The organism is Fervidobacterium changbaicum (assembly GCF_004117075.1).
GTDB lineage: Bacteria > Thermotogota > Thermotogae > Thermotogales > Fervidobacteriaceae > Fervidobacterium > Fervidobacterium islandicum.
Map to the genome: position 1 here is coordinate 1845486 of NZ_CP026721.1, position 115343 is coordinate 1960828.

100 protein-coding genes, 2 tRNA genes and 5 pseudogenes (2 of these 107 cut by a window edge) are annotated in these 115343 nt (G+C 40.7%); 85 read left to right on the top strand and 22 right to left on the bottom strand.

Features of this window, described 5'->3' with window-relative positions; translation table 11 throughout:
• Together rfbB (CBS1_RS08430) and CBS1_RS08435 are read left to right on the top strand one after the other, a co-directional pair.
• On the top strand, positions 1-792 hold the 3' portion of the coding sequence (gene rfbB / locus CBS1_RS08430; protein WP_014450747.1) for a dTDP-glucose 4,6-dehydratase. 285 nt of this gene lie to the left of the window's left edge; only the last 792 of its 1077 coding nucleotides appear in the window; the start codon falls outside the window, past its left edge; its stop codon occupies positions 790-792.
• A complete protein-coding gene (locus CBS1_RS08435; protein WP_090222467.1) occupies positions 770-2200 on the top strand; it encodes a lipopolysaccharide biosynthesis protein in 1431 nt (476 codons plus the stop codon). Before rfbB (CBS1_RS08430) ends, CBS1_RS08435 begins: the two co-directional genes overlap by 23 nt.
• A gap of 115 nt (positions 2201-2315) precedes the next feature.
• Here the strand turns inward: CBS1_RS08435 and CBS1_RS10360 are convergent, their stop codons facing one another.
• Positions 2316-2483, bottom strand: coding sequence for a hypothetical protein (locus CBS1_RS10360; RefSeq protein WP_164969262.1), 168 nt, complete (start codon positions 2481-2483; stop codon positions 2316-2318).
• A gap of 533 nt (positions 2484-3016) precedes the next feature.
• Between CBS1_RS10360 and CBS1_RS08440 the strand changes: the two genes are divergently transcribed.
• Both CBS1_RS08440 and CBS1_RS08445 read left to right on the top strand, forming a co-directional pair.
• Positions 3017-3298 carry an AbrB/MazE/SpoVT family DNA-binding domain-containing protein gene (locus CBS1_RS08440; protein WP_014450749.1) on the top strand — a complete coding sequence of 94 codons (282 nt, stop codon included), beginning with the start codon at positions 3017-3019 and terminating at the stop codon, positions 3296-3298.
• Positions 3295-3717 (top strand): PIN domain-containing protein, encoded by a 423-nt coding sequence (locus CBS1_RS08445; RefSeq protein WP_090222468.1) that lies wholly within the window; start codon positions 3295-3297, stop codon positions 3715-3717. The genes CBS1_RS08440 and CBS1_RS08445 overlap by 4 nt, the downstream gene beginning before the upstream one ends.
• Positions 3718-3997: 280 nt before the next feature.
• Here CBS1_RS08445 and CBS1_RS10540 read toward each other — a convergent pair whose 3' ends face one another.
• Positions 3998-4180: a DDE-type integrase/transposase/recombinase gene (locus CBS1_RS10540; RefSeq protein WP_231882302.1), complete on the bottom strand. Its 183-nt coding sequence runs from the start codon at positions 4178-4180 to the stop codon at positions 3998-4000.
• A gap of 175 nt (positions 4181-4355) precedes the next feature.
• Here CBS1_RS10540 and gmd point away from each other — a divergent pair, with 175 nt between their 5' ends.
• From gmd to CBS1_RS08470, 5 genes are all read left to right on the top strand, one after another.
• Entirely contained in the window at positions 4356-5504 is a 1149-nt protein-coding gene (gmd, locus tag CBS1_RS08450; RefSeq protein ID WP_090222470.1) for a GDP-mannose 4,6-dehydratase, read from the top strand.
• Between the two features lie 156 nt (positions 5505-5660).
• Positions 5661-6827 (top strand): DegT/DnrJ/EryC1/StrS family aminotransferase, encoded by a 1167-nt coding sequence (locus CBS1_RS08455; protein WP_206732135.1) that lies wholly within the window; start codon positions 5661-5663, stop codon positions 6825-6827.
• Positions 6828-6930: 103 nt separating this feature from the next.
• On the top strand, positions 6931-8067 hold the full coding sequence (locus CBS1_RS08460) for a GDP-L-fucose synthase family protein (protein WP_090222474.1): 1137 nt from the start codon (positions 6931-6933) through the stop codon (positions 8065-8067).
• A gap of 892 nt (positions 8068-8959) precedes the next feature.
• Entirely contained in the window at positions 8960-10396 is a 1437-nt protein-coding gene (locus CBS1_RS08465) for a lipopolysaccharide biosynthesis protein (protein WP_090222476.1), read from the top strand.
• Positions 10397-10965: 569 nt separating this feature from the next.
• Entirely contained in the window at positions 10966-11946 is a 981-nt protein-coding gene (locus CBS1_RS08470; protein ID WP_090222478.1) for a mannose-1-phosphate guanylyltransferase, read from the top strand.
• Between the two features lie 354 nt (positions 11947-12300).
• Here the strand turns inward: CBS1_RS08470 and CBS1_RS10900 are convergent.
• Positions 12301-13137, bottom strand: a pseudogene (locus CBS1_RS10900) (DUF3800 domain-containing protein).
• Between the two features lie 128 nt (positions 13138-13265).
• On the opposite strand from CBS1_RS10900, the gene CBS1_RS10545 reads away from it, so the two are divergent.
• Together CBS1_RS10545 and CBS1_RS10550 are read left to right on the top strand one after the other, a co-directional pair.
• Positions 13266-14195: a DDE-type integrase/transposase/recombinase gene (locus CBS1_RS10545; RefSeq protein ID WP_033191365.1), complete on the top strand. Its 930-nt coding sequence runs from the start codon at positions 13266-13268 to the stop codon at positions 14193-14195.
• Between the two features lie 114 nt (positions 14196-14309).
• A pseudogene (locus tag CBS1_RS10550) lies at positions 14310-15237 on the top strand (DDE-type integrase/transposase/recombinase).
• A 224-nt stretch (positions 15238-15461) separates the two neighbouring features.
• On the opposite strand, the gene CBS1_RS08485 reads toward CBS1_RS10550, so the two are convergent.
• Together CBS1_RS08485 and CBS1_RS08490 are read right to left on the bottom strand one after the other, a co-directional pair.
• Positions 15462-17240 (bottom strand): ATP-dependent nuclease, encoded by a 1779-nt coding sequence (locus tag CBS1_RS08485; protein WP_033191481.1) that lies wholly within the window; start codon positions 17238-17240, stop codon positions 15462-15464.
• Between the two features lie 1076 nt (positions 17241-18316).
• Positions 18317-18592: a hypothetical protein gene (locus tag CBS1_RS08490; protein ID WP_236938408.1), complete on the bottom strand. Its 276-nt coding sequence runs from the start codon at positions 18590-18592 to the stop codon at positions 18317-18319.
• An 886-nt stretch (positions 18593-19478) separates the two neighbouring features.
• Here CBS1_RS08490 and CBS1_RS08495 point away from each other — a divergent pair.
• Both CBS1_RS08495 and CBS1_RS08500 read left to right on the top strand, forming a co-directional pair.
• Positions 19479-21137, top strand: coding sequence for an ATP-dependent nuclease (locus CBS1_RS08495; protein ID WP_033191478.1), 1659 nt, complete (start codon positions 19479-19481; stop codon positions 21135-21137).
• A 328-nt stretch (positions 21138-21465) separates the two neighbouring features.
• Complete coding sequence (locus tag CBS1_RS08500; protein WP_128998146.1) at positions 21466-22656, top strand: Fic family protein; 1191 nt, start codon at positions 21466-21468, stop codon at positions 22654-22656.
• 354 nt (positions 22657-23010) lie between these two features.
• On the opposite strand, the gene CBS1_RS08505 is transcribed toward CBS1_RS08500, so the two are convergent.
• Positions 23011-23175 (bottom strand): hypothetical protein, encoded by a 165-nt coding sequence (locus CBS1_RS08505; RefSeq protein WP_241685511.1) that lies wholly within the window; start codon positions 23173-23175, stop codon positions 23011-23013.
• A 276-nt stretch (positions 23176-23451) separates the two neighbouring features.
• On the opposite strand from CBS1_RS08505, the gene CBS1_RS08510 reads away from it, so the two are divergent.
• Positions 23452-24792 (top strand): restriction endonuclease, encoded by a 1341-nt coding sequence (locus tag CBS1_RS08510; protein WP_090223293.1) that lies wholly within the window; start codon positions 23452-23454, stop codon positions 24790-24792.
• A 146-nt stretch (positions 24793-24938) separates the two neighbouring features.
• Positions 24939-25085 carry a hypothetical protein gene (locus CBS1_RS10365; protein WP_164969263.1) on the top strand — a complete coding sequence of 49 codons (147 nt, stop codon included), beginning with the start codon at positions 24939-24941 and terminating at the stop codon, positions 25083-25085.
• 164 nt (positions 25086-25249) lie between these two features.
• On the opposite strand, the gene CBS1_RS08515 is transcribed toward CBS1_RS10365, so the two are convergent.
• The 5 genes and pseudogenes from CBS1_RS08515 to CBS1_RS08535 all read right to left on the bottom strand — a co-directional run bounded on the left by CBS1_RS08515 (position 25250) and on the right by CBS1_RS08535 (position 29679).
• Entirely contained in the window at positions 25250-26347 is a 1098-nt protein-coding gene (locus tag CBS1_RS08515) for a Fic family protein (protein ID WP_033191474.1), read from the bottom strand.
• Positions 26348-26411: 64 nt separating this feature from the next.
• Positions 26412-27610 (bottom strand): annotated as a pseudogene (locus CBS1_RS10865) (RNA-guided endonuclease InsQ/TnpB family protein).
• 186 nt (positions 27611-27796) lie between these two features.
• Positions 27797-28966: an ATP-binding protein gene (locus tag CBS1_RS08525; RefSeq protein ID WP_033191473.1), complete on the bottom strand. Its 1170-nt coding sequence runs from the start codon at positions 28964-28966 to the stop codon at positions 27797-27799.
• 98 nt (positions 28967-29064) lie between these two features.
• Positions 29065-29340 (bottom strand): plasmid pRiA4b ORF-3 family protein, encoded by a 276-nt coding sequence (locus CBS1_RS08530; RefSeq protein ID WP_249477096.1) that lies wholly within the window; start codon positions 29338-29340, stop codon positions 29065-29067.
• 12 nt (positions 29341-29352) lie between these two features.
• Positions 29353-29679: a hypothetical protein gene (locus tag CBS1_RS08535; protein WP_128998148.1), complete on the bottom strand. Its 327-nt coding sequence runs from the start codon at positions 29677-29679 to the stop codon at positions 29353-29355.
• Between the two features lie 715 nt (positions 29680-30394).
• On the opposite strand from CBS1_RS08535, the gene CBS1_RS08540 reads away from it, so the two are divergent.
• Positions 30395-31360: a Fic family protein gene (locus CBS1_RS08540; RefSeq protein ID WP_164969264.1), complete on the top strand. Its 966-nt coding sequence runs from the start codon at positions 30395-30397 to the stop codon at positions 31358-31360.
• An 85-nt stretch (positions 31361-31445) separates the two neighbouring features.
• Here CBS1_RS08540 and CBS1_RS08545 read toward each other — a convergent pair whose 3' ends face one another.
• The gene (locus CBS1_RS08545; RefSeq protein WP_052107114.1) at positions 31446-31874 is read right to left on the bottom strand and encodes a hypothetical protein; all 429 of its coding nucleotides are present in this window, start codon (positions 31872-31874) and stop codon (positions 31446-31448) included.
• Positions 31875-32095: 221 nt separating this feature from the next.
• On the opposite strand from CBS1_RS08545, the gene CBS1_RS08550 reads away from it, so the two are divergent.
• The 17 genes from CBS1_RS08550 (at position 32096) to CBS1_RS08630 (ending at position 52290) form a co-directional block, all read left to right on the top strand.
• A complete protein-coding gene (locus CBS1_RS08550) occupies positions 32096-33214 on the top strand; it encodes an AAA family ATPase (RefSeq protein WP_033191470.1) in 1119 nt (372 codons plus the stop codon).
• A gap of 550 nt (positions 33215-33764) precedes the next feature.
• A complete protein-coding gene (locus CBS1_RS08555; RefSeq protein WP_033191469.1) occupies positions 33765-34844 on the top strand; it encodes a TDP-N-acetylfucosamine:lipid II N-acetylfucosaminyltransferase family protein in 1080 nt (359 codons plus the stop codon).
• A 1-nt stretch (position 34845) separates the two neighbouring features.
• The gene (gene rfbA, locus CBS1_RS08560) at positions 34846-35718 is read left to right on the top strand and encodes a glucose-1-phosphate thymidylyltransferase RfbA (protein ID WP_090223256.1); all 873 of its coding nucleotides are present in this window, start codon (positions 34846-34848) and stop codon (positions 35716-35718) included.
• Positions 35715-36797 carry a DegT/DnrJ/EryC1/StrS family aminotransferase gene (locus tag CBS1_RS08565; RefSeq protein ID WP_090223254.1) on the top strand — a complete coding sequence of 361 codons (1083 nt, stop codon included), beginning with the start codon at positions 35715-35717 and terminating at the stop codon, positions 36795-36797. Before rfbA ends, CBS1_RS08565 begins: the two co-directional genes overlap by 4 nt.
• The gene (locus CBS1_RS08570) at positions 36797-37381 is read left to right on the top strand and encodes an acyltransferase (RefSeq protein ID WP_236938418.1); all 585 of its coding nucleotides are present in this window, start codon (positions 36797-36799) and stop codon (positions 37379-37381) included. The genes CBS1_RS08565 and CBS1_RS08570 overlap by 1 nt, the downstream gene beginning before the upstream one ends.
• On the top strand, positions 37378-38397 hold the full coding sequence (gene rfbB / locus CBS1_RS08575) for a dTDP-glucose 4,6-dehydratase (RefSeq protein WP_033191467.1): 1020 nt from the start codon (positions 37378-37380) through the stop codon (positions 38395-38397). The genes CBS1_RS08570 and rfbB (CBS1_RS08575) overlap by 4 nt, the downstream gene beginning before the upstream one ends.
• 123 nt (positions 38398-38520) lie before the next feature.
• A complete protein-coding gene (locus tag CBS1_RS08580; RefSeq protein ID WP_033191466.1) occupies positions 38521-39951 on the top strand; it encodes a lipopolysaccharide biosynthesis protein in 1431 nt (476 codons plus the stop codon).
• 17 nt (positions 39952-39968) lie between these two features.
• The gene (gene asnB, locus CBS1_RS08585) at positions 39969-41810 is read left to right on the top strand and encodes an asparagine synthase (glutamine-hydrolyzing) (protein ID WP_090223252.1); all 1842 of its coding nucleotides are present in this window, start codon (positions 39969-39971) and stop codon (positions 41808-41810) included.
• Positions 41811-41823: 13 nt separating this feature from the next.
• The gene (locus CBS1_RS08590) at positions 41824-42912 is read left to right on the top strand and encodes a glycosyltransferase (RefSeq protein ID WP_090223250.1); all 1089 of its coding nucleotides are present in this window, start codon (positions 41824-41826) and stop codon (positions 42910-42912) included.
• A 208-nt stretch (positions 42913-43120) separates the two neighbouring features.
• On the top strand, positions 43121-44200 hold the full coding sequence (wecB, locus tag CBS1_RS08595) for a non-hydrolyzing UDP-N-acetylglucosamine 2-epimerase (RefSeq protein ID WP_090223249.1): 1080 nt from the start codon (positions 43121-43123) through the stop codon (positions 44198-44200).
• A complete protein-coding gene (locus tag CBS1_RS08600; protein WP_090223247.1) occupies positions 44197-45285 on the top strand; it encodes a glycosyltransferase in 1089 nt (362 codons plus the stop codon). Before wecB (CBS1_RS08595) ends, CBS1_RS08600 begins: the two co-directional genes overlap by 4 nt.
• 28 nt (positions 45286-45313) lie before the next feature.
• The gene (wecB, locus tag CBS1_RS08605; RefSeq protein WP_128998150.1) at positions 45314-46366 is read left to right on the top strand and encodes a non-hydrolyzing UDP-N-acetylglucosamine 2-epimerase; all 1053 of its coding nucleotides are present in this window, start codon (positions 45314-45316) and stop codon (positions 46364-46366) included.
• A gap of 473 nt (positions 46367-46839) precedes the next feature.
• Positions 46840-47859: a D-isomer specific 2-hydroxyacid dehydrogenase family protein gene (locus CBS1_RS08610; RefSeq protein ID WP_014450756.1), complete on the top strand. Its 1020-nt coding sequence runs from the start codon at positions 46840-46842 to the stop codon at positions 47857-47859.
• A complete protein-coding gene (locus CBS1_RS08615) occupies positions 47844-49304 on the top strand; it encodes a gluconokinase (protein WP_014450757.1) in 1461 nt (486 codons plus the stop codon). Before CBS1_RS08610 ends, CBS1_RS08615 begins: the two co-directional genes overlap by 16 nt.
• 12 nt (positions 49305-49316) lie before the next feature.
• Complete coding sequence (locus tag CBS1_RS08620; RefSeq protein ID WP_014450758.1) at positions 49317-50072, top strand: FadR/GntR family transcriptional regulator; 756 nt, start codon at positions 49317-49319, stop codon at positions 50070-50072.
• 13 nt (positions 50073-50085) lie between these two features.
• Positions 50086-50706: a bifunctional 4-hydroxy-2-oxoglutarate aldolase/2-dehydro-3-deoxy-phosphogluconate aldolase gene (locus tag CBS1_RS08625; protein WP_014450759.1), complete on the top strand. Its 621-nt coding sequence runs from the start codon at positions 50086-50088 to the stop codon at positions 50704-50706.
• A gap of 33 nt (positions 50707-50739) precedes the next feature.
• Positions 50740-52290, top strand: a complete 1551-nt coding sequence (locus CBS1_RS08630; RefSeq protein ID WP_090223353.1) for a gluconokinase — start codon at positions 50740-50742, stop codon at positions 52288-52290.
• Between the two features lie 10 nt (positions 52291-52300).
• Here the strand turns inward: CBS1_RS08630 and CBS1_RS10555 are convergent, their stop codons facing one another.
• Positions 52301-53230: a DDE-type integrase/transposase/recombinase gene (locus CBS1_RS10555; protein WP_033190915.1), complete on the bottom strand. Its 930-nt coding sequence runs from the start codon at positions 53228-53230 to the stop codon at positions 52301-52303.
• A gap of 127 nt (positions 53231-53357) precedes the next feature.
• Here CBS1_RS10555 and CBS1_RS08635 point away from each other — a divergent pair, with 127 nt between their 5' ends.
• From CBS1_RS08635 to gndA, 4 genes are all read left to right on the top strand, one after another.
• Positions 53358-54872: a tripartite tricarboxylate transporter permease gene (locus CBS1_RS08635; RefSeq protein WP_090223365.1), complete on the top strand. Its 1515-nt coding sequence runs from the start codon at positions 53358-53360 to the stop codon at positions 54870-54872.
• Positions 54873-54904: 32 nt separating this feature from the next.
• On the top strand, positions 54905-55858 hold the full coding sequence (locus CBS1_RS08640) for a tripartite tricarboxylate transporter substrate binding protein (RefSeq protein ID WP_090223367.1): 954 nt from the start codon (positions 54905-54907) through the stop codon (positions 55856-55858).
• A 68-nt stretch (positions 55859-55926) separates the two neighbouring features.
• Positions 55927-56424 carry a tripartite tricarboxylate transporter TctB family protein gene (locus tag CBS1_RS08645; RefSeq protein WP_033191458.1) on the top strand — a complete coding sequence of 166 codons (498 nt, stop codon included), beginning with the start codon at positions 55927-55929 and terminating at the stop codon, positions 56422-56424.
• Between the two features lie 46 nt (positions 56425-56470).
• Complete coding sequence (gene gndA, locus CBS1_RS08650) at positions 56471-57895, top strand: NADP-dependent phosphogluconate dehydrogenase (RefSeq protein WP_033191457.1); 1425 nt, start codon at positions 56471-56473, stop codon at positions 57893-57895.
• Positions 57896-58179: 284 nt separating this feature from the next.
• On the opposite strand, the gene CBS1_RS08655 is transcribed toward gndA, so the two are convergent.
• Positions 58180-58761 (bottom strand): glycosyltransferase family protein, encoded by a 582-nt coding sequence (locus CBS1_RS08655; protein ID WP_206732136.1) that lies wholly within the window; start codon positions 58759-58761, stop codon positions 58180-58182.
• A gap of 6 nt (positions 58762-58767) precedes the next feature.
• Here CBS1_RS08655 and CBS1_RS08660 point away from each other — a divergent pair.
• Positions 58768-59424, top strand: a pseudogene (locus CBS1_RS08660) (UDP-N-acetyl glucosamine 2-epimerase); the annotation flags it as partial.
• Between the two features lie 258 nt (positions 59425-59682).
• Here CBS1_RS08660 and CBS1_RS08665 read toward each other — a convergent pair.
• The 5 genes from CBS1_RS08665 to CBS1_RS08685 all read right to left on the bottom strand — a co-directional run bounded on the left by CBS1_RS08665 (position 59683) and on the right by CBS1_RS08685 (position 65712).
• Positions 59683-60780: an ABC transporter ATP-binding protein gene (locus CBS1_RS08665; RefSeq protein WP_033191456.1), complete on the bottom strand. Its 1098-nt coding sequence runs from the start codon at positions 60778-60780 to the stop codon at positions 59683-59685.
• A 4-nt stretch (positions 60781-60784) separates the two neighbouring features.
• Positions 60785-62476 carry an ABC transporter permease gene (locus CBS1_RS08670; protein ID WP_033191455.1) on the bottom strand — a complete coding sequence of 564 codons (1692 nt, stop codon included), beginning with the start codon at positions 62474-62476 and terminating at the stop codon, positions 60785-60787.
• A gap of 85 nt (positions 62477-62561) precedes the next feature.
• Positions 62562-63554, bottom strand: coding sequence for an ABC transporter substrate-binding protein (locus tag CBS1_RS08675; RefSeq protein ID WP_203225724.1), 993 nt, complete (start codon positions 63552-63554; stop codon positions 62562-62564).
• Between the two features lie 164 nt (positions 63555-63718).
• Positions 63719-64690, bottom strand: coding sequence for an LCP family protein (locus tag CBS1_RS08680; protein ID WP_052107112.1), 972 nt, complete (start codon positions 64688-64690; stop codon positions 63719-63721).
• Between the two features lie 17 nt (positions 64691-64707).
• Positions 64708-65712: a glycosyltransferase family 2 protein gene (locus CBS1_RS08685; RefSeq protein WP_033191454.1), complete on the bottom strand. Its 1005-nt coding sequence runs from the start codon at positions 65710-65712 to the stop codon at positions 64708-64710.
• Positions 65713-65879: 167 nt separating this feature from the next.
• Here CBS1_RS08685 and CBS1_RS08690 point away from each other — a divergent pair, with 167 nt between their 5' ends.
• From CBS1_RS08690 to CBS1_RS08715, 6 genes are all read left to right on the top strand, one after another.
• Positions 65880-66509: an HAD family hydrolase gene (locus tag CBS1_RS08690; protein ID WP_033191453.1), complete on the top strand. Its 630-nt coding sequence runs from the start codon at positions 65880-65882 to the stop codon at positions 66507-66509.
• A gap of 38 nt (positions 66510-66547) precedes the next feature.
• Positions 66548-67456 (top strand): acetamidase/formamidase family protein, encoded by a 909-nt coding sequence (locus CBS1_RS08695; RefSeq protein ID WP_090223003.1) that lies wholly within the window; start codon positions 66548-66550, stop codon positions 67454-67456.
• A 56-nt stretch (positions 67457-67512) separates the two neighbouring features.
• Positions 67513-68262, top strand: a complete 750-nt coding sequence (locus CBS1_RS08700; protein WP_033191451.1) for an acyltransferase — start codon at positions 67513-67515, stop codon at positions 68260-68262.
• Positions 68263-68267: 5 nt separating this feature from the next.
• Positions 68268-69173 carry a radical SAM protein gene (locus CBS1_RS08705; RefSeq protein ID WP_241685513.1) on the top strand — a complete coding sequence of 302 codons (906 nt, stop codon included), beginning with the start codon at positions 68268-68270 and terminating at the stop codon, positions 69171-69173.
• 59 nt (positions 69174-69232) lie between these two features.
• Positions 69233-70471: an ATPase gene (locus CBS1_RS08710; RefSeq protein WP_236938419.1), complete on the top strand. Its 1239-nt coding sequence runs from the start codon at positions 69233-69235 to the stop codon at positions 70469-70471.
• A gap of 90 nt (positions 70472-70561) precedes the next feature.
• Positions 70562-71632: a transglutaminase domain-containing protein gene (locus CBS1_RS08715; protein WP_090223005.1), complete on the top strand. Its 1071-nt coding sequence runs from the start codon at positions 70562-70564 to the stop codon at positions 71630-71632.
• A gap of 23 nt (positions 71633-71655) precedes the next feature.
• Here CBS1_RS08715 and CBS1_RS10715 read toward each other — a convergent pair whose 3' ends face one another.
• Together CBS1_RS10715 and CBS1_RS10720 are read right to left on the bottom strand one after the other, a co-directional pair.
• The gene (locus tag CBS1_RS10715; protein WP_241685514.1) at positions 71656-72030 is read right to left on the bottom strand and encodes a hypothetical protein; all 375 of its coding nucleotides are present in this window, start codon (positions 72028-72030) and stop codon (positions 71656-71658) included.
• A gap of 135 nt (positions 72031-72165) precedes the next feature.
• Positions 72166-72453: an ATP-binding protein gene (locus CBS1_RS10720; RefSeq protein WP_338323360.1), complete on the bottom strand. Its 288-nt coding sequence runs from the start codon at positions 72451-72453 to the stop codon at positions 72166-72168.
• A gap of 669 nt (positions 72454-73122) precedes the next feature.
• On the opposite strand from CBS1_RS10720, the gene CBS1_RS08725 reads away from it, so the two are divergent.
• From CBS1_RS08725 to mnmE, 23 genes are all read left to right on the top strand, one after another.
• Positions 73123-73833, top strand: coding sequence for a M48 family metallopeptidase (locus CBS1_RS08725; protein ID WP_164969265.1), 711 nt, complete (start codon positions 73123-73125; stop codon positions 73831-73833).
• 356 nt (positions 73834-74189) lie between these two features.
• Positions 74190-76064, top strand: coding sequence for an ABC transporter substrate-binding protein (locus CBS1_RS08730; RefSeq protein ID WP_090223008.1), 1875 nt, complete (start codon positions 74190-74192; stop codon positions 76062-76064).
• A 120-nt stretch (positions 76065-76184) separates the two neighbouring features.
• Entirely contained in the window at positions 76185-77192 is a 1008-nt protein-coding gene (locus tag CBS1_RS08735; protein WP_090223009.1) for an ABC transporter permease, read from the top strand.
• A gap of 9 nt (positions 77193-77201) precedes the next feature.
• Positions 77202-78056, top strand: a complete 855-nt coding sequence (locus tag CBS1_RS08740; protein WP_090223010.1) for an ABC transporter permease — start codon at positions 77202-77204, stop codon at positions 78054-78056.
• A 10-nt stretch (positions 78057-78066) separates the two neighbouring features.
• Positions 78067-79056, top strand: a complete 990-nt coding sequence (locus CBS1_RS08745; protein ID WP_090223030.1) for an ABC transporter ATP-binding protein — start codon at positions 78067-78069, stop codon at positions 79054-79056.
• Entirely contained in the window at positions 79053-80012 is a 960-nt protein-coding gene (locus tag CBS1_RS08750; protein ID WP_090223011.1) for an ABC transporter ATP-binding protein, read from the top strand. The genes CBS1_RS08745 and CBS1_RS08750 overlap by 4 nt, the downstream gene beginning before the upstream one ends.
• 13 nt (positions 80013-80025) lie before the next feature.
• Positions 80026-82347, top strand: a complete 2322-nt coding sequence (locus CBS1_RS08755) for a glycoside hydrolase family 3 N-terminal domain-containing protein (RefSeq protein ID WP_090223012.1) — start codon at positions 80026-80028, stop codon at positions 82345-82347.
• A gap of 9 nt (positions 82348-82356) precedes the next feature.
• On the top strand, positions 82357-83670 hold the full coding sequence (xylA, locus tag CBS1_RS08760) for a xylose isomerase (protein WP_090223031.1): 1314 nt from the start codon (positions 82357-82359) through the stop codon (positions 83668-83670).
• A 4-nt stretch (positions 83671-83674) separates the two neighbouring features.
• Positions 83675-85165 (top strand): xylulokinase, encoded by a 1491-nt coding sequence (gene xylB, locus CBS1_RS08765; RefSeq protein WP_090223014.1) that lies wholly within the window; start codon positions 83675-83677, stop codon positions 85163-85165.
• A gap of 26 nt (positions 85166-85191) precedes the next feature.
• Positions 85192-86328, top strand: a complete 1137-nt coding sequence (locus CBS1_RS08770; RefSeq protein WP_090223015.1) for an ROK family transcriptional regulator — start codon at positions 85192-85194, stop codon at positions 86326-86328.
• An 88-nt stretch (positions 86329-86416) separates the two neighbouring features.
• Positions 86417-86492 (top strand) — tRNA-Met (locus CBS1_RS08775).
• Positions 86493-86517: 25 nt separating this feature from the next.
• Positions 86518-86593 (top strand) — tRNA-Thr (locus tag CBS1_RS08780).
• A 116-nt stretch (positions 86594-86709) separates the two neighbouring features.
• Positions 86710-88026 carry a GTPase ObgE gene (gene obgE / locus CBS1_RS08785; RefSeq protein ID WP_090223017.1) on the top strand — a complete coding sequence of 439 codons (1317 nt, stop codon included), beginning with the start codon at positions 86710-86712 and terminating at the stop codon, positions 88024-88026.
• Positions 87977-88633: a nicotinate-nicotinamide nucleotide adenylyltransferase gene (locus tag CBS1_RS08790; protein WP_241685515.1), complete on the top strand. Its 657-nt coding sequence runs from the start codon at positions 87977-87979 to the stop codon at positions 88631-88633. The genes obgE and CBS1_RS08790 overlap by 50 nt, the downstream gene beginning before the upstream one ends.
• Positions 88634-89563, top strand: coding sequence for a tRNA dihydrouridine synthase (locus tag CBS1_RS08795; RefSeq protein WP_090223020.1), 930 nt, complete (start codon positions 88634-88636; stop codon positions 89561-89563).
• A 31-nt stretch (positions 89564-89594) separates the two neighbouring features.
• Positions 89595-90209: a histidine phosphatase family protein gene (locus tag CBS1_RS08800; protein ID WP_033191439.1), complete on the top strand. Its 615-nt coding sequence runs from the start codon at positions 89595-89597 to the stop codon at positions 90207-90209.
• 23 nt (positions 90210-90232) lie between these two features.
• Positions 90233-90448 carry a hypothetical protein gene (locus tag CBS1_RS08805; protein WP_090223022.1) on the top strand — a complete coding sequence of 72 codons (216 nt, stop codon included), beginning with the start codon at positions 90233-90235 and terminating at the stop codon, positions 90446-90448.
• A gap of 34 nt (positions 90449-90482) precedes the next feature.
• Positions 90483-91598, top strand: coding sequence for an ABC transporter ATP-binding protein (locus CBS1_RS08810; protein WP_033191437.1), 1116 nt, complete (start codon positions 90483-90485; stop codon positions 91596-91598).
• A gap of 56 nt (positions 91599-91654) precedes the next feature.
• Complete coding sequence (locus tag CBS1_RS08815) at positions 91655-92485, top strand: ABC transporter permease (RefSeq protein ID WP_033192521.1); 831 nt, start codon at positions 91655-91657, stop codon at positions 92483-92485.
• Positions 92472-93242: an ABC transporter permease gene (locus CBS1_RS08820; RefSeq protein WP_033191436.1), complete on the top strand. Its 771-nt coding sequence runs from the start codon at positions 92472-92474 to the stop codon at positions 93240-93242. Before CBS1_RS08815 ends, CBS1_RS08820 begins: the two co-directional genes overlap by 14 nt.
• Before the next feature lie 55 nt (positions 93243-93297).
• Positions 93298-94131: a purine-nucleoside phosphorylase gene (locus tag CBS1_RS08825; RefSeq protein WP_033191435.1), complete on the top strand. Its 834-nt coding sequence runs from the start codon at positions 93298-93300 to the stop codon at positions 94129-94131.
• Between the two features lie 25 nt (positions 94132-94156).
• A complete protein-coding gene (locus tag CBS1_RS08830; protein WP_090223024.1) occupies positions 94157-96445 on the top strand; it encodes a methyl-accepting chemotaxis protein in 2289 nt (762 codons plus the stop codon).
• A gap of 155 nt (positions 96446-96600) precedes the next feature.
• Positions 96601-97962 (top strand): tRNA uridine-5-carboxymethylaminomethyl(34) synthesis GTPase MnmE, encoded by a 1362-nt coding sequence (gene mnmE, locus CBS1_RS08835; protein ID WP_164969298.1) that lies wholly within the window; start codon positions 96601-96603, stop codon positions 97960-97962.
• 43 nt (positions 97963-98005) lie between these two features.
• Here the strand turns inward: mnmE and CBS1_RS10560 are convergent, their stop codons facing one another.
• Entirely contained in the window at positions 98006-98956 is a 951-nt protein-coding gene (locus CBS1_RS10560) for a DDE-type integrase/transposase/recombinase (protein WP_014452073.1), read from the bottom strand.
• 492 nt (positions 98957-99448) lie between these two features.
• On the opposite strand from CBS1_RS10560, the pseudogene flhA reads away from it, so the two are divergent.
• From flhA to CBS1_RS08925, 18 genes and pseudogenes are all read left to right on the top strand, one after another.
• Positions 99449-101464, top strand: a pseudogene (gene flhA / locus CBS1_RS08840) (flagellar biosynthesis protein FlhA).
• A complete protein-coding gene (gene flhF / locus CBS1_RS08845) occupies positions 101461-102579 on the top strand; it encodes a flagellar biosynthesis GTPase FlhF (protein WP_033191431.1) in 1119 nt (372 codons plus the stop codon). Before flhA ends, flhF begins: the two are co-directional and overlap by 4 nt.
• Positions 102560-103396, top strand: a complete 837-nt coding sequence (locus CBS1_RS08850; RefSeq protein WP_033191430.1) for a P-loop NTPase — start codon at positions 102560-102562, stop codon at positions 103394-103396. Before flhF ends, CBS1_RS08850 begins: the two co-directional genes overlap by 20 nt.
• On the top strand, positions 103393-103950 hold the full coding sequence (locus CBS1_RS08855) for a PilZ domain-containing protein (RefSeq protein WP_090222635.1): 558 nt from the start codon (positions 103393-103395) through the stop codon (positions 103948-103950). Before CBS1_RS08850 ends, CBS1_RS08855 begins: the two co-directional genes overlap by 4 nt.
• Positions 103950-104618, top strand: a complete 669-nt coding sequence (locus CBS1_RS08860; RefSeq protein ID WP_176759495.1) for a flagellar brake protein — start codon at positions 103950-103952, stop codon at positions 104616-104618. Before CBS1_RS08855 ends, CBS1_RS08860 begins: the two co-directional genes overlap by 1 nt.
• 28 nt (positions 104619-104646) lie before the next feature.
• Complete coding sequence (gene cheC / locus CBS1_RS08865; RefSeq protein ID WP_090222639.1) at positions 104647-105261, top strand: CheY-P phosphatase CheC; 615 nt, start codon at positions 104647-104649, stop codon at positions 105259-105261.
• 4 nt (positions 105262-105265) lie between these two features.
• Complete coding sequence (gene cheD / locus CBS1_RS08870; protein ID WP_090222641.1) at positions 105266-105745, top strand: chemoreceptor glutamine deamidase/glutamate methylesterase CheD; 480 nt, start codon at positions 105266-105268, stop codon at positions 105743-105745.
• Positions 105742-106488 (top strand): FliA/WhiG family RNA polymerase sigma factor, encoded by a 747-nt coding sequence (locus CBS1_RS08875; RefSeq protein ID WP_241685516.1) that lies wholly within the window; start codon positions 105742-105744, stop codon positions 106486-106488. Before cheD ends, CBS1_RS08875 begins: the two co-directional genes overlap by 4 nt.
• A gap of 33 nt (positions 106489-106521) precedes the next feature.
• On the top strand, positions 106522-106842 hold the full coding sequence (locus tag CBS1_RS08880; protein ID WP_033191425.1) for a hypothetical protein: 321 nt from the start codon (positions 106522-106524) through the stop codon (positions 106840-106842).
• A complete protein-coding gene (locus CBS1_RS08885; protein WP_090222643.1) occupies positions 106839-107327 on the top strand; it encodes a hypothetical protein in 489 nt (162 codons plus the stop codon). Before CBS1_RS08880 ends, CBS1_RS08885 begins: the two co-directional genes overlap by 4 nt.
• Positions 107306-108127, top strand: a complete 822-nt coding sequence (locus CBS1_RS08890) for a hypothetical protein (protein WP_090222645.1) — start codon at positions 107306-107308, stop codon at positions 108125-108127. The genes CBS1_RS08885 and CBS1_RS08890 overlap by 22 nt, the downstream gene beginning before the upstream one ends.
• A gap of 170 nt (positions 108128-108297) precedes the next feature.
• Positions 108298-109605: an electron transport complex subunit RsxC gene (rsxC, locus tag CBS1_RS08895; protein ID WP_033191423.1), complete on the top strand. Its 1308-nt coding sequence runs from the start codon at positions 108298-108300 to the stop codon at positions 109603-109605.
• The gene (locus CBS1_RS08900) at positions 109602-110585 is read left to right on the top strand and encodes an RnfABCDGE type electron transport complex subunit D (protein ID WP_090222646.1); all 984 of its coding nucleotides are present in this window, start codon (positions 109602-109604) and stop codon (positions 110583-110585) included. The genes rsxC and CBS1_RS08900 overlap by 4 nt, the downstream gene beginning before the upstream one ends.
• The gene (locus tag CBS1_RS08905; protein ID WP_090222648.1) at positions 110582-111283 is read left to right on the top strand and encodes an RnfABCDGE type electron transport complex subunit G; all 702 of its coding nucleotides are present in this window, start codon (positions 110582-110584) and stop codon (positions 111281-111283) included. Before CBS1_RS08900 ends, CBS1_RS08905 begins: the two co-directional genes overlap by 4 nt.
• A complete protein-coding gene (gene rsxE, locus CBS1_RS08910) occupies positions 111283-111939 on the top strand; it encodes an electron transport complex subunit RsxE (protein WP_090222650.1) in 657 nt (218 codons plus the stop codon). Before CBS1_RS08905 ends, rsxE begins: the two co-directional genes overlap by 1 nt.
• The gene (locus CBS1_RS08915; protein ID WP_090222651.1) at positions 111936-112508 is read left to right on the top strand and encodes an electron transport complex protein RnfA; all 573 of its coding nucleotides are present in this window, start codon (positions 111936-111938) and stop codon (positions 112506-112508) included. The genes rsxE and CBS1_RS08915 overlap by 4 nt, the downstream gene beginning before the upstream one ends.
• Before the next feature lie 161 nt (positions 112509-112669).
• Positions 112670-114754, top strand: coding sequence for a polyribonucleotide nucleotidyltransferase (locus CBS1_RS08920; RefSeq protein ID WP_090222653.1), 2085 nt, complete (start codon positions 112670-112672; stop codon positions 114752-114754).
• Between the two features lies 1 nt (position 114755).
• A protein-coding gene (locus CBS1_RS08925; RefSeq protein ID WP_090222655.1) for a M16 family metallopeptidase crosses the window boundary here: on the top strand, positions 114756-115343 show its 5' portion. 633 nt of this gene lie beyond the right edge of the window; only the first 588 of its 1221 coding nucleotides appear in the window; it begins with the start codon at positions 114756-114758; its stop codon lies off the right edge, out of view.

The window sequence follows — 115343 nt, forward strand, 5'->3', positions numbered from 1 at the left end:
GTGTTCCTTGTCACAAATGTACTCGGTACTCAAGTTTTACTCGATGCGTCCAGAAAATTTGGTGTTAAGAGGTTCCATCAAATTTCCACAGATGAAGTGTACGGTGATTTGCCACTTGATAGACCTGAATTGAAGTTCAAAGAGACAGATAACCTAAGGCCATCTTCGCCATATTCAGCATCAAAAGCATCAGCAGATTTGCTTACACTTGCTTATTACAGAACGTATGGACTACCTGTGACAATTTCAAGGTGTTCAAATAATTATGGACCGTATCAATTTCCTGAAAAGTTGATACCGCTGATGATAATCAATGCATTAAATGACAAAGAGCTTCCGGTATATGGGACAGGACAGAATGTAAGAGATTGGATATATGTGACAGACCACTGTGAGGCAGTGGATATAATCTTACAAAAGGGAAAGGAAGGGGAGATTTACAATATTGGAGGAAATTGTGAGAAGAAGAACATAGATGTTGTTAGGACGATACTCGAGAAGCTGGGAAAACCTGAGAGTTTGATAAAGTTTGTGAAAGATAGGCCTGGACATGACTTAAGGTATGCGATGGACACAAGTAAGATGAAGGAAGAATTTGGTTGGGAGCCCAAAGTGAGTTTTGAAAAGGGAGTTGAAAAAACCATAGAGTGGTATCTGAATAATGAACAATGGTGGAAAGAAATAATCAATGGGGAATACTTAGAGTATTACAGAAGAATGTATAACGATAGACTGAAACAAGGTTATACCCTTCCTAAGGAGGCCATAAATGAGCACGAGAAAATACTTTAAATCTTTTCTTTCCTTTTCAATTGGCACGTGGTTGCGTGCGTTTATTTCTGTTTTCACAACACCAATAATCACTTACTTGATAAATCCTGAAGAATTTGGTAAAAGTGCGATGTATGCAACAGCTTTTGGTGTAATTAACACAACTGTGCTTTTTGGAACCGACCAGGCTTTCGTAAGATTTTTTTATGACTACGAAGAAGACAGGAAAAATGAACTTCTTTGGTCATGTCTTTTGCCTTCTGTTTTTATTGCTACTATTCTCTCGCTGTTTGTCTTAGTTCTGTCGGACAGAATCAGCGTAGTGTTGTATGGTCAGAGATATGATTTTATAAACCTCATACTCGTTGTAAATATATACCTGTCGTTGTTCCAAAGGTACAACCAATTGATAGTAAGGATGTTAAAGAAAGGGATGCTCTATTCTTTGATAGATATAGTTGCCGCCATTTCAACAACAGTTTTTACGATAATCTTTGCACTGATCAGTCGCACATTTTACTCGGTAATTTTGGGAGGACTTGTTGGAACACTGCTTGCACTTTTAGTAGGTATTTCTCAAGGGAAGAGCTATTGGAGGGTAACGAAACCAAGGAAAGAAGAGTTAAAAGAAGTTCTTAAGTATAGCGCTCCATTTGTGCCAACCATGTTGTTGTTTTGGTTGTTTAGTTCAATAGATCGAATAAGCCTAAGGCAATATAGCACATTTGTGCAGATAGGAATTTACAGTGCGGCCTTCAAGGTTGTACAAGTACTAACCTTAGTACAAAGTGGTTTTACCACATTCTGGGTACCAACAGCGTATGAAAGATACTCAAAGGATAATCAGGATACATCATTCTTTGTGAGAGCCAATGAAATGGTAAGTTTTGTTATGTTTTCGGTTGGTTTTCTTCTTTTGGGGTTTAAAGATATATTGTTTTTGTTGTTGGCAAAGTCATATAGAGAAAGTAGTATGGTGTTTCCATTCTTAGCATTCTTGCCAATAATGTATTCTATTTCTGAAACAACGGTAGTGTGGATAAACTTTAAGAAAAAAAGTTATTGGCATGTGTTGATAACGATGGTTTCCGCTTTAACAAACTACATCGGAAATACAGTATTAGTCCCGATTTACGGAGCCAGAGGTGCAGCAATATCAACCGGGGTATCGTATATTGTATTTTTCTGGATGAGGACTTTAGTTGCGATGAAGTTGCATCCGAAAGCAGGATACAATTTGAAGAAAGTTACACTGGTAACTGTTTTGATGACAACTGTTGCGTTAATTGAGACGTTTCAAAACAACGTTGCGGTGAATATGGTTTTGGGAACATTGGGGATAATAATTACGATAATTGTTTACAAAGAACCTTTTACGTTAGTAAAAAAAGAGTTTTTGGATGTTCTAAAGGCGGGACTTTTGAGGTAATCATATGAAACCTGAGGTTAAACCAGGACTTCTGGAGATATTCTTTTGTAGGCAAACAGTTTGATTTTGCAAAGTTTTGGTATACCCCATGAATACAAAGACCACAAACAGCTCCTTACCACCCCATTCCAAGCACCCACATCGGGATACAATTTCTAACAGGCAGGTCTATATCGTCTCGGATGGCAAAATCTGCCAGTTTTGGGTTTTTGTTTGCTCCTCCGATTTCCAAGCGAATCTCGTTGAAAATTAAATCTGCTTTTATTTCGTCTTTTTCAGCCAATAGTGTTCCACGATTTTTCAATGTGAAGACATTCTGTTTCTAAGGTTCTAAGGCATTGTAAATAACAGGGTCAGCGAAGAATATCTTTGAACCTTTGGAGCTTGGCTTTTCAGCCGGTGATTTTAAGTAATTGTAATTAAACCGACTTGCGGCATTGCATAGAGAACTTGGTAGAGTTTTTGTTTGCTCATAGCCCAGTCTTTGCACATGGTCTCGACGTTAATGTTGACTATTGCTTTGACGGTTTTCAGTGAGTTTCCCAGCAAATCATACAAACATTTATGCATTTTCTAGGGAGGTTTTCTCTCAGTAAAATTTCCTTCCTACTGCTGGTTTGTAAATTGCCAGTCTGTAATTTGCCCAGACTTTCGTGATCCTAGATCGTTTTTACATTTCTCTTCTGAGCGATTTTCTTAGTATTTGCAAGTTGTCTTTGCTAGAAACACCTTTCCAAATTTTTAATGTCATTATAGATTTTGCATAATAAAGCTAGAATAACATGATATAATATAATTATCCAGGAGGTGATAGTAATGCATGAAATTGTACAGTCTTCCGCTATTATTTCAAGTAGAGGTCAGGTGCAGATTCCAGCAAAAATACGAAAGGCAATAGGTGCCCAGACGGGAGATTTGGTCATCTTCCGTATGCTTGATGATGGAACTATTCTGATGAAAATAGTGAAAAGGAAAAGACTTTCTGAGTTGTACGGCTCTTTAAAATCAGGTGTGAAGTTTTCAAGTTTGGAAGATGAGACAGAGAACACCAAAAAGATGTGGACGGCTAAGAGGGAAAGTGAGAGGATGAAGAGATGAAAAAATACTGGATTGATGCAAACATCATCCTAAGATACTTGCTCAACGATAACGATGAATTGTCACCAAAAGCAAAGCATGTAATGGATATGGCGGATAAGGGAGAAATTGCACTATTAGTATCTGTGATAACCATTGCTGAGGTTGTATGGGTATTAGAATCGTTTTATGAAATTGCAAAATCCCAAATCGCAGATACTTTGTCGGTATTTGTGTCATCAAGAGGTATAGAATGTGAGGAAAGGGACAACGTGCTCTTGGCTCTTGAGGGCTACAAGTCAAGGAACGTGGATTTTATTGACGCATACCTTGCGCAACATGCTCTAAGCTCAGATGCAGATGGAGTAATAACTTTTGACAAGAAACATTTTGCAAGATTAGGCGTGAAAATATTTGAACCAGACGTTTTTCTAAAGTAGCATCGTTTCTGATAGTCAGAAAGCTCACTGGGGACGTCTGATATTGCTGTAGTTCCTACTAGCTGAAGGGCAATCGTTCTTGGTGTGTTTTTATTGGTTGTGTTGGCTTATTGAAATAATTCAATTCACTATAGGGGATATTATTGTAAAAGAAAAAGTTATACACAAACGACAAGTTCTACGAAAATCTCGAATCTTATACTATCTCCCGGAAAAATGAAAAAGAATGATGTGCTGATGATGAAAAAAATCGAGAAGTATTTCGGAAAAACAGATAGTGTTAACTTATAGTGATGAAAGAGTGTAAGTGTGAAAGAATGAGATTGATATTACCATTGTGCGTTTTCCAAAGATTCTTCACTACACAAAAACCTCGAATATGTCTCGCTAAATTCTTCTTATTCTTCAGTCCTCGCTTGAGTCGGAAAAAGTCTTTCAGCAATGAAAACTTGGATTCACACATGTTTTTACCAAATGATACTGCTTGGCCAAGAAAGCATTGAGTTATTCATCTTGGGGGACCTGCTTTTGTCAAGAGTTGGTTGAGGGGTGTCCCCTCTTTAAAGGATAATGCGGTTTTTGGAAATTTTCAATACTTTTAGTTAACAGCATCTCTATAATTTAAGGAGGGATTGATGATGCCAAAAAGGGCACTGATCACAGGAATCACCGGACAGGACGGTTCGTACCTTGCAGAATTTCTGCTTTCCAAAGGATATGAAGTTCATGGGATAATAAGAAGGAGCTCAACTTTTAACACACAGAGAATCGATCATATATATGTTGACCCTCACGAGCCAAATGCCAAACTATTTTTGCATTATGGAGACTTGTCCGATCCAGGTGTTATTACAGAAATCATTTACAATGTTCAACCAGATGAGATATACAATCTTGGTGCGCAATCGCATGTTAAAGTTTCATTCGATATGCCAGAGTATACGGGTAATATTACCGGTTTAGGTGCTCTTAGAATTCTTGAAGCTATCAGAAGAAGTGGAATAAAAGCAAAGTACTATCAAGCCTCTTCATCAGAAATGTTTGGTGGAGCACCTGCACCACAGAATGAAAAAACACCATTCTATCCAAGAAGTCCATATGCTGCATCGAAAGTGTATGCTTACTGGATAACGGTGAACTACAGGGAAGCGTACAACATCTTTGCTTGCAATGGGATACTCTTCAATCACGAAAGTCCAAGAAGAGGGGAGACATTCGTTACGAGGAAAATCACAAGAGCTCTTGCTCATATACTTGTTGGCAAACAGAAGAAGTTATTTTTAGGTAATCTGTACGCAAAACGAGACTGGGGATATGCACCAGAATACGTGGAAATGATGTGGCTAATGCTCCAGCAAGACAAACCAGATGACTACGTGGTAGGAACTGGGGAAAGTCATACAATCAAGGAGTTCCTTGTCAAAGCTTTTGAGTATGCAGGGATTGAGCTCGAGTTCAAAGGTCAAGGTACAGAAGAAAAAGCATTGGTCAAAAGTCTTGACAAGCAGTGGGAAGGAGTATTAAGAATTGGTGACATAGTAGTTGAAGTTGATCCACGGTACTTTAGACCAACGGAAGTTGAGCACCTGCAAGCCGACATCACAAAAGCAAAGGAAAAACTCGGATGGCAGCCGAGAACGACGTTTGAAGAGCTGGTTAAGATAATGGTGGACTACGATATGAAACTTGCGGGTCTTGAGCCAATTGGAGAAGGAATAAGGATAAATCTGGCTAAAGGATTTGACTACACAGATCATACATATTCTTTTTCCAGAAATAGCATGTGAGAATAGTGCCTTTCGGCAAATTAGTAACCTTAAGAAAGTTGTTTCGTAGCAAATATGGACTATTAAGTGTACAGAACAACCCACTTGTCCTTGCATGTTTTTTAACAGGAATACACAACGCGCTATAACTTTATCTTTACGAAGGAGGGGATAATCGTGTTTAAGTATCCACTTACCGACGATACGTGGGGTAATGAAGAACTCGAAGCCATAAACAGAGTAATTCGTTCAAGAAGGTTTACAATGGGACCTGAAGTTGAAGCCTTTGAGAGTGAATTTGCCAGGAAATTTGGAGTTAAACATGCTGTTATGGTTAACTCAGGATCATCGGCTAATTTAATAGCCATAGCTGCTTTGATTTATTCGGGAAGATTAAATAGGGGTGACGAGGTTATAGTACCTGCTGTGTCGTGGAGTACTACATATTTTCCGTTGCAACAGTACGGGCTTAAGGTTAAGTTTGTTGACATAGACAGAAATACACTGAACATAGATCTGGAAGAGGTTAAGGATGCAATTACAGAAAAAACGAAGGCTATATTTGCTGTAAATTTGCTAGGGAATCCCAATGAGTTTGACAAACTTCTCAAGCTATGCAAAGAAAATGATATTATCTTGCTTGAAGATAATTGCGAGGCTATGGGAGCGGTCTATAAAGGAAGGTATACTGGTACGATAGGGTTTATCGGAACTTTCTCAATGTTTTACTCACACCATATAAGTACCATGGAAGGCGGAGTCGCGGTTACAAACGATGAAGAACTATACCATTATATGTTAGCAATTCGAGCACATGGATGGACACGAAATCTGCCCAAAAATAGTGCCATTTACCGTAAGTCTGACAATGAGTTTTACGAGAGTTTCAATTTCATTGTTCCAGGATACAACCTTAGACCGCTTGAGATTGAGGCAGCCATAGGTAGAGAACAGCTCAAGAAATTGGATAGGTTTATCGAACAGAGAAGGAGAAATGCGGAATATTTTAAGGGAAGGATGAAGGAGTTAAAAGGCTTCTCGATACAACAAGAGGTAGAAAAAAGTTCATGGTTCGGATTTGCCATTATCCTGGACCGTGAAAACAAAGGAAAGCGAGATAGCATCGTGAAGTTTTTACAAGAGAATCAGATAGAGGTACGACCTATTGTTGCTGGGAATTTTACAAGAAATGCGGCAATCAGGTATTTTGACTACGAAATTCATTCAGAACTTATAAACGCCGACTATATACATGAGAATGGCTTTTTTGTTGGAAACCACTCCAGGGACTTAACAAAGGAGATAGATATGTTAGTTGAAGTTCTGAGAAGAGCCATTAATTAGACTTCTCTTTAAAAACACTCACCCAGCGCTGGCATAGTTAATTCTAAACGATTGAATGGCAGCCAATGATGAGCTTTAAAGATTATTCAAGCGGGGTGTTGAAATGAGGATTTTAGTTTGTGGTGGAACAGGGCTTGTGGGGAGTTCCATTTTGGCCATGTTAGTTAAGAAAGGGTATACAGACTTACATGCAACGTACATGTCTAGAAGTCCAAGGAATTTTCGAAACGTTACTTGGCACAAGGTTGATTTAAGAAACCAAGCAGAAACTGAAGAACTCTTTGCAAATATTAAGCCAGACCACGTCTATCTTGCTGCAGCAAAGGTCGGAGGTATGTTAGCAAACACCACGTACAAAGCTGAGTTCATTTACGATAACCTTGCAATAGCTCTGAATGTAATCAATTCAGCACGGAAATTTCAAGCGGAGAGATTAATAAGCATTGGATCAGCTACTGTGTACCCAGAGTTTGCGCCTCAGCCAATAAAGGAAGAATACTTATTAACAGGTTTACTTGATCCCACGAAGGAACCCTATGCAGTGGCGAAAATTTCGGCTGCAAAGCTTGTCAGATACTACAACGAACAGTATAAAACGAATTATATGTCGGTGATGCCAACAAATCTTTATGGGCCGAACGACAATTTCAATCTTGAAACTTCGCACGTGTTGCCGGCACTAATCAGGAAGTTTCATCTTGCAAGTTTGCTTGAAAAAAATGACATTGAGGGGATAAAGAAGGATTTCAGAGCAACACCTATCGGTTTTGGTTTAGATGCCCAGGTTGACTACGAAAGTGAAGAATCTTTACTCAATGCTCTTGCGAAGATTGGAATTACAAAAACAAACGGGCAAGTCATAGTCACGGTCTGGGGAACAGGTGAAGCATATCGAGAATTCCTCTACTCAGAAGATCTTGCTGATGCGTGTGTGTATTTGATGGAGAAAGTCGATGCTGAAGAGATCAGACGACTCTCTCCTGACTACTTTGTGAATGTTGGAACAGGGGTTGATATAAAGCTTAAAGATTTAGTAGAAATGGTAAAGCAGGTAACTGGATTCTCAGGCACAGTGGTCTATGACGCTGCGAAACCTGAAGGGACACCGAGAAGGTTACTGGATGTCAGTAAGATTAATGCGTTAGGATGGAAAGCAAAGACGGACTTAGAGGCAGGCATAAAGATAGTCTATGAAGCGTACAAACATAGACTTAGAGAAAAAATAGCAAAAAGAATTTAAGAGACCCGAGCACGCTATGGCAACAACTCTCTTGTAAAATTGAGGAAAAAGAGTTTAAAAAAGCACTCTTCCGATCAATTTTTAGGTTCATGACCCCAGTAACTCCTTGAAAAGTTTTTGAGTTTCGAGAATCCTATTTTCTATGAACTTGTGAACCCGAGAGATGTCAAAACGAAAGTATTATCCTGGGAGGGACAAATGATATCGATTGGCATCTTTAAATTTACTCTAAGTATAAAGTACGGGCGCTCTTTTTCTCTTCCTTCCCAAGAAAAGAGAACTCGTATCTAGTTATGGCGAGAGCAGATGCATCATATGCGGCCCACCAGGCATTGTCATTGTTATAATTTAATGAATTCCGGACTACACAAGATCCGTTCACCTGTTTTGGCAAATTTTCAATGCTCTGTAATCTTTCATGTGCTTAACGTAGTCTATTGGTACTATAAGTCAAGAACTTCGTAACCAATGTTTTTAAACACTAACTTTGCTGCTTCCATGCAATCAGTTTGCATTCACTCCAAGAAGCTTACTTGATCCGACATTGAGAGGTATTTTGACCTAGCATAGTAAGCACCGTATAATATTAATACTTTATGTTGTTTCTTGAATCTCTAAGGTTTCACTACTTTTGCCACAAATGAAGAGAGCTGCTTGCACCTCTGGGGATAGGAAAGTCTGAGAGAAGGTTTACAAACGTTGTCAAAAAGCTTTTGAATATTGCGTTCGTCCGGACCATTTTTGCAAAGTTTATTAGAATCCCAACTTAACGCATTAAACTTTTTATGAGAAGTGGTGTACCTGCATTGTGCTCTGTTTTGAAAGATAACAATGCTTTGAAACTTTTAATACTCGCAGTTTGCAGAATCTAAGAAATTCAGGAGGGGCTGAAGTGGAGCCTTTATCGATAAAACGCAAATTCTTGGGGAAGTATCTTTCTTTCTCCGTTGGTACTTGGATTAATGCAGTCATATCGTTTTTCTCAGTTCCGTTGGTATCTTGGTTGATAGAACCATCTGAATACGGTAAGGCGAACATGTTTTTAATGATGTACTCGATGGTACTTTCAATTGTCGTTTTTGGTACTCCGAATGCACTAATGAGGTTTTATCATAAAATAGAAGATAAGGGGAGACTTTTGTGGAGCTGCTTGATTGTACCGATCATGTTGAGTACGCTCTTTGCCATTTTGGCTCTTATTTTTAAAAAGCAGGTTAATCTTTTTTTAGTCGGTCAAGAATCAACGAGTACATACTTGTTACTCATTGCATCTGTCTTTTTCGGCGTACTCCAGACGTTCAATCAAACACTGATAAGAATACAGGGTAAGGGGTTTGTTTATTCATCGTTACAGATAGTTAACTCCGTAAGCAACGTTGCATTCGTACTGACTTGTGCCTTCTTCTTTCGGAGAGATTTCTACGCAATTTTGTATGCTCAAATGCTTTCTACTTTGATTACGACTGGTATTGGCTTTAGCTTTCAACACGAGGACTGGATACCAGTCAAGATTGACAAGGGGATTCTGACGGAAATTATAGCTTACTCATACCCCTTTCTCCTTGTCGGTTTACTTTGGTGGTTGCTGGGATGGACAGATAGAATAATACTTAGAATGTATACGGGCTTTGCAGAAATCGGATTGTATTCTGCTGCGTTCAAGCTAATGTCTATAACGAATTTATTTACAACAGGATTTTCAACATTTTGGTACCCATTTGCATACGAACAATACGAGAAAAATAGAGAGAATAAGTACGTTTTAGCCAAAGTTTTCGATTATGTGTCTTTTGTGATGTTTTCCTTGTCCTTAATAATAATTTCTGCGAAAAGCCTTTTGTTTTTGTTGTTTGAAAAAAGTTACAGGGAATCTGCCTTCGTCATCCCGTTCTTGCTATTGAATCCAATACTAACGATGATGGCTATTGTAGCTGACCGTGGTATAGATTTTCTGAAAAAGACCTACTGGTTTATTGTAAGCGATGGAGCCGCACTGGCTTTCAATTTGGTTGGCAACCTCTTGTTAATTCCTATACTTGGTGCCAAAGGTGCTGCATTGAGTACAGGTCTCTCTTATGTAATCGTTTTTACGATAGAAAGTACAGTTTCCGAGAAACTATACCCTGTAAAGTACAAACTGAAAAGGGCCTATTTCTCCACTGTGGTTTTTTCACTCGTCGCAGCAATAAATACGTTCATTGAAAGAGTTGGTATAGGTATTTTGAGCAGTCTAGTTGGTTTAGTAGTTGTTATTCTTTTATACAAAGATGTTTTCAAGGAAGTGCTCGGTGATCTGTTAAAAATCTGGACCTTTGTTACTCGTCAGTAAAACCAGGGATATTATATCAGACTACGTTCGAAAAAATTGTAGAAGTGACTGCTATTGAAATGTAGGCTATTTTCATATAAGCTGAAAATCCAAGAGTTGAACGAAATGGTCGTTAGAACCGGTTTTAAGAAAAACTCATTATGAACAGAGCTAAACTTTCGTGTGACTCTTATAGTCCCCCTTATCATAAGTACGTAAATAATGATCAACTCCAATGAGTTGGTATGAGAAACGTGCAACGGTAACCGTATTTTTTCCAGGGGCTTCCCAAAAAGTAGAAATCAAGCTATTTTGGACATCTTCGAAAGCTTAACCTAAAGGAGAAATGTAGTTTCCTATCCACCTCGCACGTATGACTCTAAAGAGTCAATTTCCGTTAGATGCTTGAGGGTAGTAGAAGTACCTTTAAGATGTTAATTCTCCGTTGTGTTGAACCAAAGTTTTTACGATTCCGGAAAACGAGTACTATATCTGTTTCATACAGCTCTTCGCTTAGACATTTTGCAAGGCAGATAAACGGGAGTACCGCCTACGAATTTGTTTTAGACTCTGGGAAATGAGGTGTCCCTATGAAAGCAGTTATCTTAGCAGGTGGAAGTGGAGAAAGGTTTTGGCCACTTTCTACGAAGGATACACCTAAGCAGTTTCTAAAACTTTTTGCTGATAAAACACTCATAAGGCAGACGTTCGAAAGGTTAAGCTATAGGCTTTCTCCAGAAGACGTATATGTGGTCACAAACCAGATGTATGCTCACAAGACATATGAGGAATTACCAGAAGTTCCTAAAGAAAACATTTTACTTGAGCTGTTAAAGAAAAACACCGCACCGGCGTGTACTTGGGCTACATTGCAGTTTGATGATGAAGAAACGATATTTATTGTTCCTGCGGACCATTTCATACCGGATGTTGAAAAATTCTGGAATGCTGTTGAACTCGCCGAGAAGTTTCTTCAGGATAAAGAGGGAATAATAACGTTTGGAATCGTACCAACAAGACCCGAAACTGGGTATGGGTATATCGAAGTAGAAAGTGAGATAAGCGACAATGTATATTCAGTTAAAATGTTCCGAGAAAAGCCGAATTACGAAACAGCAGTTGAATACCTCAACTCTGGTCGATTTTTCTGGAACAGTGGCATGTTTATGTGGAAGAAAAAATACTTCCTCAAGCAGATGAGAAAACACTCAAAAGATGTGCTTGAGCCATTCTTTGAGTACAAAAGCATTGAGGAAACGTATGAAAAGGTACCATCCATAAGCATAGACTACGCACTGATGGAGAAAGCTGACAAGATATACACAATAAAAGCAGATTTCGTTTGGTCAGATGTTGGTAATTGGAAGTCACTTGAAGAACTTGGAGTTGAAAACTCACCACATAGTGTGTTAATAGACAGCAAAGCATTTGTCCAGACGACAAAGCCAACAATAGTGATAGGACTGGAGGACGTGATAGTTGTTGAGACAGAGAACGGGATACTCGTGGCAAAATCAACAGAGCTGGAAAAAATAAGAGCTGCGCTTGGGAAACTTGATGGTGCGAGGTAGGATGGTAGGTAAAAAGCACACTTGTGATAAGCTACCAGATACTTTTCTCGAATTCTGCGATTCAAGAAGCAATTTTTCATGTAGGTTCACAACTGTGTGAAGTTACCGGTAAAACAACCAAGTACCTGCTTGGGTGTTTTCAATGATACAGTCACCATTACCATCGAAATACAGATTTCATTAACCTGAGCCACTTCATTTGGTGAATCGCTATCGAATTTGGAAATAAGGATAATCCGTATAGATAACAAACATTATTAAATGGTCCTAAGCTACATGAAAAAGTAATTTGGTTAGTCGGGGGAAGAATCTTTTATATGAAAAAGTTGTATAATCGAATTTTGGACCTGCAACTTAACCGTGGATTATCCCGCATATTCTACTTAGCAAGAACTGTCGTGCTTGCTCGTTTTTTGGCACTTCCACAATTCCACAACCCATAAATTTCCCTTCGGAACTTTTTCGCAAAAACGGCCGAAGTCTGGTCCTAAAAACTTCGATGGAAGGTGTATAACCTTTCAATACCCCATTGAAAATTCCAGCACAGTAATCACATAGCTGAATTCCAAAGCTATGATGTGATAACTCGAAAGACAAGCTATCTTTTATATGCTTGTACTTCTTGATAAAGTCTCCGCACAGATAAATCTGCCTGTAAGCTTCTCTTATCGAACGGTCGGCTTCGCGCCCAATAGGGTCTAAGAATAAGATAGCTATGTTATCCTGACTATACTGTATCTCCATTTCTACTCTTTGCATAGTATCTTGAAGATGCATTTCGTATATTTTCTGGGTTTTTATCGGGGGAGTAAATTTAGGGTCGTTCAGTGTGACTGTTTAGAAAATTTTGCAGAAACGACATTTACTAAGCAAACTCAGAGACTCTATCACAAACTTGAGTAAATGATCTACTGGAATATCTTCCAGAGATAACAAATTTTTAGACTTTAATGGCTCGCCCTTCTCTTGATGTTTCTTTAGAATCCACATGTCGGACCATTTTATTTCTATTCCAATAGGTATTTGGTAAGATTCTTTTAGTTTATAAAATTCATCTTTTAACTGAAGCCAGTCGTTCGAATCCATAATTAAGGAAGCTCTGACATAAAAGGGAGTTTTCTTCACAAATTTGTCGCCTCGGATTTCCTTATAGCTACCCGACTCGTCGGAAAAGACGAAAAACGTAGCCATGATTACACCTCCTATCAGCAAGTTGATGCTGTTAACTAAAAGTATTGAAAATTTCCAAAAACCGTATTATCTTCTTATTAGTGGAACACCCCCCACCATCAATTCTCACAAAAAGGAGGTACTCCACTATGCAAAATTCTGTAGTCTCTTGCCCCAAATGCGGCTCTACCAACATCTACAAAAACGGTCATGATAAGTACGGTAACCAACAATACTTTTGCAAAGACTGTAAGCGCACTTTCAGACTTGTTCATTCAAAAAAACACAAGCTCTTCTCTTTCCCTTATCCTAAATGCCCTGTCTGTGGAAAAACTATGCAAATCCACAAAATCAAAAAAGCCTTCGTTAAGTTCCGTTGCCGTTCTTGCCATACCAGAGACGAAATCCCAACTAACTTACCTCAATTTGTCCCTCTTCCTTTCGACTCTTTCAAGTTCTTCCGTTTCCCTATCTTTATTGTCCTTAAAGCCTTCGTCCTTTATTTCAAAGCTGTGTCCTTGCGTTCCATCAGAGACTCACTTAATATCAAAGTCTCTCATGTCGCTATCTACAAGTGGATCCTTAAGTTGTCTTGTTTCTTTTCCATCCTCGTTCCTGTAGATGCTTTCAAAGTCCATGGTGATGAAACTGTCGTTTTGTTTAAATCCAAAAAGTACTACGTTTGGTTCTTAGTTGAGCACGATTCGAATCTTATTGTTGCTTGGCATGTATCCAAATATCGCGATATGGGTCAAGTGAAGATATTGTTAGAGAAGTTCTTTGGTAACAACGAAAGAACAATCGAACTAATTACAGATGGACTTGGTGCATATGGTGCAGTGAAGATACTATACAAGAATATCAATCATATTGTTGTGAGACTTGGGCAAAACAATCAATGTGAATCGAAGTTTTCGTTATTCCAAGACTTTGTACGAGCCAAGCGTGGATTTAAGAATATTGACAATCTTCCAATGTACGTGAACAGCTTTTGTGTAGTGAGAAATCTCTTGAAACTGAACAACAATGATATTGCGCGTGTTATCTGTGTTCTATTGTCTTCCATCACTACAAGTTAACAGGATCATCAATTCGATACTGTTAACTAAAAGTATTGAAAATTTCCAAAATCCGCATTATTCTTTAAGAAGGGGACACCCCCCTCAATAATCTTCAAAAGGAGGTATCCCATCATGCAAAACCAAAAACCTTCCTGCCCCAAATGTGGTTCAACAAACACCTACAAAAACGGCCATGATAAGTACCACAATCAACAGTATTTCTGCAAAGACTGCAAACGCTCCTTCAAACTTACTCACTGCCAAAAGCATAAACTCTTCCCTTTCCCTTATCCTAAATGCCCTAAGTGCGGCAAAACCATGGAAATCTACAAAATTCGTCACGCTTTTGTTGTCTTCCGTTGTAGGCCTTGCCATACCAAAGATAGAATCCCTACCAACTTACCTCAGCCTGTTCCTCTTCCCTTCGATTCTTTCAAGTTCTTCCGCTTCCCTATCTTCATCGTCCTTAAGGCTTTCGTCTTGTACTTCAAAGGCAATATATCTTTACGCTCGCTCAGAGACTCACTCAATATCAAAGTATCCCACGTCGCTATTTACAAACGGATCCTTAAGCTATCTTCTTTCTTTTCCATCCTCATTCCTGAGAACGTCTCCAAAGTTCATGGTGAAAATTGTTTTGTTTAAATCCAAAAAGTACTACGTTTGGTTCTTAGTTGAACACAATTCCAATCTTATTGTTGCTTGGCATGTATCCAAGTATCGTGATATGGGTCAGGTGAAGATATTGTTAGAGAAGTTCTTTGGTAACAACGAAGGAGAAATCGAACTAATCACTGATGGACTTGGTGCGTATGGTGCAGTGAAGATACTATACAAGAATATCAATCATATTTTTGTGAGACTTGGGCAAAACAATCAATGTGAATCTAAATTTTCCTTATTCCAAGACTTTGTACGAGCCAAGCGTGGATTCAAGAATATTGAGAATCTTCCAATGTACGTAAATAGCTTTTGTGTAGTGAGAAATCTCTTGAAACTGAACGGGAATGATATTGCGCGTGTTATGAGTGTTCTATTGTCTTCCATCACTACAAGTTAACAGCATCCGCGTTTTGAACGGTTTAGGTGTTACAAGATTAAAAAGTTCAAAAAAACTCGCAGTTAATTAAAAGTGAAAACAGCTCTTGTGGTAATTTTGCCATGGCGTTTATTTCAGAGTTATGGTACAGCAAATGTCAAGCTATACATAGGCCAAATGATATGTCTTTACTAAAGCGATATTAAACTTACATTAGTTTATCAGAGCTCTACTTATTTTTGTTATTAAGAGTTGAGGGCTTTTATTAGAAATTCTTTTATATCTTCCAGTTTTTTCAACATCTCCGTACGTTTTTTGAGTTTTTCTGGATCCTCCTCATCTTTCCAAATGCTGTAAAGTGCGTATAGCACGTTAAGAGGCTTTCTGTGACTATCTTTTGGTTTTTCGATTCCTAAGAAGTTTTCTAAGTCTATCTCAAAGTAGTAGATGCCTTTAGTAAGCTCAGTGAGGTTGTGAGATATAAATTCGTTAACAACTCTGTGACGGTTTTTGTTTGAGTCTTTGTCGATAATTACCGAATGTGGGATTCCAAGTTTGGTTAATAGGTTGACATACTTGTTGATGTTGTATTTTCCGAGGCAGTCAAGAAAGTATATACCTTTGTCCTTCAAGTCACTCCATTCATTATTTAACAAGAAGCTGAACAGTGCCTTTTCGGAAGCCCCTTCGCACAGTACGACGTGGTTTGAGAAAAAAATCGTTGCCCTTTCTTTGTCGATCCATAGGAAGTACTTAATGGATTCTTGTTCAATTTTCTCTTCTTCAGGAGGTTCATCTTTGAGTATCTTATTTATTTCGTCGCGTGTGCTTTTATCGCACTCTTGACTATTTGCAAAATCTTTCAGATAGTTAATTAGCTCTGTATTTTCTTGGAGGAGTGCTTTAATATCTTCCGAGTTAAGCTGATAAACCTTAGTAGTGCCATTCACCCGGTTTACCCTGCACAATCCTTCTAAATCAAGCAGATTTGGCGAGACAAAAGCTGGCGAATGGGTAGTAACTACCACTTGTATATTGTCCTGTTTTGCCAGTTCTCTGAGTTTCCCATTTAAAAACTCCTGTTGAGTTGGGTGGAGGTACACTTCGGGTTCTTCAAACAGCAAAAGGGTGAAGTCTGGATTGAATTCCTTTCGAGCAGATTTCTTTTTGGTGCTTTGCTTCTTTCTAAAGTCAGCGGCGAGTTTAATTAGCGTAAAGATTAGGTATCTTTGAACTCCCTGACCGCAATTGTTAATGTCGATGGTATCAGCGAGATTTTCATCTTTGATGTACGACTTCGTCAAGTTCTTTATTATTAGCTCCTCGGAAAGTGGCAGTATCTCAAGCCCAAACTCAAGATTCCAAGGTTTTAAAGCTTCGTTTACGTTTTTCATGAGAGCATTGATTGATAGTTCGGAATCTATATCACTTGACTGTAGGTCATTGGAGAGTTTTTCAAGTGCCTCCTTTGCTTTCTGATACGCTTTGCTACTTTCGAAGGTGCTAGCTGCAACAAGTTCAAGAAGGTCCCTAAAAGGGGATCGACCCGAGAGCTTTAGTGTTTCATTACTTGTGCTGACATCTGGTATGTAAACTAACTTGCCTATTTTTTGTTGCCCAACGTTTTTGGCACCGTAGAAAGGTGTTTCTGACAGTTCTCCATTTGATTTATAAGCATATATACCACCGAGTTTATCTTTGTCTTCTGTATAAAACCACTTTCTAATTTTCAACGTGTTATTGGGTCCCTGATATTCTTTTGGTAACGATTTAAATTCTTCGTCCGTCAAATGATAGAGCACTTCAATCCAGCTTTCTTGAAAGTTTGTATTCTCCGATTTGTGGAGCTTTGGTAGGTCCCGTTCTTTTTCAAAAGCAAGATCCCCATACAAAACTCGAAGGGCAGACATAATGTTTGTCTTCCCAGTGTTGTTTGGACCCATCAGTACGCTGTAATCCTTCATATGAAGGGTAACATCCGTGATTGAACGGAAGTTGTGAATAGTAACTTCTTTGATTTTCATACCCCTTCCCCCCTTCTAAAGAGTGAATTTTTTTCGCCAGAAATAAACAACAGTCAACAACATAAATTTTTCATGCTTAGCGCAAGCTAAAATGATGCCGTTATGTTGTCTTTTGACCGGGTAGTGGTGTGAATCACTTTATTATTATTGTATCACAACATTAACAAAAAACATTGTGAAATTTTCTGCCAATCCTTAAGCTAAATGAAGTAAAGGCACGCAAGATTATATCTTTATTAACTAACTATTGCACATAAGCCAGAAGCAATTCATTATGACGTTTATTTCTCTTGGACTACAAAATTGCATACACAAACTTAAACTTATGTCAGTTAAAATCGCTACCTGTGTTATTTTATATATGGTAAGCTTAAAAGAATTTCAGAGACACCTGCAATAATCTTGAAGAGTTTGGGGATGAGAACGGTATACACAGGAAGGAGGTGAGTTAGTATGAAAGGATATTCAAAAGACATCTTCTGGTAGATTGCTTTGTTAGCACTTCTTTTTGGTAGCATACTTATCGATGCCATTTTATCGGATGATTAGAACGACGGTACGTCGGACCTTCGAGTTAAATTATTCAAAGAACTTGTTCGCTCTTTGATTAAACTATGCCTCAAGAAGTTGTACAATGTGCTTAAGGAACGAGTAGGTGAACCAGACTCGAAAGTCTTGAGAAAAATGGCTGAACTAGTTGAAAAAGTTATTTTCTGAAAGAATGAACAGGCAACAGCGTCACAGGTACACCGAATATTATTTTTCGCGAAGGTTGAACTACGTACAAAGCAGTCTCATCGTTGAATTTTGACAGTAGGCGCCCTACGACCTTCTGAAATGCTGTTGTTGTATCGAGAAGGCACCTTTTTACCGCATCGGGTTGGAAGGTACCGTGCAGCAACCTCTTCCAATGCTGGTAGTTCTACCACGAAAGGAAATATGCTCGAAGCGCAGATTTTGACCTTTTTAACTATGACCTTGTCAGGGATTTGAACTACCATCCGGAACCAAGAATCCAAGACCGACTGTTGAATATTTTGCACGAGGCCAGGCACCCGCCTGGCTTTTTGAATTATTCAATCAACATCACTATCGGAGTAGAATAGTTCGTTGACTTCCGCAAGTTCGTCTGGAGAAACGTAGTCGAAGCGAATGGGTGTAAATGGCAAATGTGTGCATTTTGGTGGTTTTTTGCCGTTTATCGTGATTGATACTACTTTGTTCCTTGTGTACCAATTCAAGAACTGTTCTTCATCTCCCTTCCATCGAATTCTTGCAAGCCCACCATTAGGATATACCAAATAGTCTGCTTGAAATCTTCGTATAAACAAAGGAATGCTTTGTTGATACACCTAAAGTATGATCTTCTTATGAAATCTCTTCTGTGGCGGATAACATTTGCAGGCAACCTCGACAGGAAACATTACGGCGATTCTAAAGCCCCACCTTTAGGTTTATCGTCCAGCTTATTGCAGTAAAAATTTACAAAACTGCTATTTTTTATTAACATCACACATGGTAAAATAAAAGTAACTTTCTTTTTTCATGAGACTAAAAAGCATTTATCTAATTCACTTAACACACAAACATTCATTTGGTTAGACCAGACATTTAAACCAACGTGAGTTTGGAAGAAAGATTGTAAAAGTAACTCTGCTGTGAAGGAACGGGAAAAATCTCAAAAAGACACGTGTAATGGTTACGAACTCCTGAACGAAAACAACGCACCCAATGTTATTACCGCTTTGCTAGAGTACCATCCCCAGTATTGATAAGCTGCATGCGTGATTTAGCAGGTTCTTGATCATCTCAGCGCCTATTTGAGTTTCTGTAATTCTCTTAGTAATCAAGAGTTTTAGCAATATGAAAACCAAGCATTCGTAATGGGAAGAAAAAATCCTTAGGCTTTTGGAATCTAGAAACGAAGGAATGTACTTATAGGCTTGGAGAAGCTACCGGCGATTACTAAGCCCCGCCAATCACCTTCACAAACTTGATAATAAAGTTATATTCAGTGGATGGCTTTTTCTCTTGCAAATTCTGTAACTCATCTACGGTCGGGTTGCGTTATAAATGGCCTCTCCTAGGGAATGCCCCTTTAAAAATTCTGCAATGCTTTTAATTGACAGAAACAAAAGTTTGATGGAAAAGGGTACGTTTCTTAGGAAATAATATGGACTTCGGAAATTTTTAATACTTTTAGTTAACAGCATCAATCACTTAAAAGGGGTATCAAGGATGATTAGACTAAAAAGTATTTTTATCAAAAACTATAGGTCTATAGGTTCCGAAGGAATTACTATTGAATTTCCAGAAAACCAACCCGTTGTAATAATTGGGGAAAACAACTCTGGGAAAACGAATATATTACGTGCCGTAGATGTTCTATTCGGAGAGTGGAATCCGAAATATAAAGAGTTTGAGGCTTGGGATTTTTTTAACAGAAGTGAAGAGAACATAATTGAGCTTAAGGCAGAAATAGAGCAATTCGATGGTATGTTACGTGAATCTTCATCAACTCTCAAGCGCTTGGAACTAAAAGTTGAGAAGGGGAAACAAAATGTCTTAACTATCATCAACGAAGACGGAAGTAACGATGAGCGTCAAGCGAATTACGTTCGAGAACAAATCGCTTCGATTTTTATTATGTCTGAGCGCAACTTAGCGTATCAATTGAGTTACGCAAACAAGTATACATTACTATCCAGAGTTACTAAAAGATTTCACGAGAGCCTTGTTGAAAATAAAGAAAGAGTTGAAGCGCTAAAACATTATTACGAGAGCATTATAGATGTGTTTAATGAAGTAGAGGAATTCAAAGAATTTAAGAAAATGATAAGTGGAAGTATGAATAATTTTCTTTCAAACATGTCTTACGCACTTGGGATAGATTTTTCTGCGTACGACCCTAGCAATTATTATAAGAATTTACGGCTAGTTCCCGTTGAGAACAATGTTGTTCGTGAACTTGAGGAACTTGGTACGGGGCAACAGCAAATACTGGCTATTTCTTTGGCATATGCATATGCAAAAGCTTTCAAAAGCGATTCAAGCCTGATTCTAATTATAGACGAACCCGAGAGTCATTTACATCCTATGGCTCAGAAATATGTGGCGAAGGTTCTTTACGAAATGGCAAAAAATGGCTTGCAGGTTATTATTTCAACACATAGCCCATATTTTGTTGACTTAGAATATTTAGAGGGAATTAACGTTGTTAGAAGAGAAAATGGTTCTACCAGAGTGAAACAGATAAGGCGTGAAGGATTAGCTAGATATTGCCAAGAACATGGAGCTACTAAAGCGAGTCCTGACAAGATAGTACCATTCTATGCAAAAAGCGCTACTCCAAGCATTCTTCGGGGGTTATTTTCCAAGAAAGTGGTCTTGGTGGAAGGACCTTCGGAAGAACTTGCATTGCCAATTTATCTAGAAAAGGTTGGGCTAGATTTGGTCAAGGAAGGAATCGATGTGATCAGTGTTGGAGGCAAGGGTGAAATACCAAAGTGGTGGCGTTTCTTTACTGTATTTGATATTCCCTGCTATGTTTGTTTCGATAATGATTCTAGTAAAGACAACGGTAGGAAGAAAACAACCGACATTTTGAATACAATAGGAATGGCTGAGAAAAACTTCTACAACGATTTTATTGAAGATAACTGGGTTATAACTGCATCTTGTTGTGTGTTTGAGAAAGATTTTGAGGACTCTCTTAGGAAGCATTTTAAAGAATATACTATGTTGGAGGAGAATGTAAGGAACCAACTTGGAGACTCGAAACCGCTTGTTGCAAGAGAGGTTGCATTGGCGCTTTGCACAAGCCACTTCAGGGAAGATGATGAAGGTTGGCAAAAATTTAGAAAACTTAAGGATGTTCTACTGAAATTACGAAGATAGTAGAAGGATTAAATAACAGCGTTAACCTTCCCTTAGTTCTGCCAGTGAAGTTCTATGAACCACAGTTTAAGCCTGTAATAGGGTGAAGCTTAAGCGTTTTCATGAAAAGTCCTTATGCCTATTGAGAGATTTTACATTAAAATCAACGCAAACTTCCCGAATCCCTTCCACAAAAATTCACGGTTTAACATACACACACCACCCACGGTCTATTGTTGTTTGGATCTTATTGAAAATCCTTTTAGATTTGGCCGTGAACGGTTCTTTTGTTTTTTGATTTTGAATTAGCTTTGCAGTAAAATAGAAGTTAAAAGTTGGTTGTTAATTTTTGGTAGGTAAGGGTGATGGTTGTATGGCGTATTATTCTGGAAATTTGAAATTGATTGTTGACTGGCGTGATGACGTTTTGATGGATTTTGTTGATGATTTAACCTTAGAGCATATCGAAGGTCAATTGCTTTGGGAAGAGGCTTGGCATTCGTGTGCGCTTGATGGTGTTGTAGTGCCATTTGAAGAAATGGATGCAGTTAAAGAAATCGCTGCTAAGAGGTTGGAGTATTCAGAAGAGATAATCGAGAAGATGTTGAAAGGCAAGATTAGTGAGAAAAAATTGTCTAATGTTTTGAGCTACTCGTTTGATGATATAAAACCAAGCTGGGCGGAAGTGATAAGGTACTACGAAGTTGCCATGGCGATGTATGGTATGGCACTGGAGATGCGCGAAAATGTGTTGTTTTTACTTCCAAAACTGCCAAGGTTGATTCACAGAAGTCTGTTCTATGGTATCCCTGGGAAGGAGAAGAGTGGGGAGTACAGAAAGACATCAAGTATCGAAGATGCCGGTGTGCCATCTTTGCTGAAAGAACTCGCCCCAAAGGATAATATCGAAGAGTTTATGAAAATTTGGTCTGAGTTTACGAGGCTTTTGTTTGTGCAAAGGTGGAATTACACATTGGATAATGTTGAGTACTCTCACGCATTGTTCATGAGCATCCTACCTTTCGAGTACGGAAATGGTCGAGTTGGTCGGATTATCATGAACATGCTTCTTTTGATGGCTAAGTACGGGAATGCAATTATTTCATCAGAAGAAGAGGAAAAGAAGATGTACTTCAGAGGACTTGAGAGAGGAGCAAAGGTATTCCACGAACAGTTTGTATCAGGCCAGACACTTCCAATGCAATTGGCAATTCTATACCAAATGCGAAGAAGTAGCGATTTGATAAAAAGCATTGTGTACGGTTTGGCTGATTCGTATGATATTTTGCTAAATTATTATCTGAAGGATAAGCTTGTTCCATTGAGCGAGTTTGTTAAGCAGAGTGGGAAGAAGCTTTCTGAAGTTCAGCGGTTGGTGCGAAGTAGAAAGCTGATTCGCAAAAAGATAGACGGAGAATGGTATGTATATCCTGAAATTGCACCAAAATCACTCGAGGAATTTCTTGGTTCTGGTAGGATGAATACCGTTGAGAAAGAATCCAAGCAAAATGATGGGGCAAAAAAGAAGAACAAGAAATAGTTTTTAATTCATTTGCAGGTTCACGATTATACCATTCAAAGCTGTACGAAAGAAGAAGTGATTAAAATTGGGCCGGCAAGAATACTTTGATGCAAAACATGACCTGTTGAAAGGTCAATTTTTATTTTTTTGATCTATAGGTAGGTCAAGATTTGGCTGTTGCATCAACTTGCCAAAATGATGCGTCATGATGCGTTGCTGATGCGTCAACATATCTCTGTGATGCATCAATTTTATACCATGATGCATCAGTTCTGAAGTAATGCCAAGCTGTAAGTATCTAAAACTTGTGGATTTCTAAAACAGAGCTAAAATGAAAAACAGCCAGGCACCTGCCTGGCTTTTTTCAATCATTTACTCATCCTCACCATCTGAATAGAATAGTTCATTTAATTCTGCCATTTCATCCGGTGAAACATAGTCGAATCGAATGGGTGTAAACGGTAAGTGCGTGCATTTGGGTGGCTTTTTGCCGTACATCATTATAGATACTACTTTGTTTCTTATGTACCAGTTCAAAAACTGCTCTTCATCTCCCCTTCCGTCGAATTCTTGCGAGGCTGCTATAGGGATGTATCAAGTGGTTTGTTCATTTGATTGTTAATGCCCAAAAAATGCCATCCTTTCGGTAAGCTGTGCCTTTATTATTAATTGGTGTATTAGGATTTAAGTACGCAGAGATTTTGCGCCGTAAAAGGTAACTGATACTTGGGAGGAATAAACAGCACGAAATGAATAAAGTGATAAAATATTAAATAGGATGCTATCAACGTATCTTCAAAGGAAGTGATATAGATGTCACAAGAGTGGCTACTTCCTGAGGAATTTACAGATAATGACTTTGAGGACTATGTTTCAGCATTATTACAAGTATCAGGAATGTTTGTAGAACGAAATGTTAAAATGGACAACACTCTCGAACTCGACGTAATAGTAACCGAGCTTTCTCAAAATGAGTCGCCAAGTACAACTATTGTCGAAGTTAAATCCGGCGACTGGGGCTTGGAAGATGTGTTCAAGCTCAAAGGCTGGATGGACTTTATCGGGGTAAATAAAGGGCTTTTTATCTACAGCACACGAAGAAAAAAGGAAATAAGCGAGGAAGTCAAAAGAAGATTTATGGAACTTGGGGTCCAACTGAGGTGTTTACCGCAAACTTTGAGTGAATTCGAAAAAGCTATCCAAATCCTATGTAATGAAGAACATGTTACTGTAGACGAAAAGGATGTCAAAATCTGGATGATTACACAACGAATTGAAAGAAAGTTGATGAACTTCTTAAGTTCCTTAAGAAAACATCCAGGAAAGAAATCCTCTCTACTCGAAAACTTTAAGGCAATATCTTCCAATACTAATGAGCATGCTGAACTTCTACATGAATACTATCGTATGATAAAGGACAAAGTGTTTTTCCTAAACGAGAATTTTGAAAAGCTGAAGGAACTTTACAGGGAATGTCAGAAAGGGAAGTATAGAGTTTCTGAACAGTGCGTAAGCGATCATTCAAAAAATCAAAGTGAAAAGACAGGAGGGATTCCAGAGGAGCTTTTTGAACGCACTTTTTACGATTGCGAATTCAATATACTTCAGATTTCCACGTATATAGAACATATGGTAAGGTTATCTATACTGAAGACTGCTGTCGGGCTAATGTTATGTAAAAACTGGAAAGACTCATATGAGGATGATGAATCGATACCAAAATCATTCTACGGTGGCTTGTGTACGCTTGAGAACGAAAGTTATTCTTTCCTCTATCCTGTTTTTTGGCAATGGTTCTTGCTAGTTTTTGGTGGTTTTATCTTGCGAGACCGTGAGAATGAGGAGTTTGAGATATTATCCAGAAAAACAAAGGTGCCAGTTGAGGGGATACGAAAAGCTTTAGAAGTGTACGACAGGTTTTTTCCAAAGTTTTACGGTTCAGAACCAAAACCGTGGTTTGTGGACTTGTCAAATGAACTAAAATTGGTCTCTTTGTTTTCATGTGTGTTTCAAGGTGTTGGAGTTTATTATCGAACTCTTTTGTATGGAAAGCCTGGTGATGTTAAGAGTCTTGGGATTTCTGATCGGCGCACGTTGGACTACTTAGAGAAGTGTTATCATCTTGCTGAGACTGTATTTAACTCAAAAGATTGAATCATGCACTAACGAGATACAGCTCTAGAAAGAACCATCTTTTGTTTCTTTCCACCAAAAAGTCACCTGGAAGTCAAGATTGGTAGGACGGAGCGTGGACAAGCTAATCAGTGATTAAGGCTTATATGTTAACTAAGTGAGTTAAAATGGAAACTGAAAAAGTTTTCCTCGTAAATGCCGTTGTTTATGTTTTGTACGCAAGCAAATCCTACCTTGATTCGTCCAAGAAGATAGAATCCCAGATAGCTATGATACTTAAGTCGTTCAGTGTAAACGTCTTCTCCTTCATCTAATTTGCCTTTTTTCGAAATGTACGATACATTGTACAAACCGAACCTGTTTGTCCGATTGGAAGCGAAGTTTATTTTATTTTTTCCTACCTGGTAGCATACTTTTTTGCACACTGCTCTCAGCTTTGGTTAACTGTTCCCGCTTCTTTCAGGCAGGTGTGATGAGGTTAAACGGGAGCAATCTCGGGATATACGTACCATTTTCCATCTATCTTTTTGCGAATTAGTTTTCTGGTGTTGAGCAAGTAGTTTACTTCGGACGGTTTTTTTCCGATTTGTTTTGCGAATTCGCTTAGTGGAATGAGTTTGGCGCTCAAATATTTTGTGAGCAAGATATCGTACGAATCCATCAAGCCGTATGCGATTGCTTTTGTAAGATGCCCGGTACGTTGTGCTTTGTATACGATTTCAAGTATCTTCAGTTCCGGTGGACCAAATTCCAAATTCGGTGTTAGTATGAGTGTAGCTATTTCAATTCCTTTTAGGTATGTTTCTTTGTCCTTCCCTTGGGATGGGATGATTGCGTTTAGGTAGGATGCAAGCATTAGTAGAATGTTCAGAATGATTCGACTGACTCGACCATTCCCATATTCAAAAGGTAGGATACTCATGAACAATGCGTGGGAATGTTCCGCAGCGTTAAACATGACCTCGTCAGTTAATCTTCTTTTTTTCAGCAAGAACAATGTGTATTCGGCCCAGAGCTCCATGAGTTTTTCGATGTTGTCTTCGGGAGCATATTTTACGAGCAGAGGTGTAATACCAAGGTCTTTGCTGAGTACTTTCTTGTTGTTTGGTTTTCTGTACTCTCCGGCTCTGTTCTTTTCCGGAATGCCGTAGAACAAGCTTGCGTGGATTATTTTTGGTAACAAATGAATTTGTTGGAGTATATTCATGTCTTCTTGCAATGCCAAGGCATACATTGAGGAAGCCACTTCAAAATATCTGATTAGCTCAGCCCAGCTCGGCTTTATTCTGTCAAATGAATAGCTGAGAACTTTTGAGAGTTCTTTTTGACTGAGCCTCCCTTGCAAGAATTCTTCAATAACTTTATCAGAAAGCACGGCTCGTTGTTCAGCTATTTGTTTGATTTGTTCTATTTCCTCTCGTGGTACGATAACACCATCGAGTGCACAAGAGTGCCAAGCTTCTTCCCAGAGCAATTGGTCGGTAATATCGTCTAATGGTAAGTCTCCGACAACGTCATCGAGCATAAATTCACGCCAGTTGGTTCTTGAAAGCAGGTTTCGAGGATTGTAGGACATGCCATTTCATCTCCTTTCCAGAGAGTTAATTGACACTCCCAATCCCCTAAAGGGGATCGGATTCTTAGTAGCTCAAGGCTACCTTCCATGGAGAAGTGCTTACTCCATGGCTACAAAGGTGTGGCTTAAATCTCACACCTTTGACGGGTGCCAATCCCGCTACTACTTGGTTGCTGCCAAGATACCTTTTATATATGTTTACTGCTCCTACTCCATCCCTGTGATACTCAAACCCACATTTTGCACACTTGTACCTGCGACCTTCTGAGTGATTTTGTTGTCCACACACCGGACACATTCTGCTTGTATAACTTTCTGAAATTTGCTCAACTTTTATCCCGTGCACCTGCGCTTTGTACATTATTAGGTTTGTTATTCGTCTAAAGCACCACTGATGCACTTTTTGCATTGCGTTGTCGTTGCCTTCTACTCTTTCTCGAATGTTTGTGACATCCCCTATCACGATGGTGTCTATTGCTTTTTGATAACACATCCCCACAAATTGGCTCGTGATTTTGTGCAGTATATCGTTCAGCTGGTTGCTTAGTTTTCTCAACAGTTTGTTTTTTGCTCTTAGAACCTTTCTGTACCTTCTTGAGTCTTTTTTGCATTTACTGACTGCAGTTTTGCCAGTTCTTTGTTCCTTAATGCACCACCATGATATGAAACGACTTCTTGACCATCAAAGAAGGCGATGGGACGGAGTATGCCCAAATCTACCGCTACAAGCTTTGTGTCTTTTTCTTTGCGCTCTTCAATCTTCACCTCTATTCCAAGGTGAAGATAGTATCTGCCTGCTTCATACACCAACTTAGCTTGTCTAATCTTTGCAGCAGATGGCAGACTTGTTTGAATCTCAAAAGGCTCTCTGTCTTTGCCTAAGGATAGCCTCAATCTACCATCGGGCAGAAGTTTGATTGCACTATCTTTCCAAATGAAGGGCATGAACTTTTTTGTTTTGTACGGTGGTTTTGCATCAGGATTGGACTTAAGGGCTTTAAAATAACCATCGAGGGCTTGGAAGTAGAGTTGGACAAACGCTTGCTTTGAGTGAGTGTGAATATTGATGCTGGAAGCCCAACGAAGGATAAACTTTTGTGCGCTATTTTCAGAAAGCCAGAAGTCTTTCTTTTGTTTGATTTTCCTGACAAGAGAAAGAGTTTTGTTGTAGATTCTTGCTGCAGTTTGGTTAAGTTCGTTGCACATAGTATACAATTCAGCTGGAACAGGAACTTTGTAGGTTCGGATTATATATTTTGGCATGTGCGCTGGCTCACCTCCTTTCTTAACAATTATACTAGATTTCTTGAACAAAACTTGCAAGCCCTTACTACTCCCCTAAAGGAGAGTAGCTTGCGGGCTTGTTAATGTACTGTCAATCTCAAAACAAGTGAAGGTTTTGAGTACGTGGGATCAGTAGATTTTAAAAGCACTGGAAATTATACATTTTCACCACCCCATTCCGAGTGTCCACATGGGAATGGCATTTCTCACCGGCAGGTCTATATCGTCCCTTATCGCATAATGTGCCTGCTTTCTTTTCTTGTTAGCCCCTCCTATTTCTATGGTTATGTTGTTGTATACGTAGTCACCTTTTGTTTCATCTTTTTGAGCCAATAGTGTCCCTCTATCTTTTAGTGCAAAGACGACAAATGCTTCACGGAAGTTGCCGATTTCTCCATCCAATGCGCTGTAGATAACTGGGTCTGAGAAGAATATTTTCGCACCTTTTGAGTATGGGCTTTCGATGAGAGATTTTTGAACGATGGTTACGAGCCCGACTTGGCCCATGGCATTTAGAAGTTGATAGAGCTTTTCTTTGCTCAGTCTCCATTCTTTGCACATGCTTTCTACGTTTATTGTCGGTATTTTCGAGTATGCCAAATAGCTAACGATGGCGTTCATGACTCCGAAATGGTTCTCACTTAGTGTACCAACGATGTGAGGGATATCGTAGTAGATGGATTTTTGGATGATGTTCATGATGCGGTCTTTGAAGTTTGGTTCAGTGTAGAATGGTCTTGTGCCGTGGTCTTTATAGGATTTGAAGTATTTCATCACGTCGACCTCTCGGAGTATTTTCATCGATATATCCGATAGTTCGCTACTGAACGGGTCGGTAATAACAGGCAGTATTTTTCCTGTCTCAAAGTGTATGAACTCTCGTAAAGACATGAGGGGAAGTGAGATGATAACGAATCTTCGCGAGAGTTCCGCGATGCTTTTGTGCAGCATTATCGAACTACTATCACTAATCCATATTTTTTTGTTCGGAAATGAATCGTAAAGACTTTTGAGTTGGATTCCCCAATCTTTTAGAAAATGTATTTCATCGATGATTATTCCATCGTAGGATGAAAGGATATGTTGGCTCAGCTCGTAGAACGGGACAACACCAACAAGCGGGTCGTCTGCGGATATGTAGAACATGTTTTCTTCCTGCGCGATTGAGAGCAGGAATGTCGTTTTTCCACTACCACGAGGTCCACATAATAATATTCCTCTGCTTACGAAGCGCTTTTTCAATTCCTCAAAGTACAATCTTCGCTTTGCTGGAAGAAAAGATATAGACCTTTTCATTCTCAATTCAAGTAGTTCCAGCACATTCTCGATGTTCATGACCTACACCTCCAAGTGTTGTGCAAGTTTCAGAACTATTATACATCATTTTCGTTCTTTTTCAAAACGAAAAATGCAAAAAATTTAGAAACCGTTCTCTAACAGAACGATTTTGTTTGAAATTCGTTCTCTATGGAAACGAATCGGTAGAACGATTTGGAGCTTATGCTTACAAGATTAAGGATAGATAGTGTCTGAGCGTGTTCACTCTTCAGGTTCTTCTTCCAGCTCTTCTTCGTATCAGGATACTGCTTTGGTGGCTTGCCGAAGATTTCAAGGATTGCAGGGGATTTCTTGTTCGGTTCTGGTTCGGTGATTTTCTTTAGTTCCACAATGAACTGCCACTCATCGCCGTAGTCAAATAGGAATAGCATTTTTTGGCGGGGTCATGTGAAAACTTGGCAGACTTTGACTTTTTTTACACCTTTCTTTGTCGGTAGGTTCTTGATTATACGCTCCACTAATTTGTACTTCTCGGGTGGCAGGTCTGAGAATAATTTTTTAAGGTCCACTATGCCTTCATCACCTTCCAAGTCTGTTTTGAGTTCGTATCGTACTTTTGAGTTGATCCAGTTTTTTGTGTTGTCAAAAAAGTCGAAGAGATGGTCGAAATCAAATTCGAAAGCGTCGATGATCGTTAATCCCGGTCGATAGGGTGTGGTTTTGCCCAGAACTGCGATGACTGGGTACGGTGGCTCATCAACTTCTTCCAAGAATGGCGCACGTATCCAAGATTTTGCGAGGGTGACTCTGAAGATGTAGAGATTGTTGTTTAATTGAGAGCTGCTGAGAGTTTTTTCGTTTTTGCCTTTCGTGCGTTCAAACTTTCTTTTTTCTTGCTTGTACACTCATTATTTTAACAAATTTTGGCTTTAGAATTTTTGAATCAAAGCTGTTGAAAGCGGAAGATTTGTGGTATAATATTTTTGGGACCACCCTTGACCTCTCGTTTGTTTGGATTATTTGAAAATCCTTTTGAATTGGGGCGTGGGTGGTCCCTTTGTTTTATATTTAAAAACAGTCTTGAGACATCACTAAGTTAGATGGGAGACTGGAAAAGTGAGAAGAAATAGTCAAAGCTGTAGTTGTGTGTGGTGAGATTAAAGCGACAGATGAGGCCAAGAACTTTGCAAAAAAACACATAAATTGTAAGCGACAGAAAATAAAGTACATTTTTAAAGGCTCTTGCTAATCGTGAGTACGACTTTGTGATAAAATAAAGATAGCTGTGATTGAACAATGTTCTGTCTTTTCGTATTACACTAAAGTTATTAACAAATTTCACAGGTGTAACTACTTGTCCAGATGTCGCTTTTTAACTTCAAACAGGACAAAGGGATGCTGTTCGAAAATTATTTAGATAAAGAAACTTTGGTTCAGATGTATACAGCCTCTCGAAAAAAGTGGACAAAATACGGAGGTTACAATATGAATAACATGTTAACAAGGCTAGTAGAGTGCAGAAGAAGTGTTTTTAAACCTATCTTTGTTGAAATAACAAATAAAGAATGGTTATATAGGCTTAAGGAAGAAACAAGGAATTCCCTGATGATTGAGGGCATTTTTGTGGATGAGGATGAATTAGACAGAGCTTTGAATACAAACTACAAGTCGGCAAGTGAAGTGGTGAATTATTTTAAAACGGCAAGATTTTTCTACAATCTAGCTTTTGAGTATTCCAAGACGCAGGAAAAGTTGTTGACTGTTGCTTTAGTGAGAACATGCCATAGAATGTTGTTTGATGGTTTAATCCAGAATGAGAGCCGACTTGGAAATTTTAGATATGGACCAATAAAGATAACTGGTGCGAAAATTAAACCGTCAGAATACGATATTGCAGACTGGGTTAAGTTGTGGATCAGATATGTAGAATATGCCTATCAAAAACACCCAGTTCACGAAGCCACCGCAAGAACTCATGTGTTGTTTGAAAGCATCCATCCTTTCGAGGATGGTAACGGCAGGATAGGTAGAATTTTGACAAATACTATTTTGATCTACTATGGATATTTGAATATAGTAGTTAAAGGTATGGATGACAGTGAGCGTATGGAATATATTAAGGCGTTGGAAAGTGCGGAAAAAGGGATTAGAAAGTTGTTCCGAGAGTCAGCAAACGATCAAACGCCAGAGAAGATAGATGCAATGTTCTCAACGGAGGATACAAAACCACTTGCAAGAATGATAGCGTACAGTTTAATCGAGGCTTTTGATAGGGAAATTTGTTCTGCTAATAGGGATAAATTGGTTAAAGTCGACGAATTTGCAAATCAGATTGGAAAGAGTGCGGATGCAGTGAGAAAGATGATAGAACGTAAGCAATTAATTGCGATAAAGCCAGAGGGTAGGTGGTTGGTGTATCCACAACTTTTGAGTGATTGTACAATAGAATGATAAGTATTTAACCTTGTGGATTTTAAAAACACCGAAGATTGGAAAAACGAAAAACGCCAGGCGCCTGCCTGGCTTTTTCAGTCGTTCAATCATCCTCACCATCTGAATAGAATAGTTCATTTAATTCTGCAAGCTCATCTGGGGAAACGTAGTCGAAGCGAATGGGTGTGAATGGCAAATGTGTGCACTTTGGTGGTTTTTTGCCGTACATCATTATAGATACTACTTTGTTTCTTATGTACCAATTCAAAAACTGCTCTTCATCTCCCCTTCCGTCGAATTCTTTAAGGCCTACCATTAGAATATACCAAATAGTCTGTTCGAGGTCTTCATACGAATAGAGGAATGCCTTGTTGATACCCCAAAAGTATGCCGTCCATCTGCGCACGAGGTGCTTGTAGCTTAGCACTTTTTCGTGCCATTTGCGGATGTCTTCTGATTTTGCGGCTGGTTGTTGGTCTTGCTCTTCTTGCCCGAATTGTTCTTCAAACGGATTTTGTTTACCTTGTTGCATTGGATTAACCTCCTTGCAGATGAGTTTTGAGGATGGTTACCAGTGGGGGGTGTATACATACGTATACATATAATACCAAAATTTTCTCCCCTATGTCAAGGGGAGAGTGACAAGGGAAAGATACAAAACGCATGCCAATTAGATGTATCTACTGAGTTTTACACTTTCTTTGGATAAATTTTTTGTTCCACGAAGGGATACAACTAATTGGAGGTGGTTGTATGGCGAGTGTGTCGAATCCGTTCAAGATTGGTAAGTTGTACAGTGCTAAAGATTTTATCGATAGATGGAAAGAGTACGAGAGTCTTTGCAGTGCAATCGAGAGCGGAAACAACGCTGTAGTTGTTGCTCCAAGAAGGTTTGGCAAGACTTGGCTGCTTCAAAAGTTTATGGCTGAAAGCGGTTATCCTGCGGTCTATGTTGATTTGTTCGGGTTATTTTCACTGCGCGGGTTTGTGCAAAAGGTTGTGAAGCAGGTATACGAGCTTTTGAAAGAAGAAAGTCCCATGGTGTTTGTTGGTAAGTATTTGAAGAATTTTGCAAGGTATGTAAAGTTTTCAGTTGATTTGGGAAGTGTTTCATTTGCGCTGGATGGTGATGTGAGTGATGATATACTCATTGAGCAGATGTATGAGCTTTTGGAAGGTGCACAGAAGGCCGTTGGCCGAAGGCTTGTTGTGATTCTTGATGAATTCCAAGCCTATGGAGCTATATCTGAAAGGTTGCCCGAGAGTTTGAGGAGTTTTTTCCAAACAAGAAGCGATGTGCTTTTTGTCTTTTCCGGCTCGATGAGGCATATGATAGAAGAGTTGTTCTTTGAAGCATCCGGTGTTTTATACCATTCCTGTTTGCGAATCGATATGACGAGCATGTTGCCTGAAAATGAGTGTGTTGAATATATCCTCAGAAAGTTTGAGGAAACGGATAAGAATATAAGTTTAGAGAGTGCAAGGAAGGTATACGAGCTTACGAAAGGGCATCCGTATTTTCTTCAACTTTTGTGCTATGAACTGTGGAACAAAACGGAAAGTTCTTCGGGTATCGAGCAGGTGGAAGAGGTATTTGATTATCTGTGCGATAGGGAGGCGTACGGGTACGATATGATAATCGAAACACTCGACTACAAGTATTTAAGAAATGTGCTAAAATTAATAAGTGAACAGGATGGGGATTATTTTAGTGCGGAGAATTTGGAAAAGTACAAACTCCCCAGTGCAGGTGCACTGAACAAACTTCTCAAAAGATTGACGCAGCACGGCATACTGGAAAAGCAAGGCAGAGGGAAGTATCAGATAATCGATCCGCTGTTTGAGAGGTATGTAGTGAGAAGGTTGGATTAAACATACGGGAGATGAATGGAGACGCAAGAAACTTAAGAGAGTATGTTAAAGTCTGAAGAATCATTTGCTTGCTGCGCGCTTTTAAGCTTCTTTAGAACAGTACTCGAAAGGTAGTTAATGTTTCGATAATGACAAGAAGCGCAACCAGAAAATGAGGCTATTTGACTTAACAAAAAAGGTAGCGTTGTGCACCTGTGCGGATACGAATTGGTTAAGATTAAGTCTAACTATGGGATGTTGATGGTTTATCTTTCATAGTTTATCAAGTTTTAAGGTAGGAAATTAATAAACATTGTATAGAAAGATTTCTGCAGTTTGTCTGCCATCACATATATCGGCAGTGATTGTAAGCTCCACAGACTTTACTTTGAACCACAACACTTGTGGATTTTTTTTTGAGATGTTCTTTTACTGAGTCTAGTTTTTTATTTTTGATTATAAGATTTCAAAATTCAAAATTTCGTAAGTAGCAAGTGATTTTCTTGCATCTGTTTGAATTTATATTGTAGTAACTTTTGGATCTAATTCTTCTCAGTTTGGGGTGATTTGGGTGTTCACACACATTTTCCTTACCGACAGCATTTACACTCATAATTACGTGAAGTTTATCCTCAGGAATTTCCCTGCGGAAGACCATGTGTTTTGGACAGTTAAACCAGATATTTACCATGATCTTAGTAATGCTCAAATCAAGAAAATAGATCCAGAGGATTTGATCGATACTTTTAGATTATATCGTTTTGCAAGAAATTCGAGAAAAGTAATCATACATTCGCTATTTTACACCAAATTCTATCCTGTTCTTTTTGTGCAACGGTCGCTATTAAGAAAAGCGGTTTGGATCATTTGGGGTGCAGATTTGTATTCTTATTTGAATTCACACATAATTAACAAGCCAAAGAAATTCAAGCTCAAAGTAAAAGCGTATATGTACAAAAAGATTGTGCAGAATTTGAGGTGGATAGGTAGTTTGGTCAAAGGAGATTACGACCGATTAGCTGAGCATATAGACACCAAAGCAGAGTGGAGGCATTTGTTCTATCCGAATCCCGTTGACTTTGATTTGCTTGATAAGATCCTTGAAAATAACTCTGGTAGAAGTGAATCCAAGATAGTACTGTTGAACCACAGTTCAAGAGCAGATGGATTTCATATTGAAGCACTTAACTTCTTAAGAAACTATGTGACTCACAACACAAAAATAATCTGTCCTTTGTCGTACGGGAATAAGGATTATGCACAATACGTGATTGAGTGTGGACAAGAAATGTACGGTGAAAGATTCGTGCCATTAACGGAGTTTTTGAATCCTCAGGAGTACGGCAAGCTGCTTAATTCAGTAGATGTAGCAGTGTTTAACCACAGCTATCAAGCTGGACTGGGGAATATACTTGCCTTGCTCTATCTTGGAAAAAAAGTATACATCAGGTCAGAAACGAGTCCATGGAAAATGTTAATAGATCTTGGTGTCAAAGTATTTGACACCAACTGTTTAACTGGTGGTAGAGAAACCGATTTCTGGTACATGAGTGAAGAAGATAGAGAGAATAATCGCAGGATAATCAGAAGAGAGTTCTCAGAGGAAAAGTGTGCACAATTGTGGAGAAGTTTTTTTGAAGAAGGTGATTGATGTGAAGGGGATAGTCTTGGCTGGGGGTTCGGGTACTCGCTTTTATCCTGCCACAATAGCGGTGAACAAACAACTTCTACCATTGTACGACAAACCGCTGATATACTATCCGCTCTCTGTCCTAATGCTTGCAGGAATTCGAGAGATTCTCGTTATTTCAAGTGCCGAGTATTTACCACTTTATCAAAAACTGCTTGGTGATGGTTCGCACATAGGTGTTCGTTTTGAGTACAAAGTTCAGCAAGAGCCAAGAGGCATTGCTGAAGCTTTTCTGATTGGGGAAGATTTTATTGAGGATGATCCAGTGTGCCTTGTGCTTGGGGATAATGTGTTCTTCGGTCAAGCGTTTTCACCAATACTTCAGCAAGCAGCAACCTTAAAAGAAGGTGCGATAATTTTTGCCTATCCTGTGCGAAATCCAAAAGACTTTGGCGTAGTTGAGTTCGATGAGAATTTCAACGCGATAAGTATTGAAGAAAAACCGGAAAATCCAAAATCAAACTACGCGGTACCAGGTTTGTATTTCTACGATAACAATGTCGTGGAAATAGCAAAGACGATAAAACCAAGTTGGAGGAATGAACTTGAGATTACGGATGTGAATAAGGAGTATTTAAAGATGGGGAAGTTGAAGGTGATACCATTGGGCAGGGGCTTTGCATGGCTTGATACGGGCACACCGGAAAGTTTTCTTGAGGCAGCGAATTTCGTTGCAACGATACAAAAACGCCAGGGATTTTACATCGCTTGCTTAGAAGAGATAGCATACCGCATGGGGTTCATATCGAGAGAGCAATTAGTTGAGCTTGGAAAAAGGATGGAGAAAACGGAGTATGGTAGGTATCTGTTAGAAATAGGGGGAGAAGAACGATGATAAATGTGACGAGAAGTGTAATGCCGAGTTTGGAAAAATACGAGGAAAAGATAGAAAAGCTTTGGGAAACGCGGTGGCTGACGAACAATGGAAGCTATCTACAAGAACTTGAGCAGAAATTGTCAGAGAGGTTTGGGACAAATTGTGTGGTGGTATCAAACGGAACGCTCGCACTTTTGATTGCAGTTGAGCTTTTTGAATTTCCGAAAGGCTCAGAGATTATTGTAACACCGTTCACATTCGCAGCGACAGTTGAAGCAATAATCTGGCAAGGATATGTTCCTGTGTTTGCTGACATTGATCCAGAGACGTTCAATATTTCTCCATCCGAAATAGAAGAAAAGATAACAGAAAAGACAGTGGCGGTCATGCCGGTGCACGTGTTCGGAAATCCATGCGAAGTTGAACGAATCGAAGAAATAGCTAAGAAGCATAACTTAAAAGTAATATACGATGCCGCACACTGCTTTGATGTGTATTACAAGGGTAATTCGATATACAAATACGGTGATGTTTCAATAGCGAGTTTTCATGCAACAAAGGTGTTCCACACAATAGAAGGTGGAGCGATAATGTCTGATAATAGTGAATTAATAAGAAAAGCAAAGAGATTAAGGAATTTTGGATTTGATGAGAATATAAACATAGTTGAAGCGGGAATAAATGCGAAGATGAATGAGTTTCAAGCTGTGATGGGGCTTTTGAACCTTGAAATTGTTGACGAAGAGATAGCAAAAAGAAAGATGGTTTTTGAAAAATACAAACATTTGCTCTCAGAAGCTAGGGTAGAGTTTCAAAAAATAAATCCATTCACCACAAAGTACAACTATATATACATGCCCGTTTTGTTTGAGACCGAGCAGGTAAGGGACTTGGTCTTTGAGGAGCTTAAAGTGGCAGGGTACAACACGCGAAAGTACTTTTATCCTTCGCTGAATAAGGTATTTTCAAACCAGTCGTGCCCCAATTCTGAGAACATAGCTTCACGGATACTACACTTGCCTTTGTACGGTGATTTGGAAGGTGAACATGTTGAGAACGTATGCAACATCATCATGAAAATAGCGGGGGTGAAGTGATGATGGCTGTCAGAACGTCATTCTATACAAGGGAAGAACTGGAAGAAATAGGATTTGCAAAGCTTGGGCAGAATGTTCTGATAAGCAGAAAGGCTTCTATATATTCACCTGAGTTGATGGAAATCGGGGATAACGTAAGGATAGATGATTTCTGTATAATTTCTGGAAAGATAAGATTGGGCAATTATATCCATATTGCATCTGGATGCTATCTTTTTGCTGGAGAGTATGGTATAGAAATGGAAAACTTTTCTGGTCTGTCAAGTAGGGTTACAATATATGCTGTGACCGATGACTACAGCGGTAAATATTTGACAAATCCTACTGTACCTGAAGAATACAGAAATGTGATTGGGGGTAAGGTTCACATTGGAAAACATGTAATTATAGGTACTGGGTCAACCGTGCTCCCAGGTGTGGAGATTGGAGAAGGTGCGGCCATAGGTGCTATGAGCTTGGTTACGAAATCTATACAACCATGGAAAATAGCAGTCGGTATACCTGCAAAGGAAATTCGTGAAAGAAGTAGGGATTTGCTTGAACTAGAACAACAGTTTTTAAAAGGCAGGTCGGACGCAAAATGAAATACTTAATTACCGGTGGAGCAGGTTTCATTGGAACGAATTTTATCTATTACATGCTTGAGAAACATCCCGAGAATGAGTATGTGTGTTTGGACAAACTGACGTACGCAGGTAATTTGGCTAATTTGAAGAAAGCAATGGAATACAAGAACTTTCGGTTCGTTAAAGGTGATATAGGGGATAGGGAGTTTGTGTTTAGTTTGTTCGAGCAAGAAAAGTTCGATATTGTTGTGAACTTTGCAGCAGAATCGCACGTTGATAGATCCATCGAAAATCCTGGCCCTTTTCTTACTACAAACGTGCTTGGAACACAAGTGTTGCTTGATGCGTGCAGAAAGTACGGAATAGTAAGATTTCATCAGATTTCAACGGATGAAGTTTATGGGGATTTGCCACTTGACAGGCCTGAGTTGAAATTCAAAGAAAGTGATCCTTTGAAACCATCTTCACCGTACTCAGCTTCAAAAGCGTCAGCTGATTTGCTCGTGCTTGCATATCACAGAACGTACGGTTTGCCTGTTACCATCTCAAGGTGTTCAAACAACTACGGACCGTACCAGTTTCCAGAAAAACTGATACCACTGATGATAATAAATGCGATGAACGAAAAAGAGCTACCGGTTTATGGAGCAGGGCAGAACGTAAGGGATTGGATATACGTAACAGACCACTGCGAAGCGATAGAATTGATACTTGAGAAAGGCAGGGTGGGGGAAGTGTATAACATAGGTGGAAATTGCGAGAAGAGGAATATAGATGTTGTGAAGATGATAGTTCAAAAGTTAGGAAAGCCGGAAGAATTGATAAGGTATGTGAAAGACAGGCCGGGGCATGATTTGAGATATGCGATGGATATTAGTAAGATGAGAGAAGAATTCGGATGGGAGCCGAAGGTTGGATTTGAGGAAGGGATCGAAAAGACGATAGAGTGGTACAGAAGTAATAAAGAATGGTGGATGGAAATTATTAACGGGGAGTACATGGAGTATTATGATAGAATGTACAGTAAGAGGTAGTAAAAATCGATTTGATGACAGCAAATTTTAGCACAATAGTGGTTACAACTTTGACCTTGAAGTAGTTTTTCTATATTTTTTATAAACTGAGCATTTAGAATACATTGGAGGCTACGATTTGAAATGAAGAAATACATAAAATCTTACTTTTCATTTTCTCTTGGAATCTGGTTAAAAGCCTTTATATCTGTGGTTACAGCTCCAATTATTTCATATTTGATATCACCTGAAGAGTTTGGCAAGGCTTCCATGTTCTTGGTTGCTTTTTCGGTGCTAAATATAATTGCTTTGTTAGGAACCGACCAAGCTTATGTTAGGTTTTTCAACGAGTACGAGAAAGAAAAAAGGGCCTTTCTTTTTTCAAATAGTCTTTACACGTCCTTGATTAGTGCCACTTTTATTTCTATGATAATTTTGATAGCTGATAAGAAAGTAAGTTTACTATTATACGGTTCGGAGCACAGATTCGTTAATTTATTACTAGTTATTACAGTTTATATATCGATATTCCAAACTTTTAACCAGTTCACGGTCATGATGGAAGGTAATGGATTTCTTTATTCTTTGATAAATGTTGCAAATACTTTGGTCACTATTCTATCTACAATATTTTTTGCTTTGATGCTGAACAGGAGTTTTTATGCTATTGTTTTAGGCAATCTATTCGGATATTTGGCTGCGATAGTAGTCGGTGCAACAAAAACCCCGAGTTATTGGAAATTACGTCGAATGAATTGGACTGAGGTCAAGAAGATCCTGGCTTTTGGAGTTCCACTGGTTCCAACATTCTTGGTTTCTTGGGTCTACACATCAATTGATAGGATAAGTTTAAGGCAGTACGGCACACTTGAAGAGATTGGACTGTACAGCGCAGCGTATAGAATCGTTACTGCGATCAATATTATTCAAGGCGGGTTCTCGTCTTTTTGGATTTCGACAGCGTACAAGGAGTATGAGAAAGATAAGAACAACACTCAGTTCTTTAAAAAGGCTCACGATATGGTTGGGCTCGTTTTGTTTATAGTTGCGTTTTTGGTCCTTGGATTCAAAGACGTTATATTCTTGATTTTTTCTAAAAGCTACAGAGTGAGTGCTAATATAGCTCCTTTCCTTATTCTCATGCCAATTTTGTATTCTCTTTCAGAAACAACGGTTGGTGGTATAAATTTTACTAAAAAGACATATTGGCATTTTGTCATCCTAATTGTTTGTGCTGCGACAAATTTCTTAGGGAACTCGATGCTTGTGCCTTTGTATGGTGCCAAAGGAGCTGCTGTTTCAACTGGTCTTTCTTATGTTATGTTTTATTTCATGAGAACGCTGATTTCAGAAAAAGTCTTTCGTGTTGGTTATGATTTAAGGAAGTCGACTATAGGTATCGTGCTCCTCATTATCGCAGCAGGTATTGGAACTCTTACAAGCAAGATTAGTGTGAACCTGTTAGTCATGCTTACTAGTATGGGCTTGGTTGTTCTGGTTTATAAGGAAGAAGCAAGTTTCTTGCTTGGAAGTGTGAAGCAGCTTCTCAAATCGAAATCGGATAATTCTTGGTAGTATTTGGGGGTGCAACGATGTGCGGCATTGCTGGGATAATAAAAACCGATGATGTTCCAGTTCGACAAGATGAGATCAAGAAGATGACAGATGTGGTAGCCCATCGAGGTCCCGATGGGGAGGGGTTCTATTTTGGAAAAAACTTCGCATTCGGACACAGAAGGTTGGCGATAATTGATTTAACCGATGCGGGAAAACAGCCGATGAGGTATGAAGGTAAAAATGGTACATATGTTATTACTTACAATGGTGAGGTGTACAATTACATAGAATTGAAAGAGGAACTTATTAAAGACGGGTATGTATTCAATACGCACACAGATACAGAAGTAATTCTTGCTGCGTACGATAAGTGGGGAAGGGATTGTGTTAAGAGATTCAACGGGATGTGGGCGTTTGCAATATACGATGAGAAGCGGAATGAGATATTCCTCTCAAGGGACAGGTTTGGAATAAAGCCGCTTTATTATACAAAACTCGGTAATTATTTTGCGTTTGGTTCTGAGATAAAGCAGTTCACAGTGCTTGATGGTTGGAAGGCTAAATTAAACAGAGCAAGGGCGTATGATTTTCTTGCGTTGTCAATTTCAGATCACACCGAAGAAACGCTTTTTGATGGTGTATACCAGTTATTTCCAGGGTTCAATCTTGTGTACGACCTTTCAACGCACAAATACGCACTTTTTAAATGGTATGACCTAAATGATATCAAAGAAAATAAAGATATCTCCTTTGATGAAGCCTGCCGAATGTTTAGAGAACTTTTGTTCGACTCGGTGCGGATACATCTAAGAAGCGATGTGAAGGTCGGTTCGTGTCTTTCCGGGGGACTTGACAGTTCAACACTTGTTTGCGTTATGAACAGGTTAATAGATAACAAAGAAAATCAGGAAACAGTATCGGCAACGACGGAAGTCAAAAGACACAGGGAAATTGAATACGCACAAGAGGTGGCGAAATACACAGGTGTTAAGTTGCACGTCATTTATCCTACTTTCGATGAGCTAAGTGAAAAACTCCAAGAGATAGTGTGGTATCATGATATGCCGTTTGGTTCAACGTTTATATTTGCACAGTGGAAGGTTTTTGAGACCGCTCGAAAGAACGGACTGATAGTTATGCTCGATGGACAAGGTGCTGATGAGATTCTGGCAGGGTACCACCATGTGTATGGACCTTTCCTGGCTTCTCTTCTTAGGAAATTGGATATAGGTAGATTTTTCAAAGAGTTTAATGCAATTTCAAAGCTTGGATATTCAAAAGGGTTAATTTTCAAGCTTGTGATGGCTAATTTAATCCCACAGATGCTTGCTGGAAAGCTCAGGAAGTTAAGGCGTAAAGAGTCCTTTTTTAGAAGTGTTGAAGGTGCATCTGATTTCTCATTTACATACAAAAACATGCGTGATTACAGGATAGATATGTTTTACAAAACAAGTTTGCTACCACTGTTGAGATACGAGGATAGAGATTCTATGAGATTTTCCGTCGAGGGAAGAGTGCCATATCTTGATTACCGCCTTGTTGAGTTTATGCTTTCGCTTCCTGAGAAGTATCTTGTTCAAAACGGAGTTACGAAAGTAATTTTAAGAAATGCGATGCGCGGTATAGTACCTGACAAGGTGCTTGATAGAAAAGATAAGCTGGGATTTGAAACACCGGAGAATGTCTGGATGAGAGAGCACGGGGATTTTGTTCTGCAAAAAGTAAAAGAAGCCATAGAGCTGTCTGGAGGACTTGTAAGCGAAAAGTTCATAGATTACGTAAGAGACTTTCTTGAGTCGAAAATACAGTACGATCGAGTAATATGGAGAGTACTCATCTTTGGAGAATGGATTAAGAAGTTCGATGTTCGAGTCTAATGGAGTGATAGTAGTGAATGTACTCATAATCGGATATCTCCATGACAAGTACGATAAGCGTGTTTTTAGGACAGTGAATGCGCTTTCAAAGAGAGCAAAAGTGATGTATCAGTACTTCTCAAAACAACCAGCAAAGCCATACTATGAAGGTAATGTTCATTATTATCCTCTGACTAAGTCAAGCGAAAGAAATCCTTTAAAAAAGATTAAGAGCAGGGTTGATTTCGATAGAAGTATCGTGAAACTTATAAAAACTGCAGAATACGACATCCTTTACATGCACGCTTTTCCTTTTAGTATGCCGCTGGCTGCTTTTAAGTGGGCAAAGAAAAGGAATAAAGTGGTTGTCTATGACCTTCACGAACTTCATCCAGAAGACATGTTCGAGAACTTGCCTGCTCCGTTGAGATATTTGAAAAGGTTTATCTTTTGGAATGTTTTTCGCAAGCAAATAGAACTGTGTGACAAGATAATCTGCGTTTCACAAGATACAGAAACTACAATATTTGAAAAGATAGGCCTGAGAAAGCCGAGTCTTGTTGTTCCGAATTATGCTTCCCTTAAGTTGAGCAGTCCATCGAAAAACAAGGAAATATGCATAGTTGGGAAGACACCGAGAGGTTTATCGCAAGCACATATAAAGTTGCTGAGTAGATTAAATGAGGCAGGTTTTTTGATAAAGGTTATAGGTTATACACCTAACTTTCCAGACGATTTGAAATACATCAGTTTGGAAGCTCTTCCGTATGAGAGAATGATGGAGGAGATTTCAAAATCGGCTTTTAGTTTTATTTCGTATGACCCACCTTCGGGTAAATCAAGTAAGAACTATATGTTTGCTTTACCAAATAAGTTTTTTGATTCAATATCAGCAGGAACACCAGTGATTGTCAGGGACAGTTTTGTGACGATGAGCAAGCTTGTGAAGGAGTTGGGAATAGGAGTGGTTATAGAGCCAGAGGATGTTGATAAATCGGTGGAAGATATACTTAGAGCATATGAGAATTACGAAATACTTTTTGAAAACGTGGTGAAATACCAAGACATGTTCGTTTGGGACGAGGTCAAGGAAAAGGAGTTTGTTGAGTTTGTGATTGGATAAATAGAGCTATGCATCATATCAACACAAGCCAGGCATGCGGTCTGGCTTTTTTTGTTTGTTTGGTTAGGTTCAAACGTTGCAATTTTTCTTTGGCGCTTCGATTTCTTAGTAGAAGGCACTTAAATGGTATGATAAAATTAGTTAGCGAAGAATTAATTGTGTTTTGGCTCTCAAAAGGAGATAATGTCAAAAGGAGAGTGGATTGAGAATGCGCATTGGCATTGTCTTTGGCACAAGACCTGAAATTATCAAGGTTGCGCCTGTGTATTTAAAAGCCAAAGAGATGAGTTTGGACGCAGATTTTATCTGCACAGGTCAGCATCGGGAAATGGTTGATATGATGAAAGGGATATTCGGAGTTGATTCAGATATCGACATGAACATCATGACGGCAAACCAGACTTTGAACGATGTGATGTACAAGGTGGTCCAAGGTTTTGAGGAGCTTTTGAAGAAGCGAGAATACGATTGGATTTTGGTTCAGGGCGATACGACAACAGCGATGGCAGCCGCACTTGCTTCGTTCAACAGGGGTGTTAAGGTTGGGCATATAGAAGCTGGTTTGAGAAGTGGGGATTTGTACGACCCGTTCCCTGAAGAGATGAACAGAAGAGTCATTGACCAAGTTTCTGAGAAGATGTTTGCACCAACGCAAAAGTCAAAGGAAACACTTCTGAGGGAAGGATTCGACGAAAGTAGAATTGTTGTTACTGGAAATACGGTGATAGATGCACAGATGTACGTAATGAATCACTTCGACCTTGATGGCATCAGGAAGAAGATAATTGACCATGAGAATTACTTTCTTGTCACGTTACACAGAAGGGAGAACATAGGGCAAAGGATGAGGAATATTCTCAGCGCACTGAGAAAGTTTTCAGAAAGAGAAGGAATTGAGATAGTTTTTCCTGTGCACAAAAATCCAAAGGTGAGAGAGGTTGTTTACGATGTGCTCGAAGGATGCAAAACGGCACATTTATTGGAGCCTGTAGATTACGTCGAACTCACTGCTCTTTTAAAGGGCGCAAGGTTTGTTGCTACAGACAGCGGTGGGATACAGGAAGAAGCACCAACGTTTGGAAAATTCGTTGCTGTGTGCAGAGAAACAACGGAGCGGCCTGAGTTGATAGAAAGCGGATTTGGTGTTCTGGCTGGCACGCAGGAAGAGAGCGTGTTGGATGCACTCTACAAAGCGGTTGATTTTGAGCCACACGATTTGAGAAATCCGTTTGGTGATGGGAAAGCATCCGAGAGGATACTCAAATCGCTCATGGAGGAAAATAGATGAAGAAGGTACTTGTAATAGGCTACATGCATCCAAAAGATGATAAGCGTGTGCACAGAACGGTGAAAGCACTCTCAAAAGTTGCACACGTGTTCTATCAGTACTTGACCGATATGCCTGAGAAAGAATACAGAGATGGGAACATACATTATCTTCCCATCGAATGGCACGAGAATGTGAATGCAAACGCTTTCGTTAAGCTTTGGAAGAGGCGAAAGCTCGATAAAAAGATAGTGGACTTAATAGAGAATTCGGACTATGATATTCTTTACATGCACCACTTTTTGCCTTCAAAACCAATTGAACCTTTTGTGTATGCAAAAAAGAAGGGGAAAAGAATAGTTTACGATGTGCATGAGTACCATCCAGAGAATTTTCTATCGAATTTTTCTGGAATAATTGGAAAATTGAAGACTGCGATTATGAGAAGTATATTTGAACGGCAAATTGAGTTGTCTGATAAGCTTGTGTTTGTGTCTTACGAACAGATGGAGTATTCGTTGAGAGGAAGAAAAAAAGAATGCTTGGTTGTTCCAAATTATGCGAGTATCGTGTTATCGAGTACCGAAAAGGAAAAGTCAATTGTCTATGTTGGGAAGATAACAAGAGCCCTTGGTGAAGAGGAACAGGTTGTAAAAGAACTTATCAGACAAGGTTTTATTTTCAAAATAGTAGGTATGGATTCAAAAGCTTTCTCGAACATTAATCATATTTGTACTGGCTTTCTTCCGTATGAGGAAATGATGAAAGAGATATCGAAGGCTTCATTTTCGCTCGTGTCCTTTAAAACTACTGGGAGAGAAGATTACAAGAATGATTTATGGTCGTTGCCGCATAAATTTTTCGACTCGCTTGCCGCAAGCACTCCGGTGATTGTGAGCGATAGATTTGTTTCCTTGAGACGAGTTGTTGAGGAACTTGGCGTAGGTGTGGTGATTAATCCAAAAGATGTTGATGGCTCAGTGAGGAAGATACTGGAAGCGTATAAAGAATACGATAAGCTTTTAGCGGATGTTGAGAGGTACAAAGATAGATTCGTTTGGGATGAAAGAAAAGAGAAAGAGTTCATTGAGTTCGTTCTTGGATAAGAATATAGAATTCAGGGGAGGTTGTCCGATGAAAGTCCTATCCTTGGTCGGTGCAAGGCCGCAGTTTATTAAGGAAGCTGTTTTACACAAAGAGTTTGAAAAAGCAGGCATTCAAGAAATTCTCGTCCACTCTGGTCAGCACTATGATTTCAACATGAGCGATGTGTTTTTCCAAGTGCTCGAAATTAGAAAGCCCGATTATTACCTCAGCGTGGGTTCTGGACTGCACGGTGAGATGACCGGCAAGATTATGATCGAGTTTGAGAAGATCGTGCTTGAAGAGAAACCTGATGTGATACTTGTCTACGGCGATACAAACACAACACTTGCAGGGGCGATTGTGGGAGCAAAGCTCAAGATACCCGTTGCACACGTTGAAGCTGGCTTAAGGCAAGAGCCGAAAGATATGCCTGAAGAGATAAACCGAGTGCTCACAGATAGAGTTTCTAAGTACCTGTTCTGTCCGACTAAACTGGCTGTTGAGAATTTGAAAAAAGAAGGTATAGAGCAAGGAGTTTATTTTGTCGGTGATGTGATGTACGATTTGTTTTTGATGATGAAACCGTTGTTTAAGTACGACGTATATGAGGCGGCAGGGCTTGAGGAAGGAAAGTACATAGTTATGACCCTTCACAGGGATTTTAATGTGGACAACAAGGAGAAGTTCGAAAAGATTTTGAAGGAAGTTGCCAAGGTTGCCGAAAAAGTTAAAGTTGTGTTTCCGGTTCATCCAAGGACAAGGAAGAGAATCTCAGAATTTGGACTCGATGAATATTTGAAGGACATCTTGGTTATAGAACCTATCGATTATCTGAATTTGATGGGCTTAGTTGAAAAGTCGTGGAAAGTGATAACTGACAGCGGTGGGTTGCAAAAGGAGGCGTATTTTGCTGGTAAGCGTGCAGTAGTTGTGATGCCAGACTCTGGATGGCGTGAACTGGTGGAAACAGGATGGAACATATTAGCTGATGGTGAAGGGATATACGATGCGGTGTTTAGCACGGAAGAAAAGCCATATCCAACAGGACTATATGGAAATGGCGATGCAGGCAACAGGATAGTGGAGATTTTGAAGCAGTAGTGACCTGCGTGTTTGAAGATATTCCCTTGACTCTAAGACTAAACAGAATATCTCCGTTGTGCAAGAAGCACGACGCAATTACAAGCCCTCATCATGATTTGGTGGGGGCTTTTGTTATCTTGGTTCATTTCCAAAGTTCAACATACGATTGCCACTCCTACTATACCTGAAAAATTCCATGTCAACACACGTGCAGAATTTTACTAAGAAATTTGATAGTTTTGTGGAATCCTAAGCTAAATGTAAACTTTACCTATGATAGAAATTTTGTTAGCTTTGCGAAATTTCAAGAGAATTTCCATAAATGAAAGGAAGCAAAAGAAATGTTTAGATTGACGAAGATAACCGTCGCTATTTGTAACTCATGACTCTTGGAAAATGGAACGTATGAGTGATATGATACGTAACGAAACTGGTAAGACCACTATACCATCATACCTTGTATATCTAGTCAATCTATGGAGGTGTCTCGTGTGAAGAGCAAAGTTGCAATTGTCAATTCAAGCAGTTTCGGAAAGTATTTCCCTGAGCATGTTGAAATACTTCAACAAAAGTTTGACGTTCAGAGGTTCGATTTACCACCGAAATTGAGTGGTAGAGAGTTGGCAGATGTTCTTAAAGGTTTTAAATACATAATTGCAAGTACAACACCTTTCTTTGATAGCGTGTTTTTTGATAATGTCGAAGGTTTGGTACTGATATCAAGACACGGCCTTGGGTATGACAACATCGATGTAGGTAAAGCGACGGAGAAGGGAGTTATAGTAACCAAGGTTCGTGGAGGTGCTGAACGCGAGGCGGTTGCAGAACATGCGATAGCCCTTTGTATGTCAGTTTTGAGGAAAGTTCCTCAGTCGTATAGCAAGGTGTTGCAATCAAAGTGGTCGGAACGACAAAAGTTCTTCGGAATTGAGTTGAAAGGTAAGACAGTGGGAATAATTGGATTTGGGAATATTGGAAGCCGTGTTGCAGAAATCGTGCACTTTGGTTTCAATGCAGATGTTGTTGTATATGACCCATTTGTGGCTGAAGAAAATATGAGTTACGTTAATGCAAGAAAGGTAGAACTTAACGAGCTCGTTAAATTGTCCGATGTAATATTCATCTGCGCGAAGTACACAAAGGAAAATTACCATATTCTGTCTACAAACGAATTCGAGATGATGAAAGAAGGCGTGTACATAGTAAATACTTCGAGAGGGGAACTAATTGATCAAGAAGCGCTTATTCAAGCGTTAGAATCCGGCAAGGTTGCTGGTGTAGGGCTCGACGTTGTTGAGGGTGAGCCGATAAACGGGGAGCATCCTCTTTTGAGATTTGATAATGTCGTGGTCACACCTCATATTGCGGCGTACACTTTTGAAAGTATAAAGGCTATGGGTGACAAAGTGGTCAGTGACGTTCTTCGAGCTGAAGAAAGAATAATACCGGAGGAAGTAGTGAATGTTGCAGTAATAAAGAAACTGGAGGAAGAAGGATGGAAAAAGATTTGATTCTTGCTGTGGACGTTGGAACGACTTACTTGAAAGCGGGATTGGTTGATGCAGAAGGTAATATCCTGAGGTCTTGTAGAAACAAGATTAGGATGGATGTTGACCCGTCCGGAAAAGCTGAGCATAATGTTAAAGACCTCTCAAGACTTTTGCAGAAAACGATGAAGAAAGTAGTTGATGGATTTGAAAAGCGTGTAGCCGCTATTGTTCCATCCACATATATCTTTGGTTTGATGTTGCTTGATTCGAATAATGTTCCGCATTCGAATATGATTACCTTAGCAGATACACGAATCAGAGAAGTTATGTGCGACTTTAAGGGCTATTTCGATAGAGACTTCATTTACTCAAGAACAGGTATGCCTCCAACGTTTCATACCGCGCTTGCAAAGGTTTTTTGGAGCCTAAGGAGGCTTCAAATTGAGGATCTAAGGAAAGTGAAGTTCGTGTCGTGTAAGGATTACATCGTTCTTCTTTTGACCTCCAAGCTTGCGACTGAACCAAGTACGGCTTCGTCAACAGGGTACTTCAATACGTTTACCTTGGACTGGGATGATGATATTTTAAGCTTTTTGGGAATAAGTAGAAATAACCTGCCTGAGATACTTTCACCTTACACGGTGATTCCGTTGAAAAAGGAAATTTCTGACTATCTCGGGTTGCCAAGAGATGTTGGAGTGGTAATGGGTTTGTACGACGGTGGAGCTGTAGCTCTTGCTAGTGGTGTTTTTGGGAATAAAAGAAGAGCTGTAGTAAACCTCGGAACCACAGGGATGGTTCGAGTTATCTCAGAGCGGCCTTTCATATCTTCCACCCCCATGCTTAAGACTCAGACTTTGTATCTGTGCAACGGTAGGTGGTTCCCTGGAGGTTCCGTGAATAACGCAGGTTCTGTAATTGAATGGCTGAGGAAAGTTTTAAGGATAAACCTTGATAAATTTCGTTCACATGAAGTTAAACCGGTCAAAGGATTGCTATTCCATCCTTATATAACTGGTGAGAGGGGACTGGAGTTCGGTAGCGAAGCAAAAGGGATGATTCAAGGGCTTGAATATAAGATTTCTGCTGAAGATATACTCACAGCAGCTTTGGAAGGTATTTCATTCACGTTGCGAATGATGGTAGAACCCCTTATAGAAAAAGGCATTGGTTTTGAGAGAGTGACTGTGTCTGGTGGAGGAACAAAGTTGAAGCAATGGCTTTACATACTTGCGAATGTTCTTAAGAAGGAAGTTGAGGTCTCACGGTTTGAAGAACCCGCTCTCGTTGGATCTACGATGTTGGGAGGTGTTTCATTAGGCTGGTTTGATTCGTTGAATGACGCTACAAATCATATTGTTAAGGAAGGAATGATCGTGACACCGGACCAAGAGTTAGTTGAAACGTACGATGAGAAGTTTGATGCTTTTTTGGGTTCTCTTAAACGTATGTACATTGAAAAGTGAGGGGTGAACTCCTTGTTTGAGGAGATTGATAAGACCCAAACCTCCGAAAAGATTGTTGAGGAAATCGTTAAATTAATATCGAGTGGCAAACTTAAACCGGGACAGGCGTTACCACCGGAGCGAGAGTTGGCTTCACGACTGGGTGTCAGTCGAGTGGCCTTAAGAGAAGCGATAACGTCTCTTGCAATGCTGGGAATTGTTGAGAAGCGCTGGGGGAAGGGTAATTTTATCTCGGAACAGCTGAATTTGTCAATTGTTCAGAGGTTTACGAAACATTTAATAATTTCAAAGCAACTGGAAATATTTGAGGTTATGGAGGCAAGACTTGCAATTGAAAGTGAGTTGGCTGCTTTCGCTGCCCTTAGACGAACTGAAGAAGATATCGAAAGGATTCAAAAGGCGCTTGACAAATACTTGAACACAAGTCGAAAGAGCATCAAGAGAGTTGAGTATGACAAGGAGCTTCATTTTGCAATTGCGAAGGCCGCTAAAAACAGTATTCTGGAAAGCCTCCAGAATGCCGTGATGAATAAGGCTTTTGAGGTTATTAAGATCACGACGAAGGTAGGTATTGCGTACAAAAATACGGAAGAAGAACACAAGAGAATTGTTACCGCGATCATCAGTGGGAATCCCGAATTGTCGAGAATAGAAATGACCAAACATTTATTGATGGCAACGGAAAGGGTTTTCTCCTCAGAGAAAGTTTTGGATAAAGCGGTTTCTGAAAGATTACAGTGCTTAATAAAAGGTTTACTAACGAAGTAGGAGGGATTTTAGGATGCACAAAGACGAAGTAGCTGCTTTGATCGAAAAGGAACGGTTTATAGCAATTTTGCGTACCAGCAGTACGGAAGATGCAGTAGAAAAAGGTGTTACCCTGAGCGAAGAAGGTGTCAAGTTGATTGAAGTAACCTTTACAGTTCCAAACGCAACGGAGGTCATAAAAGAACTTAAAGAAAGGTGTCCGGATGCTGTTATAGGCGCTGGTACCGTCATTAATTTGGACATGTGTGTTGAAGCGCTGGAAGCCGGTGCTGAATACATAATCTCACCAAACTTTGATCCGGAAGTTTCAAAGTTTTGTGCAGAGAGAGATATTTGCTACATTCCCGGAGTTATGACACCAACTGAAATTGTGAATGCCTATCTGGCTGGTAACACTATTCTCAAGCTTTTTCCTGGAGATATTCTAGGACCAGCGTTCATCAAGGCTATGAAGGGGCCATTCCCGAACGTGAATTTTATTGTCACAGGCGGAGTTTCACCAGACAACGTTTTAGAGTGGCTCAAAACAGGTGCCTTTGGTGTTGGTATGGGTGGTTCTCTGGTAAGTGGATCAAAAGAAGAGGTCAGGGAAAGAATTAGGAATGTATTGAAGAAGATAAGGGAACTTTCTTAATGTACTTCAATTTATGGACGGTGGTGTTGTGGGGTGAAGCGTTACTATATTGGAGTAGACGTTGGAACTTCGAGTACTAAGGCTGTTGTCTTCGATGAAGAGGCACTTGAAGTTAGGTACAAAGCTGTTGAGAACTACGCGTATAGTTTCGATGAAAAGATCGGCATTACTATAAGACCGAAAGATATTGAAGCGGCTCTGGAAAGATGTCTAAGAGATGCAGCGAATTTCTTGAGAGAGCTTTCTTCGGATAGGAAAGAAATATATTTGGTCGTAGATACTATGTTGCACTCGTTACTTTTCTTAGACAGCGATATGAAACCTGTTGCCAACATCATCCCATGGACCAATGATTTGGGAACAACAGAAGCGATCAAAATCCTCAAGAACGAATCGGTAGCAACTCTCTTACATAGCAGAACAGGTTGTCCTGTTGCGCCAACGTATCCATTCTACAAGTTAATATGGTTTTCAAAAAATGAGCAAGATTTTCTGAAACAAGTGACTAAGATTGCGTCTGTGAAGGACTATATAATCCATCTCCTTACGGATTCACATTTCGTTGATAAATCAATCGCAAGTGGTTCGGGCTGCTACGATATTAGAGCTGATAGATGGGCAGATGACTTGCTGAGAGATTTTGCTAAGGTTGATTCATCAAAATTTCCAAGTGCAGTTTCAGGAAATACGGTGCTAAAACCCAGTAAATTCTTGACGAGCTTATTCGATGAAAAAAATTTCGATTTAAGGGTCATTGTTGGAACCTCTGATGGAGCTGCATCGAGTATGGGGACAACGTTCGGCGATAGTAGTTTGATTACGATATCGATGGGAACAAGTGCTGCGATCAGAAGAATCACCAGTAAGATCCCTGATGTTGAAGATATGCCTGGGTTTGGCCCGTGGTGCTATATATTCGATGATAACAACTATATAGTCGGAAGCGCTACAAATAACTGCGGCAATGTTTTGAACTGGTGGAAAGATAACTATCTGAAGTCAAGTGATTACACTCCATACGAACAGACTCTTAACCGGATTTTGAACGATGAAGCGAGGATTCAAAAACCTAATAACTATAGGGTACTTTTTAAGCCAACTGTTTTTGGAATGCGCTCGATCAGGTGGATACCGTATCAGAAAGGAGAGTTTTATAATTTATCACCACATACAAGTGTTGATGACTTAACAGCCGCAGTTATCGAAGGGTTGGTGTTTAAGTTTAGAAGAGCCGTCAATGTGGTCGAGGAAGTCACACGCAAACTATTAGGAGACGTTACTGGGTTTGTGGCTTCAGGAGGGTTGTTGGAAATACCGGGGTTCGGGAACTTGCTCTCAACCGTATTGAACCGAGGCATTTTTTACAGGAGTAATAGGTACGACGCTGTGCTTGGAACCGTTCTTTTTGCTCTAAGATTAGTCAACAAAGCCCAGTTCGAAAAGTTTGTGAATACCAACAAGGAAACGAAAATCATATCGCCGACATTGAAATTTGTGGGCTTTTACGAAGGTCTGTATCAGGCATGGACTGAAAAAATAGAGGAAAGTGAAAAGCGCATTCTTGATGAAATTCTAAAGAGCTAAACCGATGCTGTTAACTTGTAGTGATGGAAGACAATAGAACACTCATAACACGCGCAATATCATTGCCATTCAGTTTCAAGAGATTTCTCACTACACAAAAACTGTTTACGTACATTGGAAGATTGTCAATATTCTTAAATCCACGCTTGGCTCGTACAAAGTCTTGGAATAACGAAAACTTCGATTCACATTGATTGTTTTGCCCAAGTCTCACAACAATATGATTGATATTCTTGTATAGTATCTTCACTGCACCATATGCACCAAGTCCATCTGTAATTAGTTCGATTGTTCTTTCGTTGTTACCAAAGAACTTCTCTAACAATATCTTCACTTGACCCATATCGCGATATTTGGATACATGCCAAGCAACAATGAGATTCGTCTCATGGTCAACTAAGAACCAAACATAGTACTTTTTGGATTTAAACAAAACGACAGTTTCATCACCATGGACTTTGAAAGCATCTACAGGAACGAGGATGGAAAAGAAACAAGACAACTTAAGGATCCACTTGTAGATAGCGACATGAGAGACTTTGATATTAAGTGAGTCTCTGATGGAACGCAAGGACACAGCTTTGAAATAAAGGACGAAGGCTTTAAGAACAATAAAGATAGGGAAACGGAAGAACTTGAAAGAGTCGAAAGGAAGAGGGACAAATTGAGGTAAGTTAGTTGGGATTTCGTCTCTGGTATGGCAAGAACGGCAACGGAACTTAACGAAGGCTTTTTTGATTTTGTGGATTTGCATAGTTTTTCCACAGACAGGGCATTTAGGATAAGGGAAAGAGAAGAGCTTGTGTTTTTTTGAATGAACAAGTCTGAAAGTGCGCTTACAGTCTTTGCAAAAGTATTGTTGGTTACCGTACTTATCATGACCGTTTTTGTAGATGTTGGTAGAGCCGCATTTGGGGCAAGAGACTACAGAATTTTGCATAGTGGAGTACCTCCTTTTTGTGAGAATTGATGGTGGGGGGTGTTCCACTAATAAGAAGATAATACGGTTTTTGGAAATTTTCAATACTTTTAGTTAACAGCATCGCTAAACCTTTGGGGGTGTTATTATGGAGGCTTTCTTGAAAACGTTCCAGGTAGGTATACCCATAGTGCTAAACCCGCAAAATCTTTTAATAATAGTTATTGGTACAGTCTGGGGGCTGATATTTGGTGCGGTCCCAGGGCTCACAGCAACGATGGGTGTCGCTCTGGCGTTGCCCCTAACGTATGGTCTAAATCCATATAGCGCGTTGGCTCTGTTAAGTGCAATTTACGTTGGCGCTATATCGGGTGGATTTATCTCAGCGGGGTTGATAAATATTCCGGGAACTCCTTCATCTATTGCAACAACATTTGATGCTCATCCCATGGTGAAAAAAGGACAGGCACCACTTGCGATGGGAATTTCTCTTATGAGTTCGTTCTTCGGTGGGCTCATAGCGGTATTCGCGATGATAATAGCTACCTATTCATTGGCCCAAGTGGCCTTGAAGTTCGGCCCGTTTGAGTATTTTGCACTTGGTATCCTCGCATTTGCTGGTTGTATTGGAATGTTTGAAGGGGGAATAGTGAAGAATACCCTCTCAATACTTCTCGGACTTCTTATTGCTGCAGTCGGAGCAGACCCACTAACAGGCGTTAAGAGGTTAACATTTGGAATTGAGGACCTTATTGCAGGAATAGATATTCTGCCACTTCTAATAGGATTGTTTGGTTTGAGTGAGGTATTTGTAGCCATAGAGCAGCGTTCGAAGTTTGTTGTTCCGCCAGAAACTAAAAAGATGAGGATGGGTTTCAAGCTGGTCCTTGAGTCGACGAAAGTGATATTCAGCCAGCCGATTAATTTCATCAGGTCGTTGATTATCGGTTTTATTATAGGGGTGTTTCCAGGCGTTGGTGGGGCAACCTCCAGCGTTGTAGCTTATGGACTTGCCAAATCGTATTCCAAACATCCGGAAAAGTTCGGAACTGGAATCCCAGATGGAGTAATAGCTTCAGAAACCGCTAACAATGCTACTATCGCCGGAGCACTGGTTCCTCTGTTGTCGCTTGGAATACCTGGTGATTCAGTCACTGCGATGATGATTGGTGGGTTTATGATACACGGAATGATCCCGGGACCGATGCTGTTTGCGGAGCATGCTGACACTGTTTATACAGTGTTCGCATCTCAGATCCTTGCTAACATAACGATGGTTATACTTGGGCTCGTACTGATGCGGTTTATTATATCTGCCTTAAGCGTCAAGTCATATTTCCTCTACCCGGTTATAACCATCGCGATGGTTGTTGGTGCTTATGGACTCTACAACAGGGTCTTTGACATCTGGGTGGCACTCTTCTTCGGGTTTGTTGGGTACGTCTTAAGGAAAGCAAACTTTCCTCTTGTACCTCTTATAACTGCTTTCATACTCGGTCCTATTGTTGAAAAAGGGCTCAGACAAGCTCTCGCATTGTCAGATGGTAGTTTAATGCCATTATTCACAAGACCTATTTCGCTAACTCTAATAATACTTGCGGTATTTCTCTTTGTTCTTGGGCTATACATCAACGCGCGCGTTGCAAAGAAACAAAGTGCTTAAACTTATCCTTATACCAGGAGGTGTGGTGTGTTATGACAAGAAGGTTAGTGTTTTTGGTTCTTAGCGTTTTGCTGACATTACTTTTGGTCACACTTAGCTTCGCCGCTTATCCGGAAAGACCGGTAACTGTTGTTGTTCCGTATTCAGCAGGTGGTGCAAGTGATATAACAGCAAGGCTCATAGCAGATTTTTGGAAGAAGTACACTGGCAAAGAAATGATAGTAACCAATGTTGTCGGAGCAGAAGGAGCGGTTGCAGCCAGACAAGTGCTTCAGACAAAACCAGATGGTTATACCGTACTTTGGTACCACCAGGCCGTACTGGGAAACTACTACCTTGGCGTAGCGGATATAAAGTGGTCGAGCTTTACACCGGCGTGTATCGTAACAAAGACCTCGAGAATAACTGCGGCACGGGCAGATGCTCCATGGAATAATTTGAAAGAAGCTATTGAAGATGCAAAGAAAAATCCGAAGAAGTATGTGTACGGAGCCGGTGCAGGTGGAATAGCCTATTTGGAATACTCTCCGATCGAGATGGCAGCTCCAGGTGCATTCAGAGTGGTTCCTAACGAGGGTGGAGATGCGCAAAGAATTGCTGCCTTACTTGGTGGCCACGTCGATATTGTTCCATTAGCTCTTGTCTCAGCCGTTCAGTATATCAAGAACGGGCAAATCAAGGTTTTGGCTGTGCACGATGATCAACCAGATCCGTTCATACCCAATGCGCCAACGGCAGCTTCTCAGGGACTTAGGAGTCTGAAGTTCCCGATGACAAACACGTTCTTCTTCCCTCCAAGAACTCCGGCTAACATAGTGAACGAGTTCAACAAGATTATTGAAAAGATAGTAGCCGACTCAGAATTTCAAAAGAAGTTGGCCGAAGTTGCATACGCAGTCCCGTTCTTTAAGACTGGAAACGATCTGTTGAATTTCTGGAGAGAACAGGAAGCAGTTTACATGAAAGCAGCTCAAGCAGTTAAATGAGAAATACAACAGTGGGGGGCAACGTGCCCCTCACATATTAAAACTAAAAGCTGGGGAGGAATCATCATATGAAAAAACTGACTAACATACTAAAGAACCTAATATTCCCAATAATATTTATTGTCGTATCGATAGTAAGCTATATACAAGCTGTATTAATTCGAACCCTTCGATTTGGCGGCTCACTTGGTGGAGATTTCTTTCCAAAACTGATTTCTCTACTTACATTACTGTTCTCCATTTTGTGGCTGGTAATGGAAATCCGAAGTCTGAAGAAGAAGTCTCAGGTTGCAGAATCTTCAAATGATGCAGGTCATAATGTTGGATTTCGCAATTCTCTACTGTTTTTGATAATCTTCGCTGCTGCGGTATGGCTCATGAAATACGTGGGTTTCCTGCTTTCCGCGTTCTTGATAGTTTTCTTTAACTACATTTTCTTGAAAGATGAGATGAAATTGAAAGATCTGCCGTTAGCTATCGCATATACGGCGGTTGTTTCTTTTGGAATCTGGTATCTCTTTGAGAAAGTCTTTGAATTGGTTTTTCCGAGAGGCATTTTCTGGTAAGTTGGGTTGTTCTAAATTCTTTAAAATGATTTAGAGGGTGATAGATGTGGACGGAAAGAGTGACGTTGGAATAATTGGGCTTGGTACCATGGGTAAGAATTTATCACTCAATTTTGCACAGAAAGGTTTACGTGTTAGTGTTTACGACAAAGAATACGGAGTAACTAAGCAGTTCTTATCAAGCATTCCTTTCTCCTATAGCATTCGAGGCTTCCAAGGTATCGATGCTCTTGTTGAATCTCTCAGTAGACCAAGGGTGATTATCTTACTCATCACGGCTGGGAATCCGGTAGATGAGGTCATTAATTCGCTTCTTCCATTTCTGGAAGTAGGAGATATAGTAATAGACTCCGGAAATTCGCACTTTAAAGACACCGAAAGACGCTATAGGTTCCTCACTGAAAAAGGCTTCCGCTTTTTAGGGATGGGCCTTTCCGGTGGTTCTGAAGGAGCTTTAAAAGGGCCCTCTCTGATGCCCGGTGGGGATTATCAAGCGTATAAACAGGTCGAAGAAATGCTGAAGAAAATCGCAGCTAAGAGTAGATATGGTGAGTGTGTGAATTACATGGGTGAGCGCTCAGCAGGGCACTTTGTTAAAATGGTGCACAATGGCATTGAATATGGGATAATAGCTGGCATCTCTGAAGTTTATCAAGTAATGCGTGAAGTCTTATTGCTACGAACAGATGAAATCGCAACTATTTTTGAAGAATGGAACGAGTTGCTGTTTGATTCATTTCTGCTCAGGGTTGCAAGTATCGTCTTGAGGCAGGTCGACGAACTTACAGGTGCTCCTTATATAGATGTGATCCTTGACGTTGCAGAGCAGAAGGGGACAGGTCTGTGGTTTACTCAAACTGCGTTAGAGTTAGGAATTCCTGCAATCACGATAGCAGCTTCAGTGAACAGCAGAATGATTTCAGTGTTCAAAGAACTTAGAATGAGGATTTCTAAGAACTCTCAAATAAAGAGGCGTTCACTGGAACAGGAAAGTTTAGGTTTAGACTTGATAAGTTTACTCAAGGATGCCCTTATGTTTGTCAACTACATTGCTTTTAGTGAGGGACTGTGGTTGTTAACGCGAGCCTCGAATGAATTTGGCTACAACGTCCAGTTAGATAATGTGTTAAAAGTTTGGAGAAAAGGAAGTATCCTCGAGTCAAATTTCATAGATTACTTACTGTTGGAAGATCTTGGAGGTTTGGGATGCTTAATTGAGAAAGAGAATATCATAAAGAATTTGAACCTTTTGTACGAAAATGTTATCCAGGTTAGCAGTATAGCCAAAAGATACAATATCCCAATTCCTGTTATTGATTCCGCTATTAATTTCTATCTCTCTATTGTTTCTGAAAAGCTGCCTGCAAATCTTGTTCAGGCGATAAGGGATTGGTTTGGTTATCATGGGTTTTACAAGGTCGATAAGCCGAATCAAGTATTCCACTTTGAAAAAGGAGAAGCTGATAGCTAAACACATAACTTCAAGAAATTCACGGCTGCCCTTCCTTAAGGATAAAATAGTTTCTTACGTCTCGTATCTGGTCTTTCACTCTTAAATCAGGGAGTGGAAGACTTTTTGTTTTCGTTTAAAAAGAGTCAAAAGTCAAATTTGTGAAACCGTTGCTATGGATTTGGATTTAATGATTGTTTTCATCAAATTGATTTTGATTCGGACAGATAAGAACTCTGCTAACACAACTACTATTGGAACTTTTTTATAATAACTAAGATATATGGATAGAAAACATTTTTAGATTATGCCTTTTTGACAAGTCCAACAAGTGAACCTGTCCCGTACGATATGTGCAAAATCAAGAATGAAGTTAACGTATAGAAAAATATGCTATTGTCGTTGTGTTTGGTGCTTACAGATGCTGAGAATATGGTAACCATTGCTAAGTAAAGTGAAAAAGGAACCAAGCCAAGTAGTTTAAAGAAAGTTGGGATGACCGGAATTGAGAGGGTTACAGCCAAAATGAGTAGATAAATGACAAAAAACAAAGGAATTAAGTGCCTTAGCTTGTATGCTTTTTTCACGTACTTTCGGCTGTAGGTAACCCAAAATCCGTTTGAAAAGTTGTTTTGCCAAAGTCCTTTGAATGTATCTCTGGCAAAGTAGTACACTTTTGCTTGCGGAACAAGCATGATTTTATATCCCGCATCTTTGAGCCTTATGTTGAATTCTATATCCTGATTTCTTATTAGTCTTTCATCGAACAGTCCGACCTTTTCAAAGATTTCTTTTTTGTAAATTCCATAAGCTACCGTGTCGACGTATTCATTCTTCTGAGCGCCTGTTCTGTACTTTGCGCCACCAACTCCGAATGGATGTTTCAATACCTCAGAGTGCTCACAGATAGAGTTTCTAAGTACCTGTTCTGTCCAAGCCAACTGGCTGTTGAGAATTTGAAAAAGGAAGGCATTGAGCAAGGTGTTTATTTTGTTGGTGATGTGATGTACGATTTGTTTTTGATGATGAAACCGTTGTTTAAGTACGACGTATATGAGGCGGCAGGGCTTGAGGAAGGAAAGTACATAGTTATGACCCTTCACAGGGATTTTAATGTGGACAACAAGGAGAAGTTCGAAAAGATTTTGAAGGAAGTTGCCAAGGTTGCCGAAAAAGTTAAAGTTGTGTTTCCGGTTCATCCAAGGACAAGGAAGAGAATCTCAGAATTTGGACTCGATGAATATTTGAAGGACATCTTGGTTATAGAACCTATCGATTATCTGAATTTGATGGGCTTAGTTGAAAAGTCGTGGAAAGTGATAACTGACAGCGGTGGGTTGCAAAAGGAGGCGTATTTTGCTGGTAAGCGTGCAGTAGTTGTGATGCCAGACTCTGGATGGCGTGAACTGGTGGAAACAGGATGGAACATATTAGCTGATGGTGAAGGGATATACGATGCGGTGTTTAGCACGGAAGAAAAGCCATATCCAACAGAAGTATATGGAAATGGCGATGCAGGCAAGAGGATAGTGGAGATTTTGGCGAGGTAAGTAATATGTGATTTCGAAATGTTTGGCTGGAATGTCAACACCAAGAATTGGAAGACACCTAAAAAAGCAATCTAATTGAAGTTTAACACTTTAACACCTCCCACCCCTGAGTAGTAGGGGGTGTTTCACCTCACCATAAGTTTATTTAGTACCCTCCGACACTTTTGTTACTAATGAAAACGAGAGTTTTGATTTACCGTGCTCGAACATCAAAGCGACAAGAAACTTGTCGATAAGACTGCTTTCAAGAGTCCATATTTAATTAGCTTCAGGAATGACCCAAAGACTCTTGTTGGAGAAATATAACTTTAGTTCAGAACCTGGTTGCGGTATACCACTCTCAACTGGGTTAGAAATTGTCGTCTTAAAAACTGTTCCATCCGATGCTACCATCTCGCATTCAACAGCAGCTCCAACAAAGATTGAAGAAATAATTTTCCCTCGTATGAGATTTATCCTCTCTTCATCTTGGAAAGGTACGAGTTTGAAAGCTTCAGGTCTCAGGACAATTTTAACTTTTTGCCCCGGAGTGAGTGAAAAAATGTTCGGTACCGAGATACGCTTATTTTCAAATACACTGCAGAAAATATCGGCAATTTCATTGTTTGCGTTATCGACAGAACCGTCAAACAAATTTACCTTACCGATAAAGTCTGCAACGAACTCATTTTTTGGTTTTGAGTATATCTCAAACGGATTGCCGATTTGCATTATTCTTCCGCCATTCATGACTACAACTAGGTCTGACATGCTCATTGCTTCGATTTGATCATGTGTAACATACACAGTGGTTATATCAAGCTCTTTCTGGATTCTCTTTATCTCGATTCTCATCTGTTCTCTGAGCTTAGCATCAAGATTTGAAAGAGGTTCGTCCAAAAGTAATACGCTCGGTTCTACAACTAGGCTTCTTGCCAATGCAACCCGCTGCTGCTGTCCACCTGAGAGTTGTTCAGGCCTCCGCTTTTCAAGACCAATTAATCCTACTATTTCCATTATCCATTTGACTTTCTGCTTTACTTCAAAGTTTGGCAATTTTTTTATCCTGAGTCCAAAGGCTATATTCTCTTCGACCGTCATATGAGGAAAAAGGGCGTAACTTTGAAACACCATGGAGATATTTCGCTTATTAGGTGGTTCATTTGTGACGTCAGCACCGTCGAGTATGATTTTTCCAGAAGTGGGTATCTCGAAACCCGCAATCATCCTCAAAGTTGTAGTTTTACCACAGCCTGATGGACCCAGCAGAGTAACAAATTGTCCCTTTTCAACTCTTAAATCAAACGCTTCAACCGCTACAGTTTCAGTTCCATAATTTCTGAATACCTTTGTTAATCCTTTTAATTCAAGACTCATTTTCTCAACCCCTTACCGAAGTATAGTTACTTATGCTAACTTTATTCTTCAAGAATATTTTCAAAACGCCGATAAAAACCATTATAATTAAGGTAAGCAAGGTGGAGAAGGCACAAGCCTCTGAAAGTCTGCCCGATTCGGTTTGACTTAGAATTTGGACGGTGATAAGATTCCACCGACTCGAAACCAAAAATATTGCAGCACTTATCGCAGTCATTGCTCTCACAAATGCAAAGACAAGAGCTGAGAAGAAAGCAGGGGTTATCAATGGCAAGGTAATCTTCGCAAATACTTGCCTGTTGTTTGCCCGCAATGTAAATGCTGCTTCCTCAATTGAAGGATCAACTTGGTTGAGCAAGGCGATACCTGATTGAATTCCAACAGGCATATAACGAAATACGAAATTCAGAACCAAGATAGTCAACGTGCCTGTTAGAAGTAAAGGTGGCTTATTGAAAGCCAAAATGTACCCAATTCCAATGACTGTACCCGGTACTGCAAAACTAAGAAGTGATATGAACTCCATAACTCTCTTGCCTGGAAAGATTTTTCGGACAACTAAGAATGCTATTACCATACCAAAAACAGCTGAAATGGGTGTCGAAATCGATGCAATGGTAAGAGTTCCCCTAATCGCACTTCGCCCGACATCGAAGATGTATTTGAAATTGTCAAGTGTGAATTGATTGTTTGCACCCCAGGCTTTTGTAAACGCCCCCCAAAATATGATTCCGTAAACCAAAAGTATAAACAGTACGATAAACAAACATATGCTGAAAAGTATCCATTTTACAGGTTCGCTCACACTCTTGAGTACAGAGATAGTCGGCTTTCCAGTTACTGTGTAGTACTTTTTCTTCTCAAGAAAGTACTTTTGAATTATAAAAGCCAGCAGCGATGGAATTAATAACCAAACGGATAATGTTGCACCACTTCTTAGGTCGTACATCCCTGTTATTTGAAGATAGGCCTGGACAGAAAGTATTGGGAACTTGCTTCCTGCAAGTATCAACGGATTACCAAAATCCGCAAGAGACTCAATGAAGAGCACAAGCATAGTGCTTGCGATACCAGGAACAGATAGAGGCAAAACGACTTTGTAGAAAACTTGCCATCGGCTAGCTCCTAGGTTGAAAGCTGCATCTTCTAAAGTCGGGCTTATTGTTGAAAGTACACCATCAAGGGTTATAAAAGCAACAGGGAAAAAACAAAGTACTTGCGCTAACATCAGACCGGGTAGGCCATAAATGTAGATGTTTGAGAATCCAAGCAATTTTGATGTTATGAGGCCATTTGCACCAAAGAGCATAATGAGTGAGAGTGCACCCACAAATGGAGGAAAAATGACTGGCATTATGGCAATTGTTCTAAAGAATGATTTGAACGGAATGTCTGTTCTGTTAATCGTGTATGCAAACAAATAACCAACAGCTGTGCCGAGTAAAGCAGTGAGAAACGCTACTAAGAGACTATTTACAAAACCGCGTCTGAAGTAGTTGTTTTGTAAAGCGTTTTTGTAGACTTCCAACGTGAAGTTACCATTGCTATCGGTCAGGCTTATCTGGAAGATTTTATACAGTGGGAATATTATGAAAATTACCAAAAGTGCAAAAACGACAAATATTGTTGTAAGCAATGCAGGTTCTTTCAAAAGTTTAAGCAGGTACGATTTTAATTCACCCTTAGAGTAGTTCATTACGATCACCTCACAACAAGCTTTGTGCAAGTCAAGTAACAGAAAAAGGGGCACATGGCCCCTTTTTCTTCAATTGGGGAAGAGCTTAATAGGGTAAAACCTCGTTTATCCACCTGTTCACAATTCTTGTTTTATTGTCGGCAGCCCACTTCGGATCTACGTGAATGAGTTTTATCGATGAGAGTGAAGGGAGATTTCCAAAATCAACATCTGTTCGAATCGGATAGAAGTATGTTTTTTGGTTGATAATTTCCTGCTGTCCCTTTTTTGAAATGACCCACTCAACAAGTTTTTGAGCTTCTTCAATATTTTTCGCACCCTTTATAATCGACATACACGCAACTTCGTACGGTACTCCTTCTTTCGGGAAAACAATCTTCACATTGTAACCTTGATCCATGAATTGGAAGAACGCAGGTGTGAACTGGATTCCAAAGACTGCTTCGCCAATTGCTACTGCCTTGGAAGGAGCTGTACCGCTCTGTGTATACGTTTGGACGTTTGGAGCCATTAATTTCAGAAATTTCATAGCAGCATCCTCACCCAAGATTTTTATTAGGCCAGTTACGAAAGTATACCCGGTACCGGAAGACTGTGGGTTAGGATACTGTATTGTTTTTTTATACACACTCTTCAGCAGGTCGTTCCAGCTCTGAGGTAGTGGGAGCTTGAGCTTCTCCAGCATTGTCATATTTACACCTATACCGAGCGGGTTCATGTATATCGGATAGTAGTATCCTTCCTTGTCGTAAAATCTTGTCGATATCTCTTTGGGAACTGTTATCTTGAATGGTTGTGTTAATCCTCTTTCTTTGGCAATAATGTGGTTTTCCATTGGAGCACCAAACCAGACATCTGCTTGCGGATTTTGCTTCTCTGCCTCGATTCGAGCTAAAGCAGGACCTGAAGAAAGGAAGACAAAATCAACATCTATTCCAGTGTCTTTGGTAAATGCACTAAGTATTTTTCGTGCGTTTGCTTCATCAACACTTGAATAGACAATTAACTTCTTCGAAAATGCCACGTTGGTAACAAGGAGAGACAATACAAGTAATACAAACAGTAACTTTTTCAACATTCTTTCACCTCCAGTTATTTTGGTATGAAGGTATTTTAATATAAAGAACTTTGTGAACAAAATTGAAAAATCACGCGAATACAAGCGTATAATAGGCTTAAGATTAAAAATCCAAGGTTATCTTAACGCTGCTCACAGAAGCACTGCCAGAGAGTATAACCTCTTCAGGGGTTTGAAGGCAGACCAGTCTCAAAGAACTCATGTAAGGCCTGGATGTTCTTTTCAATATCAGTGTCAAATATCCATTGCTTCACACCATCGATAACAGTGTATCCTTCTCGGAAAGAACCGTTGATTGGTATTCTGATGCGTTCAAGTGTATATTTTGAGTAATTTTTTGTTGCAAGTGAAATTATTTCGCTTCGTGTTAAGTTTGTTTCGATATACGGCAACACCATGTCAATTATACGCAGCTTTGTGGAAATGGAAGCGTTCTTTAGCTTTTCGAATACTTGTTCGAGAACCCGCTGTTGTCGTTGGACTCTTTCATAGTCTCCATTGCCTACGTACCTTATTCTTACATAACCGAGAGCTTGTCTACCATTAAGTCGTTGTAACCCGGGGCGTTTTACTTCAGGTACATCACCGCCTATGAGGTTTTTAACTTCTCGCATGTTTATGTTTATATGCTCCAGTTCATAGTACTTAACGTCTATATCAACCCCACCAACCGCATCGATTATCTTTTCAAATCCACGGAAATCGACGGTAGCATACTTTGTTAGCGAGAGCTTGAAGGTTCGGTTTAGTGTTGAAAGTGCCAATTTAGGTCCTCCAAGTTCGTACGCACTGTTGATTTTCCGCTTGCCGTAGGTTGGAACATATACATAAAGGTCACGCATTATCGAAGCAAGTTTGATTTTCTTCTTTGCGTGGTCAATTAGTAGTATCATGATCGTATCACTGCGGGCACGTTCTCCTTCTTGTCTTGCATCTAATCCGAAGAGTGCGATTGCGAATTTCGATGATGTTGACTTTTCAGTTTGGCCCTCAGTATGAGCATTAACCTCTTCAGGTTTGAATTCTGCCGTGAAAGTAATATGCGAGATTTTTGTCTCGAAATATATCCACAGGATGAATCCGGTGATTGATATTGTGAGTAGAATCGCCAAGAGAGTTTTTAAAAACGAGCCCAACGGTGATGCCTCCCTTTCTATTCTGCCTTTTTGACAAGTCCAACAAGTGAACCTGTTCCGTACGATATGTGCAAAATCAAGAATGAAGTTAACGTATAGAAAAATATGCTATTGTCGTTGTGTTTGGTGCTTACAGATGCCGAGAATATGGTAACCATTGCTAAGTAAAGTGAAAGAGGAACCAAGCCAAGTAGTTTAAAGAAAGTTGGGATGACCAGAATTGAGAGGGTTACAGCCAAAATGAGTAGATAAATGACAAAAAACAAAGGAATTAAGTGCCTTAGCTTGTATGCTTTTTTCACGTGCTTTCGGCTGTGGGTAACCCAAAATCCGTTTGAAAAGTTGTTTTGCCAAAGTCCTTTGAATGTATCTCTGGCAAAGTAGTACACTTTTGCTTGTGGAACGAGCATGATTCTATATCCCGCATCTTTGAGCCTTATGTTGAATTCTATATCCTGATTTCTTGTCAATCTTTCATCGAACAGTCCGACCTTTTCAAAGATTTCTTTTTTGTAAATTCCATAAGCTACCGTGTCGACGTATTCATTCTTCTGAGCGCCTGTTCTGTACTTTGCCCCACCAACTCCGAATGGATGTTTCAATACCTCAGCTATTGCAATAGCTTTTGGAGTGTTGCTTCTTGGAAGTGTCTCCATAAGTCCGCCAGCTACATCGCACATGTTCTGCTCAAGCACATTCACGCAAGTAGATATGTAATTACTTGAGTACGTGGCATGTCCGCTTGCTATCATGATGTATTCACCAGATGCGTTCTGAATACCGATGTTTAGCCCAGCTGGTGTGTGGCGTTTAGGGTTTTCAAGGAGTTTTATTTTTCCTGGATGTTTTTCGATGTATCGTTCAACTATCTGCCTTGTTTTGTCTGTGCTCATTCCATCAACGACAATTATTTCGATATTTTCGTATTCGTTTTCAAGAAGGCTTTCGATGGTTTTAGAAACGGTCTTTTCTTCGTTTCGAACGGGGAGAACTACTGAAACGAGTGGTTCATTTTGGCTCATTAGACTACCTCCACATGGATTTGTTTTCTTATCTTGCACTGATAGTATAACTCAAAGTTTTGTGTTTTTGAATACGTTCAGCCATCACTTATTAACAATTTAAAACTGTGGTGGTAAAATCTTGGTGGAGTGCTGAACTGAGAAAACTTTTGAAAGGGAGTGATTACATGCAAGGAAGTGCTCAAAGAGAAATAGACACCGTGGTCTTCGATTTGGGGAGAGTGCTCATACACTGGGACCCATATGGGTATATGGTTGAGAAGTTTGGCGAGGATGTAGCAAAACGGTTGATGGAAAGGGTTTTCAATGTCCCGGAATGGAATTTGATGGATAAGGGTGAGATTTCTGAAGCACAGCTTTGGAGGATCATGGAGGAAAGGTATCCTGAAGATGCTCAGTACATCAGGCACATGAAAAATGCAGTGTTGAGCTTGCTAAAACCGATTGAAGAGAATGTGAGCCTGTTGCCTTCTTTGAAAGTGCACGGATACAGGTTGTGCGTGCTTTCGAATTTCAGTTATAAATCTTTTGAATACGTGTATAACACGTTTGAGTTTTTCAAATACTTCGACTGCATGGTGATTTCAAGCCATGTGAAGAAGATTAAGCCAAACGAGGACATCTTCTACGAGCTGATGGAACGATGCGGTGTGAAACCCTCGACTTCATTGTTCATCGATGATAGGGCGGATAACATTGAAACAGCCATCAGGCTCGGGTTCAATGTGATTCATTTGACGGAATATGGTAAGCTCAAGGAAAAACTGGAAGAGGTTTTGAAGATGGAACTTTACTGAAATGCTGAAAATCTTACGATAGTGTTGGGGGGATGGGCATGGGGAATGCGAGACATCGTATATCGGCTGAACACAGGATTTATGCGTTTTGCTCAGATGTTAAGCCTGCTTTGTTTGTAGAGAGCGGTGATGAGGTAGAGTTCGAAACACTGGATTGTTTTTCCAACCAGATTAGAAGCTGCGAAGATAAGCTGGAAAATTTGAATTGGTCTGAAGTTAATCCGGCAACGGGACCTGTTTTTGTCAATGGCTCAATGCCTGGGGATGTCTTGGAAATTGAAATAATCGACATTGAAGTGGCTGAAAGAGGGGTAATGGTCACTGGCAAGGGCTTGGGCCCACTAGGAGAGAGGTTTGAAGAGTATTTCACTAAGATTGTGGAAATAAAAGATGGAAAGGCGATTTTTAACGGATTAAAGTTACCCATAGAACCTATGATCGGCGTCATTGGTGTTGCACCAAAAGAGGGCTGTGTCAACTGCGGAACGCCGGGATACCACGGTGGTAACCTCGACACAAAGTACATTAAGAAAGGTGCGAAAGTGCTGTTGCCTGTTTCTGTCGAAGGTGCGCTGCTTGCACTTGGAGATTTGCACGCACTGATGGGTGATGGGGAAATCTGCGGGACTGGCATTGAAGTGCCCGGAAAGGTAGTTGCTAAGGTGAGAGTGAGAAAGGGTTTAAAGTTGAAAAATCCAATGGTGATTTGTGAAGAAGGTGTGTTTGCACTCGCATCAGCTCAGAGTTTGGACGAGGCGGTCAAGTGTGCAGTGGAAAATATGGCGGAGGTTATAACAAGCTATTCTGAGATCCCGCTAGAAGAACTCGTGATGCTGATGAGCATCGTTGGAGATACTCAAATTTCACAAATCGTTGATCCACTTGTGACAGCAAGGTTCAGAATGCCAGTGAATGTGCTTAGACAGTTGGGGATTGATGTTTTTTAGATCTGCTTGGTTAGGAATATCAAAACGTGTGTTAAATGATTTCGAGGAGGGGTTCTATGATTTCACCAAGCGCTAAGATTGGTAAAAACGTAATGTTCGGTGAGAATGTTGTGATTGAGGGGAACGTTGTGATAGGTGATAATGTTGTTATCGGGCACAACGTAGTGATACGAAAAGATACTGTAATCGGTGAAGGGAGCGTTATTGGGGATAATACCGTTCTGGGGAAAAAACCGTTCAAGGCATCGGCATCGGCAACCACCGATGAGAAAGAACTTGAGCCTCTTGTAATTGGTAAATACGTTACCATCGGTGCTGGGTGTGTGGTGTACAGAGGAGCTGTGTTGCACGATTTCGTATTCGTCGGGGATTTGGCGAGCATTAGGGAAGATGTAGAGATTGGGGAGTATACGATAATCGGTAGAGGGGTGGCTGTTGAGAATAAGACGAAGATAGGCAAGTATGTGAAGATAGAGACGAATGCGTACATAACTGCGATTTCGACGATAGAAGATTACTGTTTCGTCGCACCGAACGTGACTTTCACAAATGATAACTTCTTGGGAAGAACGGAAGAAAGAAAGAAGTACTTCAAAGGACCTACACTGAAGAAAGGTGCAAGGATTGGTGCGAATTCGACAATACTGCCGGGTGTAGTCATAGCTGAAGATACTCTGGTTGCCGCTGGTTCTGTTGTGACTAAAGACACGATGCCAAGGAAAATATACCTCGGCGTGCCAGCAAAGGAATTCAAAGATGTCCCATCTGAGCAATTGTTGGAGAATCAGGTGTATTACAAAGGGTGAGCTGATTGACAGCTTCGTATATCTCGGCTTTCAAGAATGGTATACTTGAGAGTAGGGCAAAAGAACTCATGAGCCATCTTGAAGAGTGTGATTTGTGTCCTCATATGTGCAAGGTGAATAGATTTGAGGGCAAACTGGGGTTTTGCAGAGCGAGTGCGGATGTTGAAATTGCAAGTTTTGGTCCTCACTTTGGGGAAGAGTCCGTGCTCGTTGGTAGGAACGGTTCTGGGACCATCTTCTTCACGCACTGCAATATGCGGTGTGTGTTTTGCCAAAACTACCACATAAGCCAGCTTGGAGAGGGAAGAAGGGTTAGCGTTGAAGAACTTGCAGAAATTATGTTAACACTTCAAAAAATGGGTTGCCACAACATCAACCTCGTCACTCCTACGCATTACATCCCGCAGATTGTGTCTGCTTTGGTGATTGCTGCTGAGAATGGATTGAATATCCCTTTGGTCTACAACTGCGGTGGGTATGAAAGGAGAGAGATTATAGCCCTGCTTGATGGTATAGTGGATATATACATGCCCGATTTTAAGTACGGTGATAATGAGAGAGCAAAGTGCTATTCTATGGTTGTAAATTACGCAAAACATGCCAAAGAATCGCTTATCGAAATGCAAAGGCAGGTTGGAGATTTGGTTGTCGATGAGCGTGGGATAGCCATGAGAGGTTTGATAATCAGGCATTTGGTGATGCCCAACAACGTCGCAGAAAGCAAAAAGGTGCTGGAGTTCGTAGCAAAGGAAGTATCACCAAAAGCGTATTTGAATATCATGGCTCAGTATTATCCAACGTTCAAAGCACACATATATCCAGAAATCGCAAGGAGAATAACTTACAAAGAATACGAAGAAGTCCTTGAGATTGCCAAGTCGATAAGTTCTGAGTTTAGGTTCGCTGATTAGTTGGTTCGTTAGTTTGTGCATCTGTCGAGCCTGTCCGAAATTTGTCGAGCTTGTCGACGGTGTCGAGCGAAACAAGTTTAGTGTATGGTATAATTGAGCTGGGAGAACTTGGAAATGGATTTTCTAAGAATTGGGGTGAAATAGTGCGAGAGAACGTTTCTGTTCTTATTCCACTTTTGGTTGATAGACCTTTGGATGAGACAGGCTCCATTTGGTTGGTGAACAGGGAAAGGGAGATCGGGTACCTCAGCAACGTTGCATTGCACTTTCCTTTTGGTGTGTTCGGGGTAGCTGGCGAGACTGGTATTGGGAAGACAACAGTGCTCAACTTTGTGAAACCGAAAGGTGTCTACGCTGAGATGGTCAACATTTCGCTCAGGGATACGATGGAAAGTATACTGTACGATTTGCTCTATTCGTTGGCTTCGAAGTTGGAGAATGACGACGACGTCAGCGATGTTGCAAGGGAGTGCAAAGAATGGATTACAAAAGAAGTATCCACATTGAAGGGATTTTCACTCGCAATTACGTTGCTTGGAACTGCTGAAGCAAAGTTCGAAAAAGCGAAAGCCCCACGCTTTAATTTTTTCGGTGCACGTGAACGGCTCGGGATGCTTCTGGAGAAAACTATCAAAGCGAAAGGTAAGTTCTTGCTGATAATCGATGAATTGGACAAGGAAAGAAAGGAAGACGTACTGAAGGTCATTGATGCCCTGAAAAATCAGATGCTTCTTGATAACTTGGTGGTCATATTCTCTTTGCCGTTTGCTATATACAGAGAGTACCTAACCGATAGGATGCGTTGGAACGAAGCGGGCAATTTGGAGAATGTTTTTAAAGATATTGTCTTCTTGGAGCCCCTAAAGGCTTTGGATATCAAAGAAATGGTCGCTAAGAGGTTGAAAGAGCATTTGGACCTTCTTGAACCAGAGGTGTTAGATGTCGTTGCCGACTTTACGGATGGAAATCCAAGGGACGGGTTGTGGATATTGTCCAAAAGTATCTACGATAACATTGGCGAATCTAAACTTAAGAAAGAGCACGTGGTGAGAACGATAAATAGGTTCGTTAAAGAATATGTTTCAATTGCAGGCTTAACGGAGAACCAGAGGAGAGCAATTAGTTTATTGAAAGATTATTTCGGCCCCAGAGATGGAATACTGGAAATACTCCAAAAGAGCGGTTTTAAACGAACAACCGCATATTCTGTTCTTGATCAGCTGATTGAGAAGAGATTTTTAATAATCCGCGAAGGTAATTACAGGATCTCTGGAAAATTCAAGTTCGTTGACTTCTGAATGCTGTCGAGCCTGTCCGAAATTTGTCGAGCTTGTCGACGGTGTCGAGCGGGTGAGAGGTAATATCGGCTTTGAAAGGGGATAGTTGTTATGAAAAGAACTTCAATCCTCACATTGATTGTTCTATCGCTACTTTGCACCATGGCCTTTGCCAAGGTGTACCAGGTCTATTCAGCTGATGATGTTGAGAGAGCAATCGTCAGTGATATTCACAGCTATGAACAAAAGACAGTTCTAAAAGCAAATGGGACAAACAACGCGACGATGCTTAAGTTGGTGGGGACGATTATTGAAATTATCCCTGAGCAGTTGTTTATACAAAGATGGAGCGCTGATTCAATCGAGCAGGCAGGAAGTGTTGAAACAACGATAACGTACGTGTATTTAGAATCCGAGGCAGAGCGCAAGGCGGTTGATGAGTTCATATCAAAGAATTTGCCTTCGATTCTTAAGAATGCACGTACGGATTTAGAAAAGGTCTACGCGCTTAACGAATGGATAAAGTCATACATTCAGTACGATGAGTCTTATTCACACAAGAATGCTTATTCGACTTTGAAAGACAGAAAAGGTGTATGCCAAGGGTATGCGCTCTTGTTTTATAGACTTGCGAAAGCAGCAGGGATAGATGTACTGCTTGTCAGTGGTGAGGCAAAGTCTCCATACGAATCAGCAGAAAAACTTGTCCCACATGCGTGGAACATTGTTAAGATAGAGGGAAACTGGTACTACATTGATACAACATGGAACGACAGTTTAGGCATGAACACTTATTTTCTCTTCGGTAAAAATCAAGCAAGGTATTCGCACTATGCAAAGACGAAAATTCCAGTTACCGTATCGACTAAAGGTTTTGCAGAAAAGTTGTATGAAGAAATACTCAGTGGAAGTAAACAGTCAGCGGGCCTTTTTAACTCGCTGTACGGTAATTTGGCAGATAAATACGATGATTTGGTCGCTTATTTGACAAAGGGACTAAGAGATAGAAGCGATGTTGTTTTTGTCGGACATACTAATTTTGTTTCAAAGTATTTGTCAAAAGCAGTTGAAGAAGCGCTGTACAACGCGAATGTGAAAAGCGTAAGCTACGACTATTCGCATTTTTATCTTTTCACGTATGGCGATAAGGATTTCTACGTATGGCAGGTTAGGTTTAAGTGACCTTACCAGCCCATCCCGAGCGTTCACATTGGGATGGCGTTTCTCACAGGTACGTCGATATCGTCTCTAACCAGGTATTGAGAGCCCTTCTTTTTCTTGTTCTCACCACCTATCTCCAAACTAATATCATCGAATAGAAAATCTCCTTTCGGTTCATCTTTTTGTACTAACAACCTTCCTCTGTCTTTGAGAGCAAAAACAACAAACGCCTCGCGAAAGTTTCCTATCTCCCCGTCCAACACACTGTAGAGCGTGGGATCGGAAAAGAATAGCTTTCCGCCTTTAGGATACGGCCTTTCGATAAGTGATTTTTGAACTATATTTACCAATCCCACTTCTTTCAATGCGTTGAGCAGTTCAAGGAGTTTCTCCTTGCCAATTCCACAATCTCTACACATGGCCTCTACGTTTATCGTGAGAATTTTCGAGTAAGTCAAATGGCTAACGATGGCTTTCGTGACTGCGAGGTGATTTACGCTCAGCGAATTGACAGACATCAAAGTGGGTTGGATAATTACAAACCTGCGCGAAAGTTAGGCCCTACTTTTATGCAGCGCTATCGAGCCACTGCCGTTAATCCAAATTTTTTTGTTTGGAAAGGAATCGTATAGTGATTTGATTTGTAGTCCCCCATCTTTGAGGAAATGTACTTCATCGACTATGAGTCCGTTGTATGATAAAAGGACAAGTTGGGCTAATTCTAAGAAAGGCTCGGCATTTATTAAAAGATCATCAGCTGAGACATAGAACATCTCCTCGCTTCCCGCTTTGGAAAGAAGGAAAGTCGTTTTCCCGCTTCCCCTCGGTCCGCACAGTAAAATTCCCCTACTCGTCTACCTCTCTTTTAGCTTCTCAAAGTACAGTCTCTGCTTTTCTGGTAAGAAAGAAATAGCCCTCTTTGTTCTTAATTCAAGTAATTCAAGAGCCCTATCGACCGTCATTCCGCACACATCCCTCTTCTAATATATTCTGTTACAGAACGATTATGAAACAGAAACGTTCTAATACAGAACGAAAAATAAGTCTTTTTTAAAAAATCGTTCTATTATAGAACGATTTATGGCTGAGATCGTTCTCACCCAGAACGATTTGACAGGTTATTGGGTGGAAATGTTGTGTAATTGTTCGAACTAGGGCTTGCTTATTTAAAGAAACTGAACATTAACTTCTGCATATGGTAGAATATTTATGATTCGTTGTTGTTCCAGATTTGAAGTTGTTGTGGTTTCTAATTTAAACTAAACTGTACAGACAATTGTTAATATGTAACCATCTGTCCGGTTTCTGGTATTTGGCACGAAACAGGACAGAAAAGAAAAGATGCAAAATTTAGTGTTAATAATATTGTTCGAGCGCTATCGAGAAATGGAACTTGGAAAAGCAGGACAATTTTTCGAGGTGAGAATATGAATAATATTTTAATCACAAAAGAGTGGTTGTATATAATCATAAGGTAAAATCCAAATTCGATAATGCGGGAGCATGAATATATGGCACATTCAGATAGGAATACAAACATTTTCGGTTTTTCAGTAGCGGGTGTTAATTTCAAAGTTGAAAGGAGCAGGCGAAGAAAGAGAACGGTTCAGCTGCATTTTGAAGATGAAAACACGATTGTCTTAATCGCTCCGTGGCATTTTGATAAAGAGAGAGCACTGGAGTTTGCGATAAGAAATATCGATAAAATTCGCTTGCTTCTTGATAAACACCGCTCACGAAAACTGGAGAATGGGAAAGATGCGATTTTGTATTTTGGGAAACCTTTTAAAGTCGTGTTCAGCAGCGAAATTGTCGTTCCCATACTTTTCGACACCGAGCATTTTGTCGTTAATGAAAGATACGCCAAAGATATCGATATTTTGGCAAAGCACTGGCTCCGAAAACGGGCAGAAGAGTACCTTCCAAAAAGGTTGAAGGAAATTTCCAATGTCATGGGGATAAGCTACAAGAAGGTGCAGATAAGGGATGTTAAAACGCGGTGGGGAAGCTGCTCGTCTAAGGGGACGATTTCTTTGAACTGGAGGTTGATAATGGCGCCGGCTGAAGTGATAGACTACGTTTTGATCCACGAGCTTGCGCATATTGTTCATCCAAACCACAGTAAAGCGTTCTGGAGCTTTTTAGCAAGTTGTTTTCCTCAATATAAAACCTGTCGCATGTGGTTAAAAGATAATGGATGGACCTTACTCACGAGATACTGAGCAAGAATTTCAATACCCCTTGCGTTCCTTCCTATGGTACACACCCTCTAACCGTCACCCATTATTTTATTTGAGACAGCCATCACAGATTTTATTAGAAAATTTCAGATTTTGAAAGAAACTTAAAGATTTCATTAGTTAACTGTGGCTTATTCTGAAATAAGAAATTTTTGCGTATTTTGAAGAAAATTACAAATATGTTATAAGAAAATTGATTACACTCTGGAAATAATTAATTACTCCAATGAACTGACGTAACCAATTGGTTGTGACATAGAACATTACATGATCGAGTCAAACTATAGTCCGTGAGAATTTTGTTTAGTATACTACAGTTTGGGAAAGGAGTGGGGTGGATGAAGAGGAGGCTTCTGGGTATTTTACTGATAGTGTTAGCGGTTGTGGGATTTTCAGCGTTGCCTGCGGGAATTGAGAGAAGTGAAACATTCATAGCCAACGCACTTACTGGAAGAGCTGCTAACCCGACAAATTTCAACGTTTGGGCAACTTGGGTGTGGCAAGACAGGGGTATTCAGAACTTACTCTTAGAACCTTTGTGGTGTGTTGAGTACGCAACTGGGAAAATTATCAACGCTCTCGCATCTGGAGACCCGGTTTATAGTAAAGATTTAACTGAAGTAACGTTTAAACTGCGCAAGGGTGTATATTGGAGCGATGGAGTTCCATTCACAGCTGACGATGTTATTTATACAGTTGAGGTGGTAAAAAACACACCTGGAATGAATTATTACGATCAGATGCAACAGGTTGTTCAGATGACAAAGATTGATGATTACACTGTGAAATTCAAGTTAAAGGAACCGAATGGAAGATTTCATACTTACTGGCTTGATAGATGGGGTGCACTAAGACCTCTCCCAAAACATGTTTTTGAAAAGGTGAAGAATCCACTAACTTTCAACTTTTATCCTCCGGTTGGTACCGGTCCTTATGTACTTAAGGATGTTGATCCGGGTGGATACTGGACTTTGTGGGAAAGGAGAAGTGATTGGAACAGAACTCCAACAGGAATGCTTTTTGGTATGCCACAACCTAAATACGTCCTATTCATAGCAAGCGGAACCGCAGAACAACAAATTATTTCTATGGTTCAACATGAGTTAGATGCAGCAGACCTTACGATCGAAGCAATGAAAGTAGTCTTGTCCCGCGATAGTTTCTCTAGAGCTTGGAGAAAGGAATTTCCGTGGACAGTGAATATCGATCCTGCTATTACTGGTTTGGGATTCAATACAATGGTGGCACCATTCAACAATAAAGATGTACGCTGGGCTCTTACTTTGGCTATCGATATTGTGGAGTACGCTATAAATGCTTTTGACGGTGCTGTGACACTTAGTCCTATTCATCTTCCTCTGACTAAAGCATACTATGACTGGTATTATCTAAGGATGGATTCGTGGCTGCGGAATTTTGAGCTCGATCTTGGTGGTGGTAAGAAATTCAAACCCTACGATCCAAATGCAGGACTACGATTGGCGGAATATGCGAAGAAGAGAGGTTATAAAATCCCAGAAGATAATGCGGAGATTCGAAGAATTTTCGGACCTGGCTGGTGGAAGTACGCACCTGATATAGCTGAGCAACTCTTGACAAAGAACGGATTCAAGAGGGACAAAAACGGCAAGTGGCTCCTACCTGATGGAAAACCTTGGAAGATAACGATTATAACAAACACTAACCCAGCTCATCCATCTTACAGAAACGCTTTTGCAGCATCTCAGGCTTGGAAGAAATTTGGTATCGATGTTACAGTAATGACAACAGATGCTCTGGCTACTTTGGGACAAAAAGGTCAGTTCGAAGTTACAACTGATTGGCCTGCTGCAGAGCCTTGGGGTGGACATCCAGATTTGTTCAGAGTTCTGGAACCGTTCCTCTCTGATTATAAAGCCAATATAGGAGAAAATGCACCTTGGGGAAATTACATGAGATGGTCCAATGAGAAAATGGATGATGTAATAAGAAAGCTTAGGGTAACTCCGTGGAATGATTCAACAAACTTGATAAACATAGGCATAGAAGGTCTAAAGCTATTGGTAAGTGAGATGCCGGGGATCCCTACTTTCAACTATCCAGGTGTTATTGTTTGGAATGAGTATTACTGGACCAATTTCCCGGGTGCTGAAAATATGTATGCGCAACCTTACCATCACTGGCCAAACTTCAAATATATGCTGCCATTCCTGAAACCAACTGGTCGAAAATAGCAAGAGGTGAGTACTTCGTTGTTTAGGGAGGGAACCCTTCCCTCCCTAATTTTTAAGTCGGCTATACTTTAAACCTGAAAAATAGAAATTCACGTCCCCAGGAGAAGGGAGGCCCAAGTCTTGAAGTTTGTAAAAAATTATTTAATCCCACGACTGATAACCTATTTTCTTGTTATTTTCGTTGGTATTACAATGGTTTTCTTCATACCAAGATTTTTGCCAACTGATCCTGTTCAACAGTTTATTGCTCGATTTACAACACAAGGTGTTTATATGGATCCCAAGTCTGTTGAGAATATGATTTCTACTTTGAAACAGCTGTATGGACTTGAAGGAAGTTTATGGGAACAGTATAGAGATTTTCTTGTAAGATTCTCAAAATTGGACTTTGGACCCTCTTATTATCAATTTCCAACACCAGTTAAGACGCTTATAGCTCAGTCACTTCCTTGGACCGTTGGGTTATTGCTGTCTACAACCCTTTTGTCATGGGTAATAGGAAGTATTTTAGGAGGATTTGCTGGATATTATCCCGACAAAAAGTGGGTCAAGATAGTGGATTTGATTGCGATGGTGATTAGGCCTATGCCTTACTATATATTGGCGCTTTCCTTACTCATCCTTTTTGGTTTTATATTTCCTATATTTCCTGTTAGAGGTGGGTTTTCAATAGGAGGTAAGATTCGGTTTGATTTGTACAGTATAGTAACAATACTTAAGCACGCATTTTTACCCGCATTGTCGTTGTTATTAATAGGAACGTTCGTCTGGTTTCAGGGTATGAAATTAATCGTTCAAACGGTCAAGTCAGAAGATTATGTCAGGTACGCAAAATATGCAGGAGTTCCTGAGAAAAAAATTGTATATCAATACGTGATTAGAAATGCAATGTTACCTCAAATAACAGGATTGGCGCTCTCGCTAGGTCAAATTTTCAGCGGAGCTCTTATAACTGAGATGACTTTCTCCTATCCGGGAATGGGAACTCTTCTTTATAACGCCGTATTTACAGGAGATTATAACTTGTTGATGGGTATAACGAGTATTTCTATAATCGTCATTACAACAAGTGTTTTCTTAATAGATTTGTTATACCCATTACTAGATCCCCGTGTTAAATACAAGTGAGGTGGATTTATGAAAGTGTTCAGAGAACTTCTTAAGGACAACAGGTTTAAGATTGCGTTTGTAATAGTGCTTCTGCTGTGTGTCCTCTCATTCTTGACTGCATTTTCACCCTACGATCCTTCCCAATGGAATGTGGTTGAGAGAAGTTCACCACCACGCTGGCCACACATCCTTGGTACAACTTCAATGGGTCAAGATGTCTTTTGGGTGCTTACTTATGCAGTGAGAAATTCTTTACTTACCTCACTGATTGCAGGAATCGTTTCGAGGATTATAGCATTATTGGTTGGTATTCTCGCAGGTTTTAAGGGTGGTTTGATCGACAGAATTTTGATGTTTTTGACTGATTCTTTCTTGGTTATACCGCTTTTTGTGATTATAGTGCTTTTCGCAATGATAGCAAAAGCAAGAATGGATATTATAAATCTTGGGATATTGTTGGGTGCCTTTGGATGGGCGTGGGATGCACGCGTCGTGCGTTCGCAAGTCCTTAGTTTAAGAGAGCAGGATTTTACTTATACCTCAATTCTCTCAGGCTCAAACACAAGGTCGATAATTTTCAAAGATTACATTCCGTTCTTAATACCCTTAGTGTTTTCTACTTTAATCGGGAACATGTCTTGGGCTATTGGTATGGAAATCACGTTGTCTATACTCGGGGTATTCAATTTGGAAATACCAACGCTAGGTACAATGCTCCAGTGGTCAATTTCAAGTCAGGCGTTATTTTTAGGTTACTGGTGGTGGGTCCTTACGCCTGTTGTATTCTCGATTCTCATTTTCGTCGCACTTTACCTAATGTCAGTAAGTATCAGTGAGTACTTAGATCCACGGATGCGTTTGCAAAGAGTTGGAAAAGCTTGAGGTGAGAGAAATGAATGTTATAGAAACGCGAAACCTGAGCGCGTACTACATGCTTGATATATATGGCAGAAAGGTAGTTGTAAAGGCTGTTGATAATATCAGCATCTCTTTCAATCAAAATGAGATTTACGGCATAGCGGGTGAAAGCGGATGCGGAAAGAGCACTTTATTAAAAGTACTCTTCGATTTGGTAGAACCACCACTTAGAATTGTTAATGGCGAGGTTCTTTATATCGAAGATAACAAGAGCGTGTCAATATACAAGACTCCATTAAACAATAGAAGGAAGTACAAATGGAGATTTATTTCTTACGTTCCACAGGGTTCCATGAATGTGCTGAATCCTGTTCGAAAAATAAGCCAAACTTTTGAAGACTTTTTGAAACCTAACATCAATAACTCTGATCCTACAGAGCTTAAAGAAAGAATAGTAAAACACATTTTGGAACTTGGCCTGAGAAAAGAGGTATTAGATGCTTACCCACACCAACTATCAGGTGGTATGAGACAACGTGTAACCATAGCTTTGGCGACAATCTTGACTCCAAGAGTCATTATAGCTGACGAACCGACAACGGCTCTTGATGTTGTGACACAGAGGGGAGTAATCCAGATACTAAAGGATATCCAGTCGAGGTTTAATAACACAATTATTTTAGTAACTCACGACATGGGGGTACACGCTAATGTTGCTGACAGAATAGGGATTATGTATGCTGGAAAGTTTGTCGAAGAAGCAAAGACAGCGGAAATATTTGAGAATCCCCTACATCCTTATACTAAGTTTTTGATAGACTCGTTACCTCAATTTGGAGATGGAAGAAAAAGGGAAAGTGCACCAGGTTCACCTCCTTCACTATCTTCTCTACCGGAAGGTTGTGCGTTTCACCCAAGATGTCCTTACGCTATGGCAAAGTGTAAGGCAAGTGCTCCTCAATTTATCGAGGTAGATAAGGGACACAAAGTGGCATGTTGGTTATACTCGGGGGTGGACCTATGAGCGAACTGCTTAATGTTTCAAACCTGACAAAAGTTTACAGGATAGGAAGCCTGATTGGCGGTATAAAATTGACGGCTGTGGAAAATGCTTCTTTCGATGTGAACAAAGGTGAGGTGTTTACTTTAGCTGGTGAGAGTGGTTGTGGAAAAACTACGGTAGCTAAGATAATTCTCGGATTTGAAGAACCAACAAGTGGCGAAATTCACTACTTAGGTAATAGAATAGATGTCTTAAAGGACAAGGAGAGAAAGAAACTGTTCAAACACATACAGGCCGTATTCCAAAATCCTTTTACCACTTTTAATCCCCTCAGAAAAGTTGACTCGTATTTTTACGAGCTACTGAGAAACTTTGGAATTGCCCAAGACCTTAGTGAAATGAAAAGAATCATCTCGGAGACGTTAGAAGTGGTGGGGATTTCTTATAACGAGTTTGTCGATAAGTATCCGAATGAATTCTCTGGTGGACAGCTCCAACGAATTTCTATCGCTAGGAGCCTTTTAACTCGTCCAGAATTGTTGGTAGCCGATGAACCGGTATCAATGGTTGACGCATCTTTGCGAATGTCGATTGTAAACCTGTTTGGAGAATTGGTTGAAAAGTTTGGCATCAGTATCTTGTACATCACACATGATTTAATGACAGCTTACTATTTAGGCGGCAAAATCGCAATTATGTTCAGAGGAAATATCCTTGAAATGGGCAGTACAAAGCAAGTGCTCACAGAACCGAAGCATCCATACACAAAGCTGCTAATTGAATCTATTCCCCAACCAAATCCAAGAAAAGCATGGAATTCAAGAATAAAACTGTCAGATCTAGAAGAAGTTGAGTATAAAGCGTCGGGATGTAAGTTCGCTGGTAGATGCCCGTTTGTTATGGATATCTGTAAGAAAGAAAAACCACCGTATTTTGAGGTGGAAGGTACATTAGTTAAATGTTTTTTATACAAATAGGGGGGAAGATGATATGGAGATTTATAAGGATCCAAGCGCGCCAGTGACTTTGCGAGTTGAAGATTTGCTTTCTAGAATGACTTTGGAAGAAAAAGTTTTTCAGTTGGGTTCAATTTGGAGCTATGAACTACTGAATGAAGATGGAAGTTTCGACGAGCAAAAAGCATATGAGCTTTTGAAATACGGCATAGGTCAAATTACTAGGCCAGGCGGTGCTACAAATTTCGAACCTGAACGCGCTGCAGAATTTAGCAATAAAATCCAGAGGTTTCTCATTGAAAACACAAGACTTGGAATACCTGCTATAATGCACGAAGAATGCTTGACTGGGTACATGGGACTTGGTGGTACAAGTTTTCCGGTACCAATTGCTATGGCAAGTACTTGGGAACCAGAACTGATTAACAAGGCTGCGTCTGTCATTCGAGATGAACTCAGAACAGTTGGTGCTCACCAAGGTCTTGCACCGGTACTTGATGTTGTTCGGGATCCCAGATGGGGAAGGGTAGAAGAAACTTTTGGAGAGTCTCCGTATCTTGTGGCAACGATGGGATGCGCTTATATCAACGGCCTACAAGGAAATGACCTAAGAAACGGAGTTATTGCAACTGCTAAACATTTTGTTGGTTACGGAGCATCCGAAGGCGGAAGGAACTGGGCACCGACGAATATACCACCTCGTGAATTAAGAGAGGTGTTTCTCTTACCGTTTGAGGCCGCTGTGAAGATTTCAAAAATCGGTTCAGTGATGAATTCGTACAGTGAAATCGACGGAGTCCCAGTAGCTGCTTCTGAGGAACTCATCCGCGATGTGCTTAGAAAGGAATGGGGGTTTGATGGTATAGTTGTTTCCGATTATTTTTCCATAGCACTTTTGTATGAGTATCATAAAATTGCTGAGACCAAAGCACAAGCAGCCAAGCTCGCGCTTCAAGCCTCTATCGATGTTGAATTACCCAAGATTGACTGTTACAAGCATCTCGTAGAGTTGGTGAGGGATGGCAAAATTTCGGAAAGGCTGATAGATGAATCGGTGAGAAGGATCCTAAAGGTTAAGTTCCTGCTTGGATTATTTGATAATCCTTACGTTCGACCGTCGAAGATCGTTAAGAATTCTGGACTAGCTCTCGAAATCGCTAGAAAATCTATAGTTCTGCTTAAAAACGATGGTATTCTTCCGCTAAAAAACGAAATGAAAGTTGCGCTGATAGGACCTAATGCGGAAAGTGTTAGAAATATGTTAGGCGATTATATGTACCTTTCTCACATCAGTGTGATGCTTGAAAATATAAATGAGAATTTCAATGCTCCGAAATTCAATCTCTCTGGTGTTAAAGAATCGGTAGAGAAAAATATGAGTATGATTAAGAGTTTGAAAACTATATTCGATGAAGAGGGCATAAAATACATCTACGCTAAGGGTTGCGATGTTCTGGGAACGTCTACCGAAGGATTCAGCAAAGCATTAGAAGCGGTTGAAAAATGTGACGTCGCAGTTGTTGTGGTCGGTGACAGGTCAGGTTTGACAAAAGACTGCACTACAGGGGAGTCAAGGGATACATCTACTTTAAAACTACCCGGTGTTCAGGAAGAGTTGATTGACGCAGTTTCAAATGTGGGTAAGCCTGTGATAGTTGTTTTGATAAGTGGCAGACCATATTCTCTTGCTAAAGTTGTCGATAAAGTGTCGGCTATAGTTCAGGCATGGTTACCTGGAGAAGCGGGAGCAGAAGCGATATTTGATGTTCTGTATGGGAAGTATAATCCATCTGGAAAGCTTCCTATAACAATTCCGAGAAGTGTTGGACAGATTCCGCTCTTCCATTATTTTAAACCATCTGGTGGCAGATCAAGCTGGCATGGTGATTATGTTTCCGAGAGTGTCAAACCACTTTTTGAGTTTGGTTTTGGACTATCGTACACAACCTTTAAGTACAGCGATTTAGAAATCACACCATCGAGAGTAAGTGGTATCGGGACAGTTGAAATTTCTTTAAATGTCGAGAACAGCGGAGAGCTGTACGGTGAGGAAGTTGTTCAACTCTACATAGGAAGAGAATACGCTTCAGTCACACGCCCTGTGAAAGAGTTAAAGGGATTTGCAAAAGTTGGTATAAAACCGGGAGAAAAGAGGAAGGTTGTTTTCAAATTGCACACAGAACAGTTGGCGTTTTATGGAATAGATATGAAGCTATGTATCGAACCAGGTGTGTACAATGTCATGATTGGTAGTTCGTCTGAAGATATACGACTCCGTGGAACGTTTTCAATAGATGGTGAGAAAATAAAAGTTCCAAATGAAAGGATATTCTTTACCGAGGTTAAAATTATATAACTTTTGGAGGTGGAGACCATGTATTTCGAAGTTGGAAAAATAGTTTATGAAGGACCGGATTCAAAGAATCTTTTGAGTTATAAGTTCTATAATCCAGAGGAAGAGGTTTTAGGTAAGAAGATGAAAGAGTGGTTCAAGTTTGCTGTTGCATATTGGCATACTTTTAACAGCAGAGGTCAGGATCCATTTGGAGACCCTACATTCAACAGACCGTGGTTCCATAATGATCCAGTGAGCACTTCATTTGCAAAGATCGATGCTTTGTTTGAATTTTGTGAAAAGACTGGTATAGAGTATTTTACATTTCATGATAGGGATTTGGCACCAGAGGGGCTATCATTGAAAGAATCAAACAAGATTCTCGACAAAGTGGTTGAGAAGCTTAAGGAATACATGAAGACCAGCAATATCAAATTGTTATGGGGAACGGCTAATTTGTTTTCACACCCAAGATATGCGCAGGGAGCTGCAACATCACCGAACCCAGATGTGTTTGCCTACGCAGCAGGTCAAGTTAAGAAAATGCTGGATGTTACAAAGGAACTAGGAGGTTTGGGTTATGTTCTGTGGGGTGGCAGGGAAGGATACGACAACCTTCTACTCACAGATAGCGTACTCGAAGAAAAATTGATGGCTCGCTTTCTACAATTGGTCGTGGAGTACAAAAAGCAGATAAAGTTCGAAGGAGTTCTAATGATCGAACCAAAACCTAAAGAACCCACAAAACATCAATACGATTTCGACGCTTCAACTGTTCTTCACTTTCTGCGAAAGTATGGATTATTCGATGAGTTTAAATTAAACATTGAAGCCAACCACGCAACTTTAGCTGGACACACGTTTGCTCACGAGTTGAGGGTTGCTAGAATTAATGGAAAACTTGGTAGTATTGATGCGAATAGAGGAGATTTACTGCTTGGTTGGGATACAGATCAATTTCCAACAGATGTTTATGAAACTACTCTGGCGATGTACGAAGTTATTGAAAATGGTGGGCTTGATTGTGGACTGAACTTTGATGCAAAAGTTAGAAGAGCCTCGACAGATCCGGAAGATTTAATATATGCTCATGTTAGCAGCATGGACGCGTTTGCCTTGGGTTTGAGGCTTGCTGCTCGGTTACGTGAAGAGATAAAACCTCTCGTGGAGGAAAGGTACGCTGAATATTACAGTCGAGAAATAGGTACGAAGATTTTGAATGGTCGGGTTTCGATGCAGGAGTTATCAGACTACGCCGAGAATCTTAAAGATATCACTCTACGGTCGTTGAAACAAGAGCTAATAGAGATGATAATGAATAACATCATGTTTACCACGAGGTGAAACTATGGAAAACATTTGTGTTGTTGGTCTTGACATTGGCACAACGTCGATAAAAGGTATCTTAGTGGATGAAGCTGGAAAAGTCCTTGAAAGAGCTGAGTACCCTATTAAACTTGTTGCACCGAACCCGGGATGGGCGGAGGAAAATCCTGAAGATTGGTGGAACGGAACATTGATAGTTCTAAAAAAGCTCAGTGCTTTTGCAAAGGAACAAAATCTAAAGATAAGAGCAATTTCAACAAGTGGCCAGATGCATAGTCTTGTTGCCATCGACAAAGATGGTAATCCACTTCATAATTCCATACTTTGGTGTGATCAACGAACAAGTGCTGAATGCGATGAAATAACACAGAAAATTGGCGGAAGAAAAACGGCTTTGGAAATAACGGGAAATCCAATACTGACAGGATTCACTGCAGGAAAAATTCTGTGGCTTTTAAAACATGAACCTGAAATCTTCCACAAGACATACAAATTCCTCTTGCCAAAAGATTTCATCAATTTCAAGATGACGAACGAGATTGTTACGGAACATTCTGATGCTTCAGGAACAGCTATGTACGATGTAAGAACAAGAAGCTGGAGTAACACTATCCTAGGTATTCTGAACATAGATGACTCAAAGCTTCCGAAGATAGTCAATTCAAACTCCATAGTCGGAACTATATCACATAAAATAGCGTCTGAATTAAACCTCGAAAATAACACAATTGTAGTTGCTGGTGGAGCAGATAACGCTTGTGCAGCACTTGGAATTGGTGTTACAGTTCCAGATACTGCAATGATAAGTGTTGGGACATCAGGCACGGTGCTAGTACCAACGTTCAAAAATGAACCAGACGAAGATGGCAAAGTTCATTTATTTTCTCATGTTGTAAACAATGTTAATTACTACATGGGGGTAATGCTTTCAGCCACGAATTCCGTAGAATGGTTCAATAAGATCGTAAACTTCAACGAATATGATATAATAAATGCCGAAGTTGATAAAATACCAATTGGTGCACGAGGACTTTTCTTCCTACCTTATCTTAACGGTGAACGAACACCACACAATGACCCTAACGCAAGAGGTGTAATTTTCGGCCTGAGTTCGGCTCATAATCGCTTTGATATTTACCGCGCAATCTTTGAAGGAGTTGGTTACGGTCTAAAAGATTGCTTTGTGAGTTTGAAATCAAGCGGCATAAGAGAAATTAGAATCACTGGCGGTGGTTCAAAAAGTAAAGTCTGGGTGAAAATGATAGCTGATATACTTGGGAATAGAATTGTAAAGGTGTCAAGTACCGAGGGAGCAGCGTATGGAGCGGCCATCCTGGCTTTTTCTGCACTGACGGGAATTGAACCTTCGGGTATCTCAAACAAGTGGATTTCGGTTGTCGAATCATTTGTGCCCGATGAAGAAAATTCGAAAAAATACGAAAAAAACTATGTTATTTTTGGACAACTATACAACCTTTTAAAGGAATTGTTTGGAAGAATTGACAAAGGCTGACAGTACGATTAATTGGGGTGATTAGTTTGTCGATAAGCAAGTATGACAGTAGCAACATAAAGATATTGAACAAGAAGATTATTTTAAGACTGATACATAGAAGGAACCCTATTTCAAGGAACGACATAGCTAGACTCACGGGGCTGAAGGCAAGCAGTGTTACTAGATTGGTTAATGAAATGATTTTTGAAGGACATATCCTTGAAGCCGGAGTGATCGAAAGTGAATCACCTGGCAGAAAGAAAATATCTCTTAGAATAAACCCAGAATATCGCATTTCTTTACTTTTTGATGTTGGAGTTACCTATTCAACGGTAGCATTGGGGTACTATGATGGGTCTGTTAGAGTAGTGGAATCATTCAGAACACCCAAGAACTATGTGGACTTTTTTAAACTTGTGCAGAATTACTTCAACAATCTGTCGTTACGGTACAACCACTCTCTTGTTTTGCTATCCATCCCTGGAATGGTTGATACGGATAACGGAATAATAATCAACGCACCTAACTTGGGTTGGAGAGATGTCAGAATTAAGAATTATCTGGATTTAGAAGTACCTATTATAGCGGATAACGAAGCAAATCTTTCGGTTCTTGCTGAAAAGTATTATTCTAAGGCTTTAATCAACATGAGCAATCTTGTTTTTATATTAGTGAGAGAAGGCGTAGGAACAGGCCTTATGATAGATGGAAAACTATACCGCGGAAAGTTTTTCTCAGCTGGAGAATTCGGACATATGACCGTCGATATATCTTCGGATGAGTTATGCCATTGTGGCAAGACTGGCTGTTGGGAATTGTATTCCTCGATTAGGTACGCACTTCGAAGAGCGCGTAGGGAACTGAACTTCCACGAAGAAGATTTTAATAAACTCAAGACCATGCCAGAGGCGAAATTTATTCTACTAGATATGGCATCCAATATTGCTGAAGGTATCGTCAATATCATAAATGCAGTAAACCCAGAAGCTGTAATCTTGGGTGGAGAAATCAGCGATATGCCTGCTTATTTTTACCAACGTTTGATAAGTATCGTTAGAAAAAAAGCTCTGAAACCAGCATCTACAAAAGTGGTAGTTATTCCTTCAATTTTCAAAAATGTAAGTTCGAACCTTATAGGTGCAAGTATTTGCGCAATTGAATACATAATCGATAATATTTGATAGAGCCAAGCTTCAGTTGTTAGAGCGAAGATTCTTGACACACTAAAAAGTGTATGGTAAAATCGTACCGCTGTTTGAGAAAAAGTGTGGCGGCGTAGCTCAGTGGCTAGAGCAGATGATTCATAATCATCGTGTCGAGGGTTCGAGTCCCTCCGCCGCCACCAGTTTTTTTAAGTTTTCAGGCTTCGAGCCAGCGTAGCTCAACCGGTAGAGCGACGCATTCGTAATGCGCAGGTTGAGGGTTCGAGTCCCTCCGCTGGCTCCAAAAAATTGAAAATAAAAAACTCAAGGGCGGACTCCGAGGGGAGTCCATATTTTTTTGTATTTTGAGTGTATAATATTCTCGGAAAAGTTTAAGATAGAGGAAGAGGTGTTAAAGGTATGGAAAAGGTAGGATTCGTCGATGTTGTGGATTTTTATGTAAAAGCAGGTAATGGCGGAAATGGTGCAGCAACGTTTAGGCGGGAAAAGTATGTGCCGTTCGGAGGACCGGACGGCGGAGATGGTGGAGATGGTGGGTACGTTTTTCTTGTTGCAGACCCAACTATCTCCACGCTTTATCCATTGACTGAGAAGAGAAAGTACTTTGCAGAGAATGGAGAAAACGGAAGAAAGAAAAAGCAGCACGGCAAGAACGGTAAGGATTTGATTTTACGAGTTCCTGTTGGTACTATCGTGCGTGATTACGATACAGGCGAGATTATAGCAGACCTTGACGAGCCTGGGAAATATTGCTGTGTGGCGCGCGGTGGTAAGGGCGGAAGGGGTAATACGCACTTCAAATCCTCTACAAACCAGGCACCTAAGCTTGCAGAAAAGGGCGCACCCGGTGAAGAGAGACACATACTCTTGGAATTGAAGCTGCTTGCCGATGCAGGCTTGGTTGGATATCCAAATGTTGGCAAGAGTTCGATAATCTCGCGCATAAGTAATTCTAAGCCGAAGATAGCCAACTACCATTTCACAACACTGGTTCCGAACCTTGGAGTAGTTGTTGTTGATAAGCCAGAGAATTCATTTGTGATAGCTGATATTCCCGGACTGATAAAAGGAGCAAGTCAGGGTAAAGGGCTTGGAAACGTCTTTTTGAGGCACGTTGAGAGGTGTAATTTGATTGTACACGTAGTGGATATAGCAGGCAGTGAAGGAAGAGATCCTATCCAAGATTACTACGATATACGCAAAGAGCTTGAGTTCTTCAGCCCTGAACTGGCAAGTAAGGAAGAAATCGTTGTTGGGAATAAGTCTGATTTGCTCTCGGAAGACGAGCTGAAATTCAACATCGAGCGGTTCAAAGAGCAGACAGGTAAGGATGTGCTACCGATTTCAGCTGTAACGGGCTACAACCTCGATACGCTGAAGTACACGGTTTGGGAACGCATAAAGGAAAGTAGAAAGTTGCTTGCCGAGAAGATAGATATCGACAAAATCGAGTTCGTCAAGCCGGAACCTGTGAAGATATTGCTGCCTGAGAAAGTGGATATTACGATAACACGTAACGATAAGGGTGAGTTTGAAGTGCACAGCGAGTATATCTCGACTTATCTTGAAAAGTACAAGAAGGAAGCGAAGTACATGCTTGAAGATATAATCGAGCTCCTCGAGAAGAACGGCCTTGATGAGAAGTTGAGAAAGGCTGGTGCGAAAGATGGAGATACTGTATGGGTTGAAGGAGTTGATTTCATTTTCAAAGAGTGACACGGCGGTTGTTTTTGGCAGTTCTTTTAATCCACCACACATCGGGCATATCGTGATTTTCAACTACGCATTGAATTATTTTGATGCGGACTTTTATATCGTCCCTACGAACGTACCGCCGCACAAACAGATTGCCGTACCGTTTGAAAAGCGCTTTGATTGGGCGGTGCGAACTTACGAAGTGTTTGATGGTGTGGATAAAGCAATATATATCACCGATATGGAAAGGCATATAGAGGGAATAAATTATGCTATCTACAATGTTGAGTATTTTTTGAAATACTACAAGAACGTGATTTTGCTTGTTGGAGAAGATGCACTGGGGAATATTGAAAGATGGTACAAGTACGATGAACTTTTGAGAAAGTGCATCTTGGCGGTTTATCCAAGAACACGCGACGGAAGTCTTTACAAAAGGGGACGCGAAGTGCTTGGTGCATTGTACGAGAGAGTCTTGGAGCTGAATTTCCCGATTGTTGAGGTTTCTTCTTCGGAAATTAGAAGGTTTGTTAGGGAAGGCAAGACGATAGCAGGGTTGGTACCAAAGCAGTTAGAGGATGATGTAAGGCAGACTTATATCAACCTCGAAGAAGGGGAAAGATGGTAGATGGCTGTCAAGGAGAATTTCTTACCAGGAAAAGTCGGGTTGGCTCCCATGGCGGGGGTTACGGATTATCCGTTTAGAAAGATATGCTTTGAGCATGGTGCACAGTTTGGTTTTACCGAGATGATCAGTGCCAAGAGCGTGCTGTTGAATATTTCTGTGAATGAAGTCTACTTCCCAAGAGAAGATGAAAAGTACTTGGTAGGTGTGCAGCTTTTCGGTGCGGATCCTGTTGAATTAGCCGAAGCTGCTGCTTTGGTGCAGGAAAGAGGGCTTTGGGTGGATCTAAACGCAGGCTGCCCCGTGGCTAAGGTTGTGAAGCGCGGTGCAGGAAGTGGACTTTTAAAAGATATCGGACATTTGAAGACGGTTGTCAGAGAAATGAGGAAGGTTGTCAAAAGGCTGAGTGTTAAGACAAGGATAGGTTGGGAAAAAGATGAGTTTGAGAAGATTTACGATGCACTTGCAAGCGAGGGTGTTGATGTGATTTTTGTGCACGGAAGGACGGCAAAGCAGATGTATTCAGGCAAAGCGAAGTGGGATATCTACAATCCGGGCGTTGTGCCATTTTATATAAGTGGGGACATTTATTCGAAAGATGATATAAGACGTGCTATGGAGCTTTCAAACGCAGACGGTGTAATCGTCGCAAGAGGTGCCATCGGTAATCCGTGGATATTTTCAGATAGTCAGCCATCTATTGAAGAAAGAGTGAAGGTTATTTTAAAACATATAGATTTGCTCTATCAAGAATACGGCAAGCACGGGGTTGTGGAATTCAGAAAGTTCGTTGCTGGATACACGAAAGACATGCCACATGCAAGGGAATTTAGAAACAAGGTGATGAAGATAACGGATGTAGCTGAATTGAAAGCTGCATTTGTTGAGTATTTTAAGAATATATCAGCTCAGCATAAGCAAGAAGTTGTTTAGGTAATTGTTTTGAAAGGGGTTGAACTTGTAAATGGGTTGCGTATACCTTGTTAGACACGGTAGTACGGAGTGGAATGAAAGGCAGTTGTGGCAAGGGGTTGTGGATACAGAGCTTTCCGAAAAAGGTCGCATCCAAGCAAAGATGGTTGCGCAGTTTTTGAAAGGCAAGAACGTCTCTAAAATTTTTTCAAGTCCGATGAAGCGTGCGTATGAGACAGCAAAGATAATAGCAAATGCGATAGGGTACGAAGGGGAGATTGTTACAGATTATAGGCTGCGTGAATGTGAGATTAGGCTTTGGAACGGGAAGAATTTCGAGCAAGTGCTTTCAGACCACCACGAAGCGTTCAATGAATGGAGGACGAACCTGTTTTCTAACGTGGAAGGTGCAGAATCACTTGGAAGTGTTCAGGAAAGGATGTACGGATTTTTGAAAGAAATGGTAGTGCATTATCCAAACGAAAATGTTATAATTGTTTCGCACGCGATAGCACTGAGGATGTTGATTGCCAAAGTGCTTGGATTGATGCCGCCTGCACACCTGAATTTCAATTTGGATAACGCGTCTTTGAGCTGTTTGATTGCTAAGGATGGTAGCTTTAGAGTGAAGTTCTTAAACGTCACTGCCGAGGACCTTTCTTTCTGAATTTCATAAAAGGGGGATAATCGATGAAGCTTGTCCTGATTATACTCGGCTTTCTGTTTCTTGCGTATATTGCTGTGAAAGTGTTACCGCTGAAGTTGAGGTATGCGAATGTCTTTTTCGCAATAAGTTTGATATTCCATATCTTTGCTGCGTTTACTTGGTCTTATGGATTCATCATATTGTCGTTTGTGCTTATAATAATATTCTTCCTGGTACTACTTTACCTTTTTGGTTTGTGAATAGTTTGAAAAAACTGACAGGAGTGATGAAGAGTTGCCCGGAAGTAGCGTGAGTATCGTTAATGTGGATAAGTACTTTGGGGATTTCCACGTGCTGAAGAACATAAACCTCGAGATTAGAGCAAACGAGTTCTTCTCAATTCTTGGGCCTTCCGGTTGTGGAAAGACGACACTGCTACGCATTATCGCAGGACTTGAAGATGTCGATGATGGCGATGTGCTACTCGATGATAAAAGTATCATCAATCTTCCTCCTAATAAAAGACCTGTCAATACGATATTTCAAAATTACGCACTATTTCCTCATCTGAATGTCTACGAGAATATCGCTTTCCCATTGAGACTTAAGAAACTTTCCGAGGGTGAGATAAGAGAAAAAGTTCAGTGGTTGTTATCACTCACAAGGCTTGAAGAACATGCGAAAAAGAAACCTGCCCAGTTGTCTGGTGGGCAAAAGCAGAGGGTATCGCTGGCCAGGGCACTTGCGAATGAACCAAAAGTGCTCCTTTTAGATGAACCTGTTAGTGCACTCGATGCGAAGCTCAGACAAGAGCTTCTAATCGAGCTGGACAATTTGCATGATAAGGTTGGTATCACGTTCATATACGTTACACACGACCAGGCTGAAGCGATAAGCGTTTCGGATCACGTCGCGGTGATGAACAATGGGGAGGTTGTCCAGTACGGCACGCCATACGAGATCTACGAAAGCCCTGCCGATGCGTTTGTCGCTACGTTCATAGGCGAGAGTAATTTGATGAAAGGGACTGTGAAAAGGTTGATTTCGGAAAGTTACGTGCTTGTCGAATTTCCTACACTTGGTGAGATCGTGTGTTACCGGGATAAACCGGTTGATGTGAACGATGACGTGTTAGTCACGCTTAGACCTGAAAAGATTAGAATCACTCACTCAAGACCTCAAGTGCCTGAGGATTCGTTTACGAATATTTTGCACGGCGTTGTTGACGAGACGATATACATGGGTTACCAGACGAAGTATTTTGTTAGAACGGATGGTGGGTACATACTCAGAGTCTACAAACAGCACGCAAGTTACCTGCTCGATGAGAAAATCATCCAGTGGAAAGACGAGGTTTTCCTTTACTGGAACCCGGACGATAGTTTCATCGTGGAGGTCGACAAAGGGTGAGTAAAAAAGAACAATTAGAGAAGTTTGATAAAGATAGAGCAAATGTATCAAAATGGATGAGAAGAGGCTACGACGGCTACGGGCTTGTTTATCTTTTTTGGCTCGCTGTGTTCTTCTTAGTTCCTGTTATAGTAATACTGGCTTACAGCTTTTTCGAAAGGGATTACCAAGGTGGTGTAATTTTCAAATTCTCACTGGAAGGCTACAGAGATATTCTCAATCCTAACTATCTTCTTGTCTTCCTCCGAACAGTTTGGATTTCGCTAATTTCCTCGATTGTATCCATTGTTATAGCTGTACCTGTAGCTTATTATATTGCATTTAGTAAATGGAAGAACCTACTGTTGCTGCTCGTTATTGTGCCGTTTTGGACGAACTCTTTGATAAGGATTTACGCGTGGATATTCATCCTTGGAAACAACGGGATTGTCAATCAGTTTCTGATAAGGATGGGATTCACTGAGTCTTACGTCCAATTTATATACAACAACTTCGCGGTTGTTCTTGTGCTTGTTTACACCTACCTACCGTTTGCAATATTGCCATTGTATTCATCTATAGAGAGACTTGAGAAGCATATATTCGAAGCGGCGATGGATTTGGGCTGTACGAAGAGGCAGGTCTTTTTCAAGGTGCTTTTACCTAATATAAGGCAGGGGATAGTTTCATCTTTTGTATTTGTGTTTATCCCCGCGATAGGGACGTACGCGGTTCCCGAGTTGGTCGGTGGGAAGAATTCCAGGTTGATTGGAAATGAAATTGCAAGGCTGCTTACTACGGCGAGAAACTGGCCTGCTGCAGCTGCGATATCTTCCGTGCTACTTGCAATCACGATAATTGCCGTAATCGTGTTTATATTCGGTGGTGAGAAACGTGAAGCCAGGTAAATTCGCGCTCGTAGTGACTTTGATTGTGCTGCTCTTTTTCTATGTTCCCATATTCATCGTTGTGCTCTTTTCGTTCAATTCATCTAAATCACCGGAATGGACGGGTTTCAGTTTGAAATGGTACGAAAAGCTCTTCACCTCATCTGCACATATCTGGCGCACGTTTATGAATTCCATCATCGTTGGTATCAGTTCAAGTTTTGTAGGGGTGATATTGGGGACGTTCGGTGCGGTTGCGATGTACATGGGTTCTAAGAAGTTTAAAAAGCTCATGTGGACAACCACCTACATTCCGTTCATTATTCCAGACATCATCATCGGTGTTTCTCTGCTAGTGTTTTTCACCACGATTCATCTGAGGCTCAGTTTGTTTACGATATTCATAGCGCATGTGACGTTCTCGATTCCATACACGATGATGATCATCCTTACGAGGCTTCAGGATTTTGATAAGTCGATAATTGAGGCAGCTTACGATTTAGGAGCTACGCGCGCTATCGCTCTTTGGAAGGTTATTATTCCAATAGCGCTCCCGGGAATTGTTGCCGCGTTTTTTATGGCGTTTACGCTTTCTATAGACGATTTCGTGATTACGTTCTTCGTTGCTGGCCCAAGCTCAACAACGCTGCCTTTGCAGATATTCTCGATGGTGAGGTTTGGCATCTCACCAGTGATTAACGCAATTTCAACGCTTTTGCTTGCTGGAACGATTTTCATAAGCGTTTTGCTAAGAAAGTACGTGAGGTATATAATATAAGTGGTCTTTTTACCAAGCTCGAAAATATCTAACACTACGGCGGAGGTGTGAAGAGATGGTTCAGGATATTAAGACTTACGTTGAAAGAGTCAAGAAGGCAGCAGAGTTCATTAAATCTAAAGTTGCTGAGACTCCGGAAGTTTGTATCGTGCTTGGCTCTGGTCTGCATGGCATTGCAGATATAGTTGAAAACCCGATTAGGATACCATACAAAGAGATTCCCGAATTCCCAGTTTCAACTGCTCCGGGCCACAAAGGAGAGTTGATCTTCGGAAAGATCTCCGGTAAGTACGTAGCACTGATGAATGGAAGGTTCCACTACTACGAAGGCTACCACATGAGGGATGTTACCTTCGGTGTAAGGGTCATGCAGGAACTAGGCGTTAAATACTTGTTCTTAACGAACGCAGCCGGCGGTCTTAATCCAGATTTTGAGGTTGGCAGACCGATGATAATCAGCGACCATATAAATATGATGGGCGATAATCCGCTTATAGGTCCGAACGTTGAGGAATGGGGTCCAAGGTTTCCGGATATGTCAAATGCGTACGACAAAGAGCTCAGGACAATTGCTAAAAAAGTTGCAGAAGAGCTCAACATCCCGGTCTACGAAGGCGTTTACGTTGCCGTGGCAGGTCCAAATTTCGAAACACCTGCTGAACTGAGGATGCTCAGGTGGATGGGCGCTGATGCAGTTGGTATGTCGACGGTTCCTGAAGTCATCGCAGCAGCGCACAGAGGTACAAAGGTACTTGCCATTTCTGCTATCACAGATAGAGCAGTTCCGGACGATTTAAAACCACTTACAGCAGAAGAGGTTCTCGAAGTTGCACACAGGACTGGACAGCTGATAGCGAAGATAATGATTAAAGTTTTGGAAAGAATATAAGTTTACAGTATAGCTGGTGAGAGTTATGTCGATTCGAACTCGACTTCTTTTGTTAGCAATCTTGCTGGTATCGGTTCCATTAACGATTTCTGTTTTGTTCACTGTTGTTAATCTGTCCAGAGAGAGTGCGAGAATAGAGAACGAAGTCAGAAAGCAGTTAGGAGATCCAAAGGTCATTTTCAAAGATTTCTTCGACACGTTCTCAAAACAATTGGAGGAACACATCAATGCGTACAACGAGAAATTAGTTGCCGCTGTTGAGAAGCAAAAAGAGAGCGTTCAGAAGGCTTTTGAAGCAGTCTACCTCGGAGCACTTGAGAAAGAAGCGAATTCAATAAAGAACGTTGTTGAAAACCTGATAAAAGAGAAAGTGAGCACGATAGAAAACCTTTCTAAAGTGGCTGCAAGTTCAAAAGAAGTCGTCAATGCGGCATCTGAGAAGAATTTAGGGCTGGCAGAGAAAAGAAGCCTTCTGAACAATTATGTGGAACGCGCGTTGTTTGACTACATTTCGCTATGGACGATTGAATCATCCGAGCCGAAGTTGAAGACAAGGCCGTTTGTGAACCTAGGTGAAAGGTATCTTGTTGAGTACGCTTATTCGCTTGCACCTGGTGTTGAGGCAACGACGTATAAGGATTTAGAGTTCGCAAATGAAATCGTTGACAGGGTAAAAAAGATTCTGAGTTCACCATCTGTGTATTCGGAATCTTTTGTATTTAAAGGCAACAAGGGGATTTATTTCATCGCACTCAACCCGGTGATGCACCCGCAGTTGGGAAATACAGTTACGGGGTTTGTTATTGCAACAGGAAGGCTCGCAGATAATTTCCTGGACGATATCAAAAGACTCACAAGTGCTGAGTTAACGATTTACATTGATGGTAAGGCGTACGCAACAACAAAAGTTGATGAAAATGGCGAACGAACTTTGGGCGTAGATGAGCCGAGTGAAGATAAGTACACGTTCAAAGTAGGCACTGAAGAATACCTTGCGATTAAGAGCGACTTAAACGTTGCGGGTGAAACGTTGGGCAAGTTCGAGGTAGCGGTCAGAAAAGAGACCGTGAGTGCGCAAATCGAAATACCACAGCCGGAGAAATTCCAGATGCCTGAAATTAAGATGCCTGAAGTTAAGGTTAGTATTGATTTGAATCTTGCAAGGTTGGTTGTAATCAATTTGATTGTAGGAATTGCCATCCTTGCGATAGCACTTGTCGTTTCTGTACCTATGATCAATAGCATCTCAAAAGAAATTGTTAGGTCTTCTGAAATTATCGAAAAATTCTCTAACGGTGAGCTTGTATCGTTCAATGTAAAGACGTTTGGTGAATTTGAACGGGTTATTAATTCGCTTAAACGACTTTCAGAGAATTTGCGTGAGTACGCAAGGGATATGAAAGAAAGTTCAAAAGAACTGACAAGCGAAATCGAGCAAGTCACAGCGATTAAGGAGACTTTGGAAAACTCAGTTTCAAGGTTCAGTGAGTTTGTTGAAAGATACATAACGGATGTTGAGGATGTCAAATCGAAGATTATGATGCTCCAGCAAACCGTTGAAACGTCGATGGAAAGCAACGAGAACCTTTCACAGCAACTATCTGAGCTTTTGAGAGATATAGAACACGCTCAGGCGGAGATTTTGCGAAACGTAGCTTTGATAGAGGAGATGAATGAATCGGTCAATGCAAATGTTGAAGTCTTTGAGAAATTCAGTACCACTGTGCAAAGAACGATAGAAAAATTTGCATCTATTAAGGACTCTATTGCAAAGATTCAAAATGTCGCCTCACAGACAAACCTGCTTGCTCTGAACGCGGCAATTGAAGCTGCAAGAGCCGGGGAAGCGGGTAGAGGATTTGCGGTTGTTGCCGATGAGGTTATGAAGCTCTCTGTGGAAATCAACAACCTTTCGAAAAACCTTGTAAGAGAAGTTGATACTTACACGAACGACCTCAAGGAACTGGACAGACTCTACGAAACCTCTGGTGAGAAGTTCAGAAGGTTACAGCAAGCAAAGGAGGAATTCTCATCAAATTACTACACTGTTATCGAGAAAGTCCAAGAGATCGGCACTCTCAGTGCGCAAGTTGGGGTTCAAATCCAGGAAAATAACGCTACGTTCTCACAGATAGAATCCCTCATGGACGATGTGTCGAACTCGGTTATATCTTCTTCAGAACAGTTGCGCAGGTTCAACAAAGAGTTCAGAGAAATCACGGTGGTCTTCGAGCAGTTGGGTGAAAGTACAGAGAAATTGAGAGAGATAGCAAGAAAGATGGAGAACATCTCGCAGTGGTTCAAAGTCGATTAAAATAGCTGAGAAAAGTAACTTATCGGTGGCTCGAAAGAGCCACCTTTTTCGTAAAACGGTTTCGTGGTATAATTGGAAATAGCTTTGTGTATTATAGGCCTATCAACTTTAGGAGTGATAAATCGAAAATGGTAGAATTGGAAAAGCTGCAAGAGATGGAAATTTTGGAGAATAATGACGATACACGCGATACAATTGTCGCAATAGCAACACCACCTGGTGTTGGTGCTATTGGTATTGTAAGAGCTTCCGGACCTCATTCGTGGCGTATTTTGGAAGACTGCGTTCGAAAAAGTATCGAAGCTGAAAGAAGAGTCGTTTACGGTAATTTCTACGATAGCGATGGAAATATCGTAGATGAGGTGCTCTTTGTCGGTTTCAAAGGACCGCGCAGTTATACAGGGGAAGATATGGTAGAGGTCTTCTGCCACGGCGGTATACTGGTTACGCAGAAGATTTTAGAAGAATTCATTAAAAGGGGAGCAAGGCTTGCTAAGAACGGTGAGTTCACAAGAAGGGCATTCTTAAACGGAAAGATAGATTTAATCAAGGCGGAAGCAATTCTGCAGATAATAGAAGCCAAAAGCGAAGAGAGTCTGAAATTGGCTTTAGAGAACTTGAAAGGCAAGTTGTCGGGAGAAGTATCGGCGATACGAAAGATGCTGATAGATGCACTTTCGAAAATAGAAGTGACGATAGATTACGGTGACGACATCGAGATTCCAAGAGAAGAGATAGCACAGGATGTGGAAAACATCGTTAAGTTTTTGTCTGAAAAGCTTGCACACGCAGACAAAGGCATCCACGTATCCACAGGTGTTACGCTTGCAATTGTTGGAAAACCGAACGTTGGAAAGAGCACGCTGCTCAACAGGCTACTTGTCGAAGATAGGGCGATTGTGACGGACATTCCCGGTACCACAAGGGATGTGATAAGAGGGGAAATAAAGATACGGGGTATCCATTTTGTCATTTCCGATACCGCTGGGATAAGGGAGACAAATGACGTTGTAGAAAAGATAGGAATCGATAGGGCGATACGAGAGGCAAGTCAGTCCGATGTGGTGTTGTTTGTGCTTGACGCGACGACCGGTTTTACGAAAGATGATGAGTACATAATGAATATAATCCAAGACAGCAACTTCATCGCTGTGTGGAATAAAACGGATATCGGAAATAAGATTTCGAAGGTCTCTAAAGATGGTGATGATATTTACATAAGCGCATCAACGGGCGAAGGGTTAAGAGCTCTTGAAGATAAGATCGTTGAACGGGTAAAACCGTTGGTAGAGGATGGACACCTGTCACACGTGACAACAAAAAGGCAGCTTGAGCATTTAAAAATAGTCCAACAGCACTTGAAAAAGGCTTTGGAAGCGATCAAGAGCGGGTACCCTGTAGATATCGTTTCGATCGATATCCGGAATGCGCTCTCCGAGCTTGATAGGCTCCTTGGAACTAACTTCACAGATGATCTACTCGACAATATATTTGCGAACTTCTGTGTCGGTAAGTAAATAAAAAAAAGCGGGCCTTTTCTGCCCGCATAAAGCGATAGTGTTAACTTGTAGTGATGAAAGAGTGTAAGTGTGAAAGAATGAGATTGATATTACCATTGTGCGTTTTCCAAAGATTCTTCACTACACAAAATCCTTGAATATATTTCGCTAAATTCTTCGTATTCTTCAGCCCTCGCTTGAGTCGGAAAAAGTCTTTCAACAATGAAAACTTGGATTCACATTGATTGTTTTTACCGAGCGGTACCACTACGTGATTGATATTTCTGAACAACAGCTTTACTGCACTTTCATATGCACCAAGTCCATCAGTAATAAGTTCAATGTTTCTAGGTTTTGAATTACCAAAGAACTTCTCGAGCAATACTTTGACTTGTCCCATATCACGATACTTTGAGACATGCCAACAAAGAATTAAGTTAGTTTCGTGATCAACTAATAGCCAAACATAGTACTTTTGTTCTTTGAAAACAAGAACAGTTTCATCAGCATGAACTGAGAAAACATTTTCGATGGTAAATGTTGGAAAAAGTACAGAGAATAAAGTACACAATTTAATAACCCATTTGTATATGGTGACATGAGATACTTTGATATTAAGAGAATGAGCAAGAGAGCGATAAGACATATTGTGTTTCATATACAAAACGAAAGCCTTTAAGACGAAAAAGATAGGGAAGCGGAAATATTTAAATTTCTCAGGAATAAGGGTGACTGGTTCGGGGAGGTTAAAAGGTACTCTATCTTTGGTACGACAAGCTCTACAACGGAAGACAACGAAAGAGCGACGGACTTTGTAAATTTGCATAGATTTACCACAAGAAGTGCATTTGGGATAAGGGAAAGAGAAGTTTTTGCGTTTGTGAGAATGGGAGAGTTTGAAAGAATGATGGCAGAGTTTGCAAAGGAATTGTTGGTTACCGTATTTGTCATGACCGTTTTTGTATAAGCTGGTGGAACCGCATTTTGGACAAGAGAGCGTTGAGTTGTTCATATCGGGATACCTCCTTTGTCGAGAGTTGGTTGGGGGGTGTCCCCTCTTTATAAGGATAATGCGGTTTTTGGAAAGTTTCAATACTTTTAGTTAACAGTATCCATAAAGCCGTGGGGGGTGTATCTCAAGGGGGATAGGGGGTTCTCTGGGAAAAGTCTACCACAAGTTGAAAAAATTTGTGTTAAGCTATTGAGCACGTTTGTTATAATATTGCCGAACAAAGTTGTTACGAAATACTTTCCAATAACTCGACCTTTTTTCTTTGCCCTCTATTATATTAGACCACCAAAGTCTGAAAATCGTTCAAAAGTTTTTTGGAATTTTTTAGAAAATTTAAGAAATAGTTTTGAATAGTGTATTTTTGAAACTTGCCAACACATATGACAAAGGAAATTTTTGGCGTCCCAAATTTTAAGTGTATTTTGTTCTTGAGGTGAGAGTGTGAAAGCGGACGTTGGTGTAGCGTTGCTCGTTGTTGCGATAGTGCTCTTGATGATCATACCGATTCCGGACTTTTTACTGGATTTTTTCCAATTGCTGAATATCTCAATTTCTTTGGTTATACTCTTCTCAACGATGTACATCACTCACGCGCTTGAGCTCGCTTCGTTCCCGACGATGCTGTTGATAGTTACGATATTTCGTCTGGCTTTGAACGTTGCTTCAACAAGGGCGATTTTGCTTGAATGACCGAAGTTCGGTGGAAAGGTCATTCAGACGTTTGGTAATTTCGTAGTTGGCGGAAACTACGTTGTCGGTATTGTTGTATTCTTAATACTTGTTATAATCCAATTCATCGTGATAACGCGCGGTTCTGAGAGGATCGCAGAGGTTGCGGCAAGGTTCACGCTCGATGCGATGCCAGGAAAACAGATGAGTGTCGATGCGGATTTGAACGCAGGTTTGATAACGGAAGATGAAGCCAGAAGACGTAGAGAAGAAATCAGACGCGAAGCCGATTTTTATGGTGCGATGGATGGTGCTTCAAAATTCGTCCGCGGAGATGCGATAGCAAGTATAATCATCACGCTGGTTAACAGCATAGGTGGTATAATAATCGGTGTATTGATGCACAGGCTGGGCTTTGCTGATGCTGCAAAGACGTTTCTACTCTACACCGTTGGAGATGGATTGGTATCCCAAATACCAGCGCTGATGGTATCGACGGCAACGGGCATCATCGTTTCAAGAAGTGCGACTAAGGATAACCTTGGAACTGAGTTGATAAGGGAACTATCGGGAGAGAAGAAGGTTATAATACTAACCGGAGTGGTGATAATCCTCCTTGGATTGTTCACACCTCTGCCTACGTTCACAAGCTTACTCATCGGTGGATTGTTTTTGATCGTCGGTATCATGATAAAAGAAGAAGCTAGGCCAGAGGTCCAACCTGGCATAGCTGGAGTTCCCGGTGTTGGAGGTGCACCTCCTGGAGCGGCAGGTGTACCAGCAGGACCTGTGCTGTCAACACCTGAAGAAGTTGCCGAGGTTTTGCAATCTGACACTGTGGAAATCAACATTGGATACGGTCTTCTACCTCTTGCTGACCTTTCGCAAGGTGGAGATATGTTGGAACGCTTGACGATGATACGTAGGCAGCTTGCCCAAGAGCTGGGGCTTGTGCTTTCACCTATAAGGGTAAGGGATAGCGTGTTATTGAAACCAAACGAGTACGCTATCTTCATACGTGGTGCAGAGGTTGCCAGGTACGAGCTATTCCCGAACAGGCTGCTTGCGATTAATCCGGGGTTTGTTACTGAGCGCATAGCTGGTATAGAGGTAAAAGAACCCGCGTTTGGACTTCAAGCGTTTTGGATAGACGAATCGAAAAGGGATGAGGCTATTCAAAAAGGTTTTACCGTTGTTGATCCTCCAACGGTTTTCGCTACGCATGTGACGGAGATTTTGAGAAGGTACGCACCAGAGTTGCTTGGTAACAGAGAGTTTCAGCTCTTGGTTGATGGTTTGAGAAACAAATTCGATAGATTGGTTGACGAAGTATTCAATGTTGTAAAGCCAACAGTAGTGAAGAAGGTTTTGCAAGAATTATTGAGAGAGGGCGTGTCGATAAGGAATCTGCCGTTCATATTTGAACTCATTCTTGACAACGCGGAAAGGGCAAGAGATGTAGAAAGTCTGGTAGAATATGTTAGAAGGGGATTGAAGAGGCAGATCGCGAGTAAATTGTTAAGTCAAGACAAGCAAATCCACGCAGTTGCGCTTGATAGCGAATTAGAAAGGATGCTTACCGAGTCGATTTCAGAGAGTGATGAGGGCAGATATCTGAGTGTTAATCCACAGATTATGAGAGAAGTAATAGAGAGAATCTCTCAGGAATTGGAAAAGCTCATGAGGAAAGGCTATTCGCCGATTCTTATAGTCTCGGGAACGATACGACCTTATCTTGCAAAGATGGTTCTGAGGTTTATCCCTGGAGTTACGGTCATTGCATTTGAGGAAGTTCCAGAAGATGTCAATCTTTCAATCGAGGGTGTGGTGAGGATATGATTGTAAAAAAGTACCTCGTAACCGATATCAAGGAGGCTTTTGAAAAGATAAGGGGTGAGCTTGGAAAAGACGCGGTTATATTAAGTACCAGGAAGGTTAAAAAAGGTGGATTCCTTGGTATAGGTGCGAAAACATACCTGGAAGTTACAGCGGCGGTTGAAGAAAAGAAGACCCCTCAAACGGAAGAAAAAGGCCAGATTTATAAACTCCAGGAAATACTTTCGAAAACGAAGCAGCCTCAGCAGTCTACTGAGGATTTAACAGAGCTGAAGAGGATGATGCTTGAATTAAAATCGATGGTGGCATCTCAACGGGCGAATGAGCCACAGTGGGTGCAAGATTTAAGAAAGGCTTTGGAAAAGCAGGATGTGGACGAGGAAATCACCGAGAAGGTGATAGAATACGCTAAGGTTAAATACCAAGAGCTTGATTTTGGCAACGAAAATACAAGACTAATACTCTCTGAGATGTTCCTTCCTTTCATGAATACGTCTATACCTGAAATGAAAGGGAAGGTGCTTTTTGTTGGGCCAACGGGCGTTGGGAAGACAACGACTTTGGCGAAGTTGGCTGCAAAGTTGAAGCTGAACGACCACAAGCGTGTGGGAATTATCACACTTGATACTTATCGCATTGCTGCTGTTGACCAATTGAAAACGTACGCGATGCTCCTTGATGTCCCAATTAGAGTTGCGTACACACCTAAGGAAGCGAAGTTGGAGGTCGAAGCCTTATCCGATTACGATGTGATTCTAATAGACTCAGCAGGTAGGAGTCAGAAGAATGAACTCCATATGACTGAAATCAAGGCGATGGCCGAGGTTGTCGATCCAGACCTTGTGTTTTTAATTATAGGCATGCAGTACAGAGCAGAGGATGTTAGAGAGATAGCCGATAGATTTTCGATAGTATCGCCTACACACGTTGTGCTCTCCAAAATGGATGAAACTTCTTCGTACGGACATTTCGTAAACGTGCCCACGTTCTTAAATGTTCCCATCGCCTATGTAACGAATGGGCAAAGAGTACCAGATGATATAATGGAGGCAAACAGCAGAGAATTGGCGGTTCTTCTTGCACGCGAGGTGTTGAAAAATGCGAGATCAGGCAAGTAGCCTCAAAAGCAGTGAAATCATCGCGGTTATAAGTGGAAAAGGAGGTGTTGGGAAAACACTTGTTGCCACGAACTTGGCTGCAGTTGTTGCGGAAAATGAGAAAAAGGTCTTGCTGCTTGATGCAGATGTAGGGTTTACCAATGCCGATATATTACTCGGAGTTTATCCAAAGCACAGCATAAAAGATTTTGTGAATCACAAGTGCGACATAACAGATTTAATAACACCTACGAGTTACGGTATAGACCTCATATCTTTAGGCGGTGATGTCTCAGACCTACTTGCCACGAATGAGTTGGTGTTAAAAGACTTCGCAACTAATTTTTTGAAGCTACTTGAAAACTACGACGTTGTCATTATGGACATGCCTCCAGGATTTTCAAATTCGTACATGCCATTTTTGGCGTTGGTTGATAAATTTATCATATTGACCACACCGGAGCCGACCTCTGTGGTTAACACGTACACGATGATAAAGTTGCTCAGTATAAAGGGGATAAAAGGGGACGACATCCATATTGTGGCGAACATGGTTCAGAATATAAAAGAGGCGACGAGCCTTATGGAGCGATTTTCGGAGGTTGTTGAAAAGTTTGTGGGTAACAAAGTATCTTCAGTCACAATGATAAAGGAACACCCGCTTGTTGTCAAGAGCATTAACGACCGACAGCTTTTCGTGTTGAAATACAGGAGTATACAACCATCGTTCTCAATCATGCGCATAGCATCTTATGTACTTAGAAGTGAGATAAAAAAGATCGAGGAAGATACGTTAATCCAAAGGTTTTTAAGGTTCTTCAGAGGTGAGAACAAGTGACATTGGAAGAATACGTGAATGCTAACCTCTCTGGGGCTGTGCTGAGAGGATTTTCAAAAGATGGTGAGCTACTCGTAAGATTAAGAGAGCTTCATGGTAGGAATCTTAAAATTTCTTTTCTTTCTTTTGCCTCCGTCCCTGAGATTCTGAGGGTGGATATACCTATAGAAGGCTTTGTCCTGTCAGTTATTGGTAAATTGACCGCTCATCAGGAAGGTATTTACGAGTATACAGCCTTGGATAAAGCAGGAATCCTACAACGACGTGCGAAACCGCGGTATGCGGCTTTTGAACCGTGCTCGATATACGGCTTTCATTCGATAATTATCGATGTTTCCGAAAATGGATGCCAAGTGATTTCCGAATTCAAACCAAGGGTCAAGGAATCGGTTGAAATGAGACTTAGGAATAACACTGAAGAGATAATTGATGGGACTGTGATGTGGTCTGTTGAAGAGGAAGAATGCTATCGATACGGGGTTTATATCCCAAATCCAAGTAGTTCTTGGATGAAGCTTGTGGAAAAGTATAAAAACATAGGAGAGGTTATTTGATGGCGTACGTTGAGCTTATTGAAGCTGAAAAGGCGCTAAAGATAGGGTTGCCAGCGTTGATAAGGATAACTCTGGTGAAAGAATTAGAAGGGGAATACAAGAGCAATGTGGTTGATATAGATACGGCAAGACGCATTCTTTTTCTTTCCATTCCTTCTTATAAGGGTAGGTTTGTCCCTATTCCAAAGGGTGTCAGAATGACTGTGAATTTGTTCGATAGGTCTTCAATCTATGAGTTTGATACGGTCTCGCTTGGCGTTATCAAACGTGATAATATGTACGCCATTCCTGTGCCATTCCCAGAAAATGTGCGAAAAACAGAACGCAGAAAGTTTGTTCGAATACCTCTTTTCTTAGAGGGAACATTTTACCTCTCAAATGAACCAGATGCGGAGTCCTATGCGTTCACTACCAGGAACTTCAGTGCAGGTGGGTTGCTGATGGTAACGAAAAAATATTTGAGCGTCGGTGATATAATATACATCGATTTGAAACTCGACAATGAGCTTTCTTTAAATAAACAGAAATCCAAAGTAGTACGTCAAGATGAACCGACAGACGAAGGTTTCATGTATGGTGTTCAATTCTTAGATCTGTCAGCAAATTTGGAAAAACTACTTGTAAGGTTCGTGTTCCAGAAAGAGATTAAAATGAAAACGATTAAATAGCAATTTGGATTTGAAGGGAGGAAGAGTGATGCTGGAAAAATTAACCGAGACGCAATTGGATGCAATCAAAGAGGTGGGAAATATAGGTACGGGTAATGCTGCAACCGCGTTATCAATGATGCTGGATAAAAAGGTCGAAATATCTGTCCCGCAGGTAAAGGTTATACCGATATCGAAGATTCCGTTCCTTTTTGAAAATCCTGAGGAAGTGGTTTGCTCTGTAAAAATGGAACTGAAAGAAGACATGACCGGAGAAATTCTGTTGATTTTCGATCCAAAAGCTGTGAGAACCTTAGCCAGAGTGTTAACAGGAATGGAGATAAATGATATAACAGAGATGGATGAATTTACATCCTCAATGCTCAAAGAGATCGGCAATATCGTCTGCGGTTCTTACATAACCGCACTTGCAGGGTTTACGAATCTTTTCATAAATCCAGAGCCTCCGGAATTGCTTGTTGATATGATAAGTGCCATCATCTCGGAAATTTCATTACCGCTTGCACTGGCAGGTGAGGAAAACATAATGCTTGTTGAAACTCTCATAGAGATAGAGGGCCTGGAAGAAACACTTCATGGGTACTTATTGTTAGTTCCTTCTGTGGACTCTCTGGAGAAACTTCTGAGGGCTTTGGGGATGTGATAGGATGAAAAAAAAGGTAATAATAGGCATCGGAGAATGGGCGGTTGAAAAAAACCCCGCAATATTAGTAACCTTAGGGCTCGGGTCTTGCGTAGGCGTCTGTATCCGAGACCCGGTGGCTAAAGTCGGTGGTATGGTCCACGTGATGCTCCCTGACAGTGGCGGACGTCCAACAAATACACCGGGTAAATTCGCAGACACGGGTGTTAATCTTGTGGTCGAAGAACTGATGAAGATGGGAGCGTCGCGTTCGAGGTTGGAAGCAAAGATCGCCGGCGGCGCATCTATGTTCCAGTCGGCAATGGATATAGGTGCAAGGAATGTAGAAGCGGTCAAAAATGCTCTGCAAAGGAACGGGATTAGGTTGTTGGCAGAAGATACAGGTGGAAATAAAGCAAGAAGTATAGAATATGATATAGAGACTGGTAAGCTCTTGATTCGAAAAGTAAAAACTGGTGACTCTGTGGAGGTTGTTGAGATTTGATTCTCAACAAAGAAGCTATTGTCAAAGAATACCTTCCTCTTGTCACGCGTCTGGCAAGGGATTTAAAGGTGAATTTGCCGCATAATGTTGAAATAGATGACCTCATACAAGAAGGTGTTATAGCTCTACTTCAAGCTGTAGACAAATACGACCCACGACAGGGTGCGACTTTCAAAACATACGTTTATTCACGCATTAAGGGTGCGATGATAGATTATTTGAGAAAGCTGGATTACTTACCAAAAAACGTACGGCAGGATATCAAAAGGCTCGATAAAGAGATTGCCGATTTTTATGCCAAAAACCAGCGACTACCTACATTTGAAGAGTTGGCTGAGATTCTGGGAATGACTGTCGGAGAAGTTCAGCAAGTTTATAACGAGTTGTTGTTAAAACAATATGTGAATTTGGATGAGTACTTGTTTGGTTCGGACGAAGAAGGTACCGATTATTCCAACTATTACGAAGTACCGAGTGAAGAGGACGTTAAGGAGAAAGCTTGGAAATCCATACTTTACGAACAGCTTGTTGAGTCGATAAATAAATTGGACGAAAAAGAACAACTTATCCTTTCCTTGAGGTTTGAGCATGAGTTGTCACTAAAAGAAATCGCAGAGGTACTAAATGTAAGTGAATCGAGAGTTTCCCAGATCATCGGCGCAATTATCTCAAAGCTCAGAACGATGCTCGAATTGCAACATGTAAAACAACCCACAGAGGCTGAGAGCAAAGGCAAAAAATGAAGTTTCATTGAAAAGAGCTCAGAGGTGAGCACGATGGCAGAACCAATCAGTGGAATTCAAAACCAAACGATTATCCTGAGGGTCAGTCATGACAGTTCACACATGCTCAGTATCCAGCAGTACGCTGCGCAAGCAGCTACAATGAACAGTGCACAGAGTGTTGAAAGAAAGTCTCAAGCACAACTGCGTAGCACGACCAATGTTCAAAATACAGAACAAAAGAACGTCAAAACGGCAACCGACGGTAGGAGTCAAGGGGAATACTTCCAAAGTGCGAACAAAAGGAAGTCAGAAAGACATGATGAGAAGATCGTCAAACAAGACGGAGCACACATGTTGGATGTGAGAGTGTGATAGGGTATTTAAGTGTGATGAACATAGATGGAAAGCACCTCGGTGGTGTGCTTGTTGTGAACGATGTTGGTATTCCTGTCGAATTCAAATATTCCGAACCTGTTACTCCAACAAAGCTTCAAGAGATCATCTACGGTAATTCTCTGGAGTACTACCTGCACACGGAGATTATAGCAAAGGGGTTGGTCCAGCGCTTGGAAAATAAACCTGAGTTGATTCTGGTCCAAGACCCGGCTCTTTTGTTCGATAAGAACATGGCTATGGTTACGATGCTACCGCAAAGTCTTCCGGAGAAGAAGGAAGGTAATGAAGCGATCGTTAATTTCAACAACAAGAGCATCAGGATAACGTTCCCTGAAAATAGTAAGGTTGATGATACGATAGTACAAAAGATACTGGAATACGCATCAAAAATAGATATCTTGGAACCTTTCGACAGGATTGAAAGGGCCCTGGCTTACATATGCGAATCGCAAGAGAAATAATAGAAACACTAAAGATGGAACTTGGATTTTTGAAATATAAAAGTCCAAACATATCCTTAGAAGCAGCGTTTGAAGAACTCAAAGTGTCTTTTCCTGCTCGTGTAGAAGGATTCAAACTTGATGCGCCTGACGTTCACAGTTTACACTCTGTACTGAGTGTTTCGTTCCGTGGGTACTTCTTCATAGGCGAAAGCAAAGACCTCGTTGTTAAAGATATAGTCGACTCTGTCCATCCGAGTTTTAAGAGCCTGTCTCTGAATAAAGACGATTTCAAGGTAAACGCACTGCAAATCTTTAATACCTTCGTAATCAATTTCAAGGCACCCGCCTTGCATTTTATGTCCGAAGGCCTTAAAGTTATCGCTGGCGAACTACTCAACGTACCAGATGGTATAGTGATTATCAAAAACACCGAGGTTTTGGGAAGTACTATAAAGTTTAGGAAAATCGAGATGAAGAGTTTAAGTAAACTTTTTGAAGTAGAATTCCGAAAATCACAAGAATTGCCCCCCATCCTTAGTTCCATCGATTATTTGCCCGCCCAATACGTCGAAAAGTCTGTCATACTTGAAGCCGTTAGGTCACTCAGTGCAAAGTACAACATATCGCTCTTGAAATTTCATGGTTATTATCGCGATATCCCTTTAGAAGCTGTGGCCAGCCTGAAGATCCTACCGAACAAAAATCTGAGAGTGTACTTTGACCAGTCAAAGGTTGACCGACTGAAGCGTAAACACCTCATACAAAGAGATTTTATTGTCTTCAAATACGAAGACAAATTTGTTTATCATTTGGTTTGAGAAAATTCATATAAATTAGACAAAAATGCTCTTTTAAAAATACTCAAGAAGGGTATATAATATTTGCAGGGGTGTATATTTGTCTAACTCCAGTTTTTGTTGTTTACTGCCAATCTACAAATACTTAGCAGTCAATCGATTTTTATTTTCTTTACCGGGAGGTGTGGTGAGTGAAGTTGTTGACTTTCAAAGGAGGAGTCCATCCACCTGAAAAGAAGTTTACTGAGCACGAAAAGATTCAAAAGGCTCCACTTCCTGAAAAGGTTGTCGTGCTTATGGCACAACATGCGGGTGCACCAGCAAAGGTAGTGGTTGAAGTTGGGCAACAGGTGAAGACAGGACAGGTTATTGGCGAACCCCAAGGTCCAATCTCTGCTTACGTTCACTCTCCAGTCACAGGTACCGTAACAAGCGTTGCCAAGGTAAATAGCGCGGTTCACGGTATGGCCGTTGAGGCCGTAACGATTCAAAGGACAGGGGAAGATGAGTGGGATTTGCTACCTAAACTGGACTGGACAAACGCATCGAAAGAGGAGCTCATTGAACAGGTCAAGAGAGCCGGCGTTGTGGGGCTCGGAGGTGCGATGTTTCCAACGCATGTGAAACTCAACCCACCTAAGCCTGTTGATACGCTCATTATCAACGGTGCAGAGTGTGAACCTTACCTCACAATTGACCACCGTGTGATGCTCGAGATGGATGAAGAATTACTTGAAGGCATCGAGATCACTAAGAAGATTCTGGGGGTTAAGGAAGTTTACATCGGCATCGAGTACAACAAAAAGGATGCAATTGAGTATCTGCAAAAGAAATGGAACGGGAAAGTAAAGGTTGCGGCGTTGAAGACAAAGTATCCACAGGGTGCTGAGAAGCAGTTGATAAAGGCGATCACCGGTAGGGAAGTACCAAGCGGTGGGCTTCCAGCCGATGTTGGCGTGGTTGTCCAAAACGTGAGTACGATGGTTGCGATAAAACAAGCCGTTGTGGATGGTAAACCTTTGGTTGAACGCGGGATGACGTTAACAGGTGAAGGTGTGAATAAAAAGGGCAATTGGTGGATTAGGATAGGGACGCCAATATCTTGGATTATTGAAAATCTCGGTAGCGGATTTACTGAGGGTTACAGTGAACTGAAGGTCTTAATGGGTGGACCAATGATGGGAATTCCTGTTCCAAATTTGGATACGCCTCTTTTAAAGGGAAATAACGGTATAACGGTTATACCTGAGCAAAAGAGGGAAAGCACAAATTGTATTAGGTGTTCTTATTGCGTCTTCGCATGTCCAATGAACCTTCAACCGTACCTGCTCGATTTACTTGCGAGAAAGAAGAAGTATGACGAAGCGGCGGCAATTGGGCTGCTTGATTGCATCGAATGCGGTTCGTGTTCGTATATTTGTCCAGCTAACGTTGACCACGTTAAGTCAATCAAGCTTGCGAAAAAGGTCTACCGAACACTGCGAGGTGGTAAGAAATGAAGAACGTAAAACTGCTCACTTCTCCAGCACCACATGTCAGAACACAGGATTCAACAAGGAAGGTAATGATAGATGTTATCATTGCGCTTGTTCCAGCAGTTATTGCAGGTACGTTCTTCTTTGGACTGTATGCGTTGTTGCTTTCTATTATTGGTATGGTAAGTGCGGAATTGGTTGAGCTTTTCATAATGAGGGTGTTGAGAAAGGACAAGAGCTTTCTTCCAAACGGGAGCGCAGCGGTTACTGGGTTGTTGCTTGCGCTGAATCTCAGTGTTGCGACGCCTTGGTGGGTGTTGATTATAGGTGTTGTCTTTGCTATCGCCATTGTGAAACATGCGTTCGGAGGACTTGGACAGAACATCTTCAACCCTGCGTTAGCAGCAAGGGTGTTTTTGTTGGTTTCGTTCCCAACAGCTATGACAACTTGGTATAGACCAATCGCATCGTTTACAGGTTGGTATACAGATGCCCAAACCACGGCAACACCGCTTGCGATATTGAAATTGCAGGGATTTTCAAAGGTTATGGCAGATACAAACTACCTTGACTTAGCTTTTGGAAACATCGGTGGATGTATCGGTGAGACGAGTGCAGTTCTGCTTTTTATAGGGTTCCTCTATTTGGTCTTCCGAAAGCGTGTAAAAATTGTCATACCTGTTACGTATATCGGCACTGTACTGCTGATAGCATCAATCTTCTACGCAGTTAATCCTGAACGATTTGGTTCTCCTCTCTTCCATATGTTGGCCGGAGGTCTCATGCTTGGAGCACTCTTCATGGCTACTGATATGGTTACCAGCCCAATGACCATTAAAGGGCAGTTCATATTTGGTCTTGGGTGTGGTATTGTGACGATGCTCATCAGATACTTTGGCGGGTATCCAGAGGGTGTTTCTCTATCTATTCTTCTCATGAACAGTTTGGTACCTATAATCGATAGACACACCCAGCCAAGGATCTTTGGGAGGCGAAAAGGATGAAAGAAAACAGACGTGAAATGCTTAAAATGAGTATTACGTTGATGATTTATACACTTATTGCGGGAATTGCACTTGGATTGGTTTACACGGTTACAAAAGATAGAATTGCCGAGGCTGAACTTGAAAATGTGATATCTTCGATGGTGAATCTCTTGACCGATGAGAATGGGAATACTATTGTTAATGTTGATGAAATAAAGAAGATCGTTCTTGAAAAGAGAAATGAGATGGGGAACGTACTCTTTGAAGACGGAGTAGGAACCGTGATTTCTCCGGTTTATGAGTTCGAGACAGGGAATGCTAGATACTTTGTGTTGACAGGTCGTGCCGTCGGTTACGGTGGAAATGTTGTTACAATGGCTGCTTTTATGCTCGATAAAAACTCAGGTGAACTCACGCTCAAGGCGATAAAAGTGCTTGATTATTCTCAGGAGACTCCGGGACTTGGAGCGAAAATAGGGGAGTCCAACGTACAGGAGAGGTTCTTCCCAATACCGGAATCAGGCCTCAAAAACGGTTTGAAGGTTGACAAAGACGCTGGTAAACAAAGCGCAGACCCAGAGGAAGTTAAACAAGAAGGTGTCGTAAAGGTTTCCGATGTGATGACCGGTGCAACGATTACGCCAAGGGCAGTGGTAAGTTCATTGAATGCGGTGTACAAGTTTCTTAGGGAAAAGTACCTCGGAGGTGAGGAATGATGTCCTCTAAGATGTCAGAGTTCACCAAGGGTATAATAAAGGAAAACCCAACGTACGTGCAGGTTCTTGGAATGTGTCCGACACTTGCGACGACAACAAGTGCAAAAAACGGTTTTGGTATGGGACTAGCTGCAACAGCTGTTCTTGTCATGTCGAACATAGTTATATCCGCCATCAGGAAAACTGTACCAGAGAAGATAAGGATACCTATCTTCATTACAGTCATCGCTACGTTCGTGACCATCGTGGATTTGTTGATGCATGCGTTCACTTATGACCTATGGAAAACTCTCGGTTTGTTCATCCCGCTCATCGTCGTTAATTGTATCATCATGGGACGAGCGGAAGCTTATGCATCAAAACACGGTGTTGTCGATTCTTTGCTCGATGGTTTGGGTATGGGTGTTGGCTTCACACTCAGTTTGACCTTACTTGGTAGCATCAGAGAACTGCTTGGTAACGGCACGATTTTCGATATCAATGTTTGGGGTAAGGCGTTCAACATGTTCGTTATGATACTCCCGCCTGGTGCTTATCTAACCCTTGGATTACTCGCAGCACTTTTTGCGGCGATTTCAATCAACAGGCAGGAAAAAGCAAAGAAAGCTGCGGAACAGGAAAAACAGGCGCAAAAAAAGGCGGGTGAAGCAGCATGAAGCTCTTCTTAATTCTTTTATCTGCAATGCTTGTCAATAACTACGTGTTTGTCAGATTCTTAGGGATATGTCCATTCTTGGGCGTTTCAAAGAGGACCTCAACAGCTGTAGGAATGGGACTTGCGGTGATATTCGTATTGGTTATGTCTTCCGCTATCTCCTGGGGACTCGATTTGATACTCATAAAATTCCAGCTTGAGTTCCTGAGAACAATCGTTTTCATACTCGTTATAGCTACGTTCGTTCAATTCGTCGAGGCGTTCTTGAAGAAGAATAATCCCGCACTCTATGAAGCGCTTGGTATTTATCTGCCACTGATAACAACCAACTGTATCATCTTGGGTATTGCGATAGTGAATAGTCTATCGAAATACACATTCTTTGAGGCCATTTTCAACGCACTTGGTGCAGGATTAGGATTTTTGCTGGCGTTAGTTATCTTTTCTGGAATCAGAGAAAAACTTGAACTTTACGATGTGCCAAGGCCGTTCATTAACCTTCCAATCTCGATGATAACAGCATCGTTACTTTCACTTGCTTTCATGGGATTCCAAGGTATGATAAAATAATAACATGCCAGTGCAAAAGTGTAAGATAAAGAAGTTCCGGGGAACCGGAACTTCTTTCTTCATATTTTGATGTTCCAGACGATTCAAAAATCATATAATCTGTGATAAAATAATTTGATTGAGGAAAATAATCGAAAACCAGGAAAATCGGAGGTGTAGTTATGTCGGTTCGAGAATGGCGAAAGACGTTATTTGGGAAAGAATGGATATTCCAACACGGAAAGGTAGCAAAGCAATCGGCAGGTTCAATATGGGCAAGGTTTGGTGATAGTGTCGTCTTGGCAACTGCGAACGTTTCTGATAAGGTCGTTGAAGGTGTTGATTTTGTACCACTAACGGTGGAATTCATGGAGAAATTCTACGCGGCTGGTAAAATACCTGGAGGTTTTATAAAACGTGAAGGAAAGCCTTCAGAAAGTGGTATATTGTCCTCAAGACTCATCGACAGACCTATAAGGCCACTTTTCCCGAAAACGTTGAGGAATGAGGTTCAGGTAATTGTTACAGTTTTATCCGTTGATCCGGACTGTCCAACGGATGTATTAGGAATATCCGCTGCATCACTGGCCCTGAATATTTCAAGGATCCCGTTTGATGGGGTTGTTGCCGGCGTACAAGTTGGTTACGTCGATGGCCAGTTCGTCATCTTTCCAACGGCCGAACAACTGGAGAGAAGTAAGATAGATATTGTGGTTGCTGGAACGAAAGATGCAATTACTATGGTTGAAGGTGAAGCGAAGGAAGTTACCGAAGATGAGATGCTCCAGGCACTTATGGTTGCACACGAGGCTATAAAGGAGATCGTCGCTTTCCAAGAAGAGATTATCAGCCAATTCAATGTGGAAAAAATGCCACTGCCAGAGCCGAAGTACAACGTGGAACTCGTTGAAAAGTTTGCGCAGTACGTGGATATGAATGAATTGGAAAAGAGGATATTCACACGCGGAAAACAGGAACGTGTCGAAATGGCTGATGAGTACTATGAAAGTATCGTTCAGAAATTCTTTGAGGACAACAACATAAGCGAGGAAGAGCAAGAAGAGTACAAATTGCCGTTGAAAGAAAAATATGACGAATTATCCAAAAAGCTTATGAGGAAGATCATAATCGAGCGCGGCCTGAGAGCAGATGGAAGAGGGCCAAAAGATATAAGACCTATCAGCTGTGAAGTTGGGTTATTACCAAGAACACACGGTTCTGCACTATTTACAAGGGGCGAAACGCAGAGCCTTGGTATTGTAACGCTCGGTTCACCAGCTGAGGAGCAGATAATCGACACGTTGATCGAAGAGGGAACAAAGAGGTTCATGTTGCACTACAACTTCCCACCGTTCTCAACCGGCGAAGTGAAACCAGTTAGATTGAGCAGAAGAGAGATAGGGCACGGACATCTTGCTGAACGTGCTGTCAAAGCGGTTATGCCTTCGGAAGAAGAATTTCCGTACGTTATAAGGGTCGTTTCTGAAATTCTTGAATCCAACGGCTCTTCGTCGATGGCGACTGTTTGTTCTGCATCACTTGCTCTGATGGATGCAGGAGTGCCTATAAAAAAGCACGTTGCAGGTGTTGCAATGGGGTTGATTTTGGAAGAAGGTAAGTCCGTCATACTGACAGACATCATAGGACTTGAGGACCACTGGGGTGATATGGACTTCAAAGTTGCAGGTACAAGAGATGGCATAACGGCATTCCAGATGGATTGTAAAGTTTCTGGAGTAAGTGAGGAGTTGCTTAGGAGTGCGCTTTATCAAGCAAAAGAGGCAAGGATGTTCATACTCAACAAACTTTACGAAACGATCCCTGAACCACGCAAAGAACTCTCGCCGTACGCACCGAGAATCAAGTGGTTCTACATCGACCCAACGAGAAGTGGTGAACTGATAGGACCTGGTGGAAAGATAATAAAATCAATCATAAAGATGTTTGACGTGGAGATTTCTATCGACGATGAAACAGGAAAGGTAACGGTCAGCGGTGTTGACCCAGATAAGGTTCAGCAAGCTGTAGACTACATCCAAAATATGTTCCGCGATATTTCCATAGGTGATATCTACGATGGTAAGATCACGAGGGTGGAGAATTACGGTATCTTCGTTGAAATCGCACCTGGTAAGATAGGTTTGGCGCACGCATCGAAGCTCGGAAACATAAAGCCCACCTCTTTCAAGGTTGGAGACAGAGTGAGAGTAGAGGTTATCAGCATAGACGAAGTTGGAAGGTTCCAGCTCAGGAGGGTTGAGGAATAATATGCTTAAACTTGGAGAGAATATATACTACTACGAAATCCCCGGTGTTAGATCTGCTACAATAGCCTTTATCGTTGGAAGTGGTCCGGTCTATGAACCGGACCATTTGCTCGGTATCTCACATTTCATTGAGCACACAGTTTTTCGAAAAACGAAGAAGAGAACACTCAAAGAAATAAAGTATCCAATAGAGCAGGTTGGCGGTTTGCTAAACGCTTGGACCGACAAGGAAGACACGGTGTATTATGCGAAGGTTCCATCCTCGTTCTTTAAAACCGCATTTAATATACTCAGAGAAATCGTTTTTGAACCTGAGTTCACAGACAGAAACGTTGAACTTGAACGAAAGATAATACTCCAAGAGTACTATTCCGACCTAGAAGTCCCTGAGCAGAGACTCTTCAATAAGTTCTTTGAAGAGCTCATAGACGGTCCACATTCAAAATCGATAATTGGAACTGAGCAAACGATAAAAAATATAACAAGAGAAGATTTGGAACGATTCCACGCTGAGATGTATTCACCCTACAATGTGAAACTCGTAATCGCTGGTCACGTTGATGAGAAAGACTTGAAACTTGTTAAGGAG

What these genes read in the sequence shown, in the direction of transcription:
- CBS1_RS08435 (WP_090222467.1), top strand. Translation starts at nt 770, where the DNA reads ATGAGCACGAGAAAATACTTTAAATCTTTTCTTTCCTTTTCAATTGGC.
- CBS1_RS08440 (WP_014450749.1), top strand. Translation starts at nt 3,017, where the DNA reads ATGCATGAAATTGTACAGTCTTCCGCTATTATTTCAAGTAGAGGTCAG.
- CBS1_RS08445 (WP_090222468.1), top strand. Translation starts at nt 3,295, where the DNA reads ATGAAAAAATACTGGATTGATGCAAACATCATCCTAAGATACTTGCTC.
- CBS1_RS10540 (WP_231882302.1), bottom strand. Translation starts at nt 4,180, where the DNA reads ATGTGTGAATCCAAGTTTTCATTGCTGAAAGACTTTTTCCGACTCAAG.
- gmd (WP_090222470.1), top strand. Translation starts at nt 4,356, where the DNA reads ATGCCAAAAAGGGCACTGATCACAGGAATCACCGGACAGGACGGTTCG.
- CBS1_RS08460 (WP_090222474.1), top strand. Translation starts at nt 6,931, where the DNA reads ATGAGGATTTTAGTTTGTGGTGGAACAGGGCTTGTGGGGAGTTCCATT.
- CBS1_RS08470 (WP_090222478.1), top strand. Translation starts at nt 10,966, where the DNA reads ATGAAAGCAGTTATCTTAGCAGGTGGAAGTGGAGAAAGGTTTTGGCCA.
- CBS1_RS10545 (WP_033191365.1), top strand. Translation starts at nt 13,266, where the DNA reads ATGCAAAATTCTGTAGTCTCTTGCCCCAAATGCGGCTCTACCAACATC.
- CBS1_RS08485 (WP_033191481.1), bottom strand. Translation starts at nt 17,240, where the DNA reads ATGAAAATCAAAGAAGTTACTATTCACAACTTCCGTTCAATCACGGAT.
- CBS1_RS08495 (WP_033191478.1), top strand. Translation starts at nt 19,479, where the DNA reads ATGATTAGACTAAAAAGTATTTTTATCAAAAACTATAGGTCTATAGGT.
- CBS1_RS08510 (WP_090223293.1), top strand. Translation starts at nt 23,452, where the DNA reads ATGTCACAAGAGTGGCTACTTCCTGAGGAATTTACAGATAATGACTTT.
- CBS1_RS10365 (WP_164969263.1), top strand. Translation starts at nt 24,939, where the DNA reads ATGGAAACTGAAAAAGTTTTCCTCGTAAATGCCGTTGTTTATGTTTTG.
- CBS1_RS08515 (WP_033191474.1), bottom strand. Translation starts at nt 26,347, where the DNA reads ATGTCCTACAATCCTCGAAACCTGCTTTCAAGAACCAACTGGCGTGAA.
- CBS1_RS08525 (WP_033191473.1), bottom strand. Translation starts at nt 28,966, where the DNA reads ATGAACATCGAGAATGTGCTGGAACTACTTGAATTGAGAATGAAAAGG.
- CBS1_RS08530 (WP_249477096.1), bottom strand. Translation starts at nt 29,340, where the DNA reads ATGCTATTCCTATTTGACTACGGCGATGAGTGGCAGTTCATTGTGGAA.
- CBS1_RS08540 (WP_164969264.1), top strand. Translation starts at nt 30,395, where the DNA reads ATGAATAACATGTTAACAAGGCTAGTAGAGTGCAGAAGAAGTGTTTTT.
- CBS1_RS08545 (WP_052107114.1), bottom strand. Translation starts at nt 31,874, where the DNA reads ATGCAACAAGGTAAACAAAATCCGTTTGAAGAACAATTCGGGCAAGAA.
- CBS1_RS08550 (WP_033191470.1), top strand. Translation starts at nt 32,096, where the DNA reads ATGGCGAGTGTGTCGAATCCGTTCAAGATTGGTAAGTTGTACAGTGCT.
- CBS1_RS08565 (WP_090223254.1), top strand. Translation starts at nt 35,715, where the DNA reads ATGATAAATGTGACGAGAAGTGTAATGCCGAGTTTGGAAAAATACGAG.
- CBS1_RS08570 (WP_236938418.1), top strand. Translation starts at nt 36,797, where the DNA reads ATGATGGCTGTCAGAACGTCATTCTATACAAGGGAAGAACTGGAAGAA.
- rfbB (WP_033191467.1), top strand. Translation starts at nt 37,378, where the DNA reads ATGAAATACTTAATTACCGGTGGAGCAGGTTTCATTGGAACGAATTTT.
- CBS1_RS08580 (WP_033191466.1), top strand. Translation starts at nt 38,521, where the DNA reads ATGAAGAAATACATAAAATCTTACTTTTCATTTTCTCTTGGAATCTGG.
- asnB (WP_090223252.1), top strand. Translation starts at nt 39,969, where the DNA reads ATGTGCGGCATTGCTGGGATAATAAAAACCGATGATGTTCCAGTTCGA.
- wecB (WP_090223249.1), top strand. Translation starts at nt 43,121, where the DNA reads ATGCGCATTGGCATTGTCTTTGGCACAAGACCTGAAATTATCAAGGTT.
- CBS1_RS08600 (WP_090223247.1), top strand. Translation starts at nt 44,197, where the DNA reads ATGAAGAAGGTACTTGTAATAGGCTACATGCATCCAAAAGATGATAAG.
- wecB (WP_128998150.1), top strand. Translation starts at nt 45,314, where the DNA reads ATGAAAGTCCTATCCTTGGTCGGTGCAAGGCCGCAGTTTATTAAGGAA.
- CBS1_RS08615 (WP_014450757.1), top strand. Translation starts at nt 47,844, where the DNA reads ATGGAAAAAGATTTGATTCTTGCTGTGGACGTTGGAACGACTTACTTG.
- CBS1_RS08625 (WP_014450759.1), top strand. Translation starts at nt 50,086, where the DNA reads ATGCACAAAGACGAAGTAGCTGCTTTGATCGAAAAGGAACGGTTTATA.
- CBS1_RS10555 (WP_033190915.1), bottom strand. Translation starts at nt 53,230, where the DNA reads ATGCAAAATTCTGTAGTCTCTTGCCCCAAATGCGGCTCTACCAACATC.
- CBS1_RS08635 (WP_090223365.1), top strand. Translation starts at nt 53,358, where the DNA reads ATGGAGGCTTTCTTGAAAACGTTCCAGGTAGGTATACCCATAGTGCTA.
- CBS1_RS08640 (WP_090223367.1), top strand. Translation starts at nt 54,905, where the DNA reads ATGACAAGAAGGTTAGTGTTTTTGGTTCTTAGCGTTTTGCTGACATTA.
- CBS1_RS08645 (WP_033191458.1), top strand. Translation starts at nt 55,927, where the DNA reads ATGAAAAAACTGACTAACATACTAAAGAACCTAATATTCCCAATAATA.
- CBS1_RS08665 (WP_033191456.1), bottom strand. Translation starts at nt 60,780, where the DNA reads ATGAGTCTTGAATTAAAAGGATTAACAAAGGTATTCAGAAATTATGGA.
- CBS1_RS08670 (WP_033191455.1), bottom strand. Translation starts at nt 62,476, where the DNA reads ATGAACTACTCTAAGGGTGAATTAAAATCGTACCTGCTTAAACTTTTG.
- CBS1_RS08675 (WP_203225724.1), bottom strand. Translation starts at nt 63,554, where the DNA reads ATGTTGAAAAAGTTACTGTTTGTATTACTTGTATTGTCTCTCCTTGTT.
- CBS1_RS08685 (WP_033191454.1), bottom strand. Translation starts at nt 65,712, where the DNA reads ATGAGCCAAAATGAACCACTCGTTTCAGTAGTTCTCCCCGTTCGAAAC.
- CBS1_RS08690 (WP_033191453.1), top strand. Translation starts at nt 65,880, where the DNA reads ATGCAAGGAAGTGCTCAAAGAGAAATAGACACCGTGGTCTTCGATTTG.
- CBS1_RS08695 (WP_090223003.1), top strand. Translation starts at nt 66,548, where the DNA reads ATGGGGAATGCGAGACATCGTATATCGGCTGAACACAGGATTTATGCG.
- CBS1_RS08700 (WP_033191451.1), top strand. Translation starts at nt 67,513, where the DNA reads ATGATTTCACCAAGCGCTAAGATTGGTAAAAACGTAATGTTCGGTGAG.
- CBS1_RS08715 (WP_090223005.1), top strand. Translation starts at nt 70,562, where the DNA reads ATGAAAAGAACTTCAATCCTCACATTGATTGTTCTATCGCTACTTTGC.
- CBS1_RS10715 (WP_241685514.1), bottom strand. Translation starts at nt 72,030, where the DNA reads ATGTGTAGAGATTGTGGAATTGGCAAGGAGAAACTCCTTGAACTGCTC.
- CBS1_RS08725 (WP_164969265.1), top strand. Translation starts at nt 73,123, where the DNA reads ATGGCACATTCAGATAGGAATACAAACATTTTCGGTTTTTCAGTAGCG.
- CBS1_RS08730 (WP_090223008.1), top strand. Translation starts at nt 74,190, where the DNA reads ATGAAGAGGAGGCTTCTGGGTATTTTACTGATAGTGTTAGCGGTTGTG.
- CBS1_RS08740 (WP_090223010.1), top strand. Translation starts at nt 77,202, where the DNA reads ATGAAAGTGTTCAGAGAACTTCTTAAGGACAACAGGTTTAAGATTGCG.
- CBS1_RS08745 (WP_090223030.1), top strand. Translation starts at nt 78,067, where the DNA reads ATGAATGTTATAGAAACGCGAAACCTGAGCGCGTACTACATGCTTGAT.
- CBS1_RS08750 (WP_090223011.1), top strand. Translation starts at nt 79,053, where the DNA reads ATGAGCGAACTGCTTAATGTTTCAAACCTGACAAAAGTTTACAGGATA.
- CBS1_RS08755 (WP_090223012.1), top strand. Translation starts at nt 80,026, where the DNA reads ATGGAGATTTATAAGGATCCAAGCGCGCCAGTGACTTTGCGAGTTGAA.
- xylB (WP_090223014.1), top strand. Translation starts at nt 83,675, where the DNA reads ATGGAAAACATTTGTGTTGTTGGTCTTGACATTGGCACAACGTCGATA.
- obgE (WP_090223017.1), top strand. Translation starts at nt 86,710, where the DNA reads ATGGAAAAGGTAGGATTCGTCGATGTTGTGGATTTTTATGTAAAAGCA.
- CBS1_RS08790 (WP_241685515.1), top strand. Translation starts at nt 87,977, where the DNA reads ATGGAGATACTGTATGGGTTGAAGGAGTTGATTTCATTTTCAAAGAGT.
- CBS1_RS08795 (WP_090223020.1), top strand. Translation starts at nt 88,634, where the DNA reads ATGGCTGTCAAGGAGAATTTCTTACCAGGAAAAGTCGGGTTGGCTCCC.
- CBS1_RS08800 (WP_033191439.1), top strand. Translation starts at nt 89,595, where the DNA reads ATGGGTTGCGTATACCTTGTTAGACACGGTAGTACGGAGTGGAATGAA.
- CBS1_RS08805 (WP_090223022.1), top strand. Translation starts at nt 90,233, where the DNA reads ATGAAGCTTGTCCTGATTATACTCGGCTTTCTGTTTCTTGCGTATATT.
- CBS1_RS08815 (WP_033192521.1), top strand. Translation starts at nt 91,655, where the DNA reads ATGAGAAGAGGCTACGACGGCTACGGGCTTGTTTATCTTTTTTGGCTC.
- CBS1_RS08825 (WP_033191435.1), top strand. Translation starts at nt 93,298, where the DNA reads ATGGTTCAGGATATTAAGACTTACGTTGAAAGAGTCAAGAAGGCAGCA.
- CBS1_RS08830 (WP_090223024.1), top strand. Translation starts at nt 94,157, where the DNA reads ATGTCGATTCGAACTCGACTTCTTTTGTTAGCAATCTTGCTGGTATCG.
- mnmE (WP_164969298.1), top strand. Translation starts at nt 96,601, where the DNA reads ATGGAAATTTTGGAGAATAATGACGATACACGCGATACAATTGTCGCA.
- CBS1_RS10560 (WP_014452073.1), bottom strand. Translation starts at nt 98,956, where the DNA reads ATGAACAACTCAACGCTCTCTTGTCCAAAATGCGGTTCCACCAGCTTA.
- flhF (WP_033191431.1), top strand. Translation starts at nt 101,461, where the DNA reads ATGATTGTAAAAAAGTACCTCGTAACCGATATCAAGGAGGCTTTTGAA.
- CBS1_RS08850 (WP_033191430.1), top strand. Translation starts at nt 102,560, where the DNA reads ATGCGAGATCAGGCAAGTAGCCTCAAAAGCAGTGAAATCATCGCGGTT.
- CBS1_RS08860 (WP_176759495.1), top strand. Translation starts at nt 103,950, where the DNA reads ATGGCGTACGTTGAGCTTATTGAAGCTGAAAAGGCGCTAAAGATAGGG.
- cheC (WP_090222639.1), top strand. Translation starts at nt 104,647, where the DNA reads ATGCTGGAAAAATTAACCGAGACGCAATTGGATGCAATCAAAGAGGTG.
- cheD (WP_090222641.1), top strand. Translation starts at nt 105,266, where the DNA reads ATGAAAAAAAAGGTAATAATAGGCATCGGAGAATGGGCGGTTGAAAAA.
- CBS1_RS08880 (WP_033191425.1), top strand. Translation starts at nt 106,522, where the DNA reads ATGGCAGAACCAATCAGTGGAATTCAAAACCAAACGATTATCCTGAGG.
- CBS1_RS08890 (WP_090222645.1), top strand. Translation starts at nt 107,306, where the DNA reads ATGCGAATCGCAAGAGAAATAATAGAAACACTAAAGATGGAACTTGGA.
- CBS1_RS08900 (WP_090222646.1), top strand. Translation starts at nt 109,602, where the DNA reads ATGAAGAACGTAAAACTGCTCACTTCTCCAGCACCACATGTCAGAACA.
- CBS1_RS08905 (WP_090222648.1), top strand. Translation starts at nt 110,582, where the DNA reads ATGAAAGAAAACAGACGTGAAATGCTTAAAATGAGTATTACGTTGATG.
- rsxE (WP_090222650.1), top strand. Translation starts at nt 111,283, where the DNA reads ATGTCCTCTAAGATGTCAGAGTTCACCAAGGGTATAATAAAGGAAAAC.
- CBS1_RS08915 (WP_090222651.1), top strand. Translation starts at nt 111,936, where the DNA reads ATGAAGCTCTTCTTAATTCTTTTATCTGCAATGCTTGTCAATAACTAC.
- CBS1_RS08920 (WP_090222653.1), top strand. Translation starts at nt 112,670, where the DNA reads ATGTCGGTTCGAGAATGGCGAAAGACGTTATTTGGGAAAGAATGGATA.